The sequence below is a fragment of the Streptomyces sp. NPDC051219 genome (assembly GCF_040682335.1).
GTDB lineage: Bacteria > Actinomycetota > Actinomycetes > Streptomycetales > Streptomycetaceae > Streptomyces.
Window position 1 is genome coordinate 280,977 of record NZ_JBFBAS010000002.1, and the last position, 113,621, is coordinate 394,597.

The following is a 113,621-nucleotide window of genomic DNA, read 5'->3' on the forward strand; positions in this document are numbered from 1 at the left end:
ACAGCGTGCCGCGGCTGCTCTCCGTCTCCGCCGGGGGCAGGGCGGCGACCCGTACCGCCAGCAGCAGCACCAGCGCCGAACGGGTCGGCGATGACTCCCCCGCCGAGCATCAGCACGGCCCGTGGCAGGGCGCCGAGCGCCAGCACGAGACCGGCCTGGGACGGGCTGCCGGCCTGGACGGCGGCCCAGGACAGGGCGACGAAGTACACACTGTCGCCGACGAGCGAGGCGGTGTACGCGCCGAGCCACCGCAGCACATTGCCGTCGCGGTGCGCGGGGCGCTCCCGTACGGGCGCGGATGTGGCGGTGGTGGCCGTGGCGGCCATGGCGACGGGGCGTCTCACAGGCCGACGCCCTCCCGGGCGGCAAGCACCTCGAAGTGCAGGAAGTCGTCCGCGTTCTCCTGGAGCCGGCGCAGTGCTCGCGCGCGGTTGTTCGTTTCGCGGTCATCGGCACCGCTCACCGTCCTGGACATTGCGGTCCTCCCGATACGCACGTCGAGTGGCATGCAAATATCGCCACAGGTATCACCCGTCGACACCCAGGATCAGCGGACCGGGTGACCCGCCTCGCGCAGCGTGTTCTTCACCTGGGAGATCCGCAGATCGCCGAAGTGGAATACGGAGGCCGCCAGCACGGCGTCCGCGCCGGCGGCGATGGCGGGCGGGAAGTCGGAGAGCCTGCCGGCTCCCCCGGAAGCGATGACCGGGACGGTGACGTGCTTACGTACCGCCGCGATCATCTCGGTGTCGTAGCCGTCCTTGGTTCCGTCGGCGTCCATCGAGTTGAGCAGGATCTCCCCCGCACCCAGCTCCGCCGCCCGGTGCGCCCACTCGACGGCGTCGATGCCGGTGCCGCGACGGCCGCCGTGGGTGGTGACCTCGAACGTGCCCGCCTCGGTGCGGCGGGCGTCCACGGAGAGGACCAGCACCTGGCGGCCGAAACGCTCGGCGATCTCCTGGATCAGCTCCGGGCGGGCGATGGCAGCGGTGTTGACTCCCACCTTGTCGGCGCCCGCACGCAGCAGCTTGTCCACGTCGTCCGTGGTGCGCACGCCGCCGCCCACGGTCAGCGGGATGAAGACCTGCTCGGCTGTGCGCCGCACCACGTCGTACGTGGTCTCCCGGTCCCCGGAGGAGGCCGTGATGTCCAGGAACGTAAGCTCGTCGGCGCCTTCGGCGTCGTACAGCTTGGCCATCTCGACGGGGTCGCCGGCGTCGCGCAGGTTCTGGAAGTTGACACCCTTGACGACCCGGCCGTTGTCGACGTCCAGGCAGGGGATGACTCGGACCGCGAGGGTCATGACTCTTGTGCTCCTCGGAAGGCTTCGACCTCGACCTCTACGACCAGGCTCGGGTCCACGAAGCCGGAAACGATGATCATTGATGCGGCGGGGCGGACGGCGCCGAACAACTCCCGGTGCGCACGTCCGACCTCGTCCACGTCACGGGCGTGGGTGAGGTACATCCGGGTGCGCACCACGTGCTCACGGCCGAGGCCGAGCTCCGCCAGGGCGTCGACGGCCACACCGAACGCGGTGACCGTCTGCTCGTACGGACCGCCTGCGGCGATCATGCCGTCAACGATCGAGGTGCAGCCGGACACCAGAACGAGGCCGTTCGGCAGCTCCACCGCGCGGGAGTAGCCGAACGTCTCCTCCCACTGGCCCTTCGAGGCGACACGTCGCACCACGGTCATCCCGATACCGCCGCCAGAGCCTCTTCCAGCGTGAACGCCCTCGCGTACAGCGCCTTGCCGACGATGGCGCCCTCCACGCCCTGCGGGACCAGCGACGCGATCGCGCGCAGATCGTCGAGCGAGGAGACACCGCCGGAGGCGACGACGGGCTTGTCGGTGGCCGCACAGACGTTCTTGAGCAGGTCGAGGTTCGGGCCCTGGAGCGTGCCGTCCTTCGCGATGTCGGTGACGACGTAGCGGGCGCAGCCCTCGGAGTCCAGGCGCGCCAGCGTCTCGTAGAGGTCGCCGCCGTCGCGGGTCCAGCCGCGTCCGCGCAAGGTCGTGCCGCGTACGTCCAGGCCCACGGCGATCTTGTCGCCGTACTCGGCGATGACCTTGGCGACCCACTCGGGGGTCTCCAGGGCGGCCGTTCCGAGGTTGACCCGGGTACAGCCGGTGGCCAGGGCCGCGGCGAGGGAGGCGTCGTCCCGGATGCCGCCCGACAGCTCGACCTTGACGTCCATGGAGCGGGCGACCTCGGCGATCTGCGCACGGTTGTCGCCGGTGCCGAAGGCGGCGTCGAGGTCGACCAGGTGCAGCCACTCGGCTCCCGCACGCTGCCAGGCGAGGGCCGCCTGCAGCGGGTCGCCGTAGGAGGTCTCCGAGCCGGACTCGCCATGGACGAGGCGTACGGCCTGGCCGTCGCGGACGTCGACGGCGGGGAGGAGTTCGAGCTTCGCCATTTAAAGAGTCCCAATCCAGTTGGTCAGCAGCTGGGCGCCGGCGTCGCCGGACTTCTCGGGGTGGAACTGGGTCGCCCACAGGGCCTGGTTCTCGACGGCCGCCACGAAGGGCTCGCCGTGCGTGGCCCAGGTGACCCGGGGGACGCGGATCCTCGGGTTGGTGACCTCGAGGTTCCAGTCGTGCACGGCGTACGAGTGCACGAAGTAGAAGCGGGCGTCGGCGTCGAGGCCCGCGAACAGCTCGGAGTCGTCGGGGGCCTTGACCGTGTTCCACCCCATGTGGGGGACGATCGGGGCCTTGAGCGGGCCGACCGTGCCGGGCCACTCGTCGAGGCCGTCCGTCTCCACGCCATGCTCGATCCCGCGCTCGAAGAGGATCTGCATACCCACGCAGATGCCCATGACGGGGCGGCCGCCGGAGAGCCGGCGGTCGACGATCCAGTCGCCGCGCGCCTCCTTGAGGCCCTTCATGCAGGCCGAGAAGGCACCTACGCCGGGGACGAGCAGCCCGTCGGCGTTCATGGCCCTGTCGTAGTCGCGGGTGATCTCCACGTCCGCGCCGACGTGGGCGAGGGCCCGCTCCGCGGAGCGGACGTTGCCGAATCCGTAGTCGAAGACGACGACCTTCTTGGCTGCGCTCATTCCCAGATTCCTTGGATCCGCAGGACGCCGGCGACCAGACACATCACCGAGCCGATTGCGAGCAACACGATGAGCCCTTTGGGCATCTGCTGCTTGGAGAAGGAGTAGACACCTCCGGCGAGGAAGAGTCCGACGATGATCAGGACGGTGGAAAGCCCGGTCACAGGGCGCCCTTGGTCGAGGGCAGGATTCCGGCGGCGCGCGTGTCGTGCTCGCTGGCGTAACGCAGCGCGCGGGCCAGCGCCTTGAACTGGCATTCCACGATGTGGTGGGCGTTGCGCCCGTACGGGACGTGGACGTGCAGCGCGATCTGGGCCTGGGCGACGAACGACTCCAGGATGTGCCGGGTCATCGTCGTGTCGTAGGAACCGATCATCGGCGCCATGTTCTCCGGCTCGGTGTGGACGAGGTACGGACGGCCGGAGAGGTCCACCGTCACTTGGGCGAGCGACTCGTCCAGCGGCACGGTGCAGTTGCCGAAGCGGTAGATGCCGACCTTGTCGCCGAGCGCCTGCTTGAAGGCGGCGCCCAGGGCGAGGGCGGTGTCCTCGATGGTGTGGTGCGAATCGATGTGCAGATCGCCGTCGGTCTTGACCGTCAGGTCGAAGAGGCCGTGGCGGCCCAGCTGGTCGAGCATGTGGTCGTAGAACCCGACCCCGGTCGACACGTCGACCTGGCCCGTGCCGTCGAGGTTGATCTCGACGAGGACCGAGGTCTCCTTGGTGGTGCGCTCGATTCTTCCTACGCGACCCGCGCGAGTCATGCGTTCTGCTCCTTCTTGACTGTGCGAACCGCTTCGAGGAACGCGTCGTTCTCGGCCGGGGTGCCCGCGGTGACCCGCAGCCGACCCGGTACACCGTTGTCACGGACCAGGACGCCGTGGTCGAGGATCTCCTGCCAGGCGGCCCGGGCGTCCGCGAAGCGGCCGAACTGGATGAAGTTCGCGTCCGATTCGGTGACCTCGAACCCGAGGGCCCTCAGCTCGGTGACCAGGCGGTCCCGTTCGGCCTTGAGCTGTTCGACGTACCCGAGCAGCGTATCGGTGTGCTCCAGCGCGGCGAGCGCGGTGGCCTGGGTGACGGCGGACAGGTGGTACGGCAGGCGGACCAGCTGTACGGCATCCACCACGGCGGGATGTGCCGCGAGGTAGCCGAGGCGCAGCCCGGCCGCGCCGAAGGCCTTGGACATGGTGCGGGACAGGACGAGATTCGGCCGGCCCTCGATGAGCGGAAGCAGCGAGGGGTGATGGCTGAATTCACCGTAAGCCTCGTCGACCACCACCAGGGAGGGTTTGGCGGCCTGCGCCGCCTCGTACAGGGCCAGCACCGTGTCGGCGTCGACCGCCGTGCCCGTGGGGTTGTTGGGCGAGGTGATGAAGACGACGTCGGGCCGCTGCTCGGTGATGGTCTTCGCGGCCGCCGTCGCGTCGAGGTTGAAGTCCTCGCGGCGCGGGCCGGAGATCCAGCCGGTGCCGGTGCCGCGCGAGATGAGCGCGTGCATCGAGTACGAGGGTTCGAAGCCGATGGCCGTCCGGCCGGGGCCGCCGAAGGTCTGCAGCAGCTGCTGGATCACCTCGTTGGAGCCGTTCGCCGCCCACACGTTGGCCGGTCCCACCTCGTGGCCGGCCGTACGCGTCAGGTACTTCGCCAGCTCGGTGCGCAGCTCGACCGCGTCCCGGTCGGGGTAGCGGTTGAGGTCGCGGGCGGCCTCGCGGACGCGCTCGGCGATCCGCTCGACCAGCGGCTCGGGCAGCGGGTACGGGTTCTCGTTGGTGTTCAGGCGTACGGGCACGTCGAGCTGCGGGGCGCCGTACGGGGACTTGCCGCGCAGCTCGTCCCGGATGGGGAGGTCGTCGATTCCGATGTTCACCGGCCAGGCACCTTCCACCCGTTGTGCTGGTCCAGTTCGCCTTCGGCAAAACGCGCCTTCAGCGCCGCGCCGTGCGCGGGCAGGTCTTCCGCCTCGGCCAGTGTCACCACGTGGTGCGTGACCTCGGCCAGCGCGTCGCGCGTGTAGTCCACGATGTGGATACCGCGCAGGAAGGACTGAACGGACAGACCGGAGGAGTGACAGGCACAACCGCCGGTCGGGAGCACGTGGTTGGAGCCGGCGCAGTAGTCACCGAGCGAGACGGGCGCATAGGGCCCGACGAAGATGGCGCCCGCATTGCGGACCCGTGCGGCCACCTCGGCGGCGTCGGCGGTCTGGATCTCCAGGTGCTCGGCGCCGTACGCGTCGACGACCCGCAGGCCCTCCTCGACCCCGTCGACGAGGACGATCGCCGACTGCTTGCCCGAGAGGGCCGGAAGGATCCGGTCCTCGACGTGCTTGGTCGCGGCGATCTGCGGCTCCAGCTCCTTCTCGACCGCGTCGGCCAGCTCCACGGAGTCGGTGACCAGGACAGCGGCGGCGAGCGGGTCGTGCTCGGCCTGGCTGATCAGGTCGGCCGCCACGTGTACCGGGTCGGCGGTCGAGTCCGCCAGGACCGCGATCTCGGTGGGGCCGGCCTCGGTGTCGATGCCGATACGGCCGGTGAAGTAGCGCTTGGCTGCGGCGACCCAGACATTGCCGGGACCGGTGACCATGTTGGCCGGGGCACAGCCGTCGTCGCCGGACGTTCCGTAGGCGAACATGGCGACGGCCTGCGCGCCGCCGGCCGCGTACACCTCGTCGATCCCCAGCAGCGCACAGGCGGCGAGGATCGTCGGGTGCGGCAGGCCGTCGAAGTCGGCCTGCGGCGGGGAGGCGAGGGCGATGGACTCGACGCCCGCTTCCTGCGCCGGGACCACGTTCATGATCACGGAGGACGGGTACACGGAGCGGCCGCCGGGCGCGTACAGCCCCACGCGCTCGACCGGAACCCACTTCTCGGTGACCGTGCCGCCCGGCACGACCTGCGTGGTGTGCTCGCTGCGGCGCTGGGCGCGGTGCACGATGCGGGCGCGGCGGATGGACTCCTCCAGGGCGGCCCGTACGGCCGGATCCAGCCGCTCCAGCGCCTCGTCGAGCGCCTCGGCCGGAACGCGTACCCGCTCCAGCTTCACGCCGTCGAACCTCTCGGCGTAGTCGATCAGCGCCTCCGTGCCACGATGGCGCACGTCCTCGCAGATGGGCCGCACCTTCTCCAGGGCGGCTTCCACGTCGAACTCGGCACGGGGCAGCAGGTCGCGCAGGGCAGCACCCTCGGGAAGGGCGTCGCCGCGCAGGTCGATACGTGAGATCACGTGGCCAATTCTCTCAGACCGTCCCAGACCACCGGACGTCCGTATCACTGGCTGATACGTGTCCACCCGTCTCCCGAGCACCACCGCTCGTCCGGGCGCTTCGCGCCGCCACGCCCCTCTGGTTTCAGAAGTCGCTCATGACCACTAGCGTTCAGCCCGTCACACAGCGGGAAGAACGGCTGTACGAAATCGGGGAAAGGGGCGGCCTTGACCGAGCCGCGGGGCGACGACATGCCCGACGACCTCAGCCCGGAAGAACGGCGCATGTGGCAGGCGTTCCGCACGGGGAGCACCTGCGATCTCAGTACCCGTGTCGCGGAACACGACGATCCGATGTCGAACCTCCCATGGGGGCCGGAGCGCAGTGTGCGCGCCGACATCGTCGCGCTGCTGCTGCTCAGCGGGCCTCCGGCGCAGCCCGGGCGTGTCGCCTCGCTCAAGCTCAGGGGCGTCCAGATCAGCGGCACGCTGGATCTGTCGGGCGGCACGGTGGACCCGTACGTCGAGCTGAACGGCTGCCGGTTCGAGAACGAGCTGCTGGTGCCGGAGGCCCGTTTCACCACCCTGCGCATGGTGGGCTGCTCGATCCCGCGGATCGAGGCTGCCCGGCTGCACACCGAGGGCGACCTGCACATGCCGCGGTGCCGGGTGGCGAACGGCATCCGGCTGACGGACGCCCAGATCGGCACCGACCTGCTGATCAGCCAGATCGTGGTCCACAGGGACCGCAAGGGGCGCTCCATCGCGGCGGACGGCCTGTCGGTCGCCCAGGATCTCCAGGCCGAGATGATCGAGTCGTACGGCGAGCTGAGCCTGCGCGGCGCGAAGGTCGGGGTCTCGCTGAGCCTGCGCGGCAGCCGGCTGCGCAATCCGTACGGGCGCAGGGCCCTCAACGCCCCGCAGCTGACCGTGGAGCGCACCTTCTACATGACGGCCATCGCCCTCAACGGTGCCGACAGCGGGGGCACTCCCCCGTTCGGCACCACCAACACCCCGCTGCGCGGTACCCGGGTGCAGCGCTTCGAGTGCCAGGGGGGCATACGGCTGGACGACGGCCGGTTCGGCGACGCCGTGGACTTCGACCGGGCGCGCTTCACCCTGGAGAACGACCAGGAGGTGTCGCTGCGCCGGATACAGACACCCGAGCTGCGGTTCCTCGGCGAACGGCCGGAGCGGGGGCGGGTCGTCCTGTCAGGCGCGAGGGTCGTCAACCTGGTCGACAAATCGACCAGTTGGCCGGGTCCCGGCGGCTTCGCGATGGGCGGCTTCAGCTACGAGAACCTCGTCCCCCGCGGGCACTTCCCGCTCTCCCGGCGCCTGGAGTGGGTGGAGGCGGCGACGCCGGAGTACGCCCCGGAGCCGTACGAGCGGCTGGCCACCGTGCTGCGCAACAGCGGCGAGGACGCCGACGCCCGCGAGGTGCTCCTCGCCAAACAGCGCAGACGCCGCGAGACCCTGCCGCCGGCCGCGAAGCTGTGGGGCTTCCTGCAGGACTGGACGGTGGCGTACGGATACCGCCCCGGCCGGGCCGCGCTCTGGATGGCCGTGCTGTGGGCGGCGGGCGCGGTGGCCTTCTCCCGCTACAACCCGGCGGCGATCAAGTCGGACGAGCACCCCACCTGGAACGCCTCCCTGTACGCGCTGGATCTGCTGCTCCCGGTGATCAATCTCGGCCAGGACGGCTACTGGCGGGTCGAGGGGCGGTGGCAGTGGGCCGCTGCGGCGCTGATCCTGCTTGGCTGGATCCTCGCCACAACCGTCGCAGCAGGCGCTTCCCGGCTCCTGCGTCGCGGCTGACCCGATGTTCTTTACCTTTTCTTGACTTCGTCGATTACAACCAATGCGCCCCCACCAAAGCTTCACAGAAATCTGGTGACACGCGCCCGACCTGCGGTTTTCAATGGTCCGCACCATGCTTTTCCACCGCGGTCACCGTCCGGCCGTCACCCGGCCGTCGCCTGACGCCGCTGTCGACGAGGTGCTGCTCGACGCACCCGACACGCGGCTCGGTCCGGCGCTGGTCGCAGCCGGGCAGGGCGACCACGGGCCGGCCGCCAAGCTGCTCGCCATGACCCGCGAGAACGCCGAGTGGGAGAACCGCGACCGGTACGCCGTGCGGCTCGCCGCCTTCGCCCACCGCCGCCCCGAGTGGTTCGCCGGCTGGCTGGCCGCCGCCCCCGGCGACCCGGACGCTCTGGTCGTCTCGGCCGAACTCACCGTTCGCCGGGTCTGGGAATCACCGGCTCGCGCCGAACTCCTGCGCGAGGCGGCGCCGCTCATCCGTACCGCCGTCACCGAGGGCGCCCCCGGGGACCCCGTGCCGTGGCGGATCGCCCTCGACCACGCGTGCGGGACCGACGCGGCCCCCCAGGAGTTCGAAGCATTGTGGGCGCAGGCCCTGCGGCGCGCCCCGCACCACTACGGCTGCCACGTCTCCGCCCTGCTGTACCTGTCCGTCCAGGGCTCCCAGCAGGAGTGCTTCGACTTCGCCGAGCGGGCCGCGGAAGACACCACGCCCGGCTCCCTCATCCAGGCCCTGCCCGTGCGGGCCGCGCTCGCGTGCCTCAGAGGCGGGGGCACGGCGCCCGTGCCGGTCGGCCGCATCGACCGGGCCGCCGAGCTCGCGATCGCCCTCTCCGCCCAGTACGTGGCGGGCGACCCCTGGCCGGCGGAGGTGCGCAACGTCCTCGCGTACGTACTCCTCGCGCGTCAGCGGTGGGCCGAAGCGTCCAGGCAGTTCCGGCTCATCGGCCCGTACGCGACGTCCTTCCCGTGGGACATGTTCACCGACGATCCGCTCGACCGGTTCCTTGCCGCACGCGACGCCGTCCGGGCCCGTACGGCCCCGCAGGTCCCGTTGGGTGGACGGGCCGGACGGATCCGCCGCCGCGGCCATTACGCTTGAGCGTTGTGACCACCGCTCGCCTCCCGCTCTTCCCGCTGAACTCGGTACTGTTCCCGGGCCTCGTGCTGCCCTTGAATGTCTTCGAGGAGCGCTATCGCGCCCTGATGCGCGACCTGTTGAAGACTGATGAGGATGAGCCGCGCAGGTTCGCCGTCGTCGCGATCAAGGACGGCCGGGAGGTCGCTCCGACCGCGCCCGGCCTGCCGGACCAGACCGCCGTGCCCGAGCGCGGCCCTGGCGCGGGCTTCGGCGACGACCCGATCCATGCCTTCCACCCGGTGGGCTGCGTCGCGGACGCGGCGACCATCCGCGAGCGTGAGGACGGCGGCTTCGAGGTACTGGCCACCGGCACCACGCGGGTCCGTCTGCTGTCGGTCGACGCGACCGGCCCGTATCTCGTCGCCGAACTCGAGGAACTTCCCGAGGACTCCGGCGAGGGAGCGGGCGCGCTGGCCGAGGGCGTGCTGCGCGCCTTCCGCAACTACCAGAAGCGTCTGGCCGGAGCGCGCGAGCGCTCGCTGTCCACCGGAGCGGAGCTGCCGGACGAGCCGTCGGTGGTCTCGTACCTCGTGGCGGCCGCGGCGGTGCTGGACACCCCGGCCAAGCAGCGGCTGCTCCAGGCACCGGACACCGCGAGCCGGCTCGCGGAGGAGCTCAGACTGCTCCGCTCCGAGACGGCGGTGATCCGCCATCTCCCGTCGCTTCCGGCCGTCGACCTGACCAGGGCTCCGACGAGCCCCAACTGACCTTGAGGCAGGCGCTCCTTGGCCACGAAGAACACGAAGAGGCCGAAGCGGCAACAGTCCGCCGGCACCCCCGCGACAGTCGCCCTCACGACCGCGGGAACCGATTTCACGGTCCACGCCTACGAGCACGACCCCGCGGCCGCCTCCTACGGCGAGGAGGCCGCCCAGGCTCTGGGCGTGTCGCCGGACCAGGTCTTCAAGACACTGATCGCGGACGTGGACGGCGAACTCACCGTCGCCGTGGTCCCGGTGTCCGGCTCACTGGACCTCAAGGCCCTGGCGGCAGCGGTGGGCGGCAAGCGGGCGGCGATGGCCGACCCCGCGGCCGCGGAGCGCACCACGGGCTATGTGCGGGGCGGTATCTCTCCGCTGGGCCAGCGCAAGAGGCTGCGCACGGTCCTGGACGCCTCGGCGTCCGCCCATGACACGGTCTGCGTCTCGGCGGGCCGCCGTGGCCTCGAGATCGAGCTCGCCCCGTCGGCCCTGGCGTCCCTGACCCACGCGACCCTGGCTCGGATCGCCCGCCCCTGAGCCTGTCCGGAACCGAGCCTTCCGGAACGGAACCTACCGCCGCGCCGGCCCGGAGCCTTCCGTCGGCGGAGCCGGGTACGGTCCCCAGTCCAGCTCGGGCTCCGGGTCGCGGGGGCCGAACACCGCTGTCAGCCCGAGGTGCGTCGCCAGCGCCGCCATCGGCCACGCCAGCAGCGCCCCCTTGGCCACCAGCTCGAGGGGCGAGGCGAAGGGGACCCCTTCGCCGACCGCCTTCGCCTGCTCCACCACGTCCTGGTGGGGGCCGAGCTGTACGCCGAGCTGCCAGGCCACGATCGATCCCAGCAGGCCGCCCACGGCCAGACCGACCACCAGCGGGATGCCGCCGCGTCGGCGGAACCAGAAGACCGCGGCCGCACTCAGCGCACCGAAACCGAGCGCCAGCAGTATGAATGTGCCGTCCGCTCCCACGGCGGCCTCGCCCTCGGTGTCCTTGAGGAAGACGGCCTCGCCGTTGGAGACGAGCTGGACCCGTGGCGCCAGCCACAGCCACAGCAGCCCCAGCAGCGCACCGGTGGCGGCCACCACGACCGTCACCACGGCGGCCTGTCGCACCTCCGCCGCCGTTCCGGGCCCGTCGTCCCGCACCGGTCCGGCCGGTGCATAGTAGGGCGAGCCTCCGGCGGAGGGCTGCTGCCAGGAATCGTTGGGGGGCTGCTCGTGAGGCGGCGTCAGAGGTGCGGTCACCCTGCCATCGTGCCAGGCTGCCGCCGCACACCCGGAGGCGGGACGTCCGATCGGGTGTGCGGGCCGCGGGTCAGCGGACGGCCGCGCGGCGGTACGCCCAGGTCGCGACGGCCAGGGAGACCATGCCCACGCCCGCGCACACCGCCAGATCCAGCCCGACCGCCGACCAGTCGGGATGGGGATCGAAAGTGCGGGCGAGCGCCTCCACGCCATAGGTCGAGGGCAGCAGGTCCCGCGCGTACCCGAGAGGGCCGGGAAGCCGGTCGGGCGGCAGTACGCCCAGCAGCAGTGCGGCGGACATGCCCAGCTGCCCGAGCAGCGTGGCGAGCTCCTGCCGCGGGGCGAGCAGCCCCAGCGCCGCGCCCAGGCCGGCCAGGGCGGCGCCGGAGAGGGGGATGACAGCGGCCAGGATCCACAGGTGGGTCATGGGCAGCTGGAACAGCGTGGAGCCCACGACCGCCGTGACGACGGTCCCGGGCACGGTGAAGGAGGCGTACGCGGCCGCCGCCCCCAGCACCACGGCGGCGGGCGGCACCGGCAGTGTGGCGTAGTGGTCGAGGCCGCCCCCCGCCCTGAGCTGCCCGAAGTACTGGGCCAGCAGATTGAGCGCGACGAATGCGACGACGAGCACGCTTGATCCCGCGACCACGGCCCGCGCTTCGGAACCGCCGTCGACGACTCCGCGCATCAGGACCATGATCCCGACGGACTGGAAGGTGGCCACGAAGAGCAGCGGGATCCGGGCCACACGGGCACGCGAGAGCTGCGCCCGGTACACGGCCACGAGCGAGGGCAGCAGGCGGGCCCGGGGCGCCAGCGGTGCGGCGTCCTGCGCGGGCACCGCGCTCTGCACCGGGGCCTGCCGCCCGGTCACCGCCTCGGCGGGCACGACACTCACGCTGTGGTGCTCCTGTCCCATACGTTCCTGCTCACCGGGTCCGGCGCTTTCCGGCGGGCCGCGTCCCCCGCGTTCCCGCGCGGGGCGCCCGTGCGCGCCCCTGTGCCACGCCGCGTTCCCCGGCTCACGCCTTCACCAGCCCCTTCGTACGCCCTCCGAGCGCCATGTAGACGTCCTCCAGGCTCGGCGTCGCGAGAGTGAAGTCGTCCAGCGCCGCGAAGGCAGCTCCCCCGGTCACCGCGGCGACCGCCGCCCGCGCCTCGTCGGGGGCCAGCCGCAGCACCCAGCTGCGGCCGGACTCCTGGGCGGAGCCGCGCAGTGCGGCGACCTCGGGTACGTCGAGCGGCGCCCGCTCCCGCCAGACCAGTTCCAGCCGTACCTCGCCGGCGACCTGCGCCTTGAGCCCGGCCGGGGTGTCGCAGGCGATGACCTTGCCGCGTTCGAGGACGGCGACCCGGTCGAGCACCGTCTCGGCCTCGATGACGTTGTGGGTGACGAGGAGGACCGTCGCGCCGTTCTCCGCGCGTCGCCGGTCGACCGCGGCCCAGACGGCACGCCGCGCCACCGGGTCCATGCCGGTGGTCGGCTCGTCCAGGACCAGCACCGGCCGTTCGCCGACGAGCGCTGTCGCGAAGCAGGCCAGCCGCCGCTGCCCGCCGGACAGCTTTTTCAGGGGCCGCCCGGCGATGTCCGTGAGCCCCAGCTCGTCCAGTACGGCGTCGCGCTCGGCCCGCGCCGTCCGCGCGTCGAGCCCGCGAAGCCGCCCGGTGGTCTCGGCGGCGAGCGAGACGGTGAGTTCGTCGAGCGCGGTCGACTCCTGGCCGAGATAGCCGATGAGCCGGGACGCGCGCTCGGGGTGGCGCACGAGATCGTGGCCCAGCATGCGGACCGTGCCGGAGTCGGGCCGCATGAGCCCGGTCAGCTGGCGCACGACGGTGGATTTGCCGGCGCCGTTGGGGCCGAGCAGGCCGAAGATCTCGCCTTGGCGTACGTCCAGGGAGATGCCGTCCGTGGCCCGCACTTCCGCGGTCGCCGGGGCGCCGCGGCGCCCGCGCACGGCCGGGTACGTCTTGACCAGGTCACGCACCGCGCACACGACCGGGGCCTGCGCCGTTCCGGCTGCGCCGCCGTGTCCCGCCTGTGCTGTGCCCGTACTCACGAGGGATGAGCCTACGTGGTTCCGCTCCACGGAACGCGCCCGGGTTGCGTGGACGGGGCGCGGAGCTACTCCCCCGCGGGACCCGTCGACGCGTGCTCGGCCGCGGCCCGGACGTCGATTTCACGCCAGAACCCGGCGCGGATCGCATAGCGGTCGTGCTCGTCGATCTGGTCGTCCTTGTGAGTGAGGAGTCCGAACCTGGCCGCGTACCTGAGCAGTTCGCCGTCGATGCGGTGCGGAATCCGCGGGTACATCGTCGACAGCTTCTGCAGATGAACGGTCTCCGGCAGCCGCTCCATCCAGCGCCGCGCGAAGACCTGCCCCACCTCGAAGGGGTCGCCGCCGACCGTGGTGATGTCCTCCTCCCGGTCCGCCCAGCGCTGCTCGGCGCTGGTGAGCTGCGCCAGGGTGGGCAGCGAGGCGGTCTCGGCCGGCTCGCCGAGCGGACCGCCGCGCTCGACCCAGCCCCGGTCGGAGGACCAGCGCAGGGTCGCGTTTGCGGGATGCTGCGCCGGCTGCGTACCGGGGCCGCGCAGGCTCGCCAGGTCCTTGGGGGTGGGAACGCTCTTGGAGCCGGGCGCCCCCTGGACGTGCGCGGCCGCGGCGCCGTTCCCGTTGGGCGCGGGCGTGGTGCCGTTGCGGGTCGCCTCCGCGAGCGCGGACTCGGGCAGGGGGGCGGAGAGGATCGCCGCGATCTCGGGGCGCGGCACCGGCGGCGGCGCGCAGATGCCGGTCAGTTCCTTCGGGCGTACCGCCCCTGTGATCCAGGCGCGGTCGAGCACCCGCCGCTCGTCGGCCTCGGCGACAAGGTCCTCGGACTGGTTGTAGTCGCCGTCGGCGGCCTGGACCGCCCACAGGTGTACGGCGACCCCGTGTTCCTTCGCGGACATCAGGCCGGGCAGCAGATCGCCGTCGCCCGTCACGAGGACCACATCGGAGCAGGCGCGGTTTCTGGCCAGTTCGGTGAGTTCCGCGTGCATCGCCGCGTCGACGCCCTTCTGCGCCCAGCGTCCGTCGCTGCGTGTCAGTGCGCCCAGCCGGACCGTGACGCGGGGCATGACGCGCAGCCGCCGGTGCTCGGGCTGCGGGACCCGGTCCGGGGCGCCGTCGAACCAGTAGATGCGCAGCAGCGGCTGTTCCGTGTCCGCCTCCGCCCGCTCGCGCAGGCCCTGGATGAGGGCGGTGTGGTCGACTGTGATGCGGGAGCGGGAAGGTTCTCCGGCGAGAAGGCTCGCGGCGGCGCCCAGCAGATAGCCGGCGTCAACCAGGACGACGCAGCGGTCCACGCTTCCACCCTCTTTCCGGGGGTCCCCCGCCAAAGGGAGGGGGCGGGTTATGCATCGGGTTTCCTTCGAGTCTGCCCGACCGTGCGGGGGTTAACGGCCGGAACTCGATCATCGGCGCGGCGGATGGCGAAGTTATCTCGAACTTGTTCCGAGACGACCCTCAATCACACAAAGCAATGATCCAAAATGCACAGATTGTCAGCTTGTGTGAGTCTGGTTCCCGGCCCTGGCCCCTAGTTTCCCCACGGAGGCATCACCATGGCCAAGAACAAGAACCGGAAACAGAGCAGCCAGCACGACCGGTCTGCCGCGGAGCGCGGAGCCGAGCACGCGAGGTCCTCTTCGATGGACGCGGCGCAGCACATCCAGTCCAAGGCGCAGGGCAGCCCCGCGGATGTTGCCCGCAAGCACCAGCGGCGCTTCGGCCACAACTGACGGCCGGAACAGCGGCACATGACGAAGGGCGCGCCCGCCGGGGCGCGCCCTTCGTCTTGCCTTCCGTCGGTCGCCCGGACCGGCGCCCGGACCGGGTGGCCTACCCCGCGAGGCAGGACGGGCCGAGCAGCACCTTCAGGTCGCCGAACAGCGCCGGATCGGGTTGGACACGGTGCCGGTCGAGCCTGAGCACTGTCGTCTTACGTGCACCCTGGAGCCTGATGCGCACCTCGGTGTTGCCGCGGTGGTGGCCGAGAATCTCGCCGAGCCGGCTGACCATCGGCGGGGTGACCTTGACCGTCGGAATGGTGATCACCACCGGCGCGTTGGTGCCCGCCGACGACAGGTCGGGGACCATCAGTTCCATGGCGACCAGCCGGGGCACGTCCTCGCGCTTGTCGAGCCGGCCCTTGACGAAGACCACGGCGTCCTCGACGAGCTGGGTCGAGACCAGCTGGTACGTCGCCGGGAAGAACATGCACTCGATGGAGCCGGCCAGGTCCTCGACGGTTGCGATGGCCCAGGCGTTGCCCTGCTTGGTCATCTTGCGCTGCAGGCCTGAGATGATGCCGCCGATGGTGACGATCGCGCCGTCGGCGTGCTCACCGCCGGTCAGCTGGGAGATGGACGCGTCCGCCTTGTCGTTCAGGACGTGCTCGATACCGAACAGCGGGTGGTCGGACACGTAGAGTCCGAGCATCTCGCGCTCCTGAGCCAGCAGGTAGGCCTTCTCCCACTCGACGTCGGAGAACTCGACGTCGAGACCGAAGCCCGGCTCGTCGCCGGCCTCCTCACCCATGCCGCCGAAGAGGTCGAACTGGCCCTCGGCCTCCTTGCGCTTGACCTGCACCACGTTGTCGATCATCGGCTCGTGGTGGGCGACCAGGCCCTTGCGGGTGTGGCCCATCTCGTCGAAGGCGCCGGCCTTGATCAGCGACTCGACGGTGCGCTTGTTGCAGACGACGGCCTCGACCTTGTCGAGAAAGTCGGGGAAGGACGTGTACTTGCCCTTCGCCTTGCGGCTTCGGATGATCGAGTCCACCACGTTCTGCCCGACATTGCGGACGGCGGTCAGCCCGAAGAGGATCACGTCGTCGCCCTGCGCGGCGAAGTTCGACTCCGACTCGTTCACATTGGGCGGCAGCACCTTGATGCCCATACGCCGGCACTCGTTGAGGTAGATGGCCGACTTGTCCTTGTCGTCCTTGACGGACGTCAGCAGCGCGGCCATGTACTCGGCGGGGTAGTTCGCCTTGAGGTACGCCGTCCAGTAGGTGACCAGCCCGTACGCGGAGGAGTGCGCCTTGTTGAAGGCGTATCCGGCGAACGGCACCAGCACGTCCCACAGCGCCTTGATCGCCGCGTCCGAGAAGCCCTTCTTCTTGGCGCCCGCCTGGAAGAGAACGAAGTTCTTCTCCAGCTCGTCGGCCTTCTTCTTGCCCATCACGCGGCGCAGGATGTCGGCCTCGCCGAGCGAGTAGCCGGCGATGATCTGGGCGGCCTTCTGCACCTGCTCCTGGTACACGATGAGGCCGTAGGTGAGGCCGAGGACCTCCTTGAGCGGCTCCTCCAGCTCCGGGTGGATCGGTGTGATCTCCTGCTGGCCGTTCTTGCGGAGCGCGTAGTTCGTGTGCGAGTTCATGCCCATCGGGCCCGGCCGGTAGAGGGCCGAGACGGCGGAAATGTCCTCGAAGTTGTCGGGCTTCATCAGCCGCAGCAGGGACCGCATCGGGCCGCCGTCGAACTGGAAGACGCCGAGCGTGTCACCGCGCTGGAGGAGTTCGTACGTCTTAGGGTCGTCCAGCGGGATTTCGAGCAGCTCGAGATCGATGCCCTTGTTGGCCTTCACCATCTTGACGGCGTCGTCCATGATCGTGAGGTTGCGCAGGCCGAGGAAGTCCATCTTCAGCAGGCCGAGCGACTCACAGCTGGGGTAGTCCCACTGCGTGATGGTCACGCCGTCGGAGTGCCGCACCCAGACCGGGACGTGGTCGGTGATCGTCTCGCTGGACATGATCACGCCGGCCGCGTGCACACCCATCTGACGCACCAGGCCCTCGACGCCCTTGGCGGTGTCGATGACCTTCTTCACATCCGGCTCGTTCTCGTACATCCCCCGGATCTCGCCCGCCTCGCTGTAGCGCGGGTGGCTCGGGTCGGTGATGCCGTTGAGGTCGATGCCCTTGCCCAGGACGTCGGCGGGCATCGCCTTGGTGAGCCGGTCGCCCATCGCGTACGGGTAACCGAGCACCCGCGCCGAGTCCTTGATCGCGTTCTTCGCCTTGATCTTGCCGTACGTCCCGATCATGGCGACCTTGTCGGCGCCGTACTTCTCGGTGACGTACCGGATCACCTCACCGCGCCTGCGCTCGTCGAAGTCGATGTCGACGTCGGGCATGGAGATGCGCTCGGGGTTCAGGAACCGCTCGAAGATCAGGCCGTGCTCGATCGGGTCGAGGTCGGTGATGCCCATGGCGTACGCGACGATCGAACCGGCCGCGGAGCCTCGGCCGGGGCCCACCGCGATGCCGTTGTTCTTGGCCCACATGATGAAGTCGGCGACCACGAGGAAGTACCCCGGGAAGCCCATCTCGATGATGATGCCCATCTCGTACTCGACCTGCTTGAGGCGGTCCTCCGGGATGCCGCCCGGGTACCGCCGGGCCATGCCGCGCATGGTCTCCTCGCGGAACCAGGTGACCTCCGTGAAGCCCTCCGGCACCTCGAACTTCGGCATCAGGTTCCGCTCCTGGAACCAGCCCTCGGTGTTGATCTGCTGAGCGACCAGCAGGGTGTTCGCGCATCCCTCCTGCCAGGCGTCCGAGGAGTCGACCGCGTACATCTCGTCCGTCGACTTCAGGTAGTAGCCCGTGCCGTCGAACCGGAAGCGGTCCGGGTCGGAGAGGTTCTTACCGGTCTGGATACAGAGCAGGGCGTCGTGGGCGGACGCCTCGTGCGCGTACGTGTAGTGCGAGTCGTTGGTGACGATCGGCGGAATGCCGATCTTCTTGCCGATCTCCAGCAGTCCGTCGCGGACCCGGCGCTCGATCTCGATGCCGTGGTCCATCAGCTCCAGGAAGTAGCGGTCCTTGCCGAAGATGTCCTGGTACTCGGAGGCCGCCTTCAGCGCCTCGTCGAACTGGCCGAGGCGCAGCCGCGTCTGTACCTCCCCGGAGGGGCAGCCGGTGGAGGCGATGAGCCCCTCCGACCACTGGGCGATGGTCTCCTTGTCCATCCGCGGCCACTTGGTCAGCCAGCCTTCGGCGTACGCGTCGGAGGAGAGCCGGAAGAGGTTGTGCAGGCCGGTCTTGTCGGCCGCCCAGATCGTCTTGTGGGTGTAGCCGCCGGAACCGGATACGTCGTCCCGCTTCTGGTGCGGCTGGCCCCACTGGATGCGCCGCTTGTTCCGCCGGGACTCGGGCGCGACGTACGCCTCGATGCCGATGATGGGGGTGACCCCGGCCTTCTTGGCCGTGTGGAAGAAGTCGTACGCCCCGTGCAGGTTGCCATGGTCGGTCATGGCGATGTGCGTCATGCCCATCTCGGTGCAGGCGTTGAACATGTCCTTGAGCCGCGCGGCACCGTCCAGCAGCGAGTACTGGGTGTGGACGTGAAGGTGCGTGAAAGGCGGCTTGGTCACGGCGGAGGCCTCCAGCGGAACGGTCGATGACGGGTCGGGTGAACAGCGTCGAAGTCTACGTCTCCCCACTGACAATGCAGGGGGACGGCGCGAAGCCGCCCCGGCCCGGACCGGGGGCCCGGGTCACGGCAGGGCGGGCACTCGCAACTACCTTCGTGCGTTGGAAGGGCTGGAACCCCCGTCCCAGTTGTCATGTACCAGGAGGCACCCAGCGATGTCGGTCCCGCAGCCCACTGCCGAGCAGCGCGGCGAGCAGATCCTCGCCGTCTTCGAGACCGCCTTCGGCGAACTCCTGGCAGCCGACCCGGCCGCCTTCCAGGTGAAGTTCCGCAAGATGGCCGCGTCGGCGTTCGCGTTCTACCGCGGCACCGCCTCCCTCTTCTACCGGGACCTGGACGACGGCCGGTACGACGGGGCCTATCTGGACGACCGGACCAGCCGGGTGTGGATCCACGGCGATCTGCACGCCGAGAACTTCGGCACGTACATGGACTCCAACGGCCGCCTGATCTTCAACGTCAACGACTTCGACGAGGCGTACGTGGGCCCCTTCACCTGGGACCTCAAGCGCTTCGCCGCCTCCGTGGCGCTGATCGGCTACACCAAGGCGCTCAGCGACGAGCAGATCACCGCGCTGGTTCGGACGTACGCCGCCGCCTACCGCGAGCGCATCCACGCCCTGGCGACCGGTGCCAAGAACGACGAGGTGCCGCCCTTCACCCTGGACACGGCGGAGGGGCCGCTGCTGGACGCGCTGCGCGTCGCCCGCTCGCTCACCCGCTTCGGGCTGCTCGACTCGATGACCGAGATCCGCGAGTTCGAGCGCCGCTTCGCGCCCGGCGGCGGCTCGATCGAGCTGGACGCCGCCACCCGCTACAAGGTGCTCGCCGCGTTCGACGGCTACCTGGAGACCCTGCCCGAGTCGAGCCTGGCCCGCCCCGACTCCTACCGGGTGAAGGATGTCGTCGGCCGCCGCGGCATCGGCATCGGCTCGGCCGGTCTGCCGTCGTACAACATCCTGCTGGAGGGCAACAGCGACGCCCTCGAGAACGACGTCGTCATCTATCTGAAGCAGGCGCAGACGCCGGCCGTCTCCCGGCACATCACCGACCCGGCCGTCCGCGACTACTTCCAGCACGAGGGACACCGCACGGTGATCTCCCAGCGGGCGCTCCAGGCCCACGCCGACCCGTGGCTGGGCTGGACCGAGCTGGACGGCTCGGGGCAGCTGGTGGCCGAGGTCTCGCCGTACGCGGTGGACCTCGACTGGTCGGACATCGACGACTTGGAGGAGATCGCGGAGGTCGTCGCCGACCTCGGCCGGGCCACGGCCACCATGCACTCGGCGGCGGACGACGAGAGCGGCCACTCGCTGGTGCCGTTCTCGACGGAACGGGCCATCGACGCGGCGATCGCGGCCGACGAGGACGGCTTCGGGGAACTGCTGGTGGACTTCGCGCACTCCTACGGGGCCCAGGCGCGGGCGGATCACCAGATCTTCGTCGACCTCTTCCGCAACGGCAGGATTCCGGGCCTCCTGCGGCCTTAGGGACCTCATACAAGAAGGCATGGCACACTCACCCGGTGGACATCTCGGCGACCCGGCTCAGGGCATTGCGCGCGGCGCTTTTCACAGCGCTCGTCGTGACGCTCTCGGCTGCCTCGCACGTCTCGCTGTCCGGGGTGCCGCTGCCGCTGACCGTGGTCGGCGCCCTGTCCGGCGCGGTGTTCGCCCTTGCCTATGCACTGGCCGGCCGGGAGCGCGGCTACTGGCGGATCGCCGGGCTGCTCGTCCCACTGGAGCTGGCGGCCGACACGGTCTTCACCACCGGCCAGCACGTCTGTTACGGACAGGCCGGCGGCCCGGTCGCGGGCCCGCTGCGCTCGTTCGGTGTGGACGTGCTCTGCGGAGGCTCCGACGTCGGGGCCCCGCTGGCCGAAGTCACCGGCCAGGCGCGGAACCCGGCGGCCCTGCTGCTGGACTCCCCCGGCCCCGCCACCCCCTGGCTCCTCCTCGCCACGCATGTCGCGGTCGGGCTGCTGGCCGCCGGCTGGCTGCGACACGGTGAGAGCGCGCTCTCCCAGCTGCTGCGCGCGGTGGCCGCCTTCACGTTCCGGCCGTTGGCGATCGCGGTGGCCGCGGCCGGTTCCGTGGCTGCTCCGGTACGGCCGCGGACCCGGCCCGCCCGCCGCACGCACACCGCTCACGCCCGTGTCCTCGTGCACTCCGTCGGACGGCGCGGACCGCCCTGCTCGGCGCTCACCCCCGCCTGAGCACTGCAGCCTCCGCGCTGCGCCCCACGTCATCACACGGAGAACGATCATGAGTGCACGCAACAGCCAGGCCAACAAGGCTGCCGCCCGCGAGCGGCTGCGCCAGGAGCGCGAACGCCAGGCCCAGAAGGACAAGACTCGCCGCCGGCTGGTCGTGGCCGGTTCCGTCGTCGGCGTCCTCGCACTGGCCGGCGGCGCCGGCTACGCCGTCACGCAGATGAACAAGCCCGGCGCCTGGGAGGCGGCCGCCGACAAGAAGCTTGTCGCGCCGAAGAACACCGAGGGCGAGAACGGCACGACGGTCCTCCTCGGCAAGAAGAACGCGAAGAAGACGCTGGAACTGTACGAGGACGCGCGCTGCCCGATCTGCGCGACCTTCGAGCAGTCGGTCGGTGAGCAGATCAAGAGGGACATCGACGACGGCAAGTACCGGGTCCAGTACATCGGCGCCACTTTCATCGACAACTCCGACAACGGCGAGGGCTCGAAGAACGCACTGAGCGCGCTGGGCGCGGCACTGGACGTGAGCCCCGAGGCGTTCCTGGAGTACAAGGCCGCCCTCTACTCCAAGGAGAACCACCCGGAGGAGAGCAAGGACAAGTTCGCCGACGACAGCTATCTGCTGAAGATCGCGGACGGGGTCGCCGCCCTCGAGAACAACGCGGCGTTCGAGAAGGCAGTGAAGGACGGCACCTACGACAAGTGGGCGCTGGAGATGTCGAAGACCTTCGACAGGAGCGGCGTTCAGGGCACCCCCACGCTGAAGATGGACGGCAAGAAGATCGAGACGCCGCAGACCCCCGGCGACTACACCAAGGCGATCGACGAGGCGCTGAAGGGCTGACGACGGAGCGCTGGGGCCTGGCCGCCCCGCCGCACTGACACACAGTCAACTGACCGACGACGGGCGGGCAAACTTTTCGGAGTTTGCCCGCCCGTCTCGCATACCGGTCAGTAATGTGATCATCCGTGACCAGTCTTCTCCCTTCTTCACCGCGTCGCCGCACGGTCGTCAAAGCCGCTGCCGCCACCGCCGTCGTCGCCCCGATAGCCTTCGGGGCCCCCGCTTCCGCCGCCGTCGTCGCGGCACCCTCCTTCCTGCACGGTGTCGCCTCCGGCGACCCGCTGCCCGACGGGGTCCTGCTGTGGACCCGCGTCACCCCCGCCCCGGACGCCCTCCCCGGCTCCGGCAAGGGCCCGGACACGAGCGTCAGTTGGGAGGTGGCGGAGGACAGGGGGTTCACGCAGCTGGTCGCCCGCGGCTCGACCACCGCGACCGCCGCCTCCGATCACACGGTCAAGGTCGACGTCAGGGGTCTGCGTCAGGCCACCGCCTACTACTTCCGTTTCACGGCGGGCGGCACGGTGTCGCCCGTCGGCCGGACCCGCACCACACCGGCCGTTGACGCGGCGACGGCCGACGTCCGCTTCGGCGTGGTCTCCTGCGCCAACTGGGAGTCGGGCTGGTTCTCGGCTTACAGACACCTGGCCGCCCGCACCGACCTCGACGCCGTCCTCCACCTCGGCGACTACATCTACGAATACGCGAGAGGCAGTTACCCGGACGCCGAGTACTCGGTACGACAGCACGAGCCCGGCAACGAGATCGTCACGCTTGCCGACTACCGCACCCGGCACGCGCACTACAAGACCGACGCCGACCTCCAGGCGCTGCACGCCGCGCACCCGGTCATCGCGATATGGGACGACCACGAAATCGCCAACGACGCCTGGTCGGGCGGCGCCGAGAACCACACCCCCGGCGCCGAGGGCGAGTGGACGCAGCGCGTGGACGCCGCCAAGCAGGCGTACTTCGAGTGGATGCCCGTACGCACGTCCACCGAGGGCACGGTGTACCGCCGGCTGCGCTTCGGCAAACTGGCCGACCTCCACCTCCTGGATCTGCGCTCCTTCCGGTCGCAGCAGGCCGCCGTGGGCAGTGGCAAGGTCGACGACCCGGAGCGTACGGTCACCGGCCGCGCCCAGCTGGACTGGCTCAAGTCGGGTCTGGCCTCCTCCGACGCGTCCTGGAAGCTGGTCGGCACCTCGGTGATGATCTCGCCGGTGGCCTTCGGCTCCGTACCGGCGCACCTGCTGGGTCCGCTGGCCGGGTTGCTCGGACTGCCCAAGGAGGGGCTGGCCGTCAACGTCGACCAGTGGGACGGCTATACGGACGACCGCAGGGAACTGCTCGCGCATCTGACCCAGCGGGGCATCAAGAACACCGTGTTCCTCACCGGCGACATCCATATGGCGTGGGCCAACGACGTGCCGGTCAAGGCGGCGACGTATCCGCTCTCGCAGTCCGCCGCCACGGAGTTCGTGGTCACCTCGGTGAGCTCCGACAACCTCGACGACATCCTTCATGTCGCCCCGGGGACGGTCTCGCTCGCCGCCTCCACCGCCGTCCGGGCCGCCAACCGCCACGTGAAGTGGGTGGACATGGACTCCCACGGCTACGGCGTGCTCGACGTCACTGCCGAGCGCTCGCAGATGGACTACTACGTCATCTCCGACAAGGCCGCACAGAACGCGACAGCGAAGTGGGCGCGCTCCTACCGCACGCTCAACGGAACGCAGAAGGTCGAGCGGGTGAGCCAGCCGGTGCGCTGATAGGCGATTTCCAGCCACAGCACGGCTTGTTACACACAGATCACACCAACGGGCGGGTGGTGTAAATCCGCCATCCGAAACCGGACACACCACCCGCCTCGGTAGTCATCTGCGTTACCAACAGATCTCAAAGTCCGGACCAGTCCGAAAGATTTCGCCCCGATGCCCCAATTGATCAAAGGATTGATTGGGCTTGTTCAATCCTCATCAAGATCTGGCATGCACACGTAATCTCCCGGCAGTGGCGAGGAAGTCACCTCCGCCCGCCCCCACAAGGAGTCAACGTGCGTGCTCTTGCCCGGATATCCCCCCGTCTGCGCAGCAGGTTCATCGCTACCGCAGTGATGGCCGGAACCCTTGCCCTCTCCCCGCTCTCCGCTCCCACGGGGATCGCCGCCGCCAAGGCCCCGGCAGACGACTGCGCCGGCACCGCGAGCGCGTCCGCCACCGCGCGCGAAGCACACCCCGGCGGCGCGTCGCACAAGGACGAGCCCAACGAGGTCACCGCCGCGCAGGCCAAGGCCATGGACGCCGACCTGGTGAAGAGACTCTCGAAGGCCCGGGCGAACGGAAGAAGTTTCTCCGCCGCCGCCGTGACCTCCATCCCGGTCTACTTCCACGTCATCCACAGCGGGAACACCGGCAAGCTCACCGCGACCGACATCAGTGAGCAGATGGCGGTCCTCAACTCGGCCTTCGGCGGCCAGGGCACCGGCAACGCCAACACCAACTTCCAGTTCACGCTGGCCGCCACGGATTACACCGACAACGCCTCCTGGTACAACCTGGCCTCCGGCTCGACGCAGGAGAAGGCCATGAAGTCCGCGCTGCGCAAGGGCGGCGCCGGCGCGCTCAACTTCTACACCGCCAACCTCAGCGGCGGCCTGCTCGGCTGGGCGACCTTCCCCAGCTCGTACGGTTCGAGCCCGTCGATGGACGGCGTCGTCGTGCTCGACAAGTCGCTGCCCGGCGGATCCGCCGCCAACTACAACGAGGGCGACACCGCCACCCACGAGGTCGGCCACTGGCTGGGGCTCTACCACACCTTCCAGGGCGGCTGCAACGGCAACGGCGACTACGTCTCCGACACGCCGGCCGAGAAGAGCGCCGCGTACGAGTGCCCGACCGGGCGTGACACCTGCGCGAGCAAGGCGGGTGTCGACCCGATCCACAACTTCATGGACTACACGTACGACAACTGCATGTACCAGTTCACCGCGGGCCAGGTGGCGCGCATGACCAACAGCTGGACGGCCTACCGCGCAGGCTGACCTCCACTCATGCTGCGGCCGCCGGCAGGTTCTGCCGGCGGCCGCAGACCGTGCGAGCCCGTACGAGCCGCGCCGGCCTCCGTAACCCCTACAGCGTGTCCAGGAAGGCGAGGGCGACCCGCCAGGTCTGCTCGGCGGCCTCGGCGTCGTAGTCGGGCAGGTCCGGATCCGTGTAGAGGTGTCCGGCGCCCGGGTAGCTGTGGACCTCCACCTCCGCACCGGCCCGACGCGCCCTCAGATACCAGGCGTTCAGCCAGTCGTGCGGCTCGAAGGGGTCCGGGTCCGCGATGTGCAGCTGTACGGGCAGCTCGTCCACCGAGGCATCGTCGGCGATGTCGGACGTGCCGTGCAGCAGCAGCACTCCGCGGGCCTTGTCGTCGGCGAACGCCAGATGCTGCGCCACAGAGCCGCCGAACGAGAAACCGGCGTACACGAGACCCGCGTCCGAGTGCGGCGCGGCGGCCAGTACCGCCCGCTTGAGCAGTTCGTCCCTGCCGATCTCGTCCCGGAACGCCATGCCCTCCTCGACGCTCTCGAAGGTCCGACCCCCGAAGAGATCGGGCACGTGCACCTCGTGCCCGGCGGCACGCAGCCGCTCGGCGCCCGCGTGCACCGCGGGCCGCAGTCCGCAGGCCGAGTGGAAAAGCATGATGTTCATGAGGCCATGATGCCGGTTAGGTTCGAAGGCATGGAGAACGTACTGCGCCCGTTGATCGTTGTCGGCGGCTCGGTCGTACTCACGTTGGTGTTGGGCTGGCTCGTCGACCGGTTGCTGCGCCGCGTGGACGACCGCCACCCCGAGACACCCCTGTGGGGCTTGCTGCGCCGCTGCCGACTTCCCCTCCAAGTGGTACTCCTCACAGCGCTGCTGAGAGGGACGTACCAGCAGACCGAGTGGCAGGCCATCCAGAACCACGAGACGGCCATCGGTCGCCTGCTCACCCTGGTGCTCATCGGCGCCGGGGCCTGGCTGGTCATCCGGATCGCCGCCGCGGTCGTGGAGTCCACCTACGCCCGGTACGCGTCGTCGACGCGCGACCCGGCCCGGGTGCGGCGGGTCCGCACGCAGGTCACGCTCATCATGCGGATCGTGACCGCGGTCGTCGTCGTGGTCGCGCTGGCGGCCATGCTGCTGACCTTCCCGGCCATGCGGGCCGTGGGCACCTCGCTGCTGGCGTCCGCCGGAATCCTCGGCATCGTCGCCGGTGTCGCCGCGCAGTCCACGCTCGGCAACCTCTTCGCCGGCTTCCAGATCGCCTTCGGCGACATGGTGCGGATCGGTGACACCGTGGTGGTGGACGGCGAATGGGGTGTGGTCGAGGAAGTGACCCTGACGTTCCTCGCCGTACGGACCTGGGACGAGCGCCGGATCACGATGCCTGTGTCCTACTTCACAAGCAAACCCTTCGAGAACTGGTCGCGCGGCGGCGCCCAGATGACCGGCACGGTCTTCTTCCAGCTGGACCACTCCGCGCCGGTGAGCCTGATGCGCGACAAGCTCCAGGAGATCCTCGCCGACTGCAAGGCGTGGGACGGGCGCGACTGGAGCCTGGCCGTGACCGACACCACACCCAGCACCATGCAAGTGCGTGCCGTGGTCACCGCGAAGGACGCGGACGACATATGGACCACGCGATGCGTCGTCAGAGAGCAGATGATCGCCTGGCTGTGCGAGGAGCACCGGTACGCGATGCCGCGGATCGCGACGTCACCGGCCGAACTGCCGCCGGACGGACAGTGGCCGGAGCGCGGCAAGTCGAACGGCATGCCACCGGCCGCCGAGGAAGTCCACAGCAACAACGCCGGGGCGTACACCGCGGAGGCGGTGGAACCGGACGGCCACCATCCGCGCACGGGACGCGGCTGAGACGTCCCCAGCCCTATGCACGGCAGTTCGTCGTCCCCGCCGGTGCCCCGCGGGGACGACGGCCGCCGGGGCAGCCCGAGCGAGCCGGCTACCGCCGTCGCCGCCACGGTGTCGGGCGGCGCGACGAGGGCGCTCAGGGCGACGGCGAGCAGCAGGATCGGCCGCACGTTGGCCGCGAACTGCCGCCAGGAGGTGCGCTGAGCGGAGGCGTACAGCAGCGGCGGCAGAACCAGCGGGAGGATGCAGTCGGGCGGAATGTCGACATTGGGCACGAGGGGCAGCAGTGCCAGCCCGATCCCGCCCAGGGTCATGAGTACCGGCGCGTGCAGCCCGAGCCGGTCCCAGGGGCACAGTGACCACGGCCCCGAGCAACAGCAAGAACAGCAGCGCCAACTGATCCACCGTGCGACCTTCCGGCCTCGACGACCAGGATGCTCAGCGCGCCACGCGCTTCACGCCAAACGCGTCGAAACGGACCCGGCGTTCAGAGCGCCTGGAGCATTTTGCGCATCGCGCGGTGCGCTATCCCCGCGTCGGCGAACTCCGGGCCGTAGGCCACGTACCCCAGCCGCTCGTAGAAACCCAGGGCGTGCGTCTGCGCGTGCAGATCGACGGCCGCCAGCCCGAGCCGCGCCGCTTCCGCCTCTATGGCACGCACCAGGGCGACTCCGACGCCCATCCCACGGGCAGCCCGGCTGACGGCCAGCCGGCCGAGCGAGCCGACCGACGCGTCGGCGCCGCCGGTCTTCTCCGCCGCGGCGGGACCGTGCACCAGCCGCCCGGTCCCCAGCGGGCCGTCCGGCCCGACAGCCAGCACATGCACGGTGCCGGAGCCGTCCGCGTCGAAGGCGTCGTACTCGATGTCCGCGGGGACTTCCTGTTCGACGACGAAGACTTCCTTGCGGACCGCAAAGCATGCCTCGCGGTCGGCAAGACCGGTAGCGACGCGGAGGGCGTACTCGGCGGCCGTACTCACTCGCTCTCCGCCCGGATCACGTCCAGCGCGTGCTGGAGGTCGGCCGGGTAGGCGCTCTCGAACTCGACCCACCGGCCGTCCGAGGGGTGCTCGAAGCCGAGGCGCATGGCGTGCAGCCACTGCCGGGTCAGTCCGAGCCGCTTGGCGATTGTGGGGTCGGCACCGTATGTCAGGTCGCCGACACACGGGTGGCGGTGGGCCGCCATGTGCACGCGGATCTGATGCGTACGGCCCGTCTCCAGCTTGATGTCCAGCAGCGAGGCGGCCCGGAAGGCCTCGATGAGGTCATAGTGCGTGACGGACGGCTTGCCCTCGGAGGTCACAGCCCACTTGTAGTCGAGGGTGGGGTGCCGGCCGATGGGTGCGTCGATGGTTCCGCTCATCGGATCGGGGTGGCCCTGGACCAGCGCGTGGTAGCGCTTGTCGACCGTACGCTCCCGGAACTGCTGCTTGAGCGAGGTGTACGCGCGCTCCGACTTGGCGACGGCCATCAGCCCCGAGGTGCCCACGTCCAGCCGGTGCACGATGCCCTGCCGCTCGGCCGCACCTGAGGTGGAGACCCGGTAGCCGGCGGCCGCCAGACCGCCGATGACGGTGGTGCCGGTCCACCCGGGGCTGGGATGCGCGGCAACGCCGACCGGCTTCACGATGACGACGATGTCGTCGTCATCGTGAATGATGTCCATGCCTTCGACGTGCTCGGCGACGATCTGTACGGGCGCGGGGGGCGCGGGCATCTCCACCTCGAGCCAGGCACCCCCGCTCACCCGCTCGGACTTCCCGACGACGCTGCCGTCGACCGCGACCTTCCCCGCAGCCGCGAGTTCGGCCGCCTTCGTCCGGGAGAAACCGAACATACGGGCAATGGCGGCGTCGACGCGCTCGCCTTCCAAGCCATCGGGTACGGGCAGGGTTCGAATCTCGGGAATCGTACTCACCCGTCGAGTATGCCTTGTCAGTCCTTGTGAACTGTGCCGTCCGGGTCCAGCCCGCGGAACGAGAGGATCACGATCAGGAAGCCGCCGCACACGATCGCGGAGTCGGCGAGGTTGAAGACGGCGAAGTGGGCGGGCGCGATGAAGTCGACGACCGCGCCCTCGAAGACGCCCGGCGAGCGGAAGATCCGGTCGGTGAGATTGCCGAGCGCGCCGCCCAGCAGCAGGCCCAGCGCGATCGCCCAGGGGAGGCTGTACAGCTTGCGCGCCAGCCGGGCGATCACCACGATCACGGCCGCCGCGATGACGGTGAAGACCACGGTGAAGGCCTCGCCGACGCCGAACGCCGCCCCGGGATTGCGTACCGCCTCGAACTTCAGCAGATCACCGATGATCTCGACCGGCGCGTGGTGCTCCAGCTTGGCGACCACGATCATCTTGCTGACCAGGTCCAGCGCGTAGGCGAACACGGCCACGAGGAAAAGCACGAGTATCCGCCGCCTGCCCTTGGGCGGCTCGGCCGGGGCCGACGCGTCCGAGGATCCGGAGGCAGGAGACTGCTCCGGCTCGGCTCCTTCAACATCCGGCGTACCGATGATGCGCTCCGCCTCTGCCACGTGAGTCCCTCAACCTAGGTGCCTGACCAGAAGACGAGGGTACGGCACCCGGGTGCGGACCCCGGTGCCCCGGGCGCAGGCGCCGGGGGGCAGGCGCCTGCGCCGGGCGCCCGCACCGCGGTCTCAGGAGCGCCGCTCCTGCTTCTGCTTGCACTCCACGCACAACGTGGCCCGCGGGAAGGCCAGCATCCGGGCCTTGCCGATCGGATTCCCGCAGTTCTCGCAGAGCCCGTACGTGCCGGAGTCGAGCCGCTCCACCGCCCGCTCGGTCTGCTCCAGCATCTCCCGGGCATTGGCGGCGAGTGCCAGTTCGTGCTCGCGGGTGATGTTCTTGGTGCCGGTGTCGGCCTGGTCGTCGCCCGCGCCGTCCCCGGAGTCCCGCATCAGACCGGTGACGGCCTGCTCGGAGTGGAGGATCTCGTTCCGTAGCCGCAGTACCTCGCTCTCCAGCTCGGCGCGCGCGTCCGCGACCTCTTCCGGCGTCCAGGGGTCCTCACCGGGCCGGACCGCCAGCTCGCCCGGTTCCGCCGGAGCGGCCGTACGCGCCTTGGGCAGGTCGGTCGACGCCGCCGCGGCCCGCTTCCTGGCGGCCGTGGCCCCGGCCGCCGTCTTCTTCGCAACCACTGTCCTGGCTCCCGTCTGATCCGCGGCCTGCGCCGCCCCCTTGGCCGCCGTGGCAGCCTTCTTCGCGGTCGCCTTGGCAGTTGCCGCAGCGGGTGCCGCCTTCTTGGCCGCGGCCTTCGCCGGTGCCTTCCTGGCAGAGGCCTTCGTGGCCTGGGCCTGCTCGGCCCGCGCTGTTTCGGCCGGGGCCTTCTCGACCTGTCCGGCCTTGGCCCTCTCGGCCTTCAGGGCCTTCTTGACCGGTTCGGCCGGTTCAGCCGACCTGGCCGACTTGGCCGACTTGGCCGGCACCTTCTTCGCCGCGGTCTTCTTCGCCTGTGTTCTGTTCACCGTTGCCTTCTTCACCGCGGCGTTCTTGCCGGCTGCGACCGCCTTGACCGTGGCCGTCGGCACCACCGGGGCCTTGTTCGCGACGGTCTTCCCGGCCGTCCTCTTCACGACGGCGGTCTTCTTCCCGTTCGCTTTCTTGGCCGCCGCACCAGTGGAATCTGCGGACGCCGTCTTCTTCTGTACGGCGGTCTTCTTCGCCACCATGGCGCGGCCCCTTCACATATTGTGATCTTGCGCGCGAATCGTGCTGGGACGATAAATCGACTCCAGCCCCACGGCAACGGGCCACGCCGCCCGATCGGCCCGCCCCGCACGTCGGCAAGGCGAGCCTGCATCCGTTGTGCCCAGCTCCCCGCGCCGTAATCCGCCACACGCGCGCGGCCGGAATCCGCGGGGCTTCGTATACCCATTCGGGTCAGCCACGCGGCGGGACACGAGGAGACCCGGGGAGACGCGGTGACCGTAAAACCGGTCTGCCGCGCGTCGCGGCGGCCCGTACACTGGGCCAAGCGAAAGGCATGGATGGGGACCAGTAGCGTCGTACGCAGCCATGAGCGACCCGGGGATGGTGTGAGCCCGGGGGCAAGCGCGATGTGAAGCATCACCCCGGAGCCGCCGGAAGAAAGTCCTCGTAGGTACGTGGGGCGAGTAGAACCGGCATCGCGACCTCAATGAGGGGGCCACCGGCACCGCCGGCGGCCAAGGAGGGTGGTACCGCGGGAGTGCTCAACGGCTCTCGTCCCTCCGACGGAGACGACACGTCCGTTGGAGGAAGCCGCCGATGACATCGCCGCAGTACCGCCAGGTGCCCGCCCAGGTCGACCTGCCCGCCCTCGAGCATGCCGTGCTCGACTTCTGGCACGAGAACAAGATCTTCTCGAAGAGCCTCGAACAGTCCGAGGGACGCCCCGAGTGGGTCTTCTACGAGGGCCCGCCGACCGCCAACGGCATGCCCGGCGCGCACCACATCGAGGCCCGCGTCTTCAAGGACGTCTTCCCGCGCTTCCGCACCATGCGGGGCTACCACGTGGCCCGCAAGGCCGGCTGGGACTGCCACGGTCTCCCCGTGGAGCTGGCGGTCGAGAAGGAGCTCGGCTTCAACGGCAAGAAGGACATCGAGGCGTACGGCATCGCCGAGTTCAACGCCAGGTGCCGTGAGTCCGTGACCCGGCACACCGACGCCTTCGCCGAGCTGACGACCCGCATGGGCTACTGGGTCGACCTCGACGACGCCTACCGGACGATGGACCCCGAGTACGTCGAGTCCGTGTGGTGGTCGCTGAAGGAGATCTTCAACAAGGACCTTCTGGTCCAGGACCACCGTGTGGCCCCCTGGTGTCCGCGCTGCGGCACCGGCCTGTCCGACCACGAGCTCGCGCAGGGATACGAGACGGTCGTCGACCCCTCCGTCTTCGTCCGCTTCCCGCTGACCTCCGGCCCGCTGGCGGGCGAGGCGGCGCTGCTGGTCTGGACGACCACTCCGTGGACCCTGGTCTCCAACACTGCCGTCGCCGCGCACCCCGACGTCACCTACGTCGTGGCGACGAACGGTGAGGAGAAGCTCGTAGTCGCCCAGCCCCTGCTCGAGAAGGCTCTCGGCGAAGGGTGGGCGGCCACCGGCCGGACCTTCACCGGCGCCGAGATGGAGCGCTGGACGTACGAGCGCCCCTTCTCGCTGGTCGAGTTCCCGGCGGAGGCGCACTACGTCGTCAACGCCGACTACGTCACCACCGAGGACGGCACCGGTCTCGTCCACCAGTCCCCCGCCTTCGGTGAGGACGACCTCAAGGTCTGCCGTGCGTACGGCCTGCCGGTCGTGAACCCGGTCCGTCCCGACGGCACCTTCGAGGAGAACGTCCCGTTGGTGGGCGGCGTCTTCTTCAAGAAGGCCGACGAGGCGCTCACCAAGGACCTCGCCGACCGCGGTCTGCTGTTCCGGCACGTCCCGTACGAGCACAGCTATCCGCACTGCTGGCGCTGCCACACCGCGCTGCTCTACTACGCGCAGCCGTCCTGGTACATCCGCACCACCGCCGTCAAGGACCGGCTCCTCCAGGAGAACGAGAAGACCAACTGGATTCCGGAGTCGGTCAAGTACGGCCGCTTCGGGGACTGGCTGAACAACAACATCGACTGGGCGCTCTCCCGGAACCGCTACTGGGGCACCCCGCTGCCCATCTGGCGCTGCGAGGACAACCACCTGATTTGCGTCGGCTCGCGCGCCGAGCTGTCCGAGCTGACCGGCACGGACCAGTCCGCGCTGGATCCGCACCGCCCGTACATCGACGACGTCACGTTCCCCTGCACCCACGAGGGCTGCGGGCATACGGCCACACGCGTCCCTGAGGTCATCGACGCCTGGTACGACTCGGGTTCGATGCCGTTCGCGCAGTGGGGCTATCCGTACAAGAACAAGGAGATCTTCGAGAAGCGCTATCCGGCGCAGTTCATCTCGGAGGCCATCGACCAGACGCGCGGGTGGTTCTACACGCTGATGGCCGTCGGCACGCTGGTCTTCGACAAGTCCGCGTACGAGAACGTCGTCTGCCTGGGCCACATCCTCGCCGAGGACGGCCGGAAGATGTCCAAGCACCTGGGCAACATCCTCCAGCCCATCCCGCTGATGGATCAGCACGGCGCCGACGCGGTGCGCTGGTTCATGGCAGCCGGCGGCTCGCCGTGGGCCGCGCGCCGCGTGGGCCACGGCACCATCCAGGAGGTCGTCCGCAAGACGCTCCTCACGTACTGGAACACGGTCGCCTTCCAGGCCCTGTACGCGCGTACGTCCAAATGGGCCCCCTCCGCGGCCGATCCCGCCCCGGCGGACCGTCCCGTCCTCGACCGCTGGCTGCTGTCCGAACTCCACGCGCTGACCGACCAGGTCACGCAGTCCATGGAGGCGTACGACACCCAGCGCGCCGGCAAGCTGCTCTCGGCCTTCGTCGACGACCTGTCCAACTGGTACGTACGCCGCTCTCGCCGCCGCTTCTGGCAGGGCGACGCGGCCGCGCTGCGCACCCTGCACGAGGTCATCGAGACGGTCACCCTGCTGATGGCCCCGCTGACCCCGTTCATCACCGAGCGGGTCTGGCAGGACATGATCGCCTCTGTGACCCCGGACGCGCCGGAGTCCGTCCATCTCTCCGGCTGGCCGGAGGCCGACCTGTCCTCCATCGACCCGACGCTGTCCCAGCAGATGCTGCTGGTCCGCCGGCTGGTCGAGCTGGGCCGCGCGACGCGCGCCGAGTCGGGGGTAAAGACCCGCCAGCCGCTGTCCCGCGCGCTTGTCGCGGCGGGCGGCTTCGAGTCACTCTCTCCCGAGCTGCACACCCAGATCACGGAGGAGCTGAACGTCTCGTCGCTGGCCTCCCTGTCGGAGGTGGGCGGCTCGCTGGTCGACACCACGGCCAAGGCGAACTTCCGTGCGCTCGGCAAGCGCTTCGGCAAGGGCGTCCAGGCGGTGGCGAAGGCGATCGCGGAGACGGACGCGGCTGCGCTGTCGCTGGCTCTGCGCGAGGGCAACGCGGCCGTGACGGTGGACGGTGAAACCGTCGACCTCACGCCGGAGGAGGTCATCATCACCGAGACCCCGCGCGAGGGCTGGTCGGTGGCCTCGGACTCGGGTGCCACGGTCGCGCTGGACCTGGAGATCACGCCGGAGCTCCGGCTCGCGGGCCTGGCCCGTGACGCGATCCGCCTGATCCAGGAGGCCCGCAAGAACAGCGGCCTCGACGTCGCGGACCGCATCGCGGTGCGCTGGTCCTCGACCGAAGCGTCGACGGCCGGTGCTCTGACCGCGCACGCGGCGCTGATCGCGGACGAGGTCCTGGCGGTCGACTACGCGCAGGGCGAGGCGGACGACACGTACGGCACTCCGTTCACGGACGAGGGCCTGGCCCTCACGTTCCGCCTCCGCAAGGCATAACGGAGCGGGCAGAGCGGCCCGGCGCCTTGGGCGCCGGGCCGCTCTCTGTTCCCCCCGCAGTCGGGTGGCCTCCGCTGCCCAGCTCGCGCGGCGAACGGTGAGCCGGGCCGGCGGGGGACGAGCCGGGCCGCCGCGGGTGGTCCACGCGTTTGGTGCCCCACGCAAAAGGGCCGGGCCCCGGGAAGAATCCCGGGGCCCGGCCCTCTGCCTGCCGACGGCTACGCGCTCAGCGCGGGGGCCGTCAGTTGTCGTCCTCGTCGATCAGGAATCCACGCATCGGCGAGGGGGCCTGCTGCATCGGCTGCGGAGCCTGCGGCCGCACCGGCGCCATCGGCTGCGTCATCGCGGGCGACATCTGCTGCTGGCCGCCGTACGACTGAGCACCCGAGGACTGGCCGTGGCCACCCATGGACGGGTTGCCCATGGAGTTGCCCATCGACGGGTTGCCACCCATCGTGTGGCCCATCGCACCGGCCGGTGCCATGGAGCCGCTCATCGAGGGGGACGGCGGCAGCGACGCGGTCGCCGGCGTACGCGGCGGGGCCAGCGAGTCGTCCGCCTGGGTCTCCAGCTGACGCAGCTGGCTCTCCAGGTAGGACTTCAGGCGGGTCCGGTACTCGCGCTCGAAGCCGCGCAGGTCCTCGACCTTGCGCTCGAGCGTGGCGCGTGCGGACTCGAGCGAGCCCATCGCCACACGGTGCTTCTCCTGGGCGTCCCGCTCCAGCGCGTCGGCCTTGGCGCGGGCATCCCGCTCCAAGCCCTCGGCACGGCTGCGCGCCTCGCCGACGATCTTGTTGGCCTCGGAACGGGCCTCCGCGATCGCCTGGTCGGCGGTCTGCTGCGCCAGCGAAAGGACACGAGCAGCGCTGTCGCCGCCGGGGCCCTGGCCGGGCTGCGGCATCTGCGGACCGTGGCCGCCCATGGGACCGCCCATCTGCTGACCCATCGGGCCGCCCATCGGCTGACCCATGGGACCGCCCATCGGACCCTGACCCATCGGACCCTGGCCCATCGGGCCGGGACCGTGCTGGCCCTGCGGGCCGTGTCCGCCGGGACCGGCGGGAAGCTGGGGAGCGCCACCGGGCAGCTGGGGGGGACCCATCTGCGGGGGCTGCTGCTGGACCGGCGGACCTGATATGGCGGCGGGCACAGGTGCACCGGGACCGCGGCCGTCCTGCGGCTCCGGCGGCTTGCGCATGCCCTGCTGCTGGTTCTGGGCAGCGGCACGCGTCGCCGCGGCCAGCTTGGCGCGCAGGTCCTCGTTCTCGCGGAGCAGGCGGGTCAGTTCGGCTTCGACCTCGTCGAGGAAGGCATCGACCTCGTCCTCGTCATAGCCTTCTCGGAGGCGGACCGTCGTGAACTGCTTGTTCCGCACGTCCTCGGGGGTCAGCGGCATCTCTTCTTCACCTCTACGTAGTCGTCGGCAGTCGGCAAGACCGTATCTTCCACACTCACCTCGCGAAGCTGCCCACGAGATTGATCAGGATATAGACAATGATCATCAGAACGAAGAAGGACAGGTCGAGTGCCACGCCCCCGAGACGCAGCGGCGGAATAAACCGCCGCAAAAGCTTGAGCGGTGGATCGGTGACAGTGTAGGTGGCCTCCAGAACGACCACCATCGCCTTGCCGGGTTCCCATGAACGGGCGAACTGGAAGACGTAGTCCATGACCAGTCGGAAGATCAGCACGATGAGGAAGCACATCAGCACGATGTAGACCACCTGTAGTGCCACGCCCATCTCGCGCTTCCCTCTCCCCTGGCTCTCGCATGTCCGGCCTCTCGGCCGGGTTCGTTCCGGGTGTCGTGTCTCAGCTCTGGTTGAAGAATCCGCCCTCAGCGATGCGGGCCTTGTCCTCCGCCGTGACATCGACGTTAGCAGGCGACAACAGGAACACCTTCTGCGTCACCCGCTCAATGCTGCCATGCAAACCGAAGACCAGACCCGCAGCAAAGTCGACAAGTCGCTTCGCGTCGGTGTCGTCCATCTCAGTGAGATTCATGATCACCGGGGTGCCCTCACGGAAGTGTTCCCCGATGGTACGGGCCTCGTTGTAGGTCCGCGGGTGCAGTGTGGTGATGCGGTACGGCTCCCGCTCGGACACAACCTTGGGCATGATCACCGGTGCGTTCTTCTCCAGGTTCGAGCGTTCAGGTGTGATGGATGCCACGGGGGCGATACGTGCCGGACGTCCACTTTCAACAGGGAGCGAGACGGGCTCGCGCTGCGCTGGCGGATGTACCACTCGTACCGGTTCGTCCTGCACCGGCTGATGCGAAGGCTGGTGCCGCCGGCGATCCCGCTCCGGCTCCGGCTCGGGCTCGAACTCGTCATCGGGGTCAAACCCCGGGCCGTCGTATCCATCGTCCTCCACGAGGCCGAGGTAGACCGCCATCTTGCGCATCGCGCCGGCCATTCTCTGAGTCCTCCGCTCTGTGGTGGATCCGCCTCGCCGCCAAGCGCCCGAGATCCACTGAGTCTGACCGCCTATTGGCGGAAATGACCATATTTTCTGCTGTGGTCCGACTTGCTTGGCGACGTTACCCGAGCCGGGGTCGGACTCCGAGTACCGCAGTGCCGACGCGTACATGTGTCGCCCCGGCGGCCACGGCCTCTTCGAGGTCCGCACTCATCCCAGCTGACACCATGTTCGCAGCCGGATGGTCCGCGCGCAGGCGGGATGAGATTTCCATCAGCCGCTCGAAAGCCGCCAGTTCGCGTCCCGCGTACGGTCCGGCGAGCGGTGCGACGGTCATCAGACCGTCCAGCCGCAGTCCGGGCGATTCCGCCACAAGTGTCGCCAACTCCCCAATTCCATCGGGCCCGACGCCTCCTCGCGCCCCCCGCTCACCCGACTCGGCGTCGAGTGCGACCTGGATCAGACAGCCGATCTCACGCTGAGCCCGCACCGCCGCGGCAGAAAGAGCGGAAACGAGCTTGGCGCGATCGATGGACTGCACCACATCGGCATAACTCGCCACGGAACGGACCTTGTTCGTTTGCAGTTGTCCGACGAAGTGCCAATTGAGCGGAAGGTCCGCGCAGTCGGCGGCCTTCGGAGCCGCGTCCTGGTCACGGTTCTCGGCGACGTGACGGACGCCCAACTCCGCGAGCAGCCGTACGTCGCTCGCGGGGTAGGTCTTGGTGACCACGATCAGGGTCACTTCGGTCCGCTCACGGCCGACGGCCGCACAGGCGGAGGCGATACGTTCCTCCACCTTCGCCAGATTCGCGGCGAGTTGAGCCTTGCGGTCCGTCATGTGCTACCTGTCCAACCAGACATAGCCGGCGATCCGCCCGGTGGTGCGGTCGCGGCGGTACGAGAAGTGGTCGTCCGACTCGAGCGTGCAGACCGCGGACCGCTGCCTGTCCCGTACGCCCAGCGCATCGAGCTGGGCGTGCACCCCGGCGACGACATCGACGGCCGGGGTCCCCCAGCTCGTCTCGGACCAGGCTTCCGGTACGGCGTCGGCGACTTCGGCCCGCATTGCTTCGGGGACCTCGTAGCAGCGTCCGCAGACCGCCGGCCCCGTCCGGGCGATGATCCGCTCCGGCTCGGCTCCGAGCAACAGCATGGCGTCGACGGCGGCAGGCACGATTCCGGCGACCAGTCCGGGCCGGCCGGCGTGCGCGGCGGCGGCCACTCCTGCGACCGGATCGGCCAGCAGGACCGGCGTGCAGTCCGCGGTCAGTACCGCGAGGGCGAGCCCGCGTCGCGTGGTGACCACCGCGTCCAGCGGCGGGGCCGGCCGGTCGGTCCACGGTTCGTCGACCTCGGCGACATCATTGCCGTGGACCTGGTTCATCCAGACCACCGCGTCGGGGTCGAGGCCGAGGGACTTCGCCGCCAGCCCCCGGTTGGCCAGTACGGCCTCCGGGTCGTCGCCGACCGCTCCGCCGAGGTTGAGCTCCTCGTACGGAACGGCGCTCACCCCGCCCCACCTGTCGGTGAAGGCGAAGTGCGCGCCGTTCACGGATATCACCGCGTCGTGCAGCACGGTCACTTCAGGAAGTCCGGGACATCCAGCTCTTCGGCCTGGCTGTCCGGGTACGGACGGGCCGTCGGGACATGCGGCGGCGCGACCGGCGCGGCCGGGACCTCGTTCACCGGGGCCGGCTCGACGGGGGCCTGCACATCCTCGCGCGGGGCGACGCTGCCGAGGCCGCCGCCGAACGACGGGCGGCTGGGCTCGGCCGCGCGAACCGGCGGCGCGGGCTCGTCGCGCTTGGCGGAGGTGGAGCCGATCACGTTCTCCCGGCGGGCCGGCGGCTGACCGCCGTCGAACCCGGCGGCGATCACGGTGACGCGCACCTCGTCGCCGAGGGCGTCGTCGATGACCGCGCCGAAGATGATGTTCGCCTCGGGGTGGGCGGCCTCGCTCACCAGCTGGGCGGCCTCGTTGATCTCGAAGAGACCGAGGTCCGAACCACCGGAGATGGAGAGCAGCACACCGCGGGCCCCGTCGATGGACGCCTCGAGCAGCGGGGAGGAGATCGCCATCTCGGCGGCGGCCACCGCGCGGTCGTCGCCGCGGGCCGAGCCGATGCCCATCAGCGCCGAGCCGGCCTCGGACATCACGGACTTCACGTCGGCGAAGTCGAGGTTGATCAGCCCCGGGGTGGTGATGAGGTCGGTGATCCCCTGGACACCGGAGAGCAGCACCTGGTCCGCGGACTTGAACGCGTCCAGCACGCTGACCTGGCGGTCCGAGATGGACAGCAGCCGGTCGTTGGGGATGACGATGAGAGTGTCGACCTCTTCGCGCAGTTCCGCGATGCCGTCTTCCGCCTGGTTGGCGCGGCGGCGGCCCTCGAAGGTGAACGGCCGGGTGACCACGCCGATCGTCAGCGCGCCCAGCGAGCGTGCGATGTTGGCGACGACGGGTGCGCCGCCGGTGCCGGTGCCGCCGCCCTCTCCGGCGGTGACGAAGACCATGTCGGCCCCCTTGAGGACCTCCTCGATCTCTTCGCGGTGGTCCTCTGCCGCCTTGCGACCGACTGCCGGATTGGCTCCGGCGCCGAGGCCCCGGGTGAGTTCACGGCCGACGTCCAGCTTGACGTCGGCGTCGCTCATCAACAGGGCTTGCGCGTCAGTGTTGATCGCGATGAACTCGACGCCCTTGAGACCGACCTCGATCATTCGGTTGATGGCATTGACACCACCGCCGCCGACACCGATGACCTTGATGACTGCGAGGTAGTTCTGCGGTGCTGCCACGTCGAAGGCCTCTCGCCTCGAGTTACGTGTCGCCGCTTCGCGGGCCGCGCCGCGACGACTGATGCCGAAATGGGACGGCCCGACTTACCCGGCTGCCGACCCGAACCCTAACGCTGAAGTTTAGGGTTACCAGTGTGTCTGTTCTCTGGACTCTTCCGAACAGGACACTAAGTCGACAAGTGGCGCACGTTCAACGAACACGCCGAACCTCCCGTTTTTCTTTTCACCCTATGTGATCACCCATATCGATGGCCAACCAGGGTGCTGGCCAGGTCGTATGTGCGTCAACTCCCCGATACCGCCGGGGCGGTGGGAGTGCTCACGTCGAAGTGCCCGGCCTTGGGGGCTGCTTTCATAAGTGCTGTGAGGGCCCGTGCCTTGGCCTTGCCCCGCTCGCCGCTCCCCCACACAACCGTCCGGTCACCGCTCAGCTCGAGCGAGATGGAGTCGTAGGAACGCACCCTGACGACCCGGAGATCCTCGGCGACCTCGCCGGGGAGTCGGCCCGTGACCCGTACCGCTTCGAGCACCAGCCGGCCGGTGTCGAAGCGGCGAAGACTAGGTGACTGATCCACCGTCAATTCCAGAAGCGGAACGCCGCGGGGGGCGTTGGGGACGGTGGCGAAGCGCACGCCTTCCTCGTCCACTTCGATGAACTTCGAGCCCGTTCTGATGAGCAGGACGGGCTTTCGCTCCACCACTTTCAGACCGATTCCGTGCGGCCATGCACGGACCACGTCGACGGAGTCGATCCGGGGCAGCCGGGTACGCAGCCGGCTCTCGATCGCCTCGGTGTCGACGGAAATGAGAGGAGAGCCGAGGGGAACATCGGCCGCCTCGCGCACCTCGCTGCGCGAGAGGACTTCGGTACCGGACGCGCTCACCCGCTCGACGCGCAGCCATGTCGAGCCGTAGAGCGCCCAGGTTCCGCCCGTCCCGAGGAAAAGCGCGGCGATAGCCGTCATGGCCAGCAGCCGCCGCCGGCGGAGCCCGAGCCGGCGGCGGGGCCGGCCCGGGCGGCGGGGCGGGCTCGGCCGCCGGCCCGACGTCTCTCGTTCACCGCGTTGTGCGGTCGTCGCTCCGGCCACGCTCCCTGTCGCCTCCTGCGTATGAGGCCCGTGCCGGGCGCTCAGCGGTTCCTTCGTGCGGCAATCGCCTCGTACACCATTCCGACCAGCAGATCGTCGGCGTCCCGGCGACCGAATTCGGCGGCGGCGCGGGACATCTCGTACAGCCGGTGCGGATCGGCCAGTACCGGAAGCACATGGCCCTGGACCCACTCGGGAGTGAGCTCCGCGTCGTCGACGAGCAGACCACCGCCGGCCTTGACCACCGGCTGGGCGTTGAGCCGCTGTTCGCCGTTGCCGATCGGCAGCGGGACGTACGCGGCGGGAAGCCCGACGGCGGAGAGTTCGGCGACGGTCATCGCGCCGGCGCGGCAGAGCATCATGTCGGCAGCGGCGTACGCGAGATCCATCCGGTCCACGTACGGTACCGGGATGTACGGCGGCATTCCGGGCATGTTGTCCACGCGCGGCAGTTCGTTCTTGGGGCCGACCGCGTGCAGGATCTGGATTCCCGAGCGCTGGAGCACCGGAGCGATCTGCTGGACCACCTCGTTGAGGCGGCGGGCGCCCTGCGAGCCGCCGGAGACCAGCAGGGTCGGCAGGTTGGGGTCGAGCCCGAAGGCCGCACGCGCCTCGGGGCGGACCCGGGCCCGGTCGAGGGTGGCGATGGTGCGGCGCAGCGGAATGCCGATGTAGCGAGCGCCGCGCAGCTTGCTGTCCGGAGTGGAGACCGCGACGGCGGCCGCGTAGCGGGAGCCGATCTTGTTGGCCAGTCCGGGGCGTGCATTGGCCTCGTGGACGATGATCGGCACCCCGAGGCGCTTGGCCGCGAGATAGCCGGGCAGCGCCACATAGCCGCCGAAGCCGACCACGCAGTCGGCCTTCGTGCGTTCCAGGATCTGCTCCGCCGCCTTGATGGTGCCGCGCAGCCGCCCGGGGACGGTGATCAGCTCGGGCGTGGGCTTGCGCGGCAGCGGTACGGCGGGGATCAGCCCCAGCTCGTAACCCCGCTCGGGCACGAGACGGGTCTCGAGCCCGCGCTCCGTGCCGAGGGCTGTGATGCCCACGGTCGGGTCCTGCCTACGCAGGGCGTCCGCGAGGGCGAGCGCCGGCTCGATGTGGCCGGCGGTCCCCCCACCGGCGAGTACGACATGCACCGAAATTCACCGCTCTCCGGACGGACGCCTCTTGGCGCGCCGTCTCATCGACTTCCATCTCACCCCGGCCCGCTTCTTGCCGAAGACAGGCTGTCGCATGGCAAGCGCCGCACGCGCCGCGGGCTCCTCACGCGCGAACGCGATCAGCAACCCGACGGCGAACATGGTCGGCAGCAGGGCGGAGCCCCCGTAGGAGAACAGCGGGAGCGGGACACCGGCGATCGGCAGCAGGCCGAGCACCGCACCCATGTTGATCACAGCCTGGGCTGTGATCCAGGTGGTCACACCTCCCGCGGCATACCTCACGAAGGGGTCCTCCGTGCGTCCGGCCACGCGGATACCCGCATAGCCTAGAGCCGCGAACAGGGCGAGTACCGACAGCGTCCCCGCCAGACCCAGTTCCTCCCCGGTGATGGCGAAGATGAAGTCGGTGTGCGCTTCGGGCAGTTGCCCCCATTTTTCCACACTCGCACCCAGCCCGGATCCAAACCATCCGCCCGAGGCAAGAGCATAGATTCCGTGCACTGCCTGCCAGCACACGTCCCCCTTCCCCGGCTCGGTGGCACCGATGCAGGCCAGCCGGTCCATCCGGTGGGGGCTGGTCTTGATGAGCAGCAGGCCGATCACGGCGGACACCGCGAGGACTCCGGCGAAGAGCCGCGTCGGGGCGCCCGCCATCCACAGCAGGCCGAAGAGGATCGCGGTGAGGATGATCGCGGTACCCATGTCACCGCCGAGCATGATCAGCCCGAGCAGCAGGAAGGCGACCGGCACGAGGGGCACCAGCATGTGCTTCCACTGGCCCAGCAGCCGTCTGTCGTGCTTGCGGGCCAGCAGATCGGCGCCCCAGAGGATCAGTGCCAGCTTGCCGAACTCGCTTGGCTGGAGCTGGAAGGGCCCGCCCAGATAGATCCAGTTCTGGTTTCCGTTGACGGCATGCCCTATCCCCGGCACCTGGACCAGAATCATCAGGAAGACGGTTCCGGCGAGCAGCGGGTACGACAGGGCCCGGTGCAGCTTGGACGGCATCCGCGCGGCGATCACCAGCAGGCCCGTGCCGAGCACGGCCGCCACGAACTGCTTTCCGAAGAAGTAGGAGGCGGGCAGGGAGAGCTGCAGCGCCCGGATCATCGAAGCGGAGTACACCATCACCAGGCCGAGCACGGTGATCAGCAGGGCGCTGCCGAGGATGAGGTAGTACGCGGTCAGCGGCCGGTCCCAGGCCTGCTGCATCTGCCGGTACAGCCGCAGGACGCCTTCCAGGGGGCTCCGTCGCGAGGGACGCGACGGCGGGACGGGGCGGCGCCGTCCCTGGACCCTGGGCGGGGCGGACGGGCGCCCTGACCCCGCCGTGGTGCGCTGCCGCAGCGCAAGCCTGAAGGGTTCTGCGGTTTCGTCGGCCGGCATCACTGGTGTTCCCCTCCACTCGTGCCCGGCGCCGTCTCCGGGAGTCGTCCGCGGAGGCCGCAGGGCCACAAGGCCGCCGCGGCGGAGGCCGGGCCGGCTAGGCGCTCTCGGCGGCCAGCTCGCGTACCGCTTCCGCGAACGCCTCGCCGCGCTTGTTGTAGTTGGCGAACATGTCCATCGAGGCACACGCCGGGGCCATCAGTACCGTGTCCCCGGGCTGGGCGAGGCGTGCCGCCTCCCGGACCGCCGCCGACATCGCCCCAGTGTCGGTCCGGTCGAGGTCGACCACCGGGACCTCCGGGGCGTGTCGCGCGAGGGCTTCGCCGATGAGGGCACGGTCGGCGCCGATGAGGACGACTGCGCGGAGCCGCTTGGCCGACTTGGCGACGAGCTCGTCGAACGTCGCGCCCTTGGCCAGGCCGCCGGCGATCCAGACGATCGGCCGGTACGCCGCGAGGGAGGCCTCCGCGGCATGCGTGTTGGTCGCCTTGGAGTCGTCGATGTACGTCACCCCGCCGACGTCCGCGACGTGCTCGATGCGGTGGGCGTCGGGGCGGAAGTTGCGCAGCCCGTCGCGTACGGCCGTGGGCGGGACGCCGAAAGCGCGCGCGAGGGCCGCCGCAGCGAGCGCGTTGGCGATGTTGTGCGGGGCGGGCGGACTGACGTCCGCGACCTCGGCCAGCTCCTGCGCCTGCGCGTGGCGGTTCTCGACGAACGCGCGGTCCACCAGGATGCCGTCGACGACGCCGAGTTGGGACGGGCGTGGGGCGCCGAGGGTGAAGCCGATCGCGCGGCAGCCCTCCTCGACGTCCGCCGCACGGACCAGGTCCTCGGTGGCCGGGTCGGCGGTGTTGTAGACGCAGGCGACCGTGTTGCCCTCGTAGATCCGGCCCTTGTCCTTGGCGTACGCCTCCATCGAGCCGTGCCAGTCGAGGTGGTCGGGGGCGAGGTTGAGCACGGCCGCGGAATGGGCCCGCAGTGAGGGGGCCCAGTGCAGCTGGTAGCTGGAGAGCTCGACGGCCAGGACGTCGTACTTCTCGTCACCGACGATCACGTCGATGATCGGAGTGCCGATGTTGCCGACCGCGACGGTCCGCAGCCCGGCCGCCGACAGGATCGACGCCAGCATCTGGGTCGTGGTGGTCTTCCCGTTGGTGCCGGTGATCGCCAGCCAGGGGGCCGCGTCGGGGCCGCGCAGCCGCCAGGCGATCTCGACATCGCCGACCACGTCCACACCGGCCGCGGCGGCCGCCGCGAAGAGCGGGCTGCCGGGCTTCCAGCCGGGCGAGGTGACCACGAGTTCGGTGCCGGCCGGCAGTGTCTCCGCGTCGCCGAGGCGTACGGAGATGCCGTCGGCCGCCAGCTCAGCCGCGCGCGAGCGGTGCGTATCGCTCTCGCCGCCGTCCACGACCGTCACCACAGCGCCGAGGCCGGCCAGGGCGCGGGCGGCACTGATGCCGCTCACGCCCAGACCGGCGACGGTGATGCCCATGCCCTGCCAGGTCACTTGTCGGCCGCCCAGCCCGCGTAGAAGAGTCCCAGTCCGACGATCACACACATGCCCTGGATGATCCAGAAGCGGACCACCACAAGGACTTCGGACCACCCCTTGAGTTCGAAGTGGTGCTGCAGTGGCGCCATACGGAAGACGCGCTTCCCAGTGAGCTTGAAGGAGCCGACCTGGATGACCACGGACATGGTGATCATCACGAACAGGCCGCCGAGGAGGGCGAGCAACAGCTCCGTGCGGGAGCTGATGGCGAGGCCCGCCAACGCGCCGCCCAGGGCGAGCGAGCCGGTGTCACCCATGAAGATTTTGGCCGGCGAGGTGTTCCACCACAGGAAGCCGAAGCAGGCGCCCATCAGGGCGGAGGCGACGATCGCGAGGTCGAGCGGATCGCGGACCTCGAAACACGCATCGGGGTTGGTGAGGGTCTGTGCGTTGGCGCAGGACTCCTGGAACTGCCAGACGCCGATGAAGGTGTACGCGCCGAAGACCATGACGGAGGCGCCGGTGGCGAGACCGTCGAGGCCGTCGGTGAGGTTCACGCCGTTCGACATCGCGAGAATCATGAACAGCGCCCAGACCACGAACAGCACCGGGCCGATCGACCAGCCGAAGTCCGTGACGAACGACAGCTTGGTGGAGGCCGGGGTATTGCCCCGGGCGTCCGCGAACTGCAGCGCCAGCACCGCGAAGGCGATACCGACGATCAGCTGTCCGGCCATCTTCGCCTTGGCCCGCAGACCGAGCGACCGCTGCTTGACGATCTTGATGTAGTCGTCGAGGAAGCCGACCAGGCCCATGCCCGCCATCAGGAAGAGGACGAGCAGCCCGGAGTACGTCGGCTGACTGGAGGTGATCACCTTCGTCAGCGCGTACGCGATGAGCGTGGCTAGGATGAAGGAGATACCGCCCATGGTGGGCGTGCCCTTCTTGCTGCCGTGGCTGCGCGGCCCGTCGTCCCGGATGAACTGACCGTAGCCCTTGCGGGCGAGCAGCTTGATGAGCAGCGGGGTACCGACGAGAGTCAGGAAAAGCCCGATGACTCCCGCAAAGAGGATCTGCCTCATCGGACGGCGACCTCACCCTCGGTACCGCTGTCGAGCAGCGCCAGTGCGACCCGCTCCAGACCGACCGACCTGGAAGCCTTCACCAGCACGACGTCTCCCTTGCGCAGTTGACTGCGCAACAGGTCGACCGCCGCCTGCGCGTCGGACACGTGCACCGACTCCTCACCCCACGAACCCTCGTTATATGCGCCCAGCTGGATCCAGGACGCTTCCCTGCCCCCGACTGCCACGAGCTTGCTCACGTTGAGCCGGACGGCGAGCCGTCCGACCGCGTCGTGCTCGGCGAGCGACTCGCCACCGAGCTCGGCCATCGTGCCGAGCACCGCCCACGTACGGCCACCTTCGGCCTTGGCCGCTTCCCCCATGGCGGCCAGCGCGCGGAGCGCTGCTCGCATGGATTCCGGGTTCGCGTTGTAGGCATCGTTGACGACCGTCACACCGTCCGGACGCTCGGTGACCTCCATACGCCAGCGGGACAGCGTGCCCGCCTCGGAGAGCGCCAGTGCGATCTCGTCGGTGGGCATGCCCAGCTCATGGGCGACGGCGGCCGCGGCGAGCGCGTTGGACACGTGGTGCTCACCGTACAGCCGCAAGGTCACGTCGCTGCACCCGGTGGGTGTGTGCAGCGTGAAGGACGGCTGTCCCTGGGCCGTGAGCCGGACATTCGAGGCACGTACGTCGGCGTCCTCGGCCTCTCCGAAGAGGACCGTACGGGCCTTGGTACGGGAGGCCATGGCGCGGACCAGCTGGTCGTCGGCGTTGAGTACCGCGAGACCGTCCTCGGGCAGCTCCTCCACCAGTTCGCCCTTGGCCTCGGCGATCTGCTCCCGGCCGCCGAACTCTCCGATGTGCGCGGTGCCGACGTTGAGCACCAGGCCGACCTTGGGCGGTGTCAGGCCGGTGAGGTAGCGGATGTGGCCGATGCCGCGGGCGCCCATCTCCAGGACGAGGTGCTGGGTGTCCTCGGTGGCGCGCAGCGCGGTGAGCGGAAGCCCGATCTCGTTGTTGAGCGAGCCGGGCGTCCATACGGTCGGGCCGTGGCGCTGCAGCAGCTGCGCGATGAGGTCCTTGGTGCTGGTCTTGCCCGCCGAGCCGGTCAGTCCGACGACGGTGGTGCCGAGGCGTTCGACGACGGCCCGGGCCAGGGCGCCGAGCGCCACCTCCACGTCCTCGACCACGATGGCGGGGACGCCGACGGGACGGGCGGCCAGTACGGCTGCCGCGCCCGACTCGACGGCGCGCCGTGCGTAGTCGTGGCCGTCGACCTGACCGCCCACGAAGGCGGCGAAGAGGCCGCCGGCCTCCACCTGGCGGGAGTCGATAACGACCGGTCCGCTGATCCGGACCTGCGGGTCCGGTATGTCGTACGACTGCCCGCCGACGATTTCGGTGATCTCGGCGAGGGAGAGGGCGATCACTGCTTCATCCCTGACTGTTCTCGTGACGATGGGCGAGGATCGCGGCGCGCAGCACCTGGCGGTCGTCGAAGGGGCGTACCACTCCGGCGATGTCCTGGCCCTGCTCATGTCCCTTGCCCGCGACGAGGACCGTGTCGCCGGCCTCGGCACGGGCCACGGCCGCGGCGATGGCGGCGGCACGGTCGGCGTCGACCAGGACGTCGCCGCGTTCGTGGACCGGCACCTCGGCTGCGCCGGCGAGCATCGCGGCGAGAATCGCGAGGGGGTCCTCGGAGCGGGGGTTGTCGGAGGTCAGTACGGCGGTGTCGGCGAGCCGGGCGGCGGCTGCGCCCATCGGGCCGCGTTTGGTCTTGTCCCGGTCGCCGCCGCAGCCGAGCACGACGTGCAACTTGCCCTCGGTGACCTTGCGCAGCGAGCGCAGGACCGATTCGACGGCGTCCGTCTTGTGTGCGTAGTCGACGACCGCGAGATACGGCTGGCCGGCGTCCACGCGCTCGAGGCGGCCCGGTACACCGGTGACGGCGGCGACCCCGTCGGCCGCGGTCTGCGGGTCGGTCCCGGCGACGGCGAGCGTGACGATCGCGGCGAGCGTGTTGGCCACGTTGAACGGGCCGGGCAACGGCGCGGAAGCCCTGATCCGCTCGCCCTTGGGGCCGATGGCGGTGAACGTACTGCCTCGCGGGCCGACTTCGACGTCCCCGGCCCGCCAGTCGGCGTCCGGGTGGCCCTCGGCGGAGAAGGTGGTGACCGGCACGGTCGCCTCCTTGACCAGCCTGCGGCCGTACTCGTCGTCGAAGTTCACCACGGCGACGCGGCTGCGCTCCGGGGTGAAGAGCTGCGCCTTCGCCCGGAAGTAGTCCTCCATGTCGGAGTGGAACTCCATGTGCTCCGGGCTCAGGTTGTTGAAGACCGCGACGTCGAAGACGCAGCCGTCAACCCGGCCGAGCACCAGCGCGTGGCTGGAGACCTCCATGGCGACCGACCGGACACCGCGTTCGCGCATGACGGCGAACAGGGCCTGGAGGTCGGTGGCCTCGGGGGTGGTGCGCTCGGACTTGATCCGCTCCTCCCCGATGCGCGTCTCGACCGTGCCGATGAGACCGGTGAGACCGCCGGCCGCCTTGAGACCGCCCTCGATCAAGTACGCCGTGGTGGTCTTGCCGGAGGTACCGGTGATGCCGATCTGGAGCAGGTCGCGCCCCGGCCGCCCGTAGATCTCGGCGGCGAGTTCGCCCATCCTGCCTCGCGGGTCCTCCACGACGAACACCGGCAGGCCCGTCGCGGCGGCGCGTTCGGCGCCGGCCGGGTCCGTCAGGATGGCGGCGGCTCCGAGGTCCGCGGCCTGGGCCGCGAAGTCGGCGCCGTGCAGCCGGGCCCCGGACAGGGCCGCGTAGACGTCACCGGGGCGCACCGCGCGCGAGTCGTGCGTGATGCCGGTGGCCTCTCCCGGGCCAGGGTTCTCGACGCCCAGCAGGCCGGCCAGCTCACCGAGCGGGATCGGGCGGACCTGTGCGGGCCGAGGCGCTCCGGGGTGGTTCACCGGGGCTTCCTTCTGGGGCGTTGGGGACTGATCAGCGTGGGGCACGGCGGTGAGCGTACCGGGCGTACCCGGCCGGTCGCGAAGTGAGGGGCCCCGGGTGCTGTCGTTCCCCGGGTCCTGGGTGGTGGTCGTCACTGGTGGATCCCTTGCGTCACTCGCCGGCTGCGAAGGTCACCGGCAGCCCGGCGGGAGCCGTGCCGGTCGGTGCGATTTGGAGAGTCTTCAGCGCGAACTCCATGACCTGCTGGTAGATGGGTCCGCAGATCTGGCCGCCGAAGTAGCTGCCCCTGGTGGGGTTCTGGATGGCGCAGTAGACGGTGATGCGCGGGGCGTCGGCCGGGGCGAAGCCGGCGAACGAGGCGGTGTAGCCCTTGTACCGGCCGGTGGCCGGATCCACGCGGTTGGAGGTTCCGGTCTTCCCGCCGACCCGGTAGCCGGGGATCTTCGCCTTGGTGCCGGTGCCCTCCCGGTCGTCGACGACCGATTCGAGCATGGCGGCCAGGGTCTTGGCGGTCTTCTCGCTGACCACCCGGGTCTTCTTCGGAGCGGCGGCCGGGACGAACGTGCCGTCGGGTCCCTTGGCGCCGCGTACCAGCGTGGGCTCGACGCGTACACCGCCGTTGGCGATGGTCGAGTAGACCGATGCCGCCTGCATCGCGTTGAGCGACAGTCCCTGGCCGAACGGAATCGTGTACTGCTGCGAGGTGGACCAGTCCTCGGGCTCGGCGAGGATGCCCCGCGACTCTCCCGGGTAGCCGAGGCCGGTGGGCGATCCGATCCCGAACTTGTGCAGGTAGGAGTGCAGCACCTTGTTGGCCTGCGCCTGAGTCTTGCCCAGCTGCCCGGTGGCCAGAATCGTACCGATGTTGCTCGACTTGGCGAGTACGCCGTTGAGCGTCAGGTACCAGGTGGGGTGATCGATGTCGTCCTTGAACAGCCGGTCGCCTCGGTGCAGCCGGTTCGGCACGATGACATGCGTGCCGGGTGTGGCGGCCTCCTCCTCCAGCACGGCGGCCATGGACATGACCTTGCTGGTGGAGCCGGGTTCGTACACGTCCTGGAGCGCGGCGTTGCCCATGGCCGCCGCGTTGGCCTCCGAGAGGTCGTTGGGGTCGAACCCGGGGGCGTTGGCCATGGCCAGAACCTCCCCGGTGCGGGTGTCCTGGACGATGACGTAGCCGCGGTCGGCCGCGGATTCGGCGACCTGCTTCGAGATGGCGTTCTGGGCGGCCCACTGGATGTCGCGGTCGATGGTCAGCTCGATGTCCGAGCCGGGGACCGCGGGGTTCTCGCGGGCGCTGACCGTCGGCACCCGGCGGCCGCCGGACTGCGCGTAGGTGATCTCGCCGTCCTTGCCCGCGAGTTCCTCGTTCAGCTTGGACTCGAGACCGCCGGCGCCCTTCCCGTCGGCGTTGACGTAACCCAGTATCCCGGCTGCCAGCTCTCCGTTGGGGTAGACGCGTTTACTGCTCGGCTCCTGGAAGACGCCCGCCAGAGCGTTGACGCCGGGGCCGCCCCTGGCGCGGTCGGCCCTGGCCTTGTCCTCGAAGACGCTCTTGAGGTCCTTGATCTGGTTCCACGTCTGCGGGGTCTGGCGGCGGGCGAGCACGACGTACTTCGTCTTCGGCGTCCGCAGCTTCGCGGCCACGGCCTTGGCGTCCTGCCCGAGGATCGGCGCGAGGAGCGCGGCTGCCTGCTCGGGCGCGTCCGGAACCTTGCTCTCCTCCTTCGTGAACATCGTCGGGTCGGCGGTGATGTCGTACGCGTCCACGCTGGTCGCGAGCGCGACACCGCGGCGATCGGTGATCTCGCCGCGTTCGGCGGTCAGCTTGTAGCTGGCGTACCGGTTCTTCTCGGCCTTGGCGGCGTACGCGGAGGCGTCGACGGCCTGCACCTGGAGCAGCCGTACGACGAAGGCCAGCATGACCATGGTCAGCCCGAGACTGACCAGCCGGAGCCGCGGCCTGGGGCTGCCGAGCTTGATCGACTGCGGTGTCCGGGACGGGGCCGCCGGGCGGGGCCGGCGAGCCGCGGGGCGCGCGGAGGGGCCGGGTACCCGGCGGCGCGGGGGTTCCTTGGCGGTCACGACGTCACCTGCCGGGTGTCGGAGTGGGCTGCGCGGACGTACTCGGCGGGGCGGCGGACGGCGCCCCGCCGGGGGCGGCGGACCAGGGCCGGGGTGCCGACGCGGGGGTGGCGGACGGCGTCACGGTCGGGGTCCCCGTCGCCGGGGCGGACGCGGGTGGGGATGCGGGCGGCGTGGCCGGAAGCGACGGGGAGGGGGCCTGCGAGGGCGCCTGGGGAGCGGACAGCGGCGACGGGAGTGCCGTGGCCTTCTCGACCAGCCCCCGGACTGTCCCGTCCGGGTCGAGGAAGACCGGGTTTCCGCCGGGCACCATGCCCAGCTCCTCGGCCCGCCGCGCGAGGGCGTCGGGCGCGGAGTACGCGTCGACGTCCCGTTGCAGTGCCTGCTGCGCGTCGGTGAGGTCGGTGGTCTCCTTCTTCAGCCTGCTCAGCTGGAACGAACCCTGGTTGAGCGCCGAGTTCAACAGCAGCAGGGTGATGAGTCCGCCGCCCAGCAGCACCACGACGAGCAGCACGAACGGAGTGCGTGCTGCCGTGGCGGAACCCGAGGGCATCAGCCGGGCCAGCCTCGCTGCCCTGCCCCGCAGTTGCTTGGGCGGTTTCCTCACACAGTCCCCCGATGCGGTGCGGACGGAACGCTCACAGGGCCTCCTCGCGAATGCGCTGCGCCCCGCGAAGCCGGGCGGGTGCGGCGCGGCGGTTCTCCGCGACCTCCTCCTCGGTCGGCAGTTCCGCGCCACGGGTGAGGAGCTTGAGCTTCGGCTGGTAGCGCTCGGGTACGACCGGCAGTCCGGGCGGCGCCGTGTTGGCGGCTCCGGCGGCGAAGACCTGCTTGACCAGCCGGTCCTCGAGCGAGTGGTAGGAGAGGACGGCGATGCGGCCGCCGACGGCGAGCGCCTGCACCGCGGCCGGGATCGCCCGCTCCAGGACGGTCAGCTCACCGTTGACCTCGATACGCAGAGCCTGGAAGGTGCGCTTGGCCGGGTTGCCGCCGGTGCGCTTGGCCGCCTGCGGCAGCGACTCGCGGATCAGCTCGACCAGCCGGGCGCTGTTGCTGAACGGCTCCTTCTCCCGCTCGCGGACGACCGCGCTCACGATCCGCTTGGCCTGCTTCTCCTCGCCGTACGCACGCAGGATCCGGACCAGCTCACCCGGCGGATAGGTGTTCAGCACCTCGGCGGCGCTGACCCCCGTCGTCTGGTCCATGCGCATGTCCAGCGGGGCGTCCTGGGCGTACGCGAAGCCGCGGCCGGCCTCGTCGAGCTGCATCGAGGAGACGCCGAGGTCGAAGAGGATGCCGTCCACACGGGGGGTGCCGAGCCGGTCGAGGACCTCGGGCAGCTCGTCGTAGACGGCGTGCACCAGAGTGGCCCGGTCACCGAAGGGCCCGAGCCGTTCGCCGGAGAGGCGCAGCGCCTCCTTGTCCCGGTCCAGGGCGATCAGCCGGGCCTCGGGGAAGGCGGTGAGCAGGGCCTCGCTGTGCCCGCCGAGGCCTAGAGTGCAGTCGACGACGACCGCCCCCGGCCGGTCCAGAGCCGGTGCCAACAGGTCCAGGCACCGCTGGAGCATCACCGGGACGTGTCGGCTCTGGCTGCTCATGCGCCCTCTCAGGTACCGGCGCGGCCGTACGCACTGCCGGGTCCCCGCCCGCTCCAAAGGGGAACGGTCCGCCGGCACCGGGGAAGGGGCGCCGGCCGGCCGGGAGCGGGAGGAGGCCGAGCCGTACGTACGCGCCGCGCACGCGGGGGATGTTTCGGAGGTACTCGGGAGTACCTGGTCAGTGTGAAGCGGAAAGGAGCGCGTCTCGCCTCCCACTCCGCGTCACTTTAGTCCACGCGACCTCCCGGTCAATCAACCGACCTGCGCGTCGCGAAGCATGCATCCGGCTGAGCCGCAAACGGAACAGATCACCCGGATGAGCGGGGTGATTACCCCCCTGTGGGTTAGCTCACAACAAGCCTGGTTGACGTTCTTTGTCCCTCCTCACAGCGGGCCGGGACCCCTCGTGACCACTACCGTCATACTCATGTCGACTTCCGCATCGCTCCCCGCCGGGTCCGCCGATAACGCCCGCACCGGCGGCACCGTCACCGACCGGCTCGTCGAGGCAAACCGGCGCTACGCATCCGCGTTCCGCGACCCGGGCATGGACGCGCACCCCGTGCTCAAGGTCGCCGTCGTCGCCTGTATGGACGCGCGCCTCGACCTGCACGCCGCCCTCGGGCTCGAGCTCGGGGACTGTCACACCATCCGCAACGCGGGCGGTGTGGTCACCGACGACACCATCCGGTCCCTCACCATCAGCCAGCGCGCGCTGGGCACCCGCAGCGTGATCCTGATCCACCACACGAACTGCGGCCTCGAGAGCCTGACCGAGGACTTCCGTCACGAGCTGGAGGACGAGGTCGGCCAGCGGCCGGCCTGGGCAGTAGAGGCCTTCCGCGATGTGGAACAGGACGTTCGCCAGTCGATGCAGCGCGTACGCACCTCACCGTTCCTGCCGCACACCGACGACGTCCGCGGCTTCGTCTTCGACGTGACCACGGGGCTGCTGAGGGAGATCGACCGGCCGGCTGAGCAACATCTCGGCAACAGCTGAGCAGCGAAAAAGAGCGCAACCCCCGACATAACCCACTCACTTATCCACAGCCGAGTGACACGAAGCGGTAACGGCAACAACAATGCGGGGTGGGGCACCCCCTCGGAACCGTCCGGGGGTGTGTCCGTGTTTCGCGGTGGGCCGGTCGCTCGTGATGGCGTCGGCCCCGGAAAGGGCCGAGGAGGGCCGGGTGACGACCTATGACGATCGAGCGAGCCTCACTGATCTGACCACCACAGCGGAGCGTGTCCGCAGGTCGGTGGAGGGTGTGATCGAGGGCAAGCCGGAGGTCGTACGGCTTTCGCTGACTGTGCTGCTGGCCGAAGGCCATCTGCTCATCGAAGACGTCCCGGGCGTGGGCAAGACCATGCTCGCCAAAGCGCTCGCGCGGTCGATCGACTGCTCGGCACAGCGCATCCAGTTCACACCTGACCTGCTGCCTTCGGACATCACCGGTGTGAGCATCTACGACCAGCAGCGGCGCGACTTCGAGTTCAAGCCCGGCGCGATCTTCGCCCAGATCGTGATCGGCGACGAGATCAACCGGGCTTCGCCCAAGACGCAGTCCGCGCTGCTGGAGTCGATGGAGGAGCGCCAGGTCACCATCGACGGGCAGACGTACGAGCTGCCGACTCCGTTCATGGTGGTCGCCACGCAGAACCCCGTGGAGATGGAGGGTACGTATCCCCTCCCCGAGGCGCAGCGTGACCGCTTCATGGCCCGTGTCTCGGTCGGCTATCCCAGCGCCGAGGCCGAGCTGCAGATGCTCGATGTGCACGGCGGGGTCTCGCCGCTGGACGATCTGCAGGCCGTGGCGCACGCGCACGACATGGTCAAGCTGATCGAGGCGGTGCGCGAGGTGTACGTCGCCGAGCCGATCCGCCGGTATGTGGTGGACCTCGTCTCCGCGACGCGCACCCACCCGGACCTCAGACTCGGGGCCTCGCCGCGCGCGACCCTGCATCTGCTGCGTGCGACCAAGGCCTCCGCCGCGCTGAGCGGGCGGGACTACGTCCTGCCCGACGACGTGCAGGAGCTGGCCGCGCCGGTGCTCGCACACCGGCTGCTGCCGACCGCGCAGGCCCAGCTGAACCGCCGCACCGCCGAACAGGTCGTCGCCGAGATCCTGCAGCGCACTCCCGTTCCGACTGCTTCCGCGCGGGGCACCCAGCCGCCCGCGGCGGCCGCACCGCGGGCCGCCGCTCCGGCGTACGGCCAGCAGCCGCCAGGCTCCCGGGGCTTCTGATGGCGGCCGGCGGGCCCGCGGCCCGGGCGGACGAGGACAAGGGCGGTCTGCGTGCGGCGCTCACCGGACTGACCACGCGAGGACGCTCCTTCCTCGCCGCGGGCGTTGCCGCGGCGATCTGCGCGTACGTACTGGGCCAGAGCGACCTGCTCCGGGTCGGGCTGTTCCTGGCGGTGCTGCCGCTGCTCTGCGCCTACGTCCTGCACCGCACCCGGTACCGGGTCTCCGGCAGCAGGCGGCTCTCCCCGTGCCGGGTGCCCGCGGGCTCCGAGGCGCGGGTGCACCTGCGCATGGACAACGTCTCCCGGCTGCCCACGGGGCTGCTGATGCTCCAGGACCGGGTGCCGTACGTCCTCGGGCCGCGGCCCCGATTCGTACTGGACCGGGTGGAGGCCGGCGGCCGGCGGGAGGTGTCGTACCGGGTGCGGTCCGACCTGCGCGGGCGCTATCCGCTGGGTCCGCTTCAGCTGCGGCTCACGGATCCGTTCGGCATGTGCGAGCTGACCCGGTCGTTCAGCGCGTACGACAATCTGACCGTGATCCCGCGGACCGAGCCGCTGCCCCCTGTGAAGCTTGCGGGAGAGTCCTCGGGGTACGGCGAGGGCAGGCAGCGCTCGCTGGCGCTGGCCGGCGAGGACGACGTGATCCCGCGCGGATACCGGCACGGCGACGATCTGCGCCGGGTCCACTGGCGGTCCACCGCGCGCTACGGCGAACTGATGGTGCGTCGTGAGGAGCAGCCCCAGCGCTCGCGCTGCACGGTCATGCTGGACACCCGCGAGATCGCGCACCAGGGCGCGGGACCGGACTCGGCCTTCGAATGGGCTGTGTCCGGGGCAGCTTCCGTCCTGGTCCACATGCTCGAACGGGGTTTCTCGGTCCGGCTGTTGACCGACACCGGCAATTCGGTGCCGAGCGAGGGGTCCGGCGGTTTCGCCGGTGCCACCCAGGAGTCGGCCGACGCGGCCGGCCTGATGATGGACACCCTCGCCGTCATCGACCAGTCCGACGGCGCGGGTCTCTCACGGGCGTACGACGTCATCCGAAGCGGCAACGAAGGACTGCTGGTCGCCTTCTTCGGCGATCTGGACGAGGAGCAGGCGGCCATGGCGGCCAGAATGCGGCAGCGCAGCGGGGGCGCGGTCGCCTTCGTACTGGACAGCGAGAGCTGGATGCACGGCCCCGCCGCGGCGGTGTCCGGGCCGGTCGAAGAGCGGCTGCGACTGCTGCGGGAGGCGGGCTGGACGGCCGTCTCGGTGCCTCCCGGGGTGTCTTTCTCGGACATGTGGCGCCAGGCAGGCTCGGCGGCGCAGTCCAAGGCCCCGACCGGCGGCCTCACGGGTACGTCGGGGGGATGGTCATGAGCGGTCGCACGAGGCTGGCGCTGTGCGCCTTTGCCGCCACCGTGCTGGCGTCCTGCGCGCTGCTGCCGCTGGTGCACCCGGCGACCTGGATCATCCAGGCGGGTTTCCTGGTGGCGGTGCAGAGCGGCGTGGGCGCCCTGGCCAGGCGGGTTCCGCTGGCCCGGTTCCTGACGGTCGCCGCCCAGGGGCTGGTGAGCCTGCTGCTGCTCACCGTGATCTTCGTCGGGGACCGGGCCGTCATCGGGGTGCTGCCCGGTCCGGACGCGTTCCAGGCCTTCGGGAACCTGCTGACGTCGGGCGCGGACGATGTCGGGCGGTACGCGACACCGGCGCCGGTGACCGATGGCATCCGGCTGATGCTCGTCGGCGGGGTGCTGCTCATCGGCCTGCTGGTCGACGCGATCGCCGTGACCTTCCGCAGCGCCGCCCCGGCGGGGCTGCCGCTGCTGGCGCTGTACTCGGTCGCGGCGGGGCTGACGCAGGGCGGCGCGAGCTGGCTGTGGTTCGTGCTGGCGGCCGCCGGCTATCTGCTGCTGCTCCTGGCCGAGGGCCGGGACCGGCTCTCCCAGTGGGGGCGGGTCTTCGGCGGCGCGGCTCGCGCACCGGGCCGGGTCGCGGCCGGGCTCGAGTCGGGCGGCGGCGCCGCACTGGCCCCGGTGCGCACGGGCCGGCGGATCGGCGCGGTCGCCCTCGGCATCGCGCTGGTCGTGCCGGCCGCCCTGCCCGCGCTGGACGGCGGTCTGCTGGACGGCACGGGCGACGGGGCCGGGTCTGGGTCCGGCGGCACCATTTCTGCGGTGAACCCGCTGGTCTCGCTGCAGAACAGCCTCAACACTCCCGAGGACCGCGAGGTGCTGCGGTACCGGACGAACGCCGAGCGTGTGCAGGACCAGTACATCCGGATCGTGGCGCTCGACCAGTTCGACGGCACCGAATGGAAGACGTCGACGCGCCGGCTGACCGACGTGCCGGACGGGCTGCCGAATCCGCCGGGGCTGAGCCGCTCGGTCGCCACCACCGAGGTCACGAGCAGCATCTCGGCGGCAGGCTGGTACGGGCAGACGTACCTGCCGATGCCCTATCCGGCCTCGGACGTGGACATCAAGGGGCGCTGGCGGTTCGAGCCGTCCGGCCGGACCCTGGTGGGCGACCGCGGGCAGTCGACGCGGGGAGTGCAGTACACGGTCAAGAATCTGGTCGTACGGCCCACGGCGCAGCAATTGGCGGAGGCCGCCCGGCCGCCGGCCGAGTTGCAGCGGCAGTACACCAAGGTTCCCGAGTCGCTGCCGGCGATCGTCAAGAGCACCGCGCTCAATGTCACCAGGGGTGCCTCGGACGACTACGGCAAGGCGGTGAAGCTCCAGGACTGGTTCGCGTCCAACGGCGGCTTCACGTACAACACCAAGGTCCGGTCCGGCACGGGCTCGACCGCGATCGTCAACTTCCTGAAGCAGAAAGAAGGGTTCTGCGTCCACTTCTCCTTCTCGATGGCGGCGATGGCCAGGACGCTGGGAATTCCGGCCCGTGTCTCGGTGGGCTTCACGCCCGGCACTGCGGGTTCGGACGGCAGCATGTCCGTGGGCCTGAGGGACGCGCACGCGTGGCCCGAGCTGTACTTCGAGGGAGTGGGCTGGACCCGCTTCGAGCCGACGCCGTCGCGCGGCAGCACGCCGGACTACACGCGTCCCCAGACCCCGTCCGGACAGCCCTCCAGTCCGGCCACGGACACGCCCCGCGAGTCGGCCGCGCCGTCGGCCGCCCCCTCGGTGTCGGACAACTGCCCCCCGCAGTTGCAGCGGCAGCAGGAGTGCGGCCCGGACCAGGCCCTGGGCGGAGGCGGGCCGACCGACTCCGGGTGGACGGGGCTGTTCCTCACCCTGCTGTGGGCCGTCCCCCTGGTGTTGCTGGCATTGCTGATTCCGCTGCTGCCCATGCTGTGGCGGATCCAGGTGCGGTCGCGACGGCTGGGCGGCTCCGACGGGCGTGCCCCGGCGGACGCGGCCGCTAGGACCCTGGCTGCCTGGCAGGAGGTCAACGACTCCGCGTGGGACATCGGCATCCTGCCCGACGACTCGCAGTCGCCACGGAAGGCTGCGGCACGGATCGTCAAAGCCGGCCGGCTGGACACGCAGGCCGCCGAGGCGGTCCACCGTGTCGCCGGCGCCGTCGAGCAGGTGCTCTACGCACCCGCGCCTCGGCCTGTCGTGGGTCTGGGGGACGATGTGCGCCGGGTGCGCGCGGGCCTCTGGGCCGGGCTGAGCCGGTGGACGCGTCTGCGGGCCCTGCTGGCGCCCCGTTCGGCTGTCCGGGTGGCCTGGGTGCTCTCCGAGCAGTGGGCCGGAGTCGCCGGCCGTCTGGCCGACGCCGGCCGGCGCGTCGAGCGGTGGACGGCGAGCGCCCGACGGCCTCTGCGGCAGCGGGGCTAGGACGATCTTCGAGGATCTGCCCGCGGCGTCCTGTGTCGGGCGGCGCGGGCGGGCGGCGCGGGCGGGCGGCGCGGGCCGCGCATGGTCCGGAAGAAGTCCCCAGGGGGCCGGTACGGTGGTCAGGCGGGAACCCCGGCATGAGAAGGCCGCACACTCCCCGCGTACGGATGTGGGTGAGGGGAGACCGCCCGAAGGCGGTCTCCCCTCACCCACATCCCGGGCTCTCGCCCGTCTGATCAGTCTCTGTGACTGGCGCGCACTGCTAGTGGCCTTCGTCGCGGCGGCGCTGCCACCGCTCCTCGATGCGGTTCATCATCGAGCGGCGCTGCCGGGCCTGTCGGCGTGTGGCCGTGCCACCCGGCGCACTCGCGCCGGACTGCGGTTGTTCACCGGGCTTGGGCGCTTTCCGCCAGCCCGTGACCGCAAGCACCGCGCAACCGAGCATGACGAGGAACCCCACCACGCTGACCCAGATCTGCTGTGCGACCATTCCGGCCATGAGGAGCGCGATACCCACCAGGAAGCCTGCGACTGCCTGGTAGACCCGTCGCCGGGTGTACGTACGCAGCCCGCTTCCCTCAAGCGCTGTCGCGAACTTGGGATCTTCGGCGTACAGCGCTCGCTCCATCTGCTCGAGCATTCGCTGCTCGTGCTCCGAGAGCGGCACGGGAGTCCTCCTCATCCGTCGGTCGCGGGGAGCGACCGGGGGGTCCCCTTCAGGATAGGCAGGGAATCGCCCCCGTGAAACCCGCCCCTCTACGCCAATTCGCCAAACCGGACGTCACAGCGATTCGGCTGCTGAGGCGTTGATTCCCCAACCTCCGATCCGTCATGCCGGACGGTGTCCCCCGATCATACGGCGCGGGACGGCCGATCGGGGGGCCTGTGGCGTACTCCATCCGCGACTGCGCCCCTGATCAGCCGCGCTTCTCCCCGAGAACGTGCAGCTGGGTGGCGACGGAATGGAAGGCCGGCAGCTCCGCCGCGGCCATCTCCAGCTTCAGCAGCGCGTCCACGGCGCCCGGCTCTGTGTCCACCAGAACGCCGGGAACGAGGTCCGCGAAAACCCTTACGCCATGAACAGCCCCGACCTCCAGACCGGCGTCGCCGACCAGCCCCGTGAGCTGCTCAGTGGTGAACCGCCGGGGCACGGGGTCACCTTCGCCCCAGCGGCCGGCCGGATCGCTGAGCGCCTGCCGTGCGTCGGTGAAGTGACCCGCCAGTGCCCGGGCCAGTACGGCGCCGCCCAGACCCGCGGCGAGCAGGCTGAGGGTGCCGGAGGGGCGAAGGGCCGAGACCACGTTCCGCACGCCCTCGGCGGGATTGTCCACGTACTCGAGGACACCGTGGCAGAGCACCACGTCGTACCCCTCGCTCTCGACCACGTCGAGCAGCCCCTGCACATCACCCTGGACCCCGCGGACCCGGTCCGCCACTCCGGCCTCTGCGACCCGGCGCTCAAGCCCGAAGAGCGCGTTGGGGCTCGGGTCCACCACCGTGACCCGGTGGCCCAGCCCGGCGACGGGCACCGCGAAGTTACCCGTGCCGCCGCCGGTGTCGAGAACGTCCAGCACGTCCCGCCCGGTCGCCTTGACCCTGCGCTCGAGAGCGTCCTTGAGCACCTCCCACACCACGGCGGTACGGAGGGATGCGCGGGGGCGGGTACGGTCCGACACGACAGATGACTCCTCGGCGCGGTGCCGCCGCGGGCGGCGGGGCTCGAACGGTGAACAGCGCACTCCACCCTATTGCCTGCCGCCGCCCGCCCGGTCACCCCGCGTCAGGCCGCTCGGCGCGTGGCTGCGGCAGTACCGGCTGGAGCACCAGCATCCGCTCCACCAGCCGCAGGAACATGGCCGCGTCGCGCAGCAGGTCGTCGGCGTCGCGGCTGCTGGCCGCGTCCCGTATGCCCGCCTCGGCCCGGGCCCTGCGCTGTGCTCCCGAGGCGAACAGAGCACTCCACTCGGTCAGTTCCGGCGCTATTTCGGGGAGGACCTCCCAGGCGCTTCGGATGCGCTGCCGCCGGCGCGGGCTGGTCTCGGGGCGACCGCGGGCGGCGAGTACGGCGGCGGCGGTGCGCAGAGCCGCGAGGTGGGCGGTGGCGTAGCGCTCGTTCGGGAAGCCCAGGACGGCGGCCTCTTCGAGTCCGGTACGCGCCTGGGCAAGCAGGTCGAGGGCTGCGGGCGGAGCGGTGGCACGGCGCAGCACGGGGTGGACATCGCTCGCGGGACCGGTCAGTGAGGGTGCAGGGCCGGTGGCGCGGCGCCGACGGGCGGCGGCTGCGGAAGAACTGGCCATGACGAACCTCCTGTCGTCGTGTGACGGCTCTGTGGCCGTATGTGTCCATCGTGGAGGCCCCCACTGACAATCACCCCTGACCAGGACTTTTTCCTCGCTCGCGCGTTCGGTGGTACTTTTTGCACTGACCGGTCAGTTCAAAAATGGGGAGGGTCCGTGGACAGCCCGCACGGCGCAGCCGTCACGGCCGAGGACTTCGGACTGAAGGGCCCACGCGGATGGGCCTTCCGGGGTGTGCGTCTCGACGCACACCCCGGGTCGCTCATCGCCGTCGAGGGCCCCTCGGGCTCCGGCCGCACCTGCTTGCTGCTCGCGCTCACAGGCCGGATGCGGCCCACCGAGGGCGCGGCCGAGATCGGCGGCCACCAACTGCCGAAGCGGATGGCCGCCGTACGGCGGATCTGTGCGCTGGGGCCCGTCTCCGGCGTCACGGATCTGGACCCTGCCCTCACCGTGGGCGAGCACATTCGTGAACGCGCGCTTCTGCAGCGCCGGTTCGGGGGTTCGGTACGGGCGCTGCTGCGGCCGCGCGCCGAGCGGGCCGCCGAGGCCCGCAACCGGGTCGACACCGCGCTGGCGGCCGCCGGCCTGGATCTCGAGACGCTGCCCAAAGGACCCCGTACGTCCGTGCGCGACCTGGAGCGGCTCGAAGCGCTGCGGCTGTCCGTGGCGCTCGCGCTGATCGGCGGCCCACGGCTGCTTGCGGTCGACGACGCGGACATGAAGCTTTCCGACTCGGAACGCGAGGAGGCGTGGGCACTGCTGCGGTCGGTCGCCGCCGGCGGAACGACGGTGGTGGCCGTGTGCAGCGAAGCGCCCGAGGACGCGGTGCGGGTCTCCACGGTGGCGGCGGAGCGGCCGGAGACGGCAGAGGCAGCGGAGGCCGACGGGCCCGAGGCCGACGAGCCCGCTCCGCACGACCCGGGAGAAGGCACCGCGGACGCCGCGGACAGCGACAGGGCCGGGGACCCCGACGGGGCCGAAGAGACCGCAGAGAACGAGACAACCGACAAGACCGGCGAGACCGACGAGAAGGGGGCGGCGGATGCGATCGCCGAAACTGGCCGCGCTTGAGCTGAAGCGCTTCGGCAGGGGCAAGCTGCCGCGAGCAGCGCTCGCGGCGCTCCTGCTGCTGCCGCTGCTGTACGGGGCGCTCTACCTGTGGTCGTTCTGGGACCCGTACGGGCGCCTCGACCGGATACCCGTCGCCCTCGTCAACGACGACAAGGGCGCCGTCGCCGGCGGCAAGAAGATCAGGGCCGGTGACGAGATCACCGAGGGACTGCACGACAGCAAGGTCTTCGAGTGGCACGAGGTCAGCGCCGCCGAAGCCCGCGAAGGCGTCGAGCAGGGAACGTACTACCTCTCCCTCACCATGCCGTCCGACTTCAGCAGCCGTATCGCCTCCAGCTCGGGCGACTCCCCCGAGACCGGCGCCCTGCAAGTGCGTACGAACGACGCCAACAACTACATCGTCGGCCAGATCTCGCGCACGGTGTTCTCCGAGGTGCGGACCGCCGCCTCGACCAACGCCTCCCGCTCCTTCCTCGACAAGATCTTCATCAACTTCTCCGACATCCATGGCGCGACCGAGAAGGCTGCCAAGGGGGCCGACACTCTCAAGAGCGGCATCGGCAAGGCCAAGAAGGGCTCGCAGGACCTGGCGACCGGTCTGGGTGACGCCAAGGAGGGCAGCCGCAAGCTGTCCGGCGGCATCAAGAAGCTCGACACTGGCGCCAGCGACCTTGAGTCGGGCGCGAAGGAGGTGGCCGCCGGAACCCAGACGCTCGCGGACAAGGTCAACGGGACCGCGGCGAAGGTGGGCCCGTTCCTGAAGGACAACGACAAGACCATCGGCGACACCGCCCAGATGGTGGCGGACGCCTCGCAGGCGATCCGGAACAACCTCGGCACGTTCGTGAAGGCCGCCCCGATCGCGGAGACCGCCTCCCGCAACGCCGCCGACGATCTGGCCGCCGTCCACACGGACCTCTGCGTGGACGCGCTCGTGCCCAACCCGGCGTGCTCCCAGCTGAAGCGGGCCAAGGACGCCGCCGCCGACTCGGCCAAGGTCGCCAAGGGCGTGAACAAGGTGGTCCAGGGCTACGAGGGCGACATGGCCAAGCTCGACGCCCAGCTGGCCACACTGCAGAAGCAGGCCCAGGCACTCGCGGACCGCGCACCCACCCTGGGTGAGGATCTGGACGCGGCGGTCGCCAAGATCAACGCGCTCAACACCGGCGCCAAGAAGGTCGCCAAGGGCGCCGACAAGCTGCACACCGGACTGACCACCGCCAAGACCGGCGCGAGCGACCTCGACTCCGGCATCGGCAGGCTCACGACGGGTGCCAACAGCCTGGACGGCGGCCTGTTCAAACTCGTCGGCGGCTCGGGCGACCTGGCCGGCGGTCTCCACGACGGAGCCGCCAGGATTCCCGACTACGACAAGGGCGAGCGGGACCAGCGCACCGAGGTCATGGCCGATCCCGTGCAGCTCGCGTCCCAGTCCCTGCACAAGGCTCCCAACTACGGCACTGGTTTCGCCCCGTACTTCATCCCGCTCTCGCTCTGGGTGGGCGCCATGGTGGCGTACATGCTGATTCAGCCACTCAACCGGCGTGCGCTCGCGGCGGGTGCCTCCGCCTGGCGCGTCGCTCTCGCCGGCTGGCTGCCCGTCGCGGCGCTCGGCGTCCTCCAGGTCGGAGCCCTGATGTCCGTACTGCACTGGGGGCTCGGCCTGCAGATGGAGCGGGCCGCCGGAACGGTGGGCTTCCTGGTCGTGGTGACAGGCTGCTTCGCCGCCATCGTCCAGTGGCTGAACGCCCGCTTCGGAGCGGCCGGGCGAATCCTCGTCCTGGCGGTGCTGATGCTCCAGCTGACGTCGGCGGGCGGCACCTACCCCGTGCAGACGAGTCCGGGCTTCTTCAATGCCATCCACCCCTACCTGCCCATGACTTACGTGGTCGAGGGGCTCCGCCGGCTCATCACCGGCGGCGGCCTCGGACCGGTGTGGCAGGGCTGTGCGGTGCTTCTCGGCTTCACCGCCGGGGCACTCGCGCTGACCGCGTGGACGGCCCGGCGCAAGCAGGTCTGGACCCTCGACCGCCTGCACCCGGAGCTGAGCCTGTGAGAATCGACCTCATGGACAGCAGCAGCACCAGACGGCAGGCCACCCGGCAGAAGCTCTACGAGGCGGCCGTCACGCTCATCGCCGAGCAGGGGTTCTCCGCTACGACGGTGGACGAGATCGCCGAGCGGGCGGGGGTCGCGAAGGGCACCGTCTATTACAACTTCGCGAGCAAGACCGTCCTGTTCGAGGAGCTGCTGACGCACGGTGTCGGGTTGCTCACCGCCTCGCTCCAGGCCTCGGCCGACGAGACGGAGAAACGCGGCGGCAGCAAGGTCGAGGCACTGGACGCGATGATCCGGGCCGGGCTGGTCTTCATCGACCGCTATCCGGCCTTCACCCAGCTGTACGTCGCCGAACTGTGGCGCACCAACCGCGCCTGGCAGTCCACGCTCCTCGTGGTGCGGCGGCAGGCGGTGGCCGTCGTCGAGAACGTGCTGCGGGAAGCCATCGAGAACGGCGAGCTCAGTTCGGAGGTCGACATCCCGCTGACGGCCGCGGCGCTGGTGGGGATGGTGCTGGTGGCGGCGCTCGACTGGCAGGCGTTCCAGCCGGAGCGGTCGATCGACGATGTCCACGCGGCGCTCTCGCGGCTGCTGCACGGCCGGGTGAGCGGGCGCGGGTAGCCGGTCCGGTCCGGGAAACGGCACCGGGCCGGCGAGGCTCGATCCCCCCGAGCCCCGCCGGCCCGGATGTTTCCCCCCGGCCGGCAGGGGTGCCACGCCGTATCCGCCGCCCCGTGTCGGCGGTGCCGGCGCCGCGCCCCTTCCGTGGCCCCCACTCTTCCGTCCCCGCCGGCCGGACCCATCCGCGCAGCTACTCATCTCCGTCACTGGGTACGGATACTCAGTCCTACGTGCTCATCCTCAGGACCGGCGACCGCCAACTGGTTACGATCACGTCCGTGTCCGTACTCCCCCTGGTCTTCACCAGCGGCTGGGCCAGCGGGATCAACGCCTACGCGGTGGTCCTCCTGCTCGGCGTCTTCGGCGCGACCGGCCTCTCCGACGAGGTGCCCGAGTCGCTGCAGCGCACCGACGTCCTGATCGTCGCGGGTGTGCTCTTCCTGTGCGAGGCCGTCGCCGACAAGATCCCGTACGTGGACTCGGCGTGGGACTCGGTGCACACCGTGATCCGGCCGCTGTCCGGTGCGGTCGTCGGCGCGCTCCTGGCCGGACAGAGCGGTTCCCTGTCCGATCTGGCGGCCGGCGCGGTGGGCGGCTCGACCGCGCTGCTGAGCCACTTCGTCAAAGCCGGTACGCGGATGGCGATCAACACCTCGCCCGAACCCGCGAGCAACTTCCTGATGAGTACGGCCGAGGACCTCGGCGTCGCCGGGATCATCACGTTCGCGATATTCAACCCGGAGGCAGCGGCGATCATCGCAGGCGTTCTGCTCCTGCTGGGCATCGTGATACTGGTCTTCCTCGCGTCCCGGATCCGCCGCTTCCTGCGCCGCCGAGCGCAGCGGCGCGAGGAGAAACGGCTCGCGGCCGGCAGCTCGTGGCCACCCGGCTGAACTGTCGGGGGCGGCCGATAGGGTCGCTTACATGGCACGTATTGCGGTGATCGGCGCCGGGATGGGCGCGATGGCGGCGGCCGCCCGGCTGGCCGTGGCAGGCCACCGGGTGACGGTGTACGAGCGCTCCGGCACCTACGGCGGCTCGGTCGGCCGGTTCGAGCGGGAGGGCTTCGCGTTCGACACCGGGCCCGGGCTGCTCCATCTGCCCGCCGTCTACCGCGACTTGTTCGTCAAGACGGGCAAGGAGCCGCTGGAGCGGTGCGTGGAGCTGACTCAGGTGGATCCGGCCTGCCGGCACGTCTTCGCCGACGGCACGGAGGTGTTGTTGCCCAACGCATCGCGCGGAGGTGTCGTTTCCGCGCTGGACGAGGCGCTGGGCGCGGGCGCCGGGGAGCGCTGGAGTGCCTGCCTGGGCCGCGCGCGGGACGCCTGGGACGCGACCCGCAGGCCGCTCCTGGAGGAGCCGCTGCGAACGGACCGGCATGCGCTGGGCCGTGATCCGTATCCGGCGGTGCGCGGGAGCGGGCTGCTGCGGCGGCGTCCGCCGACGCTCGCCGAAGTGGCGCACCGCGAGCTGGGTGATCCCCGGCTGGTGGCGGTCCTGGAGAGCAGTGTGCTGGCGTACGGCCTCGATCCGCGCGGCACGCCGGCCGCGGCGGCGGTGCTCCCGTACATGGAGCACACCTTCGGCAGTTGGTACGTACGCGGCGGCATCCGGGCGCTGGCGCAGGCGGTGTACGAGCGCTGCCTGGCCCGCGGGGTCGAATTCGCGTTCGGCACCGAGGTGACGGGCGTCCGGGAGAAGGACGGCCGTGCGGCGGGCGTGGAACTGGCCGGGGGTACAGCAGCGGTTGCCGAGGCGGACTTCGTCGTCTCGGGCGCTCCCGTCCCTGCCCTGTACAAGGATCATGTACTGGCCTGGGAGTCCTCCGACGAATGGCCCCACTGGCAGGCGGGCCCCGCGACCGGCAGGTTCGTGATGTGCCTGGCCCTGCGTGGGCGCCGGCCCGAGGAGGCGGTACACCGCACCGTGGTGCACTCGGCCGACCGTTCCGCTGAACTGGGCGCGGTCTTCGACGGCCGCTTGTACGGGCGTCCGACGGTGACGGTGCTGCGCCCGGACGATCCCACCCTCCACCCCGAGGGGCACGAGTCGGTCACGCTGACCACTGTCGTCCCGGCCGGCCACCTGCGGTCTGTGGACAGCCTGTGGAGCGATCCTCATGTGACCGGGCGCTTCGCGGACCAGGTCCTTCAGGTGGCGGCCGCGGCCGTGCCCGGCCTGAGCGAGCGGCTGCTGTGGCACGAGGTGCGGACCCCGGACGACACCCTGCGGGAGACGGGTCTGCGCCAGGTGCCGTCGCCGGCACTGGCGGGGGCGCGGGGCGACTATCTGCCCGCCGACAACCGGTCACCCCTCCCGGGGCTGCTCTTCGCCGGCGGCTTCTCGCACCCCGGCGGCGGGCTGGCGCATGCCGGGATGTCGGGGGCGCTGGTCGCCGGGCTGATCGTGGAGGGGGGCGGCTTCCGCGGGTCGCGGTAGGGGCGCGGAGGCCCGGACTCAGTACCGGTACTGCTCGTTGTAGTCGCCCGTGTCCCGGCCCTCGGTCCGGTCGTCGTGCTGACCGTTCTGGTACGGGTAGCTCTGCTCGTCGCCTGCGGCGTACGGCTGCTCGCCGTCACGCTGCTGCGGTACCCACACGCCGCCCGGCGGGGTCTCGCCGTACTGCTGCTGGGCGTACGGGTCGGCGTACTGCTGCTGGCCCGTGCCGTAGTCGTACGGGGTGTACTGCTGGGTTCCGATGTACGGGTCGGAGTAGGCGGCGTACTGCTGCTGGCCGGTCCCGTAGTCGTACTGGTAGGCGTCCTGGTTCTGGCCCTGCCCCTGGTTCTGGCCGTGCGGGTCGTAGTAGCCGGCGTAGGCCGAGGCGTTGGCGTCATAGCCGCCCTGTTCGGTCTGCGCGGCCGTCGCGAACGCCGAGTCCCGGTATATCCCGTACTGCCCGGTCTCGTCCGGCAGCGGCTGCGGCTCGTACACGTCCGCCGGCTCCCCGAGCTCCGCCTCCGGAGCGGGCCCGGCCCCGGGCACCGGCTCGTAGGCGAGGTCCGAGACCTCCAGCGTGGGCTCTGGCCGTGCGGTGGGTTCACCGCCGGACCTTCGCCGCCGGCTCGCCCCGGGACTGCCGCCGATCGCCCAGCCCGTCGAGAAACCGCGGCGGAAGGAGAGCGTGACGTACGTCTGGCCGATCGCGAAGGCGATGGCGCCGACCCCGATGACGATCACGGAGGCCAGCAGCACGCCGACGACGACACCGAGGAAGCCGAAGAAGGCGAGCAGCCGCCAGCGCAGCCGCGCCTTGTACTGCAGCAGCACCTCTCCCAGCAGCCACAGCGCGACGAATCCGAACGCGATGTAGAGGACCGTCCAGCCCATGTACGCCCCTCTCCTACGGCCGCTGCCCTTGGGCACGGCCCGTCAGGCCCGCTGGTGCAGGCCCAGATTCTCGTAGATTTCGAGCGTCGCCGTGGAGTGGTTGAGCGTAATGAAGTGAAGCCCGGGGATGTCCTCCGCCATCAACCGCGCGCACAACTCCGTGGCGTACTCGATCCCGACCGAGCGTACAGCGGCCGGGTCGTCCTTGACAGCGAGGATCCTGTCTGCGAGCTCGGGCGGGAACGCGGCATTGCTGAGCTGGGCAAACCGCTCGATCTGCCGGACGTTCGTGACCGGCATGATCTCCGGGATGATCGGCGTCGTGCAGCCCGCGGCGGCCACTCGGTCGCGCAGCCGCAGATAGTCCTCGGCGTAGAAGAACATCTGCGTGATGGCGAAATCAGCCCCGGCACGGCACTTGTCCACGAAGTGGCGGACGTCCGTGTCCCAGTCCGTGGACCGCGGGTGCATCTCCGGGTAGGCGGCGACGCCCACACAGAAGTCGCCCGACTCCTTGATGAGCCGGACCAGTTCCGCGGCGTACGTCACACCCTCCGGGTGCGGCACCCACTCGCCCAGCGGGTCACCGGGCGGGTCACCTCGAAGCGCCAGCATGTTCCGGATGCCGGCGTCCGCGTACTGCCCGATGACGTTGCGCAGTTCGGCGAGCGAGTGGTTGACGGCGGTGAGGTGGGCGACCGGGGTGAGCGTGGTGTCGGTCGCGATGCGTTCGGTGGCGCGGACCGTGCCCTCACGTGAGGTGCCGCCCGCTCCGTATGTCACGGAGACGAAGGTCGGCGCGACGGCCTCGATGCGGCGGATGGCATTCCACAGCGTCCGCTCACCCTTCTCGGTTTTGGGGGCTGCGAACTCGAAGGAATACGACTGCTTGCCGGATGCAAGCAGGTCACGGACTGTGCGTGCACGGTCCGTCCTGGTGGAAGCGGTGCCTAGGGCCATACGGGAAGGTTAGCCAGGGTCACCCGCAGCCCCAAGAATTCAGGCTGATATGCACGGTTTGTCGGCTTTCCGTCCACCTGTTGGACATACGTGAGACGGCTACGCGCTCCGCGCCGCGACCCGCTTGGCGAGCTCCGCCGCCGCCGCGCCCGGGTCCTCCGCCTCGGTGATCGCCCGCACGACGACGACCCGCCGGGCGCCCGCGTCCAGCACCTCGTCCAGGTTCCCCGCGTCGATCCCGCCGATCGCGAACCAGGGCCGGTCCTGGCGGAGCGAGGCCGCGTACCGCACGAGGCCGAGACCGGGCGCGTACCGCCCCGGCTTGGTCGGGGTGGGCCAGCAGGGGCCCGTGCAGAAGTAGTCCACGCCGGGCTCCGCGGCCGCCGCGTCCACCTCGGACTCGGCGTGCGTGGAACGGCCGATCAGTACGTCGGGGCCGAGGATCGCGCGCGCGGCCGGGACCGGGAGGTCGCCCTGCCCCAGGTGCAGCACCTCGGAGCCGACGGCGTGGGCGACGTCGGCGCGGTCGTTCACGGAGAGCAGCTTGCCGTGCCGGCGGCAGGCGTCGGCGAAGGCCTGGAGGTGTTCCAGCTCCTCGCCGGCCTCCATCCCCTTGTCGCGCAACTGCACGATGTCCACGCCGGAGGACAGCACGGCGTCGAGGAACTGGGGAAGGTCGCCCTGGCGCTTGCGCGCGTCCGTGCACAGGTACAGCCGGGCGTCGGACAGCAGTGCGCGTGCGGTGGACATGGAGACGTTCCCCCCGTGGCGGGCGGTGTACGGACCGGGGGCCGGCCCGCACACCGCGGGTGTCGGATCAGTCAGACGGCGAGCGCCTGGGCGCGGCGCTTCACCTCCGTGCCGCGATTCTCGCTCAGGGCCTGCGCGGGCGTGCCCGGCAGGGTCGGGTCGGGGGTGAAGAGCCACTCCAGCATCTCTGCGTCGCTGTAGCCGTCGTCCCTCAGGAGCGTCAGGGTCCCCGCGAGGCCCTTGACGACCTTGTTGCCGTCGACAAAGGCGGCGGGCACCTGAAGCGCCCGGTTCTCACCACGGCGCACCGCGATCAGCTGGCCCTCCTTGACCAGCTGCCGGACGCGCGTCACCTCGACATCGAGCATTTCCGCGATGTCGGGCAGGTGGAGCCAGGCGGGGACGAGAGCATCGATCTTTGCGTCAATCTCGGTCACGGGACAAGCCTGCCATCCCGGACTGACAGTGGGTAGCCAGGGAGGGCGGACGGGGCGTCGCAGCGGGGGTCGCAGGTGTCGCCACGCCCTCGCGAGCATCAGCGAACGGCGGACTTAAGCGGTACGGACGGGTCGGCGGCACGCTCCGGATCGAGCCGCAGCCCGGCCTCGATCAGCCTGCGCCCCTGGGCGAGGTCACGCGGGCGGCCCACGGCGAGCAGAGCGACGAACACGCCGTCCCGCAGCCAGCAGACCGACCAGGCGGCCCCGGCGGGATCCCCGCGCCACAGCATCGTGTCGGCGGCGCCGTGATGGCCGGCGTACTGCACGAACCTGCCGAACTGCTCCGACCAGAAGTACGGGACGGGGTCGTAGACCTCCGGCACACCGCCGGTCGCATCCGCGAGGATGTTGGCGGCGACCGTCCGCGGCCCCTGGAGTGCGTTGTCCCAGTGGTGGACGAGCAGCCGCTCGCCGTAGCGCGCGGACGGGAAGGAGGCGCAGTCCCCCACGGCGTACACATCGGGCAGCGAGGTGCGCAGCCGCTCGTCGGCGGTGACGGAACCGTCCGGCCCGAGCGCGATGCCCGATCCGGCCAGCCAGCCGGTCGCGGGCCGGGCACCGATACCCACGACCACGGCTCCGGCGGCGAGCCGGGTCTCCCCCTCCGGCCCTCCCGCCGTCCCAGCGTCCGGACCGCCGCCCGCCTCTCCGTCCGGCCCTTCGGGACGCGGGGGCGGTGTTGCTCCCGCCGCGAGGACCACCGAGCCCGGCTCGATACGCGCGACCCGCACCCCGGTGAGCAGACGTGCGCCGCTGTCCGCGTACCAGCCGGCCATGGGAGCGGCGACCTCGGCGGGCAGCGCACCGGCGAGCGGCCGGTCTGCCGCTTCCACGACGGTCACCGCGCAGCCGGCCTCCCGGGCCGCCGTCGCGAACTCCGCACCGATCCAGCCCGCCCCGACGACCACGATCTCGTGCTGCTCGGCGAGCACCGGCCGCAGCCGCTCCGCGTCGTCGAGGGTGCGCAGCAGATGGACCCCGGGCACTCCCTCGCCGCCCGGCAGTGTGACCGGTTCCGCGCCGGTGGCGATGACCAGCACGTCGTACGGCACCGGCCCGGCCGGGGTGTCGATCTCGTGCGCCGCCGCACGCAGGCGGGTCACCTCACGCCCGAGCCGGAGCTCGATGGCCAGCGCCTCGAAGTCCACGTCGAACGCGGATCCCTCCGCCTTGCCCAGCAATACCGCCTTGGAAAGCGGAGGCCGGTCGTACGGCTGGTGCGGCTCGGCTCCCAGCAGGACGACCGACCCGGTGAAACCCAGTTCGCGCAGGGCCACGGCGGTCTGCACACCTGCCATTCCGGCTCCGACGACGACGATGCGCTGCTCTGCCTGCCTCTGCTCGCTCACCCGATCACCTTACGCATCTGACGAAACGTCAGGAAGGGGGGCTCCCCACCGCACCGTGAGCGGCTCCCTTACTGCGCGCTGACCCCGGGGGTTAGTCTGGCCGACGAAAACCACTCGCGGGAGTCCGGACGCACCGGGCTGAGAGGGAGGCTGGGACGGCCTCCGACCGTACGAACCTGATCCGGGTCATGCCGGCGAAGGGAGGGGCTGGACGCCCATGCACGCATCTTGGAAGGGATCCGACGTCCTGGTCATCGGGGGCGGGATCATCGGTCTGGTCACGGCTTGGCGGGCGGCTCTCGGCGGGCTGCGCACCGCCGTGGCCGACCCGGATCCGGGCGGCGGAGCCGCCCAGGTCGCGGCCGGCATGCTCGCCGCCGTCACCGAACTCCACTACGGCGAGGAGACCCTCCTCGGGCTCAACCTGGCCTCCGCGCAGCGCTACCCGGGGTTCGCGGCCGAACTCGCCGAGGCGAGCGGCCAGGACATCGGCTTCCGGGCCTGCGGCACGCTCGCCGTGGCGCTCGACGCCGACGACCGGGCGCATCTCCGCGAACTCCATGCCCTCCAGAGGCGCTGCGGGCTCGAGTCGGAGTGGCTCACCGGCCGCGAGTGCCGTCGCCTGGAACCGATGCTCGCGCCCGGTGTGCGCGGGGGCCTCCGTGTGGACGGCGACCACCAGGTCGACCCGCGCCGGCTCGCGGCCGCCCTCCTGACCGCGTGCGAGCGGGCCGGGGTGGTCTTCCACCGCGTCTCGGTCGCGCGCCTGACGGTGGCGGGCGACCGGGCCCGCGGGGCTGTGCTCTCCGACCGCACCGAGCTCGGCGCCGACCAGGTGGTCCTCGCTGCGGGCAGCCACAGTGGCCGACTGGACGGGGTACCGGCCGAGGTGCTGCCGCCAGTACGTCCCGTCAAGGGCCAGGTCCTGCGGCTGACGGTGCCCCGCCCGTACGCCCCGTTCCTCACCCGGACCGTACGGGCCGTCGTCCGCGGCAGCGACGTCTACCTGGTTCCGCGCGCGAACGGCGAGCTGGTCGTCGGCGCGACCAGCGAGGAACTCGGCTGGGACACGACCGTCACGGCCGGTGGTGTGTACGAGCTCCTGCGCGACGCCCACGAGCTGGTGCCGGGCATCACCGAACTCCCGCTGACCGAGACCAGGGCGGGCCTGCGCCCCGGCTCCCCCGACAACGCGCCGCTGCTCGGCCCCACCGCCCTCCCCGGCCTGCACCTGGCGACCGGGCACTTCCGCAACGGTGTGCTGCTGACGCCGGTCACCGGCGAGGTGATGGCCGCCGTACTGGCCACCGGCGAGCTTCCCGAGATCGCACGCCCTTTCAGCCCCCTCCGATTCTCACCCGCCCCGTCTCCCGTGCGTCAGGAGCAGCCCGTATGACCACGCCTTCGAACGCCGCCCCTTCGAAGACCGCAGGCGTGACGGAGCCCGTGCACGTGTCCGTGAACGGCGAGCCCCGTGACCTCCCCGCCGGAACCACACTCGACGCGCTCGTCTCGGCCCTCACCCAGGCCCGCTCCGGAGTAGCCGCCGCCGTCAACGAGACCGTCGTCCCGCGCGGGCAGTGGCCCGCCACCGCACTCGGCGACGGCGACCGCGTCGAGGTCCTCACCGCAGTCCAGGGGGGCTGACCGCCATGGCCGACGACCTTCTCACCCTCGGCGACACCACGTTCTCCTCCCGGCTGATCATGGGAACGGGCGGCGCGCCCAGCCTCGATGCGCTCGAACGCTCCCTCGCCGCGTCGGGCACCGAACTGACGACCGTCGCGATGCGCCGCCTCGACCCGGGCGTGCAGGGCTCCGTCCTGTCCGTACTGGAGAAGCTCTCGATCCGCGTCTTGCCGAACACGGCGGGCTGCTTCACCGCCGGGGAGGCCGTACTCACCGCCCGGCTGGCCCGTGAGGCGCTCGGCACCGACTGGATCAAGCTGGAGGTCGTGGCCGACGAGCGCACGCTCCTCCCCGACCCGGTCGAGCTGCTGGACGCGGCGGAGATCCTGGTCGACGACGGCTTCACGGTCCTGCCGTACACGAACGACGACCCGGTGCTCGCTCGCAGGCTGGAGGACGTCGGGTGTGCGGCGATCATGCCGCTCGGCTCCCCCATCGGCTCCGGCCTGGGCATCCGCAACCCGCACAACTTCCAGCTGATCACGGAGCGCGCGACCGTCCCGGTGATCCTCGACGCCGGCGCCGGCACCGCGTCCGACGCCGCGTTCGCCATGGAGCTCGGCTGCGCGGCGGTGATGCTGGCCTCGGCGGTCACCCGCGCTCAGAAGCCGGTCCTGATGGCGGAGGCGATGCGGCACGCGGTGGAGGCGGGCCGCCTCGCGTACCGGGCGGGCCGGATTCCGCGCCGGCACTTCGCGGAGGCGTCCTCACCGGTGGCGGGCATGGCGGCACTGGACCCGGAGCGGCCCGCGTTCTGAGCGGGCCGTCCACGCCGCAAGGGGGTGTCACAGGTCCGCTTCATTCCTGCGGCAGGCCTGTGCACCCGGTCAGGCGTCCCGGCGGCCGCTCGTAGACTCTCTGCGTGGATACGACCCTTCAGGACCCCCTCGTCGGGCACGTGCTCGACGGCCGCTACCGCATCGACGCGCGCATCGCCGTCGGCGGCATGGCCACGGTCTACCGGGCCGTGGACATTCGCCTCGACCGCGTCCTCGCGCTGAAGGTGATGCACCCGGCGCTGGCCGCCGACGCGTCGTTCGTGGACCGGTTCATCCGCGAGGCCAAGTCCGTGGCCCGGCTCTCCCACCCCAATGTGGTGGGGGTGTACGACCAGGGCACGGACGGGTCGTACGTCTATCTGGCCATGGAGTACATCGCCGGCTGCACCCTGCGTGACGTGCTGCGCGAGCGCGGCGCACTCCAGCCCCGCGCGGCTCTCGACATCCTGGAGCCGGTCCTTGCGGCCCTCGGAGCCGCACACCGGGCCGGGTTCGTGCATCGCGACATGAAGCCGGAGAACGTCCTGATAGGGGACGACGGCCGGGTCAAGGTCGCCGACTTCGGTTTGGTCCGGGCCGTGGACACGGTGACGAGCACCACCGGCTCCGTCCTCGGAACCGTCTCCTATCTCGCCCCCGAGCAGATCGAGAACGGCGCCACGGACACCCGGGTCGACGTCTACGCCTGTGGCGTCGTCCTGTACGAGATGCTGACCGGCGCCAAGCCGCACACCGGCGGCAGCCCCGCCCAGGTGCTCTACCAGCATCTGCACGAGGACGTGCCCGCGCCCTCGGCCATCGTTCCCGGACTGCCCTTCGAGCTGGACGAACTGGTCACGAGCGCCACGGCCCGCACCCCCGCCATGCGTCCGCACGACGCGGTGGCGCTGCTCGGCCGGACCCGGGCGACGCGCGCGGCGCTGACCGACGAGCAGCTCGACGCCGTGCCCCCGCAGGCCCGGGCCGAGGGGCATGACGCCTCGGAGGACCGTACGAGCGTGATTCCCCGGGCCGTACGGGTCCAGGGGAGCCGAGCGGCCGGGTCTGTCCCCGACGACGGCGTCAGCCACACCAGCCGGCTGGAGATGCCGCCCGCCGGGCCTCCCGGGCCGGCGGCGCCGGCGGGCCGCCGTCCGCGGCGCGCGATGATCGCCGTCGTCACGGCGGTACTGCTGGCCCTGGGCCTGGGCGCCGGTGTGTGGTACATCAACTCCGGGCAGTTCACCCGCGTCCCGAGCCTCCTCGGCCAGACCGAGCAGGAGGCCAGGAAGCGGCTCGTCGGCGCCGGGCTGGACGTCAAGGCGGTCAAGCGGGGGTTCAGCGACTCGTTCGCGCGCGGCACGGTGATGAACAGCGATCCCGCATCCGGCGCGCGCATCCGTGGCAACGACTCGGTGACGCTGACCATCTCGCGGGGGCCTGAGATCGTGAAGGTGCCTGACGTCACGGGTGAGCCGCTGGCCCGCGCGAAGCGTGAGCTGCAGGACACGGGCCTGGCCGCGGGCATCGTGAGCCGGGAGTTCAGCGAAGAGGTCCCGCAGGGCTCGGTCATCCGTACGGACCCGGACGCCGGGGCGAAGCGCAAGCCCGACTCGGCCGTGGCGCTGGTCGTGAGCAAGGGCTCCCCGGTGGAGGTGCCGGGGGTCGTGGGCGAAACGGTCGACGACGCGAAGGCCGGGCTGGAGGACGCCGGCTTCAAGGTGGAGATCGCCGCCGGGCAGGTCAACTCTGCGGAGAAGCAGGGCACCGTGGCCAAGCAGTCCACAGCGGAAGGCAGCGAGGCCGCGCGGGGTGACACCATCACCCTGACCGTCTCGAAGGGCCCGCGGATGCTGCCGGTCCCGGACGTCACCGGGCAGAGCGTCGACGACGCGAAGAGCGAGCTGGAGTCGGCCGGGTTCGAGGTCAAGGTGGACCGCCCGTTCCTCTCCTTCAGCGACACCATTGAGCGCCAGTCGGCCGAGGGCGGCTCACAGGCCCCCGAGGGCAGCACGATCACCATCAGGACCAAGGGGCTTTAGAACACATGCGCAATCCTGTCGGCGGCCACGTTCCGGTGGCCGGGGGCCTCGCCTCGACCGGTCTCGCCTATGCCCGTGATATGGGCGCGGAAACCGTGCAGGTCTTCGTCGCCAACCCGCGCGGCTGGGCGACGCCGACCGGAAACCCCGCCCAGGACGCGCAGTTCCGGGCGGTCTGCGCCGCCGAGGGGATACCCGCGTACGTCCACGCGCCATATCTCATCAACTTCGGCTCGCACACCGAGGCCACGGTGGAGAAGTCGGTGGAATCCCTGCGGCACTCGCTGCGACGCGGCCGGGAGATCGGCGCGCTCGGCGTCGTGGTGCACACCGGCTCGGCGACCGGCGGCCGCCCGCGTGCCGAGGCACTCGCGCAGGTACGCACGCACCTGCTGCCGCTGCTCGACGACCTGACCCACGACGACGATCCGCAGCTGCTGCTCGAGTCGACAGCCGGCCAGGGCTTCTCACTCTGCTCGCGGACCTGGGACTTCGGCCCGTACTTCGAGGCGCTGGACTCCCACCCCAAGCTGGGGGTCTGTCTCGACACCTGCCACATCTTCGCCGCGGGTCACGATCTGGCGGGCCCCGGCGGGATGAAGCAGACACTGGACCTGTTGGTCGACACGGTCGGCGAGGGCCGGCTAGGGCTGATCCACGCCAACGACTCCAAGGACGTGATCGGTGCGCACAAGGACCGGCACGAGAACATCGGCGCGGGGCACATAGGCGAAGAGCCGTTCCGTGAGCTGTTCTCGCACCCGGCGACCGAGGGCGTACCGCTGATCATCGAGACCCCGGGCGGCAAGGAGGGCCATACGGCCGATGTGGCCCGCCTGAAGGAGTTGCGCGAGTTCTGAGGAGCGGCGAACGCCAGGGCATGGGAGTACCCACCGAGCACGACGCCCACGTCGGCCGCGGCGAGGGCCGTGCGGTGGTCCACCGGTACCACCACTGAGCGGCTCCGGGACGCGGAGGCGGCTCCGGGACTCAGAGCTCGGGGCCGTCCCCGGGCCCTTCCTGGTAGGAGTAGCGCTGCTCGCGCCAGGGGTCGCCGACGTTGTGATAGCCGCGCTCCTCCCAGAAGCCGCGGCGGTCCGCCGTCATGTACTCGATGCCGCGGACCCACTTCGGGCCCTTCCAGGCATACAGATGCGGCACGACGAGCCGCAGCGGAAAACCGTGCTCGGCGGTCAGCGGCTCACCACCCTTGTGGGTGGCGAAGACGGTCCGCTCCGCCGTGAAGTCCGCGAGCCGGAGGTTGGAGCTGAAGCCGTACTCGGCCCAGACCATGACATGGGTGACGTTCTCCGCGGGCGGCGCGAGCTCCAGGACCGTACGGGCGAGCACACCACCCCATTCGGCTCCGAGCATGCTGAACTTCGTCACGCAGTGCAGATCGGCGACGACCGTGGAGAACGGCAGGGCCGAGAATTCCTCGTGGTTCCAGCAGTGTTTGTCCCCGTCGACCGTGGCACCGAATACCCTGAACTCCCAGCGGTCCGGCTTGAACTTGGGAACAGGCCCGTAGTGGGTGACTGGCCAGCCGCGCTGCAACCGTTGCCCCGGCGGAAGCTCCTGCTGCTCCGATACGCGGCTTTCCGGCTGACCCATGACTCCATGGTGACAGACCGGGCAGGGTGGTCCTGACCAGGTCTGGCCCGATTCGGGCAACTCCTACTAAGCATGCACTTACTGGACTCGCCAGGGTGACGGTGCAAGGATTCGCGGCAACCTGCCCAGTTACACGTCTGGAAGGAGCCGCTGCGATGCAGGGCGACCCCGAGGTCATCGAGTTCCTCAACGAGCAGCTGACCGCCGAGCTCACGGCGATCAACCAGTACTTCCTGCACGCGAAGATGCAGGAGAACTTCGGCTGGACGAAGCTCGCGAAATACACGCGGCACGAGTCGTTCGATGAGATGAAGCATGCGGAGGTGCTCACCGACCGCATCCTCTTCCTCGAGGGGCTGCCGAACTACCAGCGGCTCTTCCACGTCCGGGTGGGGCAGACCGTCACGGAGATGTTCCAGGCGGACCGGCAGGTCGAGGTCGAGGCGATCGACCGGCTCAGGCGCGGCATCGAGGTCATGCGGGCCAAGGGCGACATCACGTCCGCCAACATCTTCGAGACCATCCTCGCGGACGAGGAGCACCACATCGACTATCTCGACACCCAGCTGGAGCTGGTCGAGAAGCTCGGAGAGGCGCTCTACCTCGCACAGCTGATCGAGCAGCCGGAGGGCTAGGCGGTTAGGCGGCCTCGTTCAGACCGGCCTCGGCGCTCGGGGCGTCCGCGGCCAGTACGGCGGGACTGCCCTGATCGAGCAGCTCACGGCGGGGGCAGGCGCCGCGGCCGAGAATGCCCTGAATGCGGCGCACGCACGAGCCGCAGTCGGTGCCGGCCTTGGAGACCGACGCGATCTGGCGGGGGGTGCACGCACCCGCGTCCGCGTGTTCCTTGACCTGCTTCTCCGTGATGCCGAAGCACGAGCAGACGTACACGCGGTTCACCTCCCGGCGGGAATCGATTGGCGGCGCCCTTCCCGATGATCGGTGAGGCTAACCTAACCTTACCCGGCGAGACCGCCAGGCAAAAGCCCCGGAAACGACGGTGGGGCGCGGATCACATGGATCCGCGCCCCACCGTTGTCGATCGCTCACTACTGGTCGCGGTACATCTCCGCCACCAGGAACGCCAGGTCGAGCGACTGGCTGCGGTTGAGCCGCGGGTCACACGCCGTCTCGTAGCGCTGGTGCAGGTCGTCGACGAAGATCTCGTCGCCGCCGCCCACGCACTCCGTGACGTCGTCGCCGGTCAGCTCGACATGGATGCCGCCCGGGTGGGTGCCGAGTCCCTTGTGGACCTCGAAGAATCCCTTCACCTCGTCGAGCACGTCGTCGAAGCGACGGGTCTTGTGGCCCGAGGCGGCCTCGAAGGTGTTGCCGTGCATCGGGTCGGTCACCCACGCCACCGTGGCACCGGAGGCGGTGACCTTCTCGACCAGCTCGGGAAGCTTGTCCCGGACCTTGTCGGCGCCCATACGGACGATGAAGGTCAGCCGGCCCGGCTCGCGGTCCGGGTCGAGCTTGTCGATGTACTGCAGCGCCTCGTCGACCGTGGTCGTCGGGCCGAGCTTGATCCCGATCGGGTTGCGGATCTGCGACGCGAACTCGATGTGCGCCCCGTCCAGCTGACGGGTCCGCTCACCGATCCAGACCATGTGGCCGGACACGTCGTACAGGCTGCCGGTCCGCGAGTCGACGCGGGTGAGCGCCGACTCGTAGTCGAGGAGCAGCGCCTCGTGGGAGGCGTAGAACTCGACGGTACGGAACTCGGCCGGGTCGGTGCCCGCGGCCTTCATGAAGTTCAGCGCGTTGTCGATCTCGCGCGCGAGCTGCTCGTAGCGCTGCCCGGACGGGGACGACCTTACGAAGTCCTGGTTCCAGGCATGCACCTGGCGCAGGTCGGCGTAGCCGCCGGTGGTGAAGGCGCGGACCAGGTTGAGCGTCGCGGCGGACGCGTTGTACATCCGCTTCAGGCGCTCGGGGTCCGGGATCCGGGCCTTTTCGGTGAAGTCGAAGCCGTTGACGGAGTCGCCCCGGTACGTGGGCAGAGTGACCCCGTCACGGGTCTCGGTGGGCTTGGAGCGCGGCTTGCTGTACTGGCCGGCGATCCGCCCCACCTTCACGACGGGCACGGATGCCGCGTAGGTGAGGACCGCGCCCATCTGGAGCAGGGTCTTGAGCTTGTTGCGGATGTGGTCGGCCGACACGCCGTCGAAGGCCTCGGCGCAGTCACCGCCCTGAAGAAGGAACGCCTCGCCCTTGGCGACGGCTCCCAGTCGGGCGCGCAGCTGATCGCACTCGCCCGCGAAGACGAGCGGCGGATACGACTCGAGGTCCGCGATCGCATCGCGCAGAGCCTCGGCATCGGGGTACTCGGGCTGCTGCGCCGCGGGAAGGTCTCGCCAGGTGTTGCCACCGGTAGCGGTGGTCTTAGCGTTCACGGTCACCTCGTCAACATTACGTGGTCCCTGGGGGCGTCCACCCCTGCGCCCGAAGAATGAGACGGCGCGATCACTTCTTGAGCTCGAACCATACGCACTTCCCACCGCCCACCGGGTCCGGTTCCACATCCCAGGCGTCCGTCACCGCCTCCAGCAGCGCAAGCCCCCGCCCGCCCTCGTCCCACGCGCCCGCACCAACCACGGCGGGCAGGCCGGGGCCGCCGTCGTTAACCTCCACCCGGATCCCGGTCTCCCGCCGCAGCACCCGCGCCGTACACCGCCGGTCGGGCACGTGCCGGATCACGTTAGTGAGCAGTTCGGTGAGCGCGAGCTCGGCGGCGTCGGTCAGCGCCGCCATGTCCCAGAGCCGGAGATACGCCCGGACGACGCGGCGGAGGTGCCCGGGCGAGTGGTCGCCGACGGTGAGGCTGATCCGGTACTGGCGGGGCGGGTACTCGGTGGGCCCGTAAATGAGGTTCACACCACAAGGTTGTAGTGCGGCGACTACTCTGAGCTATGACGCGAAGCCAACTCACGCCGGAGTGACGTTCCTTGAGCAAGGGGGAGCTCCCATGGCCAACATCAAGGCTCTCGACCCCGGAGCCTCGCCGCTCCACTACTTCGGTGCGGAGTTACGCCGCCTGCGGGACTCGGCCGGCCTCACGCTGGAGCAGCTCGGGAAGATCGTGTTCCTCACGGGCTCGATGATCGGGCAGATCGAGACGGCCACGAAGACGCCGAAGGACGAGCACATCCCGCGACTGGACGCGGCGCTGGGGGCGGACGGAGCGCTGGTGCGGGTGTGGGAACTGGCGAAACGGAGCCGGTTGCCGGGGTGGTACCAGCGGATCGCGGCGATGGAGGCGACCTGCACCAAGATCTGCGTCTTCCAGGCGCAGCTCGTGCACGGCCTGCTGCAGACGGAGGGATACGCGCGCGCGGTGCTCGGTGTCGTGCGCCAGAACGATCTCGACAGCAAGGTCGAGGCCCGGCTCGACCGTCAGCGAATCCTGAAACGCGGGGATCCGCCGCTGCTGTGGGTGGTGCTGGACGAGGCGGTGCTGCGCCGGGAGATCGGCGGCCGGGAGGTGATGCGGAACCAACTGGTCCGCTTGTTGGATTACCGGGACACGGACGAGGTGCAGATCCAGGTGCTGCCGTTCGCGGCGGGTGTCCACACCGGCCTGATGGGCTCGTTCGAAATGTTCCACTTCGAGGATCAGGCGGACGTGGCATACATGGAGGGCTACGAAGAAGGCTGGGCGACCGCCAACCCGAGGGAGGTCAAGGCCCGTTCGCTTCGTTACGATCTCTTGCGGGCCTCCGCGCTGTCCCCCGGAGAGTCGGCCGAACTGATCGCCCGCGTCATGGAGGAGCGATATGAGCAGCATCTTGAGCCCGGCCCTCGTCCAGTGGCGTAAGTCGAGCTACAGCGGCGACACCGGCGGCTCATGCGTGGAGTGCGCGCCACTGGGCGGCGCCCAGTGGCGTAAGTCGAGCTACAGCGACGACAAGGGCGGCGAGTGCGTCGAGGTCGCGCCCTTGGACGGCGGCGTCGCGATCCGGGACTCGAAGCGGCCCGACGGGCCCGTGCTCACCGTCTCTCCCGCGGCCTTCGCGATCTTCGTCACGGCCACCGCAGCACCACTCAGCTAGACCATCGACGGGCCAAGTGCGTATCGGAATTACGTACTGCCACCGATGTGGCATTGCACGCGTCTGGACAGAACACATGCATGACGACGCCGCACACCGTTGACGGACGCCGAAGAACCCCAAGCTCGCCCCGGGAGGCGGAGGGCCCGGCGTGCTTCAGCCGCTGAGGGCGGGCAGCGCCCTCCTCGTGGCGAGCGCGCTGCTCGCTGCCGGCTGCTCCGGCGGCGACGGCGGCGCCTCGGCCGCCGAGCCTCCCGCGGCCACCACCACCGCCGCCCCGGTCACACCGACGGAGTCACCCTCCCCTCCGTACCCGACCGCAGCGAAGGGGTGCCACCCCAACCGGGCGTGGACGCCGAAAGAGGCCGTCGAGTGGGTGAGGCTGGAGGCGGAGCCCCCCGCCGACAACACCACCGCGGAGAAGGGGGTCAGAATCCGCCGGGCTCTGCCGGGCTACGACGGACCGCTGTGCGAACCGGTCACGATCCAGGTGGAGTTCTGGCGGCTCACGTACGGCGCTGCGGACGGCCGGCCGCAGCGGACCCCCGATCCAACGGAACCACCTGCCGACTACTACTTCGACATGGCCTCTGTGAAGCGCACCCAACTGCGCATCGACGGGCGGCAGGAGCACCTCGTCCCGCTGCCGGACAAGCTCTACGCCGCCGACCGCAGTGTGTGCGTCGGGGCCCTGGTCGCCGTGTACGTCGGCAAGCCCCTCACCGTCAAGGAACTGCCCGAGCACATCAGCACCGGCGGTTACATCGACAACGTGGAATTCAGGAGCGAGCGAGTGGCAGAGGACGAGGTCCTGCCGCCGACCGCACCACAGGTCTGCAGCCCCGAGGGGAAGCCGACGGCCGACCCGGCCGAGGTGCCGACGTCCCCGGCAGTGCCCGATCCGCTCTACCCCACGGGGAGACCCTCCTTCGACTTCGACGACCTCATCCTCCCCAGCCCGGACTTCAGTCAGGGCTGACCTATCGGTTAAGGTCGTCGCATGTTCGCGCAGACGACCCAGAACTGGTGGTGGACCGCTCATCCGGCGGCCCACTGATCGCGCCCACTCACCGAACTGACGCGAAGGCCGCCCCGAGGGGCGGCCTTTCTGCATGTCACGGGCCGTTCCTCCCTCTCGGAAGGAACAACCGCAGATGCTCATCCAGCGACTGATGGACGACGACTGCCCGCCGTTCGCCCTGCTCCGCCGCCGGACGCCGGGACGTGACCACGACGCCGTGGAGGTGCTGGTCGGCGCGGTTCACGAGGCCGAGCGCCTCGCGGACATCCCGATCGGCGACAAGGGCACATTGGCCCTCGTACCGTTCCGGCAGATCCGGGAGCGCGGCTTCGACGTGCGCGACGACGGAACTCCGCTGAGCGTGCTGGTCGCCGAGGAGGCGTACGAGCTGCCGCTCGCCGAGGTGCTGACTGCCCTGCCCTCCCACGACGTACGGGTCGAGGGTGGCGCGTTCGACGTAGCCGACGAGGAGTACGCCGGGATCGTCGAGCGGGTCATCCAGAACGAGATCGGGCAGGGCGAGGGCGCGAACTTCGTCATCCGGCGGACGTTCGAGGGGCGGATCCCGGGCTACGGGAGAGCCGACGCGCTCGCTCTGTTCCGGCGGCTGCTGGCCGGGGAACGGGGCGCGTACTGGACGTATGTCGTGCACACCGGCGAGCGCACGCTCGCCGGGGCGAGCCCCGAGGTGCATGTGCGGATGTCCGGCGGGACGGTCGTGATGAACCCGATCAGCGGGACGTACCGATATCCGGACGAGGGGCCGACCGTGGAAGCGCTGCTGAAGTTCCTCGGGGACCGCAAGGAGACCGAGGAACTCTCCATGGTCGTCGACGAGGAACTCAAGATGATGTGCACGGTCGGCGACATGGGCGGGGTAGTGGTCGGGCCCCGGCTGAAGGAGATGTCCCACCTCGCGCACACGGAGTACGAGTTGCGGGGACGTTCGTCCCTGGACGTCCGGGAGGTGCTGAGAGAGACGATGTTCGCGGCGACCGTGACCGGCTCGCCGGTACAGAACGCCTGCCGGGTCATCGAACGGTACGAGCCCCTCGGGCGGGACGGTGTCGGGCGCGGCTACTACGCGGGGGCGCTCGCCCTGCTCGGGCGGGACGCGAACGGCGCGCAGACACTCGATTCACCGATCCTGATCCGCACCGCGGACATCGACCCGGCCGGTGGGCTGCGGGTACCGGTCGGGGCGACGCTCGTACGCCACTCCGATCCGGCGAGCGAGGTCGCCGAGACGCATGCCAAGGCGGCGGGTGTGCTGGCCGCGCTCGGCGTCCGGGCCGGTCGGCCGGAGGACGAGGCCGTACGTCCGCGGCTCGCGGACGATCCGCGGGTGCGGGCCGCACTGGACGCCCGGCGGGCGGACCTGGCGCCGTTCTGGCTGCGGATGCAGTCGCGGTCCGCGGAGCTGAGCGGGCACGCCCTGGTGATCGACGGCGAGGACACGTTCACCGCGATGCTGGCGCACATGCTGCGCTCGACCGGGCTCCGGGTGACGGTACGCAGGTACGACGAGCCGGGGCTGCGGGAGGCCGCGCTGCGGCATGAGGGGCCGGTGGTGCTCGGCCCGGGACCGGGCGATCCGGGTGACGTGTCGGATCCCAAGATGCGGCTGCTGCGGGGACTGGCGGCGGAGCTGCTGCGCGGGCACGAGCACGGGCTGCTGGGCGTGTGCCTGGGGCACGAGCTGATGGCGGCCGAGCTGGGCCTGCCGATCGTGCGGAAGGGTGAGCCCGCGCAGGGCGCGCAGACGGTGGTCGATCTCTTCGGGCGGGAGGAGACCGTCGGGTTCTACAACACGTTCACCGCGAACTGTGACGAGGAGGCGGCGGACGAACTGGCTCTGCACGGGGTCGAGGTCAGCCGTGCCCCAGCGACGGGTGAGGTGCACGCGCTGCGCGGGGCGCATGGGTTCGCGGGCGTGCAGTTCCACCCCGAATCGGTGCTGACGCTGCGCGGCTCGGCGATCGTCGCCGGGCTGCTTGCATGGGTCACGCGCCCGACGGCCGCACGGGTCGAGCCTGTACGGAAGGCGACCGGGCCTGGATTGGCTGGTCCGCAGACCGGGGTGGTCGGTCTGCGGTAGCAAGCCGCTCGGGAAGGCGGCCGCCCGGCCGGTGGTCCGGGTCGGCCGCAGGCCGGTGAGCCGGCGGGGGCGTGGCAGGCCGCGGCGGACCCTTCGTAAATCCGGGTCCGCGGCTGTCAGCCCGCGGCCGCGAGTCGCGACGCGACGGCTCGCACGGGGTGCCCGGCTGAAATTTCCCCGCTCAGGAGAGAAGAGCACCTGCTGACGCCCGAGCGGCCCTCGGACGCGCCCTGACACCCCCGTCCGGCGAAGGGTCCCGGCCCCGGCCGGGAGCCTTCGCCGGACGGACCGTGTCCGGACTTCCGGCTGACACGGACGTCGGCCGGCGTCCGTGTCAGCCGAAGAAGACGCCGACCTCCGTGTACAGCTCCGGGTCGACCGTCTTCAGCTTCGCCGTCGCCTCGGCGATCGGTACGCGCACGATGTCCGTGCCGCGCAGGGCCACCATCTTTCCGAAGTCGCCGTCCCGCACGGCCTCGATGGCGTGCAGCCCGAAGCGTGTGGCCAGCCAGCGGTCGAAGGCGCTCGGCGTGCCGCCGCGCTGGACGTGGCCGAGGACCGTGGTGCGGGCCTCCTTGCCGGTCCGCTTCTCGATCTCCTTGGCCAGCCACTCGCCGACGCCGGAGAGCCTGACGTGCCCGAACGAGTCGAGAGTTCCGTCCTTGAGGACCATCTCGCCGTCCTTGGGCATCGCACCCTCGGCGACCACGACGATCGGCGCGTAACTCGCCTTGAACCGGGAGGTGACCCAGGCGCACACCTGGTCGACGTCGAAGCGCTGCTCCGGGATGAGGATGACGTTGGCGCCGCCGGCCAGCCCGGAGTGCAGAGCGATCCAGCCGGCATGACGGCCCATCACCTCCACGACGAGCACCCGCATGTGCGACTCGGCGGTGGTGTGGAGGCGGTCGATGGCCTCGGTGGCGATGCCGACGGCCGTGTCGAAACCGAAGGTGTAGTCCGTGGCGGACAGGTCGTTGTCGATGGTCTTTGGTACGCCGACGCAGTTGACGCCGTACTCGTCGGAGAGCCGCGCCGCCACCCCGAGGGTGTCCTCGCCGCCGATCGCGATCAGCGCGTCGACGTCCCGCTTGACGAGGTTCTCCTTGATCAGGCGGACGCCGTTCTCCTGCTTGAGGGGATTCGTGCGCGAGGAGCCGAGGATGGTTCCACCGCGGGGCAGGATGCCGCGCACCGCGGGGATGTCGAGCGGCACCGTGTCACCTTCGAGGGGGCCGCGCCAGCCGTCCCGGAAGCCGACGAAGTCGTACCCGTACTCCTGGACGCCCTTGCGGACGACGCCCCGGATGACCGCATTGAGCCCGGGGCAGTCGCCGCCCCCGGTCAGCACTCCGACCCGCATGGAATTCTCCCTTCGCCACATTGACCCTTGTGACGGCCACGCTAATGGTGATCCAGGTCACTCCGGGACACAGCGAACAGTCAATTCCGGTGAACAATGGGGGAGTTGAAGATCAATATTCACTCGTACGGGGACTACGCGTCGTCGAGTCCGCGCTCTATCGCGTACCTGACGAGCTCCACCCGGTTGTGCAACTGGAGCTTGCCCAAGGTGTTCTGCACGTGGTTCTGCACGGTGCGGTGCGAGATGACCAGGCGCTCGGCCACCTGCTTGTACGAGAGCCCCTTGGCGACCAGCCGCAGCACCTCGGTCTCCCGCTCGGTGAGCTGCGGTGCCTTCGGCTCGTCCGGGGCGGCCGGCGCCGGGTCGGACGCGAGCCGCCGGTACTCACCCAGCACCAGCCCGGCGAGGCCCGGGGTGAACACCGGGTCCCCGACGGCCGTGCGCCGGACGGCATCGACGAGCTCTTCCGTACTGGCGGACTTCAGGAGATAGCCGGTGGCACCGGACTTCACCGCCTCCAGCACGTCCGCGTGCTCACCACTGGCGGAGAGGACGAGGACACGCAGCGCAGGATTGGCCCCGACCAGCTCCTTGCACACCTGGACGCCCGGCATTCCGGGCAGATTCAGGTCCAGCACCAGCACATCCGGATCGGCCGCCCGCGCCCTGCGGACCGCCTGGGGGCCGTCGCCGGCGGTGGCGACCACGTCACAGCCGGCGGCGGCAAGGTCGCGGGCGACCGCGTCCCGCCACATCGGGTGGTCGTCGACCACCATCACCTTGATCGTCCGCTGCTCGCTCATCCTGCCGCCTTCCCCCGTGGAACCTGACGTGGAACCTTCAACTCGACCTCTGTGCCCTGCCCCGGAACCGAAACCAGTTCGGCGGTGCCGCCCAGATCCCGCAGCCGCCCCCGGATCGACTGGGCGACGCCGAGGCGCCCCTCCCCCTCGGCCTGGGCGAGCCGGCCCGCCGGGATGCCGGGCCCGTCGTCCCGTACGGTCACGATCACCACGTCCGGCTCGTCCTCGACCAGGATCCAGGCCTGGGCTTCCGCGCCGGCATGCCTGCGGACATTGTCCAGGGCGGCACTGACAGCCGCGGCCAGCTCCTTGGCGGCGGCAGGCGCCAGCAGCACCGGAGCCCCGGGCTCCGAGAAGCACACCCGGGACGCGGCGTGCGGGGCCAGCAGGGTCCGCAGATCGCACGCCTGGTCGCGGAGCTCCTCGTCGTCCGCCTCGACCGCACGGACCACCGCGCCCCGGGAGACGTCCTCCGACGCGTACGTCGTGGGAACCAGTCCGCTGGAGACCAGAGTGCGCAGGGCGACCTCCTGCTCCCCCGCCAGCCGCCCCAGCTCCGCGGCCTCGCCGCCCAGCGCGGTGCCGCGCCGCTGCACCATGGCGAGCACCTGGAGCACGCTGTCGTGGATGTCGCGGGCCAGCCGTTCCCGCTCGCGCGTCGCGGCCTCGATCTCCAGGGCACGGGCAAGCGTGGCCTCACTGGCACGGGCCACCTCGACGACGTAGCCGATGGCGATGGACGCGACCCAGACCAGGAGGACGTTGTGGAAGGTGTCCCGGCCGGGATGGCCGCGCTCCAGGATGTTGGCGACGGCGACGAGGGAGGACGCGAAGCCCGCCCAGCGCCAGCCGCCCTTGATCGCGTACGCCAGCACCGAGCCCGCGGTCCATATCGACGGCAGCGTGGGGCCGTCGAACTGCTGTGCGTGGATGTCGGCGAGCGGCGTGAGCAGGATGCCGGTGAGTGCGACCGCGAGGTCGACGACGAGGAAGCGCTTGGTGCAGCTCCTCGCGTTCGCCACCTTGGGCAGCGTGGCCAGCGTCCAGACGGCAAGGAAGGAGAGGAAGCCGATGGCCACCCACGGGCGCTCGAACGTGTCGCGGGCGAACACGAAGAGCAGCACCGCGTAGATCATCGTCAGCACGCGGTACCCGGTCAGGGCGCGCCACAGCGGCTGCTCCACCGACATACGCACCACGCGCTCGCGCCGGACCCCCTTCACCCCTGCCCCCACCCCCGGACGGGCCCGGCTAGCCGCCGGACCGTTCCGCCGTCTCGGCCTTTTCGGCCTTCGTTGCCAAGGCCTTCGCTGCCAAGGCCTTCTCGGTCTTCTCGTCTTCGGATCGCCGCTTCGCCGCTTCGGCGATCTGACGCTTGGCCGCCGTCGCGTAGATGTCGACGTACTCCTGGCCGGAGAGCTTCATGATCTCGTACATGACCTCGTCGGTCACCGAACGCAGGATGAACCGGTCGCCGTCCATGCCGTGATAGCGGCTGAAGTCGAGCGGCTTGCCGATCCGGATGCCCGGGCGCATCAGCTTGGGCACCACCTTGCCGGGCGGCTGGATCTTCTCGGTGTCGATCATCGCCACCGGTATCACCGGCGCGCCGGTGGCCAGGGCCACGCGCGCCAGGCCGCCCGGCTTGCCCCGGTACAGACGGCCGTCGGGCGAGCGGGTGCCTTCCGGGTAGATACCGAAGAGCCCACCGCTCTCGATCACGTCGATACCGGCCTTGATCGCCGCCTCGCCCGCGCCACGCGCACCGGAGCGGTCCACGGGCAGCTGGCCGACGCCCTTGAAGAACGCGGCCGTCAGCTTCCCCTTCACACCGGGCGAGGTGAAGTATTCGGCCTTGGCGATGAAGGTGACCTTGCGGTCGAGTACCGCGGGCAGGAAGAAGGAGTCCGAGAACGACAGGTGGTTGCTCGCGAGGATCGCCGGCCCATCGGCGGGGATGTTCTCGAGGCCCTCCACCCACGGCCTGAAGGCGAGCTTCAGTGACCCTCCGATGGAGAACTTCATTGCGCCGTAGATCAACTCGAGTGCCTTCCTGTGTCTGTCGAACAGACCTTAACCCGTGGCAGGGCTGCGCTCTCGCTCACAGCGGGCTGTCGGCCCTGGTCGGTGTCAGTCCGGTCGCGTACGGTGAAGTACACATGGCGCGCCTCCCTCGTACGACCCTCGCTCCACCTCGTGCCACCTCGTACGACCTGCGCCCCACCCTCGCCCCACCTTCGCCCGACCCTCGTCCGACCCCTACGAACAGGAGTCCCCGGTGCCGGTCCTCCCTGGAGCTGAGCCGTTCCGCCACGAGGGCGGAGAGGTCGGCGTCCTCCTCTGTCACGGTTTCACCGGTTCCCCGCAGTCGCTGCGTCCCTGGGCCGACCATCTGGCCGCACGAGGGCTGACCGTGTCCCTGCCGCTGCTGCCCGGACACGGCACGCGCTGGGAGGACATGCAGCTCACGGGCTGGCAGGACTGGTACGCGGAGGTTGACCGGGAGTTGCGCGCCCTGCTGGAGCGGTGCAGCCAGGTCTTCGTCTTCGGCCTCTCGATGGGCGGGGCGCTCACGCTGCGGCTCGCCGCGAAGCACGGCGACGCGATCAGCGGGATCGTCGTCGTCAACCCGGCGAACAAGGTGCACGGCCTCTCGGCGTACGCCCTGCCGGTCGCGCGCCACCTCGTACGGACGACCAAGGGCCTGCGGAGCGACATCGCGAAGGACGGCGTCGAGGAGGTCGGCTACGACCGGGTGCCGCTGCACGCCGCCCACTCCGTGCGGAACTTCTTCCGGCTCGTCGACACCGAACTGCCCCAGGTCACCCAGCCGATGCTGCTGCTGCACAGCCCCCAGGACCATGTGGTGCCGGCGGCCGACTCCGCGCGGATCCTGAGCCGCGTCTCGTCGACCGACGTCACCGAGACCATCCTGGAACAGAGCTACCACGTCGCGACGTTGGATTATGACGCGGAGCGCATTTTCGAGGACAGTTACGCATTCATCGGCCGGCTTGCTCCGAGTGCCGGCGAGGCGGGGTCGCCCCTGCCGGAGGTAAGAGGAGGGACGGCCACCGGTGGCTGAACAGGACGCGGACCGCGGCGACAGCCGTGAGGACGACCGGGAACCGCAGGTGACCCCCGCCGGGGATGCCGGTGCCGGGGCCGCCGACGGCGGTGCGCCGGTCGACGAGGACGCGGCCTGGGCGGCGATTGTCGCCGGTTACGGCGAGGAGCCGCCGGACCCGCCGGGCGCGAAGCCGTTCAAGTCGATCGAGGACCTCTCCCTCCCGGAGGGCGAGGTCAACAGCACCGAGCCGGGCAGGAAACCCTCCGAGCCGCCCGCCGACAAGCCGCTGGGCAGCTCGGTCGTGTTCGCGCCGGGCGTCGGCCCCGGCCCGCGCGACCACGAGCTGGCCGACCCCGACGCCGACGACACCGACGACCTCGACGAGAGCGACGAGGGGCACTTCGTACCGCCGGAGCCGCCGCCGCTGCCCGCGGCCGACACGACGGCCAAGTTCGCCTGGCTCGCCGTCGTGGGCGGTCCGCTGCTCCTGCTCCTCGCGGTTCTGCTGGGCTGGAGCATGACGTGGTGGCTGACCACGCTCGGCATCGGCGGCTTCCTGGGCGGCTTCGCCACGCTCGTCGCCCGCATGCAGCACGACGACGACGAGGACGACGACCCGGGCCGCGGGGCAGTCGTCTAGGGAGTGCTCGAAGGGGCGAGGCGACGTCCGCCGGGAGGGTAGTCCGTGCCGGCCCGGGCGGGTACGCGCAGGGCGGCCAGGACCGGAAGGTGGTCCGTGGCCGCCGTCAGGTCCGCCCTGCTGATCCCGGGCAGGTCCAAGGGCACACCGCAGCCCAGCACTTCGATGCCCTGCGTCGCGAAGACCGCGTCGATGCGCTGGTGCGGGTCGCCCGGTGTCGAGGTGTACTCGCCGCCCCACGGCTTGACCGTCCAGCAGTCCTGGAGCTCCTTCGCCAGCCTGCGGAACGAGCGGCCGCCGGGGCGCTCGTTCACGTCGCCCGCCGCGATCGCGTGCGGGACGTCCATCGCGTCGAGGCGGTCCAGCAGCATCCCGGCCTGGGTGTAGCGCTCATCGGTCTGCAGGCTCAGATGGCAGCTGACCAGGCCGATCCGGGCGCCCCCGATCCTCACCACCGAGGTGGCGAACCCCCGCTGGTGCAGGCCAGGGGTTCGCGGCAGCAGCACGTCCTCGGTGCGCTCGACCGTTACCCGCAGCGAGCACAGCAGCAGCGGCCCCGCCGCGGTGGCACCACCGGAAAGCACCACCAGGCCGGTCCGTGCCGCCAGCCAGGCCGCGCGCTTGCGCCACCGGAAGAACCGCGGCGCCTCCTGGACGAACACCAGGTCGGGCGCACACGCATTGATCACCCGGGCCAGCGCTTCGCGGTCGTCCCGCATCGAGCGGATGTTGTAGCTGAGGACCCGGAGTACGACGGAACCGTCGGGCTCAGTACGGGAGTCGGGCAGCGCGTTCGTCGCCATGGGGCTCAAGATATGCCAGAGCCCGCCGCACCCCCTACAGGGCGCGGCGGGCTCTGCCGTACGGAGGTCAACCCTGGCGGGCCAGGTCCGCCGCGCCCACCAGGCCTGCACGGCCGCCCAGTTGGGCCGCCAGGACCTGGGCGTGCGGACGCCACTGGCCGCCGATCAGCCAGCGCCGGAACGACTTGCGGATCGGGTCGAGGACCAGCTCGCCCTCGTCCGAGACGCCGCCGCCGACGATGAACGCCGAGGGGTCGAAGAGCGAGGCCAGGTCGGCCAGACCCGCGCCCGCCCAGCGGGCGAGCTCGCGGAACGAGTCGACAGCCACCGGGTCGCCCTGGCGGGCGGCCGCGCTGACGTGCTTGCCCTCGATGCCGCTCACCGTGCCGTCACCGAGGGACAGCAGGATCTGGGCGTTCTCGGGAGTCGCCTTGGCACGCTGCTGCGCGTACCGGACCAGCGCGCGCCCCGACGCGTACTGCTCCCAGCAGCCCTGGCTGCCGCAGCCGCACATGAGGCCGTCCGGCACGACCCGGATGTGACCGAATTCCGCGGCGACACCGAAGCGTCCCCGCCGCAGCTTGTTGCCGATGATGATGCCGCCGCCGAGGCCGGTGCCGAGGGTGATGCAGATGACGTCCTCGTGGCCCTGACCGGCGCCGAAGCGGTACTCGCCCCAGGCGGCCGCGTTTGCGTCGTTCTCGACGACGACGGGCAGGCCGACGCGCTGCTCGACCTTGTCCTTGAGCGGCTCGTGGCGCCAGTTGACGTTCGGCGCGAAAAGCACGGTGGCGCGCTTGTCGTCGACGTATCCGGCCGCGCCGATGCCGACGGCCTCGATCTCGTACCCGCCTCTGACCTCGGACACGGCAGTACAGATCGCGTCGATGACGGCGTCGGCGGTCGACGGGGTGGGCACCTTGTACGTGTCCAGAATGGCGCCCTCTTCGTCGACCACGCCCGCCGCGATCTTCGTGCCGCCGATGTCGACGCCGATGGTGAGTCCCATATGTCCCTCAGTATTCGGTCGAGCCCCGCTAGAGCCAACCGTACCCGAGGGCGACGGCACGTCAGTCGAGGTCGATGCGCTCGGCCGGCCCGGGACCCTCGTCCCCCGGCCCCCGCGTCCAGCGGCGCTCCTGCGACTCGACGGCGGACCGGTAGGCGGCGAGAAGCTCGGAACCGGCGGCGGCGAGGTGGTCGAAGACGTCGGGGTTGCGCTCGATGACCGGCTCGACCGCGGATTTCGCCTGGCTGATCAGCTGCTGGACGGCGCCCTGCGCCGCCGAGCCCAGCAGCGGCGACTGGAGCGAGGCGACCTTGTCGGCCACCGCGTCGACGAGCTTGCGCAGCTCCTCGGCGGCGGTGCCGGGCGGCGGCCCCTGCTGCCCGCGGCGGCGGGCCTTCTCCGCGGCGAGGTCCTCGGCGCACGCCTTGGCCCAAGCGTCTGCATCGACGGGGCGATCGGTGGCTTCGCTCATGGCGGGCTCCTGCGGGAGGACAACGGCTAGTACAACCGACGGTACCTGAACGGCGGGAAGACGTTCAGTTCGCCCGCGGCCACAGCGCCGGATCCGGCGTGAAGCGGATGCGGAGCTCGCCGTCGCGGAGGCCGGCCCCCGAGACGGTACAGCGGCGCAGTGCGGACGGCAGGGTGACGACACGGCGGAACGGGCCGACGCCGAGGACGAGTTCGTCGCCGCGGCGGACAAGATCCAGCTCGTCCCGCGAGGCGCCGGGCAGCGGCAGGTGCCAGACGAGGACGTTGTCGTCGGCAAGGCGGTCCTCGATGCTCCAGCCGTGCCCGGCCACCGGGTCCGCGGACGCCGGCACGTCCAGCAGGGCGAGGTCGTCCAGCAGGGCGAGGTCGTCGAGGGAGCGCGGCGCACGGCCCAGGTGGGGCAGCTCCCGCACCTGCGGGAACTCGTCGGTCAGCTGCTTGAGATGCTCCTGCTGCCCGGCCGAGGCGGCGGCGAGCCACGGGTCGGTGGACCCGGTGGGCAGCAGCCGGTTGGCGACCACCAGGTCCGGGGCCCGGCCGTACAGAGCCAGTCCCGTCCGGGCGGTGCGCAGAGCGTCGGCTCCGGCCGGCCCCGGTTCGATGACCAGCCGGACCGTCGTGTCCGGCGACTCGACGGCGGCCTGGGCCCCGGCGAGCTCGGCCTCCCAGCGGGCGGCGGTGGCGTACAGCCACTGCGCGGGCATGGGTACCCCGGCGAGCTGGGCCAGGACGGGCCGCAGCGCGCGGGCGGCCTGCCGCTCGGCCGGCAGGAGCCGCCGGAGGTACCGGCGCAGCTGTTCGGGCAGCGCGAGGGCGGCGATCGCCTGCGGAACGGGGGGCATGTCCACGACGACGAGATCCCAGTCGGCAGGGGCGTGCCGGTCCTGCGCGGAGGCCGGGGTGCGCGCCCCGCCGTCTGTGCCGCCCGATGCCGGCCCGCCCGCCGAAAAGGCGCCACCGTCGTCGGTCGGCCGGGGGGCCGCCGGGGCCTCGTGCAGAGCTCTCAGGGCGCGCAGGAGCGCGAACTGTTCCGCCCCCGGCAGCTCGGTCAGCTCCTCGGCCTCGAGCCGGTTCGCACCGAGCAGGTTCAGCGCGGTCGAGCTGCGCTCCTGCAGCGCCAGCAGTTCGGTACGGAAATCAGCGGCGGAGTCGACCCGCGCGGCCCAGAGGCCCGGGGCCGCCTCGGCCGGCCGGTCGCCGACGGTGGAGCCGAGCAGGGCGCCGAGGCCGTCGCCCCGGTCCGTGGAGATGACCAGCACCCGCTGTCCGGCGCGCGCGGCGGTGGCCGCGGTCGCCGCCGCGACGGTGGTACGGCCCGCGCCGCCCGGGCCGGTGACGAGGACCGTACGCATCAGGCTGCCGGGCCGCTCTCGACGCGCTTCTTCAGGCCGGCCAGCGCGCGGTCGATGATGACCTTCTCCGCCTTGCGCTTGATCATGCCGAGCATCGGGATCTTCACGTCGACGGTCAGCTGGTAGGTGACCTCGGTGCGGTCGCCGCCACCGGCGGGGGCGAGGCTGTACGTGCCGTCGAGCGCGCGAAGCATCTGTGACTTGACGAGCGTCCAGCTGACCTCGTTCTCGCCGGTCCAGGTGTACGCGAGGGTGTGGTCGTCCTTGATCGCGCCGGCGTCCAGCAGCAGCCGGACCTGTTCGGCTCGGCCCTTGGCGTCGGTGGAGAGGACCTCGGCCTCCTTCACCTCGCCGGTCCACTCCGGGTAACGGGCGAAGTCGGCGATCACGCCCATGACGTCGGCCGGTGCCGCCTCGATCGTGATGCTCGAGCTGGTGTGCTCCGCCATCGCTGTGGCTCCTCCAGTGCGGTCCGGTGAGGAAGTGGAGCAGGCGCAGGTGCCGCCTGCCGCGTGAAGGCTATCGCGAGCTGCACTGTTCACCACTCCAGGGCCCAGGGGCGCCCGGTGGACGCGAAGTGGCCGACGTTCACGCACTCGGTGGCGCCGATCCGCGAGCGCTGGGACAGCGGCTGGTGGACGTGGCCGAATAGGGCGTACCGCGGCCGCACCCGGTGGATGGCGGCCAGCAGCGCTTGGCTGCCACGCTCGAACCGCCGCGCCACCGTGTCGTAGCAGAGCTCCGGAACGTCCGGCGGGATGTGCGAGCACAGCACGTCGACCTCCCCGAGTCGTTCGATCTTGTCGGCGAACTCCTCGTCGTCGACCTCGTACGGGGTACGCATCGGGGTGCGCAGTCCGCCGCCGACGAAGCCGAAGACCCGGCCGCCGATCTCGACCCGCTCGCCGTCGAGGACGGTGGTGCCCGGCCCCGCGTACTCCGGCCAGAGGGCGGGGATGTCGACGTTGCCGTAGGTGGCGTACGTCGGCGTGGGGAACGCGGCGAACAGCTCGGCGTACTGCTTGCGTACCGCGGCCTCGATGGCGGCGGTACGGTCGAGGCCGGCCCACAGGCGGGCGCCGAACTCGCGGGCCTCCTCGAACCGCCGTGCGGTGCGCAGTTCCACAAGGATGCCGGCGTTCTCGGCGCCGAAGAGGTCGGGGAAGATGCCGCGCGAGTGGTCGGCATAGTCGAGGAACAGCACCAGGTCACCGAGGCAGATCAGGGCGTCGGCGCCCTCTCCCGCCCTGGCGAGATCCGCCGCGTTCCCGTGTACGTCGCTCACCACATGGACTCGTGTGCCTGGCATGACGATCACACTAGGACGAGCCGCCCGGACTGGGTAGACGGTGCCGGACCTGCGGTTACTCCCGGGCTAGGTGAATGGTGGACCAAGTGTGGACTACTGTGCGGCAGGTACCGCCGTGTCGTGTGACGCATGGAACATCTGGCCGGAACCCCCTATCCGGAACCCACTACCGATGGGTAACGTCCGGGCAGTCCGATCGTGGCGATGGCGCCCAGAGGAGCAGCAGTCTTGCGCGAGTTCAGCCTTCCGGCCCTGTACGAGGTCCCTTCGGACGGCAACCTGACGGATCTGATCCGCCGCAATGCCGCTCAGCATCCAGATGTGGCTGTCATGAGCCGCAAGGTCGACGGCGTGTGGACGGATCTCACCGCGACCGAGTTCCTCGCCGAGGTGCGGGCCACCGCCAAGGGGCTGATCGCCTTCGGCGTGCAGCCGGGCGACCGGGTCGCTCTCATCTCCCGCACCAGCTACGAGTGGGTGCTGCTCGACTTCGCGATCTGGAGCGCCGGCGCGATCACCGTGCCGGTGTACGAGACGAGTTCGCCCGAACAGGTCCAGTGGATCCTGGGTGACTCGGGCACGGTCGGCGTCATCGTGGAGGGCGACGCGCACGCTGCGGCCGTCGAGTCCGTACGCGACCGGCTGCCCGGCCTCAAGCAGGTCTGGCAGATCGGCAAGGGCGCCGTCGACGAACTCCGTGCCGCGGGCTCGGAGATCTCGGACGAGACCGTGGACGAGCGCAGTTCGGCCGCCAAGGCCGACGACATCGCCACCATCGTCTACACCTCCGGCACCACCGGTAAACCCAAGGGCTGCGTGCTCACCCATCGGAACTTCTTCGCCGAGTGCGGCAACGTGGTGGAGCGGCTCAGGCCTCTCTTCAACACCGGCGAAAGCTCCGTCCTGCTCTTCCTCCCGGCCGCGCACGTCTTCGGGCGGCTGGTCGAGGTGGGGTCCGTACTCGCGCCGGTCAGGCTCGGCTGCGTGTCGGACATCAAGAACCTCACCGACGAGCTCGCGTCGTTCCGGCCGACGCTGATTCTGGGTGTGCCGCGCGTCTTCGAGAAGGTCTACAACTCGGCGCGCGCCAAGGCCCAGGCCGACGGCAAGGGCAAAATCTTCGACAAGGCGGCCGAGACGGCCATCGCGTACAGCCGGGCGTGTGCCACCCCGGCCGGCCCGTCCTTCGGGCTCAAGTTCAAGCACAAGGTCTTCGACAGGCTGGTCTACAGCAAGCTCCGCGCGGTGCTCGGCGGCCGCTGCGAGTACGCGATCTCCGGTGGCGCCCCGATGGGCGAACGTCTCGGCCACTTCTTCAGCGGCATCGGCTTCCGGGTGCTGGAGGGATACGGCCTGACGGAGACCTGCGCGGCCACCGCGTTCAACCCGTGGGACCGCCAGAAGATCGGCACGGTCGGCCAGCCGCTGCCCGGTTCCGTGGTGCGGATCGCGGACGACGGCGAGGTGCTGGTGCACGGCGAGCACGTCTTCCAGGGCTACTGGAACAACGAGGCGGCCACCGCCGAGGCGCTGGCCGACGGCTGGTTCCACACCGGCGACGTCGGCACGCTCGACGAGGACGGCTACCTCGCGATCACCGGCCGCAAGAAGGAGATCATCGTCACCGCGGGCGGCAAGAACGTCGCCCCCGCGGTGATCGAGGACCGCATCCGCGCACATGCGCTGGTGGCGGAGTGCATGGTGGTGGGCGACGGGCGGCCGTTCGTGGGCGCGCTGGTCACCATCGATGAGGAGTTCCTGGGCCGCTGGGCCGAGGAGCACGGCAAGCCGGCCGGTTCGACGGCGGCTTCGCTGCGCAACGACTCGGATCTGCTGGCCGCCGTGCAGTCGGCCGTCGACGACGGCAACGCCGCCGTCTCCAAGGCGGAATCGGTGCGGAAATTCCGCATTCTGCCCTCCCAGTTCACGGAAGAGTCGGGGCACATCACGCCGTCGCTGAAGCTCAAGCGCAATGTGGTGGCGAAGGACTTCTCGAACGAGATCGAGGCGATCTACACCGCGTGATCCTCCGCCAGGATCCGGGCCATGTTCCGTTCCGCGAGAGCGGTGATGGTGACGAACGGATTGACCCCGACGGAGCCGGGGATCAGTGAGCCGTCGGTGACGTACAGGCCGGAATACCCTTTCGCCCGGCCGTAGTCGTCGGTCGCGTCACCGAGCACGCAGCCGCCCAGCGGGTGGTACGTGAAGTCGTCCGCGAAGGTCTTGTTGCCGCCGAACAGGTCGTAGCGGTAGATCGTCGCGTTGGCCTTGTTGATGCGGTCGAAGAGGCGCTTGGCGGCGGCGACCGAGGGCTCGTTCTGGTCCCGGGTCCAGTTGAGCCTCGCCGAGTCGGTGGCGGCGTCGTAGGAGAACGTGCCGCGCTCCGGGTTCTTGGTGATCGCCAGATACAGGCTGATCCAGTGCTCGAGACCGGTGGGCAGCGGCGCGATCTCCGCGAAGACCGGGTTCGCGGGGTTTGACCAGTCGTCGATGCCGAGGGTGGGCATGGTCGACTGGTTCGCTCCGACGGTGTCCCAGAGGTGGTTGGCACGGGCGGTCATGACATTGCCGTTGTGGCCCCAGCCGGTGCCGACCCGTGGACTGACCCCCGGCAGGGTGCCGGTCTCCCGGGCGCGCAGCAGGAGTTCGGTGGTGCCGAGGCTGCCGGCGCCGAGGAAGAGCCGCTTGCAGCCGATCTCCCTCGTCTCGACGACCCGCCCGTCGATGTCGGTGCGGTCGACGGTGAGGACGTACGTACCGTCCGGCTGTCTGCGGACCGCTCTCGCCCGGTGCAGTGTCTCGATGGTTACGTTACCGGTGCCGAGGGCCGCCGCCAGGTACGTCTTGTCGAGGCTGCGCTTGCCGTGGTTGTTGCCGTAGATGACCTCGCCGGCGAGCGCCGACTTGGCGGCCTGTCCGGCGGCCTCGCGCTGCATGTAGCCGAAGTCGTAGACGTTGGGCACGAAGACCGTCTTCAGGCCCGCCTTCTGGGCGTGCTTCCGGGAGACGCGGGAGAAGCGGTACCACTCGGTGGACTCGAACCAGGCCGGATCGATGGTGTTGACACCGAGCATCCGGCGGGCTCGCGGGAAGTACGTGTCGTACATCTCGGCAGCGTCGACCTGCGGGAGCACCTCGGAGAAGTACGTATGCGGCGGGGTCACCGCCATACCGCCGTTGACCAGCGATCCGCCGCCGACACCCCGGCCGACGAACACGGAGATACCGCTGTGGCGGACGCGGTCCAGGACACCGGGGTAGGGGCTGATGTCCTTGTTGACGACGTCCAGCCAGAGGAAGGTGGCGAGCGGAGCCTCGGTGCGGGTCCGGAACCACATGGAGCGCCGGTCGGGTGCCGAGGTGCCGCAGAAGATCTTTCCGTCGGCGGCCGGGGTGTCCCAGAGCCGGCCCATTTCGAGCACGAGGGTCCGGATGCCGGCCTCGCCGAGGCGGAGGGCGGCTACGGCGGCGCCGTAGCCGGAACCGACCACGACGGCGGGGGCGTAGTCGGCGGCGGCCGCCTGATCAGCGGCTGCCGCCAGGGGCTCCACGGCTGCTGCCGGGGAGAGACCGATGCGGGTGAAACCGAGCGCGGCCGCCGTCTGCAGGGCACCGATGCCCAGAAGATGACGACGCGTCAGATTTGATGTCATGAGCGCATCATGAGCGGAATATCCGATTCCGCCTATATCCCGCGCAGCGGCGTTTCTACAAGAGCGCCTTGAGATTTTCGGCCAGCAGGTCCCAGCGCCACTTCTCCTCGACCCATTCCCGGCCACGCTCGCCCATCCGGCGCCGCAGCTCAGGGTCTTGGAGCAGGGTGACGATCCGGTCGGCCGACTCCTGCGCGGCGACCGCCGGGGGCCCTCCGGGTACCACCCAGCCGGTCTCCCCGTCGAGTACCGCGTCGGGCGCGCCTCCGGAGTCGCCCGCCACCACCGGCAGCCCGGTCGCCGAGGCCTCCAGGTAGACGATGCCGAGCCCCTCGACGTCGAGCCCGCCGCGACGCGTACGGCAGGGCATGGCGAAGACGTCACCCGCGCCGAAGTGGGCGGGCAGTTCCTCCCACGGGACGGGCCCGGTGAAGCGCACGGAGTCCTGTACACCCGTATCCGCTGCGAGCTTCTTCAGGTCGTTGGCGTACGGCCCCCCGCCGACGATGAGCAGCACGGCGTCCGGCACCCGGGCCAGGATGCGCGGCATCGCGAGAATCAGGGTGTCCTGGCCCTTCCGGGGCACCAGACGGGACACGCACACCACGACGGGCCGGCCGGCCAGGCCTAGCCGCTCGCGGACCGCGTCCCCGCCCGAGCCGGGGTGGAACGTCTTCTCGTCCACACCGGGCGGCAGTTGGACCATACGCGCGGCGGCTCGCGGGGTGAGCGCTGCGGCGATCCGGGAGCGTGTGTACTCCCCGAGGTAGGTGATCGTGTCGGTACCCTCGCCGATCCGGCGCAGCAGCTGCCGGGACGCGGGCAACTGCGCCCATCCCGCCTCATGGCCGTGCGTGGTGGCGACCAGCCGCTTCGCGCCCGCCCGGCGCAGGGCCGGAGCCATCAGCCCGAGCGGTGCGGCCGCTCCGAACCACACCGACTCGCAGCTGTGTTCGCGCAGCAGCTGGACGGCCCGCCGGGTGACGCGCGGGGTCGGCAGCAGCATGGTCGTACGGTCGCGGACGACCGTGAAGGGCTGCTCCGCGTCGAATGCGGCGGTGGCCGGGTCGGCCTCGCCGCCGCGACCACGCTTCCAGGTCGACGCGTACACGACGAGCTGCTCGGGGTCCAGGTGCAGGGCCATGTTGTGCAGGAACGCCTGGATGCCACCGGGGCGGGGCGGGAAGTCGTTGGTCACGATCAGGGTCTTGTGCATCGCCGCCGAGAGTACCCAACGGCCGCGCTTCATGGCTCCCCGGCCACGGCGAGGGGCATCATGGCTGCTCAATCACGGCAGACCCGCCAAAACTCGCACGAGGTGGTCATGGCAGGCATCGGCGACGCGAGGCTCTGGAGGCCGCTCGCGGTGTGGGGCGTCACCAGAGCCCTGCTGCTGCTGTGCGTGTTCAAGGTGTTCACATTCCCCGGGCCGGACGTCACCACCGATGTCTCCGTCATCTACCAGGGCTGGTACGAGGTGCTGAAGACCGGCACCTTCCCGCTGGACGACGTCACCTGGCAGTACCCGCCGGCCGCCGCGCTCGCCGTCCTCTCCCCCGCCCTGCTGCCCTTCCTCGACTACGCGGCGGCCTTCTTCGTGCTGGCCTTCCTCACGGACGCACTGGTCACGGGCCTGCTGCTGTACGCGGGACGGCGGGCCGGCCGGCGGACGACGGGCACCTGGGTGTGGATCGCGGGGGTGCCGCTGCTCGGCCCGACCTCGTACGCCCGGTACGACCTGATGGTGACGGCCGTGGCGGTCACCGCGCTGCTCGCCGGGGCCCGCCGCCCGCGCACTCTGGGCGTGCTGGCGGGGCTGGGCACGCTGCTGAAGGTGTGGCCCGCGCTGCTGATCGCGGGGACCCGTCCCGGCCGCGCCACGCGCGCCGCGTGGGGCTCGGCGGCGCTGACCGCCGGCGGCCTCGCGCTGCTCTTCGCCGCCGCGATGCCGGGGGCGCTCGCGTTCCTCACCTTCCAGCGCGACCGCGGCACCGAGATCGAGTCGCTCGGCGCACTGGTATTCCATGTCGCGCGGCACTTCGGCTGGGAGGGGGAGGTCCTGCTGAACTACGGCTCGGTGGAATTCCTCGGGCCGTACGTCTCCCTGATCAGCACGCTCGCGCTGGCCCTCACGGTGGTCGCCTTCGGCTGGCTGGTGGTGTGGCGCCTGCGCGCGCGGACGTTCGGGGCGAGCACGGCGTGTGACACGGCCTTCGCTGCCGTCCTGCTCTTCACCGCCACCAGCCGTGTGATCAGCCCGCAGTATCTGGTCTGGCTGGTCGGCCTGGCCGCCGTATGTCTCACCCTCCGTGCAAGCCGGATGGACGTACCGGCCCGGCTGGTGCTGGCCGCGACCGGGGTGACCCTGCTGGAGTTCCCCGTCTGGTTCTCCCACGTCGTGGCCGGCGACTGGCTCGGCATCCTGCTGCTGGCCGTACGCAACGGGCTGCTGGTCGCGGCGGCGCTCACCGCGTGCCGCCGGCTGTGGCGCGACACCGTGCCGGGACCGGCCGCGCCCGCCCGTCCCCGCCCGGACGAGGCGTCCGGGTCCGGCGACCGGATCAGCCCAGCCGGACCCGCAGATACGCGCGCCACCGGGCGGTGAAGTCCTCCGGCGTGGTGGAGAGCACCTCGTCCATCTCTCGCTCCACCGCGCCCGCGCGCTGCTGGTGAGCGCCCACGGCCCGGTAGAAGGCCGTCAGCTTCTCCTCGCCCCAGTGGTCGGCGATCATCCTGCAGGCCAGCCAGCCGCCCTCGTACGCCCGCGCCAGGCGGTCCGCGTCGCCGCCGAACCCGAACTCCTCGTCCGCCGGCAGCCGCCCGGGCAGCCCCCCGCCGCGTACGGCCCGGCGCAGCTCGGGCGCGGCCTGGTCGGCGGTGCGGTCCGTACCGCGGTAGGCCAACCAGTCGGCGAACCCTTCCGAGAGCCACAGCGGGGTAGCGGCGGACGTGACCGCACGGGTGGCGACGTGAGCCGTCTCGTGGGTCAGGACGACGCTCCGGCCCAGCTCCCCCAGCACGGCGTACGCCTCGGGGTTGACGATCACGCGGTCCGAGGACGCCGCCGGGGAGGCGCCGGACCTGCCCGTGGTAACGGCCGCGATTCCCCGGTAGCCGGCCGCGGGCGCGCCGAGCAGCGAGGCCATCCCGTCCAGCGATCCGGGCACCAGGACGACCACGCGCCCGCCCCAGTCACCCGTCCAGGCGGCGTCGACGACTGCCACCGCGCGGTCGGCCGCTTCGGCGACCTCGCGAAGTGTCCCGGCCGTTCGGCCGACGCCGAGCACCAGGCTGTGCGTGCCGCGCACGACTGTGACCCGGCCCTGCTGCCAGATCTGCCGCGTGCCTCCCTCCACGGGCCGGTCCGCGGCGACGTACCAGCGGCCCTCGTCCTCGTCCTGTTCGAGTTCCAGTTCGCGGTCGACGGTGGCCGGCGCACGGTCGTAACCGTCCAGCCGGTAGCGGAGTTCGACGCGGGCGGTGGCCGTGGAGCCGTTCCGCCGCAGGCTGGTCAGTCTGTACGCCCAGGACTTCAGCGGCACGTCCGCCAGGTTCGCGAACTCCTCGCGCGCGGCGGCCCGCAGGGCGGACGCCGCCGGATCGAGCGCCGCGAGGTAGGCGGCCTCGTCGCGGTCGAGGACTGCGGCGGCGCGGAGGTCCAGCGTCCGCCGGACCTCGCGTTCGGTGGTCCCGGCCGGGGCGGACGTCCCGCACGCGGACGTCAGCAGAAGGAGCAGGGCCAGTACCGGCCCCGCCCATCGGCCCGCCCCACGCCCGCGCCCACGCCCACGCCCACTCCCTGTCACGCTGCCCGAGCGTACGGGTAAACCGACGAAACGCCCTGACCTGCGGTTGGGCGGGCGCACCCCCGGTGTGATCCCGTGGCCGGTCCCAGGGCGCGCGGAAGTCCTAGGGCGACACGGCGGTGCCGAGGGAGTCGGCGGCCATGACCTTCGGGGCGCGTTCCTCGTAGAAGACCTCGACGTCCGTGACCCTGAACCCCGCGTTCGTCAGCATGTCGACGATCGGCCGCGTGAGGTGGCACCCGCCGAAGAGCCGTTTCTGCACCGGCTCGAGGCGTCGTTGCCAGCGGCGCACGTTCTCGTCCCGCTCCGGGGCCAGCCCGTGCTCGACGAAGTGCAGGGTGCCCCCGGGCTTGAGGACACGCCGGACCTCACGCAGGGCGGTACCCGCGTCGGGGATGGTGCAGAGCGTCCAGGTGGACAGGGCGGCGTCGAAGCTGTTGTCCTCGAACGGCAGCGACTGACCGTCAAGACCGGCGCGCCGCACCGGGACGCGGGTCGCCCCGACGCGTTCCGTGGCCAGCTTCCACCCCACGTCGGAAGGCTCGACCGCGGCCACGCCGCTGACGGCGGCGGGGTAGAAGGGGACGTTGTGTCCCGTACCGAATCCGATCTCGACGACCTCGCCCTTCAGGCCCTCGCAGACCCGCCGTCGTAGCGGTTCGGCCGTCTTCACCCCGCAGGCCGCGTTGATGATCCGCGGTACGACTTGCTCGGTGTAGAACCCCATCGCGGCCTCCAAGTCACCGTTTTCAGCATGGCACCGGGGAACCGTCGGCGCACGCGCCCGGAGCGCTCCCCCTCAGACCCGGGTGACGGCCGAGACGGGCATCATGCCGACCGGGTCGTAGCGCACCGGTGCGCCGGGGTAGGGGGCGTGTACCACCTGGCCGTTGCCCACGTACATGCCGACGTGGCTGGCGTCGTTCCGGTACGTCACAAGATCGCCCGGCCGAGCCTCGGCGAGGGACACGTGCCGCCCGGCGTTCCGCTGGGCCTGCGAAGTGCGCGGCAGGGCGACTCCGGCCTGCCGGTACGACCACACCATGAGTCCGGAGCAATCGAAGCCGGAGGGCCCGATCGCGCCCCACACATAGGGCCGGCCGACCGCCTGGCGTACGGCCGCCACCGCGGCCGCAGCCCGTGGGGAGGACGCCCCCGGGCCGGCGAGCCCGGGCAGCGCCTCGCCCCGCCCGGAGCGCGAGGCCCGGTCGTACGCGGCGCGCTGGTCGGGGGGCATCGAGTTCAGCAGCTGCTGTGCCTGGGCGAGCTTGGCCGTGACCGAGCGCTTGTGGCGGGCGACGTCGGCGCGCAGGCGCTCCAGCTCCGCCAGCTTGCGCGTTGCCTCGGCGCGCTGCTGGCCGAGCCGCCGCTGCGCTTCCTGGAACTCCACCAGTTTGCCCGCCTGGCGTGCGCCGATGCGGTCAAGGGTGGCGGCCTTGTCGAGATAGCTGTCCGGGTCCTCGGACAGCAGCAGGGCGACCGACGGGTCGATGCCACCGGCCCGGTACTGGGCGCCCGCGAACGAACCGAGCATGCCCCGCATGTGGTTGATCCGCTCCTGGCCGCGGGCGACGCCGTCCTGGGTCTGCCCCACCTGTTCGCGCAGCCGATCGGCGCGCTCGTCCGCCTCGTTGAACTGCTCGGTGGCCTTCTCGGCCTGCTCGAAGAGGTGGTCCACCTTCGCCTGGACGGCGGTGGCGTTGTCGCGTGGTTCCGCGCCTGCCGGTGTGGCCGTGAAAGCTGCCGCCGCGGTGGCCGCGGCGGCGGACAGGACGGTGACACGGGTGCTCCGGTCAAGGCCCGACTGTGTGGGCCGGCGATGGGACGCCACAGGAAGCCGCACTCCCTTCCACTGCATGCGGTCCCCTGCCGCCCTGGTGGGCGGACGAATTGCCGGGAACCGCGCGGCCAGACAGTAGCCGTGCGACGCTGTGACGACCAAAGACCTCAGCGCGTACACACAGTGACGCCCCGCCGGAGACGCAGGTCACCGGCGGGGCGGACAGTCAGTGGGCGGAGCCGGAAATCGCCCGAATGGGCGGTGCGGCCACCGGGGGTGGCGTTATGGCGCCTCGTCAGATACGTACGCCGAACTGGAAGTTTCCGGCCCACTCCATGGCCTCGTAGCGCACCACGGTGCCCGGCTTGGGGGCGTGGATCACCTGGCCGTTGCCCGCGTAGAGGCCGACGTGACTCAGACCGCTGAAGAAGACCAGGTCGCCGGGCTGCAGCTCGCTCCGGCCTATTCGGGTGCCGTCGTTGGCCTGGGTGTAGGTGGTGCGCGAGATGCTCACGCCGGCCTGGGCGTAGGACCACTGGGTCAGGCCCGAGCAGTCATAGGAGTTGGGGCCCTCGGCACCGGAGACGTACGGCTTGCCGAGCTGGGTCTGGGCGGCGGACAGCGCGGCGGCGGCGCGACCCGAAGACGCCTTCTCGTTGCCGAGGTCGGCGCGGTCGCTGGCGCGGTTGGCGCGGTTCTCCTCCTCGTTGAGCGCGGCGCGCTCACTGGCGGTGAGGGAGTTCAGCAGCCGCTGCGCCTGGCCCAGCTTGCCCTGGACTTCCTTCTTCTTCGAGGCGAGTTCCTTGCGCGTCTCGGCCAGATCCTTGAGCTTGCCGGTCGCCTCGGCGCGCTGCTGGGCGAGCGAGCGCTGCTTCGCCTGAATCTTTTGCACCGATTCGGCCTGCTTCGAGCTCAACTGGTCGAGCGAGGAGGCCTTGGAGAGGTAGTCGTCCGGGTCGGCCGAGAGGAAGAGCTGCACGGAGGGGTCGATGCCGCCGGAGCGGTACTGCGCGGTGGCCATCGAACCGAGGCCGTCCCGCAGGGCGTTGAGCTCGTCCTGACCACGGGCGACCTTGTCCTGCAGATCGCCGACCTGCTTCTCGAGCTTCTCCTGCTGCTCCTTGGCCCCGTTGTACTTCTCGGTGGCCTTCTCCGCCTCTTCGTAGAGCTTGTCGACCTTCGCCTTGACCTCGCTCTTGCTCGGCTTGGGGTCGGCCTGGGCGGCCTGGGAGGTGAGGGCCACGGCGGCGGCCGCGGTCGCGGTGAGCACGGTCACACGCGTGCGGCTCGGCTGCTTGGGTCGACGGTGGGACGCCACGAAGGCGAGCTCCTTCTTCCTCGAGCCGCCGAACAACGCTGACTCGGCGGGTCCTTCGTCGTCACCCCGGATGGGCGATCAACCGCACGAAGGTTTGAGGCCTGACCCTAGTGACCTACCTGTGATCACTTCAAATCCTCAGGCAAAAAATCTCGGCCGCGGAACGCATAATTCACAGACATCGCACAGGCAGTAATGGCCACTTGACGGTACGTTCCGTTAATTCGGGCATTGCGCCCAGGAGTTACTAGACGCGCGAAAGCCGCTTCAGCAACAAGGCGGACGCAACCGGACGCGCCCCTGCCTTGGCCACTCCGTCGGCCACTTCCCGGTCGGTCGAGACCACCACGACGGGCCGGCCCGGCGGTTCCGCCCGGACCAGCTGACGGATCAGTTCGTCCGCCGTCACCCCGGGCTTGGAGAAGAGCACGCGCACCCCGCGTGGCGGCGCGAGCAGCACCGGCGCCGCCAGCTCGGCCCCGTCGAAGACACAGGTCATCTCGGCACCCGTCTGCGCGGCCAGCATCGACAGCCCGCCCAGCAGCCGCAGCCGCTGCTTCTCCAGCGGCATCGTCGGATAGCCGGTCTTGGTCACGTTGTAGCCGTCCACGACCAGATGGGCCTGCGGCAGCGCCAGCAGCTGGTCGAGCAGCGCGGGGTCGGTCTCCGACAACGCCCGGGCTGCGATGTCCTTGGGCGACATACGCCCCGGCTCGACCGCGTCCACCGTGTCCGCCGGACGTACGGACGCGGGCGGCAGGGCCAGTTCCCGCCGCAGCCCCTGCGCCGACTCCAGCACCGTGTCGAGCAGGAGCCGCAGCCGCATGTCCTCGACGCTGCGGCCCTCACGGGCGGCCCGGCGGCTCGCCTCGACGGCCGACTCCGCTTCGGCCAGACGCGCCTTCAGCCGCCGGCTCTCGCTTTCGGCCGCAGCGACCTGGGCGGCGGCCTCAGTCCGGATGCCGTCGATCTCGGCGGCCGTCTTGCGCAGCGCCGCTTCGCCGCGCTTCAGGTCACTCTGGACGCTGCGCAGCTTGCGTTGAAGCGAATCGGATTCCCTGCGGGCCGTCTCCAGCTCGGTGCGCAGCCGCTCGGTGTCGTTCCTCGTCTGGGCACGGGCCCGCTCGAGCTCCTCACGCAGCTGCTCCAGCTCGCGCTGGGTCTCCTCGCCCACCCGCTCGGCGTCGGCGCGCTGCGCCTCCTCGCCCGCGGCGGCCACGAGTTTGACCCACCCGGGCGGCCGCAGCACATAGGCGGCCGCCGCCACGTCGACCGGGTCGGCTGCGGCCGGAGGCGCACCGGACTCGAGCGCCCCAGTCAGCTCCGGCTGGGCCTCCCGCAGCCGCTCGCCGATGCGCTGGCGGAACAGCGTGTCGCCCTCCAGGGCCGAGGCCATCGCGTTGCCCGCGAACTTCGCCCGCCTGGTGGGGGTGAACCGTGCGTACTGGCGCAGCTGCGCCGGGAGTTCGGCGACCGTGAGGCCGCCGAACGCGTCCGAGACCAGCGCGACGACCCGGCGCCTCACGCCCTCCGGCAGCGGGCGGTCGAGCACCTCGGCGGCGTCGCCGGCCTCACGGGCCGGCTCATCGCCGCTTGCTGGCTCCACAATCTGTCACCCCTACCGTCACTACGGGGCGGCTCCGCTCAGGAGCCGGCGCCCGGCCTGTCCACGAGTTCGATCTGGTCCACCGCGTTGCACCACCGGCAGCGCACCGACTCGATGGTCTCACTGACCACCTCGCGTTCTTCGACCTTCGGCTCTCCGGCCAGGTCCAGATGTACGTACTCGACCACCTTCGACGATCTGGTGACGTCGAACCGTGTGAGGTTGCCGCAGAGCGCGCAGCGCCACCGGGTCGTGGTGGTCGGCAGGGGAACCGTCATCGTGCCGTCCCTCTTTCCAGGTTGCGAGTGGACTGCCCGTAACCCTATTGCCTGGCGGGTACCCCACGTGGCGCACAGTCCTCCATGCGAGACACGGCGAGGCACCCTGTTCCAGTCTGTCCCCTTAAGACATGCTCTGTTCATGATCGTACGGTGGGGGGCGGCCGGCAGGCCCCTGGTGACCTACAGCGTGATCAGCGCCTGCTGCCTGGTCTTCGTCCTCAGCCCGGTCTCCGGACTCAATCCCGCGTACGGCACGGGTGACCAGCTGACGGCCGCGCAGAGTGCCTACTTCGAGCGCTGGGGTGTCATCCCGGACGAGCTGTTCAGCGGCACGGCGCGCGCCGCCCTCACCCCGATGACCGCCCTGTTCGTCCACGGCAGCTGGCTGCACCTGCTGGGCAACATGCTGTTTCTCTACGTCTTCGGGGCGATGGCGGAGGAGCGGATGGGACGGCCGCACTTCGCTCTTTTCTACGTCGGCTGCGGCTATCTCGCGCTGGTCGGGTACGCGGCGGCGAACACGGGTTCGCAGCAGACCCTGGTGGGAGCTTCCGGCGCGATCTCCGGAGTGCTCGGGGGCTTTCTCCACCTCTTCCCCAGGGCCCGGGTCACCAGCCTGTTCCCCTTCCTCTTCTTCCTGCCGCTGCGGCTCCCCGCATGGATCGTGCTGCTGTTCTGGTTCGTGGTCCAGTGGCTGGCGGCCCGGAGAGCCGACAGCGGGCCGGGGGTCGCCTATCTGGCCCACCTGGTCGGCTTCTCGATCGGCTTCCTCTACGCCTGGGGGCGTTACAGGCGTACGGATAGAGTGAGGGGCCCAGCGACGGCCACCGAGGGAGACAGCAAGCCGTGATCACCGCGATCGTGCTCATCAAGACCAGCGTGGACCGCATTCCCGAGATCGCGGAGTCGATCGCCGCCCTGGACAGCGTCAGCGAGGTCTACTCCGTCACCGGCACGTACGACCTCATCGCCATGGTGCGGGTGGCCCGGCACGACGACCTCGCGGACATCATCCCGGGCCGGATCAGCAAGATCCCCGGCGTGGAGGCCACGGACACCCACGTCGCGTTCCGTACGTACTCCCAGCACGACCTGGAAGCTGCCTTCGCCATCGGCCTCGACGCGTAGGGTTCCCGGCCGGGGCCTCCGGCCCCTATGCGTGCTGGAAGACCACCTGGAGCACATCCGCGAGCCCTTCCTTGAGGGCTTCACGGTGGACCAGCTCGGCGGGCTCCGCCCCGGCGGAGGTCCGCACCCCCCGGTCGGCAAGCAGGTAGAGCATCCGCAGCGTCCGCATGGAGTTGGACGCGTGGGCCGGGGTGGGGCCGCCGCCGAGGGCCGCGAAGTCCTGCCGGACCGGCGTCAGCCAGCCGAGCGACTCGGCTTCGGTCAGTTCCGGCCGGGTGAGGGTGAGCGCGACGGCCTGAGCGAGCCGGTCGTCCTCCTGTTCGGCGAACACATGGTCGGTACGTGCCAGCAGGCGGGCCGCGGCGAGGTCGAGCATCCGGGTGGGCGCCACCTCGGGACACAGGCCGAACCGGCCGAGCAGATCGGCGCCATGGGCGACCGCGTGCAGCCAGCCGACTACGGGATCGTGACCGCGCAGGTCGGTCTCCGCCGGGTACCAGCGGGCGAAGGCGTCGACCCACGCCGGACTGAAGCCGCCGTGCGTCACGATCATGTCGAGCACGAGCGGGGCGAAGGTGCGGGCCTGGATCTCCGGATCGGCGAACCGGGCCGCCATCTCGTCCCCCAGAGCGGACCGCCGTGGAGCGTCGATGACCCCGCGCCGTATCCAGGTCATCAGGACGCCGTAGGGCGCCCCGTCCCGTACCTCCGGGTCGGGATCACGCAGGGCGAGGGACAGCCGGTCCACCAGGTCGTCCAGGGAGACGCCGGCGGGAACGGCGCAGTCGTCTTCCCGGATCTTCTGCCAATCGGTCATGGCCGGCAGCCTAATGGCGTGAATCCGGACAACAGTGCCCCGCCCCCCGGAGAGGCGGGGGCGGGGCGGACGGGCGGTTTCTCAGACCTGGGCCGCGCCGCGGTCCGGGACGCAACGGCCGTCCTCGGTGCGGTAGTTCCACTGCGCACCGTCGGCGACCAGTTCCTTCACGGCCCGGACGAAACGCTCCACGTGCTCGTCGGGCGTACCCGCGCCGAAGCTGACCCTGATCGCGTTCGGCGAACGCTCCCCGGGGCCGTCCTCGGGGGCCCCGCACTCGCCCGGCTCCTGCTGCTCGCTGCCCAACAGGGTCCGCACCAGGGGGTGGGCGCAGAACAGGCCGTCCCTGACGCCGATCCCGTACTCCGCGGAGAGCGCGGCGGCAAAGTGCGAGCTGTTCCAGCCGTCGACCACGAACGAGATGACACCGACCCGCGGGGCGTCGTCGCCGAACAGCGAGAGCACCCTCACCCGGGATACCACGGCCAGTCCTTCGCGGACCCGGGCGACGAGCCGCTGCTCACGGGCGACCAGAGAGTCGAAGCCAGCCTCGGCCAGCGCCTTGCAGGCCGAGGCGATCGCGTACACGCCGATGACATTGGGCGAGCCGGCCTCGTGGCGGGCAGCCGTGGTGTGCCACTCGACGTCCATCCCGCCGTCCGCGCGCCGGGCCACCGTGCGGCTCGCGCCGCCGCCCGCGAGGTACGGCTCGGCCTCTTGCAGCCAGTCCGCGCGGCCGGCGAGCACGCCGGCACCGAACGGCGCGTACAGCTTGTGCCCGGAGAAGGCGACCCAGTCGACGTCCAGCTCGGCGATGTCCACCGGGTGATGGGGTGCGAGCTGCGCGGCGTCCAGCACGATGCGGGCGCCGTGAGCGTGGGCCGCGGCGGCGAGCTCCTTCACCGGCCACAGCTCGCCGGTGACGTTCGAGGCGCCCGTGACGCAGACGAGCGCGGGGCCGTAGGGGTCACGGTCGGCGAGGGCCCGCTCCAGTGTCCCGACTGCCTCGGCCCGCGTGCGGGGCGCGTTGAGGTAGTTCACCCGGGCGCCGCGCCACGGAAGGAGGGAAGCGTGGTGCTCGGTCTCGAAGACGAAAACCTGGCAGCCGGCCGGGATCGCCCCGGCGAGCAGGTTGAGCGAGTCGGTGGTCGACCGGGTGAAGACGACCTGGTCGTCCGCACGGCAGCCGAGGAACTCCGCGACGACGGCGCGGCTGCTCTCGAAGAGGTCGGTCGACAGCTGCGAGAGGTAGCCGGCGCCCCGGTGCACGCTGCCGTAGTACGGGGCGTACGCGGCCACGTCGTCCCACACGCGCTGGAGGGCCGGGGCGCTGGCGGCGTAGTCGAGAGCCGCGTAGGGGACCTCGCCCCCCGTGACGAGCGGAACGGTGACGTCGCGGCCCAGAACGGGCAGCGGTTCCGACGAACCGGGGCAAATCAGCTGCTCGGCGACAGTGGTGCAGACAGACATGGCGAACTCCCGTGAAACGCAGGCGAGATCACTGCACGGCCGCACGAAGGGCTGCATGCAGGAAGGAAAAAGAGGTGTGCGGAAGTGGGGCGGAAAGCCCTATCGCATTCGCTTGCTCACGAGACAGCTCCCTCAAAGGACCAGGACCCCTGGCGGTTCGAGGGGTCCGCGCTTGCCGTAGACCTCACTGCCTACGACCTGGTCTTCACCCGGGGCACCCCGCCACGGACGGAGGGTTGCCGGACAGCAAGCCGGGGCCTGAACGCTGTCACTCATGACCTGTGCAGCATCTTGCCACATGATCTTCGAGGCGCAAGGCGGAGTCCACTTCCTGAGACCGCCCAGCTCGCGGACTCGGACCCCGCCCTCGCGCTCACACACTCGCCGCTACGAGTTACTGGCTGCCACCCAGCGCTCGAGCGTGCGCAGGGCCGCGCCCGAATCGATGGACTCGGCGGCCTTGGCGATCCCGGCCGCGATCTGGTCGTTCAAGGAGCCGGGTCCGGGGTCGAGCGCCACCAGAGCCGCCGCCGCGTTCAGCAGCACCGCGTCCCGCACCGGTCCGGTCTCGCCGCCGAGAAGCCTCCGGGCGACATCGGCGTTGTACGAGGCGTCGGCGCCGCGCAGCGCCTCCACGGGCACCAGCTCGATCCCCACGTCACGCGGGTCGAAGGCCTCTTCGCGGACCTCGCCGTCCCGCACCACCCACACCCGGGAGGTGGCCGTGGTGGTCAACTCGTCGAGGCCGTCGTCACCGCGGAAGACGAGCGCGGAGGAACCGCGCTCCGCGAGGACACCCGCGACGATGGGCGCCATCCTGACGTCCGCGACTCCGGTCGCCTGCGCGCGCACCCGGGCCGGGTTGGTGAGCGGACCGAGGAAGTTGAAGGTGGTGCGAATCCCCAACTCGCGGCGTGCGGCCGCGACATGACGCAGCGCCGGATGGAACTTCACGGCGAAGCAGAAGGTGATGCCCGCTTCGCCGGCGACCTCGGCCACCCGTTGCGGCGTCAGTTCCAGATTGACGCCGAGCTTCTCCAGCACGTCCGACGCGCCGCTGGCCGACGACGCGGCGCGGTTGCCGTGCTTCACGACCTTCGCTCCGGTACCGGCGACCACGACGGCCGACATGGTGGAGATGTTGACGGTCTTCGCGCCGTCCCCTCCGGTCCCGACGATGTCGACCGTCCGGCCGGGTACCTCGATCAGATTGGCGTGCTCGTACATCGTACGTACGAGTCCGTTGATCTCCGCGACCGTCTCCCCCTTGGCCCGCAGGGCCACCGCGAAGCCGGCGATCTGGGCGTCGGTGGCCTCTCCGCGCATGATGCGGTCCATCGCCCAGGCAGTGTCGTCGGCGGTCACATCGGTGTTGCTGAGGAGCGCGTCGAGCACGCCCGGCCAGCTGCGGGCCGCCACGCTGTCGCCGCCTGCCGGGGTCACAACGTTCATGGTCCGCTCCTGGGGTCCACAGCCGAATAGAGGTGCCTCCACCCTATCCAGCGCCGGTTACGGCAAAGAGCCCCGTCCGGTGATCGGACGGGGCTCCAGCCGTGGCGACCGCCACGAGCGGTCAGGTGGGATCAGTGGTGGCCGTGGCCGCTGTTGATCTCCTTGTACTCCTCTGCCGTCACCTTCTCGTACTGGCTGTCCTCGCCGTAGAAGCCCTTGCTCAGCTTGGCCCGCAGCTTCTGCAGGCCCTTGACCTTGCGCTCGACACCGTTCTCGTCGACCGTGGGGCCGACCTCGACCGGCTTGTACTGCTCGTGCGCGGTGAGCGTGTACAGCTGCGACTGCGGCAGGGGCTCGTGGACCTCGACGAACTCACCGTGCGGCAGGCGCTTGATGATGCCGGTCTCGCGGCCGTGCAGCACCTTTTCCTTGTCACGCCGCTGCAGACCCAGGCAGATCCGCTTGGTGATGACGAAGGCGATGACCGGGCCGACGAAGAAGCCGATCCGGGCGAACCAGGTGATGTTGTTGATCGACAGGTGGAAGAACTGCGCGAACATGTCGTTGCCGCCCGCGATCAGCAGGATCGCGTACCAGGTCAGCCACGCGACACCGAACGCCGTACGGGTCGGGGCATTGCGCGGGCGGTCCAGGATGTGGTGCTCGCGCTTGTCGCCGGTGACCCAGGACTCCACGAACGGCCACACCGCGATCGCGGCCAGGACCAGCGGGAAGATCATCAGCGGGATGAACACGCCCAGGGCGAGCGTGTGGCCCCAGAAGTTGATCTCCCAGCCGGGCATGGCACGGATCAGGCCCTCGGAGAAGCCCATGTACCAGTCGGGCTGGGCGCCGGTGGACACATGGTCCGGACGGTACGGTCCGAGCACCCAGATCGGGTTGATCGTGGCGATCGCCGAGATGACCGAGAGAACACCGAAGACCAGGAAGAAGAAGCCTCCGGCCTTGGCCATGTAGACGGGCAGCAGCGGCATGCCGACGACGTTCTTGTTGGTCCGGCCGGGACCCGCGAACTGCGTGTGCTTGTGGTAGAAGACCAGGATCAGGTGGGCCACCAGCAGGCCCATCATGATGCCGGGCAGCAGCAGGATGTGGATCGAGTAGA

The 113,621-nt window shown here is 70.5% G+C and carries 107 protein-coding genes, 2 pseudogenes and 2 riboswitches (2 of these 111 cut by a window edge); of the genes and pseudogenes, 38 read left to right on the forward strand and 71 right to left on the reverse strand.

Translation table 11 applies throughout. From position 1 onward, the window contains the following. The 10 genes and pseudogenes from AB0M62_RS04030 to hisD form a co-directional block, all read right to left on the reverse strand. Positions 1-326, reverse strand: a pseudogene (locus AB0M62_RS04030) (hypothetical protein) (it extends 599 nt beyond the left edge of the window). Between the two features lie 14 nt (positions 327-340). Then, positions 341-475 carry a hypothetical protein gene (locus AB0M62_RS04035; RefSeq protein WP_366072516.1) on the reverse strand — a complete coding sequence of 45 codons (135 nt, stop codon included), beginning with the start codon at positions 473-475 and terminating at the stop codon, positions 341-343. 72 nt (positions 476-547) lie between these two features. Next, on the reverse strand, positions 548-1,303 hold the full coding sequence (gene hisF / locus AB0M62_RS04040; protein WP_366072517.1) for an imidazole glycerol phosphate synthase subunit HisF: 756 nt from the start codon (positions 1,301-1,303) through the stop codon (positions 548-550). Next, a complete protein-coding gene (locus AB0M62_RS04045) occupies positions 1,300-1,698 on the reverse strand; it encodes a RidA family protein (protein ID WP_366072518.1) in 399 nt (132 codons plus the stop codon). The genes hisF and AB0M62_RS04045 overlap by 4 nt, the downstream gene beginning before the upstream one ends. Then, positions 1,695-2,420 (reverse strand): bifunctional 1-(5-phosphoribosyl)-5-((5-phosphoribosylamino)methylideneamino)imidazole-4-carboxamide isomerase/phosphoribosylanthranilate isomerase PriA, encoded by a 726-nt coding sequence (gene priA, locus AB0M62_RS04050; protein ID WP_366072519.1) that lies wholly within the window; start codon positions 2,418-2,420, stop codon positions 1,695-1,697. Before priA ends, AB0M62_RS04045 begins: the two co-directional genes overlap by 4 nt. Further along, positions 2,421-3,068 carry an imidazole glycerol phosphate synthase subunit HisH gene (hisH, locus tag AB0M62_RS04055; protein ID WP_366072686.1) on the reverse strand — a complete coding sequence of 216 codons (648 nt, stop codon included), beginning with the start codon at positions 3,066-3,068 and terminating at the stop codon, positions 2,421-2,423. After that, the gene (locus AB0M62_RS04060; protein ID WP_366072520.1) at positions 3,059-3,226 is read right to left on the reverse strand and encodes a hypothetical protein; all 168 of its coding nucleotides are present in this window, start codon (positions 3,224-3,226) and stop codon (positions 3,059-3,061) included. The genes hisH and AB0M62_RS04060 overlap by 10 nt, the downstream gene beginning before the upstream one ends. Further along, positions 3,223-3,825, reverse strand: a complete 603-nt coding sequence (gene hisB, locus AB0M62_RS04065) for an imidazoleglycerol-phosphate dehydratase HisB (protein WP_366072521.1) — start codon at positions 3,823-3,825, stop codon at positions 3,223-3,225. The genes AB0M62_RS04060 and hisB overlap by 4 nt, the downstream gene beginning before the upstream one ends. After that, a complete protein-coding gene (locus AB0M62_RS04070) occupies positions 3,822-4,931 on the reverse strand; it encodes a histidinol-phosphate transaminase (RefSeq protein ID WP_366072522.1) in 1,110 nt (369 codons plus the stop codon). Before AB0M62_RS04070 ends, hisB begins: the two co-directional genes overlap by 4 nt. After that, positions 4,928-6,286, reverse strand: coding sequence for a histidinol dehydrogenase (gene hisD, locus AB0M62_RS04075; RefSeq protein ID WP_366072523.1), 1,359 nt, complete (start codon positions 6,284-6,286; stop codon positions 4,928-4,930). The genes AB0M62_RS04070 and hisD overlap by 4 nt, the downstream gene beginning before the upstream one ends. Positions 6,287-6,493: 207 nt before the next feature. Between hisD and AB0M62_RS04080 the strand changes: the two genes are divergently transcribed. The 4 genes from AB0M62_RS04080 (at position 6,494) to ybaK (ending at position 10,468) form a co-directional block, all read left to right on the forward strand. Beyond that, positions 6,494-8,083 carry an oxidoreductase gene (locus tag AB0M62_RS04080; protein WP_366072524.1) on the forward strand — a complete coding sequence of 530 codons (1,590 nt, stop codon included), beginning with the start codon at positions 6,494-6,496 and terminating at the stop codon, positions 8,081-8,083. Positions 8,084-8,198: 115 nt separating this feature from the next. Next, positions 8,199-9,191: a hypothetical protein gene (locus AB0M62_RS04085; protein WP_366072525.1), complete on the forward strand. Its 993-nt coding sequence runs from the start codon at positions 8,199-8,201 to the stop codon at positions 9,189-9,191. A gap of 5 nt (positions 9,192-9,196) precedes the next feature. Then, the gene (locus AB0M62_RS04090; RefSeq protein WP_366072526.1) at positions 9,197-9,937 is read left to right on the forward strand and encodes an LON peptidase substrate-binding domain-containing protein; all 741 of its coding nucleotides are present in this window, start codon (positions 9,197-9,199) and stop codon (positions 9,935-9,937) included. An 18-nt stretch (positions 9,938-9,955) separates the two neighbouring features. Beyond that, positions 9,956-10,468: a Cys-tRNA(Pro) deacylase gene (gene ybaK, locus AB0M62_RS04095; protein WP_366072527.1), complete on the forward strand. Its 513-nt coding sequence runs from the start codon at positions 9,956-9,958 to the stop codon at positions 10,466-10,468. A 33-nt stretch (positions 10,469-10,501) separates the two neighbouring features. Here ybaK and AB0M62_RS04100 read toward each other — a convergent pair whose 3' ends face one another. The 4 genes from AB0M62_RS04100 to AB0M62_RS04115 all read right to left on the reverse strand — a co-directional run bounded on the left by AB0M62_RS04100 (position 10,502) and on the right by AB0M62_RS04115 (position 14,516). After that, the gene (locus tag AB0M62_RS04100; protein WP_366072528.1) at positions 10,502-11,173 is read right to left on the reverse strand and encodes a hypothetical protein; all 672 of its coding nucleotides are present in this window, start codon (positions 11,171-11,173) and stop codon (positions 10,502-10,504) included. 70 nt (positions 11,174-11,243) lie between these two features. After that, entirely contained in the window at positions 11,244-12,092 is an 849-nt protein-coding gene (locus AB0M62_RS04105; RefSeq protein ID WP_366072529.1) for an ABC transporter permease, read from the reverse strand. A gap of 103 nt (positions 12,093-12,195) precedes the next feature. Next, a complete protein-coding gene (locus AB0M62_RS04110; RefSeq protein ID WP_366072687.1) occupies positions 12,196-13,167 on the reverse strand; it encodes an ABC transporter ATP-binding protein in 972 nt (323 codons plus the stop codon). A 128-nt stretch (positions 13,168-13,295) separates the two neighbouring features. Continuing rightward, positions 13,296-14,516 carry an NYN domain-containing protein gene (locus AB0M62_RS04115; RefSeq protein ID WP_366072530.1) on the reverse strand — a complete coding sequence of 407 codons (1,221 nt, stop codon included), beginning with the start codon at positions 14,514-14,516 and terminating at the stop codon, positions 13,296-13,298. A 258-nt stretch (positions 14,517-14,774) separates the two neighbouring features. On the opposite strand from AB0M62_RS04115, the gene AB0M62_RS04120 reads away from it, so the two are divergent. Next, the gene (locus AB0M62_RS04120) at positions 14,775-14,951 is read left to right on the forward strand and encodes a hypothetical protein (RefSeq protein ID WP_366072531.1); all 177 of its coding nucleotides are present in this window, start codon (positions 14,775-14,777) and stop codon (positions 14,949-14,951) included. A gap of 100 nt (positions 14,952-15,051) precedes the next feature. Here the strand turns inward: AB0M62_RS04120 and dnaE are convergent, their stop codons facing one another. Beyond that, on the reverse strand, positions 15,052-18,591 hold the full coding sequence (dnaE, locus tag AB0M62_RS04125; RefSeq protein ID WP_366072532.1) for a DNA polymerase III subunit alpha: 3,540 nt from the start codon (positions 18,589-18,591) through the stop codon (positions 15,052-15,054). 214 nt (positions 18,592-18,805) lie between these two features. On the opposite strand from dnaE, the gene AB0M62_RS04130 reads away from it, so the two are divergent. The 5 genes from AB0M62_RS04130 (at position 18,806) to AB0M62_RS04150 (ending at position 24,749) form a co-directional block, all read left to right on the forward strand. Beyond that, positions 18,806-20,140, forward strand: coding sequence for a DUF2252 domain-containing protein (locus tag AB0M62_RS04130; RefSeq protein WP_366072533.1), 1,335 nt, complete (start codon positions 18,806-18,808; stop codon positions 20,138-20,140). 35 nt (positions 20,141-20,175) lie between these two features. Then, positions 20,176-20,865, forward strand: a complete 690-nt coding sequence (locus tag AB0M62_RS04135; RefSeq protein ID WP_366072534.1) for a hypothetical protein — start codon at positions 20,176-20,178, stop codon at positions 20,863-20,865. A 49-nt stretch (positions 20,866-20,914) separates the two neighbouring features. Then, a complete protein-coding gene (locus AB0M62_RS04140) occupies positions 20,915-21,709 on the forward strand; it encodes a DsbA family protein (protein WP_366072535.1) in 795 nt (264 codons plus the stop codon). A 125-nt stretch (positions 21,710-21,834) separates the two neighbouring features. Continuing rightward, complete coding sequence (locus AB0M62_RS04145; RefSeq protein WP_366072536.1) at positions 21,835-23,478, forward strand: alkaline phosphatase D family protein; 1,644 nt, start codon at positions 21,835-21,837, stop codon at positions 23,476-23,478. 344 nt (positions 23,479-23,822) lie between these two features. After that, positions 23,823-24,749 (forward strand): zinc metalloprotease, encoded by a 927-nt coding sequence (locus tag AB0M62_RS04150; protein ID WP_366072688.1) that lies wholly within the window; start codon positions 23,823-23,825, stop codon positions 24,747-24,749. Between the two features lie 88 nt (positions 24,750-24,837). Here AB0M62_RS04150 and AB0M62_RS04155 read toward each other — a convergent pair whose 3' ends face one another. Next, on the reverse strand, positions 24,838-25,407 hold the full coding sequence (locus AB0M62_RS04155; protein ID WP_366072537.1) for a dienelactone hydrolase family protein: 570 nt from the start codon (positions 25,405-25,407) through the stop codon (positions 24,838-24,840). Between the two features lie 30 nt (positions 25,408-25,437). On the opposite strand from AB0M62_RS04155, the gene AB0M62_RS04160 reads away from it, so the two are divergent. After that, positions 25,438-26,616, forward strand: coding sequence for a mechanosensitive ion channel domain-containing protein (locus tag AB0M62_RS04160; protein WP_366072538.1), 1,179 nt, complete (start codon positions 25,438-25,440; stop codon positions 26,614-26,616). A 62-nt stretch (positions 26,617-26,678) separates the two neighbouring features. Here the strand turns inward: AB0M62_RS04160 and AB0M62_RS04165 are convergent. The 5 genes and pseudogenes from AB0M62_RS04165 to AB0M62_RS04185 all read right to left on the reverse strand — a co-directional run. Beyond that, positions 26,679-27,018 (reverse strand): annotated as a pseudogene (locus AB0M62_RS04165) (cation:proton antiporter); the annotation flags it as partial. An 82-nt stretch (positions 27,019-27,100) separates the two neighbouring features. Then, positions 27,101-27,592, reverse strand: a complete 492-nt coding sequence (locus AB0M62_RS04170) for a GNAT family N-acetyltransferase (RefSeq protein ID WP_366072539.1) — start codon at positions 27,590-27,592, stop codon at positions 27,101-27,103. Continuing rightward, positions 27,589-28,530: an RluA family pseudouridine synthase gene (locus AB0M62_RS04175; protein WP_366072540.1), complete on the reverse strand. Its 942-nt coding sequence runs from the start codon at positions 28,528-28,530 to the stop codon at positions 27,589-27,591. The genes AB0M62_RS04170 and AB0M62_RS04175 overlap by 4 nt, the downstream gene beginning before the upstream one ends. 17 nt (positions 28,531-28,547) lie before the next feature. Then, positions 28,548-29,144 carry a signal peptidase II gene (gene lspA / locus AB0M62_RS04180; protein WP_366072541.1) on the reverse strand — a complete coding sequence of 199 codons (597 nt, stop codon included), beginning with the start codon at positions 29,142-29,144 and terminating at the stop codon, positions 28,548-28,550. Positions 29,145-29,267: 123 nt separating this feature from the next. After that, on the reverse strand, positions 29,268-30,299 hold the full coding sequence (locus AB0M62_RS04185; RefSeq protein ID WP_366072542.1) for a TraR/DksA C4-type zinc finger protein: 1,032 nt from the start codon (positions 30,297-30,299) through the stop codon (positions 29,268-29,270). Between the two features lie 577 nt (positions 30,300-30,876). Between AB0M62_RS04185 and ileS the strand changes: the two genes are divergently transcribed. Further along, positions 30,877-34,020, forward strand: coding sequence for an isoleucine--tRNA ligase (ileS, locus tag AB0M62_RS04190; RefSeq protein ID WP_366072543.1), 3,144 nt, complete (start codon positions 30,877-30,879; stop codon positions 34,018-34,020). Positions 34,021-34,261: 241 nt separating this feature from the next. On the opposite strand, the gene AB0M62_RS04195 is transcribed toward ileS, so the two are convergent. The 16 genes from AB0M62_RS04195 to rsmH all read right to left on the reverse strand — a co-directional run bounded on the left by AB0M62_RS04195 (position 34,262) and on the right by rsmH (position 52,087). Continuing rightward, complete coding sequence (locus AB0M62_RS04195; RefSeq protein WP_366072544.1) at positions 34,262-35,416, reverse strand: DivIVA domain-containing protein; 1,155 nt, start codon at positions 35,414-35,416, stop codon at positions 34,262-34,264. 55 nt (positions 35,417-35,471) lie between these two features. Further along, positions 35,472-35,762: a YggT family protein gene (locus AB0M62_RS04200; RefSeq protein ID WP_366072545.1), complete on the reverse strand. Its 291-nt coding sequence runs from the start codon at positions 35,760-35,762 to the stop codon at positions 35,472-35,474. A 70-nt stretch (positions 35,763-35,832) separates the two neighbouring features. Then, positions 35,833-36,438: a cell division protein SepF gene (gene sepF, locus AB0M62_RS04205; protein ID WP_366072546.1), complete on the reverse strand. Its 606-nt coding sequence runs from the start codon at positions 36,436-36,438 to the stop codon at positions 35,833-35,835. 124 nt (positions 36,439-36,562) lie between these two features. Next, a complete protein-coding gene (locus AB0M62_RS04210) occupies positions 36,563-37,282 on the reverse strand; it encodes a YggS family pyridoxal phosphate-dependent enzyme (protein WP_366072547.1) in 720 nt (239 codons plus the stop codon). Between the two features lie 3 nt (positions 37,283-37,285). After that, complete coding sequence (gene pgeF, locus AB0M62_RS04215; protein WP_366072689.1) at positions 37,286-38,020, reverse strand: peptidoglycan editing factor PgeF; 735 nt, start codon at positions 38,018-38,020, stop codon at positions 37,286-37,288. A 2-nt stretch (positions 38,021-38,022) separates the two neighbouring features. After that, positions 38,023-39,240, reverse strand: a complete 1,218-nt coding sequence (gene ftsZ / locus AB0M62_RS04220) for a cell division protein FtsZ (RefSeq protein ID WP_366072548.1) — start codon at positions 39,238-39,240, stop codon at positions 38,023-38,025. A 284-nt stretch (positions 39,241-39,524) separates the two neighbouring features. Further along, complete coding sequence (locus AB0M62_RS04225) at positions 39,525-40,328, reverse strand: FtsQ-type POTRA domain-containing protein (protein ID WP_366072549.1); 804 nt, start codon at positions 40,326-40,328, stop codon at positions 39,525-39,527. A gap of 41 nt (positions 40,329-40,369) precedes the next feature. Beyond that, complete coding sequence (murG, locus tag AB0M62_RS04230) at positions 40,370-41,464, reverse strand: undecaprenyldiphospho-muramoylpentapeptide beta-N-acetylglucosaminyltransferase (RefSeq protein WP_366072550.1); 1,095 nt, start codon at positions 41,462-41,464, stop codon at positions 40,370-40,372. A 6-nt stretch (positions 41,465-41,470) separates the two neighbouring features. Further along, positions 41,471-42,871 (reverse strand): putative lipid II flippase FtsW, encoded by a 1,401-nt coding sequence (gene ftsW, locus AB0M62_RS04235; RefSeq protein WP_366072551.1) that lies wholly within the window; start codon positions 42,869-42,871, stop codon positions 41,471-41,473. A 97-nt stretch (positions 42,872-42,968) separates the two neighbouring features. Beyond that, on the reverse strand, positions 42,969-44,363 hold the full coding sequence (murD, locus tag AB0M62_RS04240) for a UDP-N-acetylmuramoyl-L-alanine--D-glutamate ligase (protein ID WP_366072552.1): 1,395 nt from the start codon (positions 44,361-44,363) through the stop codon (positions 42,969-42,971). A gap of 11 nt (positions 44,364-44,374) precedes the next feature. After that, complete coding sequence (gene mraY, locus AB0M62_RS04245; RefSeq protein WP_366072553.1) at positions 44,375-45,445, reverse strand: phospho-N-acetylmuramoyl-pentapeptide-transferase; 1,071 nt, start codon at positions 45,443-45,445, stop codon at positions 44,375-44,377. Then, positions 45,442-46,863, reverse strand: a complete 1,422-nt coding sequence (gene murF, locus AB0M62_RS04250) for a UDP-N-acetylmuramoyl-tripeptide--D-alanyl-D-alanine ligase (protein WP_366072554.1) — start codon at positions 46,861-46,863, stop codon at positions 45,442-45,444. The genes mraY and murF overlap by 4 nt, the downstream gene beginning before the upstream one ends. A gap of 4 nt (positions 46,864-46,867) precedes the next feature. Next, the gene (locus AB0M62_RS04255) at positions 46,868-48,538 is read right to left on the reverse strand and encodes a UDP-N-acetylmuramoyl-L-alanyl-D-glutamate--2,6-diaminopimelate ligase (RefSeq protein WP_366072556.1); all 1,671 of its coding nucleotides are present in this window, start codon (positions 48,536-48,538) and stop codon (positions 46,868-46,870) included. A gap of 16 nt (positions 48,539-48,554) precedes the next feature. After that, positions 48,555-50,489: a penicillin-binding protein 2 gene (locus tag AB0M62_RS04260; RefSeq protein WP_366072557.1), complete on the reverse strand. Its 1,935-nt coding sequence runs from the start codon at positions 50,487-50,489 to the stop codon at positions 48,555-48,557. Positions 50,490-50,493: 4 nt separating this feature from the next. Beyond that, positions 50,494-51,042, reverse strand: coding sequence for a cell division protein FtsL (locus AB0M62_RS04265; protein ID WP_366072690.1), 549 nt, complete (start codon positions 51,040-51,042; stop codon positions 50,494-50,496). A gap of 85 nt (positions 51,043-51,127) precedes the next feature. Further along, entirely contained in the window at positions 51,128-52,087 is a 960-nt protein-coding gene (gene rsmH / locus AB0M62_RS04270; protein ID WP_366072558.1) for a 16S rRNA (cytosine(1402)-N(4))-methyltransferase RsmH, read from the reverse strand. A gap of 427 nt (positions 52,088-52,514) precedes the next feature. Between rsmH and AB0M62_RS04275 the strand changes: the two genes are divergently transcribed. From AB0M62_RS04275 to AB0M62_RS04290, 4 genes are all read left to right on the forward strand, one after another. Continuing rightward, a complete protein-coding gene (locus tag AB0M62_RS04275) occupies positions 52,515-53,087 on the forward strand; it encodes a carbonic anhydrase (RefSeq protein WP_366072559.1) in 573 nt (190 codons plus the stop codon). A gap of 190 nt (positions 53,088-53,277) precedes the next feature. Further along, the gene (locus AB0M62_RS04280; RefSeq protein WP_366072560.1) at positions 53,278-54,333 is read left to right on the forward strand and encodes a MoxR family ATPase; all 1,056 of its coding nucleotides are present in this window, start codon (positions 53,278-53,280) and stop codon (positions 54,331-54,333) included. Then, a complete protein-coding gene (locus AB0M62_RS04285; protein ID WP_366072561.1) occupies positions 54,333-55,697 on the forward strand; it encodes a DUF58 domain-containing protein in 1,365 nt (454 codons plus the stop codon). Before AB0M62_RS04280 ends, AB0M62_RS04285 begins: the two co-directional genes overlap by 1 nt. Continuing rightward, positions 55,694-58,123, forward strand: a complete 2,430-nt coding sequence (locus AB0M62_RS04290) for a DUF3488 and transglutaminase-like domain-containing protein (protein ID WP_366072562.1) — start codon at positions 55,694-55,696, stop codon at positions 58,121-58,123. The genes AB0M62_RS04285 and AB0M62_RS04290 overlap by 4 nt, the downstream gene beginning before the upstream one ends. Positions 58,124-58,385: 262 nt before the next feature. On the opposite strand, the gene AB0M62_RS04295 is transcribed toward AB0M62_RS04290, so the two are convergent. The 3 genes from AB0M62_RS04295 to AB0M62_RS04305 form a co-directional block, all read right to left on the reverse strand. Further along, entirely contained in the window at positions 58,386-58,790 is a 405-nt protein-coding gene (locus AB0M62_RS04295; RefSeq protein WP_366072563.1) for a DUF3040 domain-containing protein, read from the reverse strand. A gap of 250 nt (positions 58,791-59,040) precedes the next feature. After that, complete coding sequence (locus tag AB0M62_RS04300) at positions 59,041-59,799, reverse strand: methyltransferase (RefSeq protein ID WP_366072564.1); 759 nt, start codon at positions 59,797-59,799, stop codon at positions 59,041-59,043. A gap of 94 nt (positions 59,800-59,893) precedes the next feature. After that, on the reverse strand, positions 59,894-60,421 hold the full coding sequence (locus AB0M62_RS04305) for an SAV_6107 family HEPN domain-containing protein (RefSeq protein ID WP_366072565.1): 528 nt from the start codon (positions 60,419-60,421) through the stop codon (positions 59,894-59,896). 156 nt (positions 60,422-60,577) lie between these two features. Between AB0M62_RS04305 and AB0M62_RS04310 the strand changes: the two genes are divergently transcribed. The 5 genes from AB0M62_RS04310 (at position 60,578) to AB0M62_RS04330 (ending at position 66,613) form a co-directional block, all read left to right on the forward strand. Continuing rightward, complete coding sequence (locus AB0M62_RS04310) at positions 60,578-61,495, forward strand: ATP-binding cassette domain-containing protein (protein ID WP_366072566.1); 918 nt, start codon at positions 60,578-60,580, stop codon at positions 61,493-61,495. Continuing rightward, positions 61,467-63,551 (forward strand): YhgE/Pip domain-containing protein, encoded by a 2,085-nt coding sequence (locus AB0M62_RS04315; RefSeq protein ID WP_366072567.1) that lies wholly within the window; start codon positions 61,467-61,469, stop codon positions 63,549-63,551. Before AB0M62_RS04310 ends, AB0M62_RS04315 begins: the two co-directional genes overlap by 29 nt. Positions 63,552-63,562: 11 nt before the next feature. Continuing rightward, positions 63,563-64,174, forward strand: a complete 612-nt coding sequence (locus AB0M62_RS04320) for a TetR/AcrR family transcriptional regulator (RefSeq protein WP_366072568.1) — start codon at positions 63,563-63,565, stop codon at positions 64,172-64,174. A 278-nt stretch (positions 64,175-64,452) separates the two neighbouring features. Continuing rightward, a complete protein-coding gene (locus tag AB0M62_RS04325) occupies positions 64,453-65,067 on the forward strand; it encodes a DUF4126 domain-containing protein (protein ID WP_366072570.1) in 615 nt (204 codons plus the stop codon). A gap of 31 nt (positions 65,068-65,098) precedes the next feature. Next, entirely contained in the window at positions 65,099-66,613 is a 1,515-nt protein-coding gene (locus AB0M62_RS04330) for an NAD(P)/FAD-dependent oxidoreductase (RefSeq protein WP_366072571.1), read from the forward strand. An 18-nt stretch (positions 66,614-66,631) separates the two neighbouring features. Here the strand turns inward: AB0M62_RS04330 and AB0M62_RS04335 are convergent, their stop codons facing one another. The 5 genes from AB0M62_RS04335 to AB0M62_RS04355 form a co-directional block, all read right to left on the reverse strand. Then, the gene (locus tag AB0M62_RS04335) at positions 66,632-67,504 is read right to left on the reverse strand and encodes a hypothetical protein (RefSeq protein WP_366072572.1); all 873 of its coding nucleotides are present in this window, start codon (positions 67,502-67,504) and stop codon (positions 66,632-66,634) included. Between the two features lie 42 nt (positions 67,505-67,546). Further along, positions 67,547-68,464, reverse strand: a complete 918-nt coding sequence (gene metF, locus AB0M62_RS04340) for a methylenetetrahydrofolate reductase [NAD(P)H] (protein WP_366072573.1) — start codon at positions 68,462-68,464, stop codon at positions 67,547-67,549. A 99-nt stretch (positions 68,465-68,563) separates the two neighbouring features. Then, a complete protein-coding gene (gene thiE / locus AB0M62_RS04345; protein ID WP_366072574.1) occupies positions 68,564-69,214 on the reverse strand; it encodes a thiamine phosphate synthase in 651 nt (216 codons plus the stop codon). Positions 69,215-69,285: 71 nt separating this feature from the next. Further along, complete coding sequence (locus tag AB0M62_RS04350; RefSeq protein WP_366072576.1) at positions 69,286-69,651, reverse strand: Rv2175c family DNA-binding protein; 366 nt, start codon at positions 69,649-69,651, stop codon at positions 69,286-69,288. A gap of 98 nt (positions 69,652-69,749) precedes the next feature. Next, entirely contained in the window at positions 69,750-71,063 is a 1,314-nt protein-coding gene (locus AB0M62_RS04355; protein WP_366072577.1) for an FAD-dependent oxidoreductase, read from the reverse strand. 106 nt (positions 71,064-71,169) lie between these two features. Then, positions 71,170-71,283: riboswitch (TPP riboswitch) on the forward strand. On the opposite strand from AB0M62_RS04355, the gene thiO reads away from it, so the two are divergent. The 5 genes from thiO to AB0M62_RS04380 all read left to right on the forward strand — a co-directional run bounded on the left by thiO (position 71,281) and on the right by AB0M62_RS04380 (position 76,412). After that, positions 71,281-72,459, forward strand: coding sequence for a glycine oxidase ThiO (gene thiO / locus AB0M62_RS04360; RefSeq protein ID WP_366072578.1), 1,179 nt, complete (start codon positions 71,281-71,283; stop codon positions 72,457-72,459). Its footprint overlaps the riboswitch before it by 3 nt. Next, complete coding sequence (thiS, locus tag AB0M62_RS04365; protein ID WP_366072579.1) at positions 72,456-72,710, forward strand: sulfur carrier protein ThiS; 255 nt, start codon at positions 72,456-72,458, stop codon at positions 72,708-72,710. The genes thiO and thiS overlap by 4 nt, the downstream gene beginning before the upstream one ends. A 5-nt stretch (positions 72,711-72,715) precedes the next feature. Then, positions 72,716-73,510 (forward strand): thiazole synthase, encoded by a 795-nt coding sequence (locus AB0M62_RS04370; RefSeq protein ID WP_366072580.1) that lies wholly within the window; start codon positions 72,716-72,718, stop codon positions 73,508-73,510. A 104-nt stretch (positions 73,511-73,614) separates the two neighbouring features. Next, the gene (gene pknB, locus AB0M62_RS04375) at positions 73,615-75,552 is read left to right on the forward strand and encodes a Stk1 family PASTA domain-containing Ser/Thr kinase (RefSeq protein WP_366072581.1); all 1,938 of its coding nucleotides are present in this window, start codon (positions 73,615-73,617) and stop codon (positions 75,550-75,552) included. Between the two features lie 5 nt (positions 75,553-75,557). Next, complete coding sequence (locus AB0M62_RS04380; RefSeq protein WP_366072582.1) at positions 75,558-76,412, forward strand: deoxyribonuclease IV; 855 nt, start codon at positions 75,558-75,560, stop codon at positions 76,410-76,412. A 130-nt stretch (positions 76,413-76,542) separates the two neighbouring features. Here AB0M62_RS04380 and AB0M62_RS04385 read toward each other — a convergent pair whose 3' ends face one another. After that, a complete protein-coding gene (locus AB0M62_RS04385) occupies positions 76,543-77,166 on the reverse strand; it encodes a sulfite oxidase-like oxidoreductase (RefSeq protein WP_366072583.1) in 624 nt (207 codons plus the stop codon). A gap of 155 nt (positions 77,167-77,321) precedes the next feature. On the opposite strand from AB0M62_RS04385, the gene bfr reads away from it, so the two are divergent. Further along, on the forward strand, positions 77,322-77,801 hold the full coding sequence (gene bfr / locus AB0M62_RS04390) for a bacterioferritin (RefSeq protein ID WP_366072584.1): 480 nt from the start codon (positions 77,322-77,324) through the stop codon (positions 77,799-77,801). Positions 77,802-77,805: 4 nt separating this feature from the next. On the opposite strand, the gene AB0M62_RS04395 is transcribed toward bfr, so the two are convergent. The 3 genes from AB0M62_RS04395 to AB0M62_RS04405 form a co-directional block, all read right to left on the reverse strand. Further along, positions 77,806-78,066 (reverse strand): (2Fe-2S)-binding protein, encoded by a 261-nt coding sequence (locus AB0M62_RS04395; RefSeq protein WP_366072585.1) that lies wholly within the window; start codon positions 78,064-78,066, stop codon positions 77,806-77,808. 149 nt (positions 78,067-78,215) lie between these two features. Beyond that, the gene (locus AB0M62_RS04400; protein ID WP_366072586.1) at positions 78,216-79,568 is read right to left on the reverse strand and encodes a class II 3-deoxy-7-phosphoheptulonate synthase; all 1,353 of its coding nucleotides are present in this window, start codon (positions 79,566-79,568) and stop codon (positions 78,216-78,218) included. Between the two features lie 64 nt (positions 79,569-79,632). Further along, positions 79,633-80,043 carry an ATP-binding protein gene (locus tag AB0M62_RS04405; RefSeq protein ID WP_366072588.1) on the reverse strand — a complete coding sequence of 137 codons (411 nt, stop codon included), beginning with the start codon at positions 80,041-80,043 and terminating at the stop codon, positions 79,633-79,635. 91 nt (positions 80,044-80,134) lie between these two features. On the opposite strand from AB0M62_RS04405, the gene AB0M62_RS04410 reads away from it, so the two are divergent. From AB0M62_RS04410 to AB0M62_RS04430, 5 genes are all read left to right on the forward strand, one after another. Then, positions 80,135-80,983, forward strand: coding sequence for a helix-turn-helix transcriptional regulator (locus AB0M62_RS04410; protein ID WP_366072589.1), 849 nt, complete (start codon positions 80,135-80,137; stop codon positions 80,981-80,983). Continuing rightward, positions 80,943-81,218: a DUF397 domain-containing protein gene (locus AB0M62_RS04415; protein WP_366072590.1), complete on the forward strand. Its 276-nt coding sequence runs from the start codon at positions 80,943-80,945 to the stop codon at positions 81,216-81,218. The genes AB0M62_RS04410 and AB0M62_RS04415 overlap by 41 nt, the downstream gene beginning before the upstream one ends. A gap of 151 nt (positions 81,219-81,369) precedes the next feature. Continuing rightward, on the forward strand, positions 81,370-82,197 hold the full coding sequence (locus tag AB0M62_RS04420) for a hypothetical protein (protein WP_366072591.1): 828 nt from the start codon (positions 81,370-81,372) through the stop codon (positions 82,195-82,197). Between the two features lie 21 nt (positions 82,198-82,218). Beyond that, positions 82,219-82,275 carry a trp operon leader peptide gene (locus AB0M62_RS04425; protein ID WP_078513512.1) on the forward strand — a complete coding sequence of 19 codons (57 nt, stop codon included), beginning with the start codon at positions 82,219-82,221 and terminating at the stop codon, positions 82,273-82,275. A 97-nt stretch (positions 82,276-82,372) separates the two neighbouring features. Then, entirely contained in the window at positions 82,373-84,337 is a 1,965-nt protein-coding gene (locus tag AB0M62_RS04430) for an anthranilate synthase family protein (RefSeq protein WP_366072592.1), read from the forward strand. 334 nt (positions 84,338-84,671) lie between these two features. Here AB0M62_RS04430 and AB0M62_RS04435 read toward each other — a convergent pair whose 3' ends face one another. From AB0M62_RS04435 to AB0M62_RS04450, 4 genes are all read right to left on the reverse strand, one after another. Next, the gene (locus AB0M62_RS04435) at positions 84,672-85,700 is read right to left on the reverse strand and encodes a 6-phosphofructokinase (RefSeq protein ID WP_366072593.1); all 1,029 of its coding nucleotides are present in this window, start codon (positions 85,698-85,700) and stop codon (positions 84,672-84,674) included. Between the two features lie 134 nt (positions 85,701-85,834). Beyond that, positions 85,835-86,506, reverse strand: coding sequence for a response regulator transcription factor (locus AB0M62_RS04440; protein ID WP_366072594.1), 672 nt, complete (start codon positions 86,504-86,506; stop codon positions 85,835-85,837). Beyond that, positions 86,503-87,729 (reverse strand): DUF5931 domain-containing protein, encoded by a 1,227-nt coding sequence (locus tag AB0M62_RS04445; RefSeq protein ID WP_366072595.1) that lies wholly within the window; start codon positions 87,727-87,729, stop codon positions 86,503-86,505. Before AB0M62_RS04445 ends, AB0M62_RS04440 begins: the two co-directional genes overlap by 4 nt. Before the next feature lie 28 nt (positions 87,730-87,757). After that, the gene (locus AB0M62_RS04450) at positions 87,758-88,546 is read right to left on the reverse strand and encodes a lysophospholipid acyltransferase family protein (RefSeq protein ID WP_366072597.1); all 789 of its coding nucleotides are present in this window, start codon (positions 88,544-88,546) and stop codon (positions 87,758-87,760) included. Positions 88,547-88,784: 238 nt separating this feature from the next. Between AB0M62_RS04450 and AB0M62_RS04455 the strand changes: the two genes are divergently transcribed. Next, positions 88,785-89,591 (forward strand): alpha/beta fold hydrolase, encoded by an 807-nt coding sequence (locus AB0M62_RS04455; RefSeq protein WP_366072598.1) that lies wholly within the window; start codon positions 88,785-88,787, stop codon positions 89,589-89,591. Next, positions 89,584-90,216, forward strand: coding sequence for a hypothetical protein (locus tag AB0M62_RS04460; protein ID WP_366072599.1), 633 nt, complete (start codon positions 89,584-89,586; stop codon positions 90,214-90,216). The genes AB0M62_RS04455 and AB0M62_RS04460 overlap by 8 nt, the downstream gene beginning before the upstream one ends. Here AB0M62_RS04460 and AB0M62_RS04465 read toward each other — a convergent pair. The 6 genes from AB0M62_RS04465 to AB0M62_RS04490 form a co-directional block, all read right to left on the reverse strand. Beyond that, positions 90,213-91,019, reverse strand: coding sequence for an endonuclease/exonuclease/phosphatase family protein (locus AB0M62_RS04465; protein WP_366072600.1), 807 nt, complete (start codon positions 91,017-91,019; stop codon positions 90,213-90,215). The two genes, AB0M62_RS04460 and AB0M62_RS04465, sit on opposite strands and share 4 nt — an antisense overlap. A gap of 67 nt (positions 91,020-91,086) precedes the next feature. Beyond that, positions 91,087-92,028 (reverse strand): ROK family glucokinase, encoded by a 942-nt coding sequence (locus tag AB0M62_RS04470; RefSeq protein WP_366072601.1) that lies wholly within the window; start codon positions 92,026-92,028, stop codon positions 91,087-91,089. 61 nt (positions 92,029-92,089) lie between these two features. Further along, positions 92,090-92,500, reverse strand: coding sequence for a DUF5304 domain-containing protein (locus AB0M62_RS04475; protein ID WP_366072602.1), 411 nt, complete (start codon positions 92,498-92,500; stop codon positions 92,090-92,092). Positions 92,501-92,564: 64 nt separating this feature from the next. Then, on the reverse strand, positions 92,565-93,872 hold the full coding sequence (locus tag AB0M62_RS04480; RefSeq protein WP_366072603.1) for an ArsA-related P-loop ATPase: 1,308 nt from the start codon (positions 93,870-93,872) through the stop codon (positions 92,565-92,567). Further along, a complete protein-coding gene (locus AB0M62_RS04485; RefSeq protein WP_366072604.1) occupies positions 93,872-94,321 on the reverse strand; it encodes an SRPBCC family protein in 450 nt (149 codons plus the stop codon). The genes AB0M62_RS04480 and AB0M62_RS04485 overlap by 1 nt, the downstream gene beginning before the upstream one ends. An 89-nt stretch (positions 94,322-94,410) precedes the next feature. After that, a complete protein-coding gene (locus AB0M62_RS04490; protein WP_366072605.1) occupies positions 94,411-95,181 on the reverse strand; it encodes a metallophosphoesterase in 771 nt (256 codons plus the stop codon). 228 nt (positions 95,182-95,409) lie between these two features. Between AB0M62_RS04490 and AB0M62_RS04495 the strand changes: the two genes are divergently transcribed. After that, complete coding sequence (locus tag AB0M62_RS04495; protein WP_366072606.1) at positions 95,410-97,206, forward strand: AMP-dependent synthetase/ligase; 1,797 nt, start codon at positions 95,410-95,412, stop codon at positions 97,204-97,206. On the opposite strand, the gene AB0M62_RS04500 is transcribed toward AB0M62_RS04495, so the two are convergent. Beyond that, complete coding sequence (locus tag AB0M62_RS04500) at positions 97,194-98,837, reverse strand: GMC oxidoreductase (RefSeq protein ID WP_366072607.1); 1,644 nt, start codon at positions 98,835-98,837, stop codon at positions 97,194-97,196. The two genes, AB0M62_RS04495 and AB0M62_RS04500, sit on opposite strands and share 13 nt — an antisense overlap. A 55-nt stretch (positions 98,838-98,892) precedes the next feature. Then, the gene (locus AB0M62_RS04505) at positions 98,893-100,053 is read right to left on the reverse strand and encodes a glycosyltransferase family 4 protein (protein ID WP_366072608.1); all 1,161 of its coding nucleotides are present in this window, start codon (positions 100,051-100,053) and stop codon (positions 98,893-98,895) included. A 108-nt stretch (positions 100,054-100,161) separates the two neighbouring features. Here AB0M62_RS04505 and AB0M62_RS04510 point away from each other — a divergent pair, with 108 nt between their 5' ends. Then, positions 100,162-101,442, forward strand: coding sequence for a glycosyltransferase family 87 protein (locus AB0M62_RS04510; RefSeq protein ID WP_366072691.1), 1,281 nt, complete (start codon positions 100,162-100,164; stop codon positions 101,440-101,442). On the opposite strand, the gene AB0M62_RS04515 is transcribed toward AB0M62_RS04510, so the two are convergent. The 6 genes from AB0M62_RS04515 to AB0M62_RS04540 form a co-directional block, all read right to left on the reverse strand. After that, complete coding sequence (locus AB0M62_RS04515; protein ID WP_366072609.1) at positions 101,399-102,643, reverse strand: hypothetical protein; 1,245 nt, start codon at positions 102,641-102,643, stop codon at positions 101,399-101,401. The two genes, AB0M62_RS04510 and AB0M62_RS04515, sit on opposite strands and share 44 nt — an antisense overlap. 103 nt (positions 102,644-102,746) lie before the next feature. Continuing rightward, positions 102,747-103,370, reverse strand: coding sequence for a methyltransferase domain-containing protein (locus AB0M62_RS04520; protein ID WP_366072610.1), 624 nt, complete (start codon positions 103,368-103,370; stop codon positions 102,747-102,749). 72 nt (positions 103,371-103,442) lie between these two features. Next, entirely contained in the window at positions 103,443-104,474 is a 1,032-nt protein-coding gene (locus AB0M62_RS04525) for an NlpC/P60 family protein (protein WP_366072611.1), read from the reverse strand. Between the two features lie 244 nt (positions 104,475-104,718). Continuing rightward, a complete protein-coding gene (locus AB0M62_RS04530) occupies positions 104,719-105,741 on the reverse strand; it encodes an NlpC/P60 family protein (protein WP_366072612.1) in 1,023 nt (340 codons plus the stop codon). Positions 105,742-105,988: 247 nt separating this feature from the next. Continuing rightward, entirely contained in the window at positions 105,989-107,350 is a 1,362-nt protein-coding gene (locus AB0M62_RS04535) for an NYN domain-containing protein (RefSeq protein WP_366072692.1), read from the reverse strand. A 35-nt stretch (positions 107,351-107,385) separates the two neighbouring features. Further along, positions 107,386-107,625, reverse strand: coding sequence for a hypothetical protein (locus AB0M62_RS04540; RefSeq protein ID WP_366072613.1), 240 nt, complete (start codon positions 107,623-107,625; stop codon positions 107,386-107,388). Positions 107,626-107,767: 142 nt separating this feature from the next. Between AB0M62_RS04540 and AB0M62_RS04545 the strand changes: the two genes are divergently transcribed. Both AB0M62_RS04545 and AB0M62_RS04550 read left to right on the forward strand, forming a co-directional pair. Then, entirely contained in the window at positions 107,768-108,478 is a 711-nt protein-coding gene (locus tag AB0M62_RS04545; protein WP_366072614.1) for a rhomboid family intramembrane serine protease, read from the forward strand. Beyond that, a complete protein-coding gene (locus AB0M62_RS04550; protein WP_254370245.1) occupies positions 108,475-108,756 on the forward strand; it encodes an Lrp/AsnC ligand binding domain-containing protein in 282 nt (93 codons plus the stop codon). The genes AB0M62_RS04545 and AB0M62_RS04550 overlap by 4 nt, the downstream gene beginning before the upstream one ends. 25 nt (positions 108,757-108,781) lie before the next feature. Here the strand turns inward: AB0M62_RS04550 and AB0M62_RS04555 are convergent, their stop codons facing one another. The 4 genes from AB0M62_RS04555 to AB0M62_RS04570 form a co-directional block, all read right to left on the reverse strand. Beyond that, positions 108,782-109,573, reverse strand: a complete 792-nt coding sequence (locus AB0M62_RS04555) for a DUF2785 domain-containing protein (RefSeq protein WP_366072615.1) — start codon at positions 109,571-109,573, stop codon at positions 108,782-108,784. Positions 109,574-109,654: 81 nt separating this feature from the next. Then, positions 109,655-111,043: an aminotransferase class V-fold PLP-dependent enzyme gene (locus tag AB0M62_RS04560; protein ID WP_366072616.1), complete on the reverse strand. Its 1,389-nt coding sequence runs from the start codon at positions 111,041-111,043 to the stop codon at positions 109,655-109,657. A gap of 163 nt (positions 111,044-111,206) precedes the next feature. Next, positions 111,207-111,323, reverse strand: a riboswitch (SAM riboswitch). A 107-nt stretch (positions 111,324-111,430) separates the two neighbouring features. Next, on the reverse strand, positions 111,431-112,495 hold the full coding sequence (gene trpD, locus AB0M62_RS04565; RefSeq protein WP_366072617.1) for an anthranilate phosphoribosyltransferase: 1,065 nt from the start codon (positions 112,493-112,495) through the stop codon (positions 111,431-111,433). A 131-nt stretch (positions 112,496-112,626) separates the two neighbouring features. Next, positions 112,627-113,621, reverse strand: the 3' portion of a protein-coding gene (locus AB0M62_RS04570) for a ubiquinol-cytochrome c reductase cytochrome b subunit (protein ID WP_366072618.1). 631 nt of this gene lie beyond the right edge of the window; the window shows 995 of its 1,626 coding nt (coding positions 632-1,626); its start codon lies off the right edge, out of view — the gene reads right to left on this strand; it ends in the stop codon at positions 112,627-112,629.

Coding starts and splice junctions, on each gene's coding strand:
- AB0M62_RS04035 (WP_366072516.1), bottom strand. CDS start 475: ATGTCCAGGACGGTGAGCGGTGCCGATGACCGCGAAACGAACAACCGC.
- hisF (WP_366072517.1), bottom strand. CDS start 1,303: ATGACCCTCGCGGTCCGAGTCATCCCCTGCCTGGACGTCGACAACGGC.
- AB0M62_RS04045 (WP_366072518.1), bottom strand. CDS start 1,698: ATGACCGTGGTGCGACGTGTCGCCTCGAAGGGCCAGTGGGAGGAGACG.
- priA (WP_366072519.1), bottom strand. CDS start 2,420: ATGGCGAAGCTCGAACTCCTCCCCGCCGTCGACGTCCGCGACGGCCAG.
- hisB (WP_366072521.1), bottom strand. CDS start 3,825: ATGACTCGCGCGGGTCGCGTAGGAAGAATCGAGCGCACCACCAAGGAG.
- AB0M62_RS04085 (WP_366072525.1), top strand. CDS start 8,199: ATGCTTTTCCACCGCGGTCACCGTCCGGCCGTCACCCGGCCGTCGCCT.
- AB0M62_RS04105 (WP_366072529.1), bottom strand. CDS start 12,092: ATGGGACAGGAGCACCACAGCGTGAGTGTCGTGCCCGCCGAGGCGGTG.
- AB0M62_RS04120 (WP_366072531.1), top strand. CDS start 14,775: ATGGCCAAGAACAAGAACCGGAAACAGAGCAGCCAGCACGACCGGTCT.
- AB0M62_RS04130 (WP_366072533.1), top strand. CDS start 18,806: ATGTCGGTCCCGCAGCCCACTGCCGAGCAGCGCGGCGAGCAGATCCTC.
- AB0M62_RS04140 (WP_366072535.1), top strand. CDS start 20,915: ATGAGTGCACGCAACAGCCAGGCCAACAAGGCTGCCGCCCGCGAGCGG.
- AB0M62_RS04150 (WP_366072688.1), top strand. CDS start 23,823: ATGGCCGGAACCCTTGCCCTCTCCCCGCTCTCCGCTCCCACGGGGATC.
- AB0M62_RS04155 (WP_366072537.1), bottom strand. CDS start 25,407: ATGAACATCATGCTTTTCCACTCGGCCTGCGGACTGCGGCCCGCGGTG.
- AB0M62_RS04160 (WP_366072538.1), top strand. CDS start 25,438: ATGGAGAACGTACTGCGCCCGTTGATCGTTGTCGGCGGCTCGGTCGTA.
- AB0M62_RS04185 (WP_366072542.1), bottom strand. CDS start 30,299: ATGGTGGCGAAGAAGACCGCCGTACAGAAGAAGACGGCGTCCGCAGAT.
- ileS (WP_366072543.1), top strand. CDS start 30,877: ATGACATCGCCGCAGTACCGCCAGGTGCCCGCCCAGGTCGACCTGCCC.
- AB0M62_RS04195 (WP_366072544.1), bottom strand. CDS start 35,416: ATGCCGCTGACCCCCGAGGACGTGCGGAACAAGCAGTTCACGACGGTC.
- AB0M62_RS04200 (WP_366072545.1), bottom strand. CDS start 35,762: ATGGGCGTGGCACTACAGGTGGTCTACATCGTGCTGATGTGCTTCCTC.
- sepF (WP_366072546.1), bottom strand. CDS start 36,438: ATGGCCGGCGCGATGCGCAAGATGGCGGTCTACCTCGGCCTCGTGGAG.
- AB0M62_RS04210 (WP_366072547.1), bottom strand. CDS start 37,282: ATGACGGACCGCAAGGCTCAACTCGCCGCGAATCTGGCGAAGGTGGAG.
- ftsW (WP_366072551.1), bottom strand. CDS start 42,871: ATGCCGGCCGACGAAACCGCAGAACCCTTCAGGCTTGCGCTGCGGCAG.
- murD (WP_366072552.1), bottom strand. CDS start 44,363: ATGGGCATCACCGTCGCCGGTCTGGGCGTGAGCGGCATCAGTGCCGCC.
- mraY (WP_366072553.1), bottom strand. CDS start 45,445: ATGAGGCAGATCCTCTTTGCGGGAGTCATCGGGCTTTTCCTGACTCTC.
- AB0M62_RS04265 (WP_366072690.1), bottom strand. CDS start 51,042: ATGCCCTCGGGTTCCGCCACGGCAGCACGCACTCCGTTCGTGCTGCTC.
- rsmH (WP_366072558.1), bottom strand. CDS start 52,087: ATGAGCAGCCAGAGCCGACACGTCCCGGTGATGCTCCAGCGGTGCCTG.
- AB0M62_RS04275 (WP_366072559.1), top strand. CDS start 52,515: ATGTCGACTTCCGCATCGCTCCCCGCCGGGTCCGCCGATAACGCCCGC.
- AB0M62_RS04285 (WP_366072561.1), top strand. CDS start 54,333: ATGGCGGCCGGCGGGCCCGCGGCCCGGGCGGACGAGGACAAGGGCGGT.
- AB0M62_RS04290 (WP_366072562.1), top strand. CDS start 55,694: ATGAGCGGTCGCACGAGGCTGGCGCTGTGCGCCTTTGCCGCCACCGTG.
- AB0M62_RS04305 (WP_366072565.1), bottom strand. CDS start 60,421: ATGGCCAGTTCTTCCGCAGCCGCCGCCCGTCGGCGCCGCGCCACCGGC.
- AB0M62_RS04315 (WP_366072567.1), top strand. CDS start 61,467: ATGCGATCGCCGAAACTGGCCGCGCTTGAGCTGAAGCGCTTCGGCAGG.
- AB0M62_RS04320 (WP_366072568.1), top strand. CDS start 63,563: ATGGACAGCAGCAGCACCAGACGGCAGGCCACCCGGCAGAAGCTCTAC.
- AB0M62_RS04330 (WP_366072571.1), top strand. CDS start 65,099: ATGGCACGTATTGCGGTGATCGGCGCCGGGATGGGCGCGATGGCGGCG.
- AB0M62_RS04335 (WP_366072572.1), bottom strand. CDS start 67,504: ATGGGCTGGACGGTCCTCTACATCGCGTTCGGATTCGTCGCGCTGTGG.
- metF (WP_366072573.1), bottom strand. CDS start 68,464: ATGGCCCTAGGCACCGCTTCCACCAGGACGGACCGTGCACGCACAGTC.
- thiE (WP_366072574.1), bottom strand. CDS start 69,214: ATGTCCACCGCACGCGCACTGCTGTCCGACGCCCGGCTGTACCTGTGC.
- thiO (WP_366072578.1), top strand. CDS start 71,281: ATGCACGCATCTTGGAAGGGATCCGACGTCCTGGTCATCGGGGGCGGG.
- thiS (WP_366072579.1), top strand. CDS start 72,456: ATGACCACGCCTTCGAACGCCGCCCCTTCGAAGACCGCAGGCGTGACG.
- AB0M62_RS04370 (WP_366072580.1), top strand. CDS start 72,716: ATGGCCGACGACCTTCTCACCCTCGGCGACACCACGTTCTCCTCCCGG.
- AB0M62_RS04380 (WP_366072582.1), top strand. CDS start 75,558: ATGCGCAATCCTGTCGGCGGCCACGTTCCGGTGGCCGGGGGCCTCGCC.
- AB0M62_RS04385 (WP_366072583.1), bottom strand. CDS start 77,166: ATGGGTCAGCCGGAAAGCCGCGTATCGGAGCAGCAGGAGCTTCCGCCG.
- bfr (WP_366072584.1), top strand. CDS start 77,322: ATGCAGGGCGACCCCGAGGTCATCGAGTTCCTCAACGAGCAGCTGACC.
- AB0M62_RS04410 (WP_366072589.1), top strand. CDS start 80,135: ATGGCCAACATCAAGGCTCTCGACCCCGGAGCCTCGCCGCTCCACTAC.
- AB0M62_RS04415 (WP_366072590.1), top strand. CDS start 80,943: ATGAGCAGCATCTTGAGCCCGGCCCTCGTCCAGTGGCGTAAGTCGAGC.
- AB0M62_RS04430 (WP_366072592.1), top strand. CDS start 82,373: ATGCTCATCCAGCGACTGATGGACGACGACTGCCCGCCGTTCGCCCTG.
- AB0M62_RS04435 (WP_366072593.1), bottom strand. CDS start 85,700: ATGCGGGTCGGAGTGCTGACCGGGGGCGGCGACTGCCCCGGGCTCAAT.
- AB0M62_RS04440 (WP_366072594.1), bottom strand. CDS start 86,506: ATGAGCGAGCAGCGGACGATCAAGGTGATGGTGGTCGACGACCACCCG.
- AB0M62_RS04465 (WP_366072600.1), bottom strand. CDS start 91,019: ATGGCGACGAACGCGCTGCCCGACTCCCGTACTGAGCCCGACGGTTCC.
- AB0M62_RS04470 (WP_366072601.1), bottom strand. CDS start 92,028: ATGGGACTCACCATCGGCGTCGACATCGGCGGCACGAAGATCGCGGCG.
- AB0M62_RS04475 (WP_366072602.1), bottom strand. CDS start 92,500: ATGAGCGAAGCCACCGATCGCCCCGTCGATGCAGACGCTTGGGCCAAG.
- AB0M62_RS04480 (WP_366072603.1), bottom strand. CDS start 93,872: ATGCGTACGGTCCTCGTCACCGGCCCGGGCGGCGCGGGCCGTACCACC.
- AB0M62_RS04485 (WP_366072604.1), bottom strand. CDS start 94,321: ATGGCGGAGCACACCAGCTCGAGCATCACGATCGAGGCGGCACCGGCC.
- AB0M62_RS04490 (WP_366072605.1), bottom strand. CDS start 95,181: ATGCCAGGCACACGAGTCCATGTGGTGAGCGACGTACACGGGAACGCG.
- AB0M62_RS04500 (WP_366072607.1), bottom strand. CDS start 98,837: ATGACATCAAATCTGACGCGTCGTCATCTTCTGGGCATCGGTGCCCTG.
- AB0M62_RS04505 (WP_366072608.1), bottom strand. CDS start 100,053: ATGCACAAGACCCTGATCGTGACCAACGACTTCCCGCCCCGCCCCGGT.
- AB0M62_RS04510 (WP_366072691.1), top strand. CDS start 100,162: ATGGCAGGCATCGGCGACGCGAGGCTCTGGAGGCCGCTCGCGGTGTGG.
- AB0M62_RS04520 (WP_366072610.1), bottom strand. CDS start 103,370: ATGGGGTTCTACACCGAGCAAGTCGTACCGCGGATCATCAACGCGGCC.
- AB0M62_RS04540 (WP_366072613.1), bottom strand. CDS start 107,625: ATGACGGTTCCCCTGCCGACCACCACGACCCGGTGGCGCTGCGCGCTC.
- AB0M62_RS04545 (WP_366072614.1), top strand. CDS start 107,768: ATGATCGTACGGTGGGGGGCGGCCGGCAGGCCCCTGGTGACCTACAGC.
- AB0M62_RS04555 (WP_366072615.1), bottom strand. CDS start 109,573: ATGACCGATTGGCAGAAGATCCGGGAAGACGACTGCGCCGTTCCCGCC.
- AB0M62_RS04560 (WP_366072616.1), bottom strand. CDS start 111,043: ATGTCTGTCTGCACCACTGTCGCCGAGCAGCTGATTTGCCCCGGTTCG.
- trpD (WP_366072617.1), bottom strand. CDS start 112,495: ATGAACGTTGTGACCCCGGCAGGCGGCGACAGCGTGGCGGCCCGCAGC.